The organism is Nocardia sp. CA-136227 (genome assembly GCF_050955695.1).
Lineage (GTDB): Bacteria > Actinomycetota > Actinomycetes > Mycobacteriales > Mycobacteriaceae > Nocardia.
Window position 1 is genome coordinate 1779953 of record NZ_CP192081.1, and the last position, 113583, is coordinate 1893535.

The following is a 113583-nucleotide window of genomic DNA, read 5'->3' on the forward strand; positions in this document are numbered from 1 at the left end:
TGACATTGAAGGCTATTGCCGTGCTGGCCACCGCGAGGGCAACCAGGCCGAGCGCCCCCACAGCCCAAAGTCCAGGTCGGGTCAGCCGATGCGGAACCTTGTGTGGGGATGAGGGTTTCGGATCGGGGGTCGTCCCCGTCTCCATTGCTGGGACAGGGGTGTCGGTGTGGCTGGGACTCGGTTGTGGGAGTTTTTCCGCACCGGAGGGTTGAGTGCGCCGGTGGGCGTCATGCCACGCGGCCAGGTTCGGGCCGCTGATTCCGCATGTGGCCAGGAGGCGTTGCAGGGATGCCCAGCGGGGGAAGGATTTGCCGTTGGCCATGTCATAAACGGTCGCGACGCCCAGTTGTGCGTCGGCGGCGACGGCCTGGTAGCTGCGGGAGTCGCGGTCGAGTACCTCGGCGATCGCGGCGGCCAGTTCATGGCGCGTGGTGATGGTGTTCGGATCGACCATGCGTATGGCCCCGTCTGCTGGTTCTGGTCGAAGAGTAGCCCTGAGTGCGTCGGTTGTTCTGTGGATTCACCGCGATCGCTGCCTCCGGCTGCCGCGTCGGCGTGGCGCGGCCGTGTCGTGGATGCACTCGTCACGGCGTGCGGGGTTTCGCTGTTGTGCGGTGCCTTTCAGTTCGCGCGCGGCGATGATCACCTGCTGGCACGCACGGAACAGTTCGGCGAGCGCGGCGGGGATACGCGCGGAGGACTGAATGATGAGGATCGCGCTCGCGATGACGGTGAGGATCGTGGTGGTAGTCATGCCGATACCCTCGGTGTAACTCCTGTTCGGAGGCATTCGGTATGGGCAAGCCGAAACGATCCGAAACCGAAGGCAGGGCAGAGCAGTTCGGTTCTGTGACTGCGAAGCCTGGCGTTCCGAATGAGCCCGAACGGTTCGCGTCAGGCCGCCGACGAAGCGATCGACGGCCCTCAGCCGAGTCCCGTCGCGAAGGCCCGCGCCGCAGCCAGATCCGCGGCGTCGGGCCGCCCCTTGTGGATTCCCCCGACCAGCTTCAACGGCGCGAAGGTGTCGAACGCCCGCACCGAGAAGGTATCCACCACCTCGAACCCTTTCCGTCCGAGCAGGCGCGTCATCGGAGCCATCACGGCGGGAAATCCACTGGTGGCGAACACGAATGCGCGTCCCCGACTCCCGTCGGGCAGTGACCGCGCGAATTCCCGCAGCCGGGGATGGAAGGCCATGGAGAAGATTCCTGATCCGAACCCCACCAGGTCGTACTCCGCGAGGTCGGCGGGCGAAACCTCTTCGGGCTCAACGACGCGGGCTCCGAGGACTTCACCCATGGCCTCCGCCACTCGCCGCGTATTGCCGTGCGACACCGAAACGCACACGATCAGAGTCTTCATCACATCGCTCCCTGCTTCCCCGATGATTCCGGACATCCTTGCGGACACCGCCCGCGTGCCCGATCGTGACATCGAGTCGATGTGGTGGCCGTCACAGGGATGTGGTCGGCGGCGGTAGCATCAGCGGCTATGTCGGACGATCCGAGGCCGGGCCGGTGACCACGGCCGGGCGCGGGGATACGGGTTTCACCGGGTCGATTCCCGAGGTGTACGACTCGCTGCTGGTTCCGATGATCTTCGCGGAACCGGCTCGGCTGCTCGCGCGGACGGTGGCCGCCTCCGACGGGGTCGACGTGCTCGAAACCGCTGCCGGGACCGGCGTGCTGACCAGGGCGCTGGCACAGCTGGGGAGTCACCGCATCGTGGCGACCGATCTGAACGAACCCATGCTGGCGGCCGCCGCGGCGCGGCTGCCGTCCGAGCGGGTCCGATGGCAGGTGGCGGATGCCGCGGATCTGCCGTTCCCCGATTGCTCGTTCGATGTCGTGGTCTGCCAGTTCGGTGTGATGTTCCTACCCGACAAGGTGCGCGGTTACGCCGAGGCCCTGCGAGTGCTCCGCCCGGGCGGCATGTTCGCGTTCACCGTCTGGGATCGGATCGAGACGAGCGCGGTCACCCAGACCGTCACCGACGCCCTGTGCGCCGCAACACCGGACGAGCCGCTCGAGTTCCTCCGCCGAACCCCGCACGGCTACTTCGACTTCGACCGCATCCGAAGCGAACTCGAGGCGGCCGGGTTCGACCACATCAGCGGCGAGTACATCGACGGTTCGAGCCGTCAGACCGCGGAGACGGGTGCGGTGGCGTTCTGCCAGGGCACCCCGTTGCGCGGCGAGATCGACCGTCACCCGACCCTGAATGTCGAGTCCGCGACCGCGATCGCCGCCGCGGCATTGCGAGACAGGTTCGGATCCGGCCAGTTCGACGCCCCGACCCGCTGGTTGCAATGGACGGTCACTCGCCCCCGATGGTCCAGCGCCGCGAGGACGATCACCCCGAGCGCCGCGACCACGTAGGCGATAGCCGACCACCCGGAGATCGATTCGAAAATGGTTGCGGCACTGCCGGACACGTTCCCATCCCCGGTGACCAAGGCCGCCAGCGGAACCAGGTGATCATCGGCCTGATCGGTGAAGTCCGGCAGGGTCAGCGCGAAGGCCAGCACCGCGAGATCAGCTACGCCGAGCGCGATGAGCGTGCGCGGCCGCAGTGAGGGTGCGAGCACCACACCCATCAGTCCCGCGAGCAGCAGAGGCGCGAGCACGACAGCCGCCGCCATACCGAAGGTCATGATGACGATGGCCGCCCACCAGCCGGGCGCGACCAGTCGCACCGCCAGCGCGCCGAGGACGACCGCGCATTGGCTGGTGGCGAGCAGCACTCGTTTCATGACCAGGACCTCCGGATAGACGAATCAACCGACACCTCGATCCTGCTGATCGCGGGCGTAGCCGGGATGAGCCCGGCTACGCCCCCTCCTGAGTAGATCTGCCTAGTCGTGCGGGGCCGGGCCCTCACCGGGCCGCACGGATGGCGAGTGCGGCGGCGAGGGCGAGGGTGGCTCCTTCCGCGATGGCGGTGGCGCCTACGGCGTGGGCGGCGGCGGTGGGGTTGGTGGCGAGGGTGAGGAAGAGGGTGCCGAAGGTGGCGACGCCGATGACTACGCCGAGTTGGACGCAGGTGACGAGGATGCCGCTGGCGTCGGCGGCGAGGGTGACGGGGATCTTGCTGGTGGCGCGGGCCATGAGGGGGCTGAAGGCGAGGCCGTAGCCGATGCCCATGACGGCCAGGATCGTCAGGTCGAGGGGGTTGACGGAGTGGCCGTCGCGGAGGGACAGGGCCATGGCGATGGTTGTGGCGGCGGCGAGGAGCAGGCCGCCGGGGATCATCGCGCGGTGGAAGCGGGCGGGGATGCGGGTCCAGTTCAGGCTGACCAGGCCGAAGGTGATGCCGTTGGGGACGAACAGGAGTCCGGCGTGGACGGGGGAGTAGCCGAGGGTGGATTGCAGGTGGATGGTGAGGATGAAGACCCAGCCGCCGAAGGTGCACATGATCAGGAAGAGGGTGGCCGCGGCGGCGAGCAGGCCGGGAGCGCGGACCACGCGATCGGCGAAGAGCGGTTCCCCGCCGCGGCGGTGCACCCAGCGCTCCACCAGGGCGAAGGCGGCGAAGCCGAAGGCGGACGCGCCCAGCGCGATCCGGGTCCAGGCGGGCCACTGCTGTTCGTGGCCGAGCACAAGCGGCACCGACAGCGCGAGGACCGAGGCGGTGAGGACCGCCAGCCCGGGCAGATCGAGCCGGCGTTCGCCGCGCGGGGTGGCGGCGGGCAGCACGCGCGGCGCGACCGCGAGCAGGGCGACCCCGATCGGGACGTTCACGAGAAACACTCCGCGCCAGCCGGTTCCGGCGATATCGCTGCTCACGATGACCCCGCCGAGGATCTGGCCCACGACCATGCCCCCGGAGATGACGGCCGCGTACACCGACAGCGCCCGAGCCCGCGTGTTCCCGGTGGCGGTGATCTGGATCAGGCTCATGACCTGCGGCACCATGGCCGCCGCCCCGACGCCTTGGAGGAAGCGGAACGCGATGAGCGAGGCCGGATTCCACGCCAGCCCGCAGATGAGGGAGGCGAGGGTGAACAGCGCGAGCCCCGCGACGAACATCCGGCGCTGCCCGAATCGATCACCGAGCCGTGCGCCGGTGACCAGCAGGACCGCGTAGGCGATGACGTATCCGGAGACGATGAGTTGCAGCCCGGAACCCGTGGCGTGCAAGGAGGTTCGGATCGACGGGATGGCGACGTTCACGATGGACGCGTCCAGGACCGCCATGAACTGGCCGAGCAGGATGACGGTGAGCACCGCGATCGGACGTCGAACGCCGCCGAGAGAAGGCGCAGTCGGCGGCGCGGCAGCCGCGGGTGGGGTGTGGGTGAGGCTCTGAGACATGAGATTCAGCCTGCGCCGCGACCGACCCCGCTGACAGGAGTCCGCTTATACGGGTACTGGCACCACCTGGATACCCCTAGCGAAACCCGCCACCATGGAGGAATGGTGTCAGCAGCGGGATACAACGTCCTCGTCGAGCGGACTGCCGGAGCGGCTGCGCGTGCCGGTGATCCGCGGTCGGTGCGCAAGGTCCGGCGGGGGGAGTTGTCGACGTTCCTGAAGTCGCGGCGGGCTCGGATTCGGCCGGAGGATGTGGGGTTGCCGGTGGGGGTGCGGCGGCGCACGCCCGGTTTGCGGCGTGAGGAGGTGGCGCAGCTGGCCGGGGTGGGGATCACCTGGTACACCTGGCTCGAACAGGGCCGGGACATCAATTGCAGTGTGCAGGTGCTGGATGCGATCGCCCGGGCGTTGTGCCTGGACGGGGCGGAGCACGCGCACCTGTACCGGTTGGCGAATGTGCCGACGGCGCCGGCCATGGTGGTCGAGGAGCCGGTGCCCGAGGAGGTGCAGACGATTCTCGATCACCTGTATCCGCTGCCCGCCACCCTGTTCAGCTCCAAATACGATGTGCTGGCCCACAATGCGGCATACGCGGCGATGTTTCCACTGTTCGTGATCGGCAACCGCAATGCGCTGCGCAAGGTCTTCCTGGCCGACGAGTGCTGCACCCCGTACCCGGCGGACTCGGAGCCGGATCACCTGGCCCGCATGGTCGGCTACCTGCGGGCCGCGTACGCCCGCAATCTGGGTGACCCGGAATGGACGGAGTTCATCGACGGCATGGTGGCCGACAGCCCGCAATTCGCGGAACTGTGGGCCCGCAACGATGTCGCGCTCCCGATCGGCCGCACCCGGGTCGTCCGCAATCTGGCGGTCGGCATGCTGGATATGTACATGACCAGCATGTCCCTGCCGTCGATCGCGGGCGCCTGGATGCAGGTCTGGACTCCGTCCACGCCGGAGGCCTGGGACCAGCTGCACGCCCTGCTCGCCATGACCGCCGAGGAATACCGCCGCCCGTGGACCGAGCACGTCGAGCAGGTGCACGGCCGCGCTCTGGCCTGACCCGCCACCCGGCGTGGATGTCGCACGCGAGTCGCGTTCGGTCGCTTAGTCTGCGCTGATGACCGAGGCGTCGGGTGAAGTCACCGTCGGGCAGGCGACCGGGCGGGGAACCGTACTGGCGTGGGGATTCTGGGACTGGGCGGGCGCGTCGTTCAACGCGGTCATCCTGACCTTCGTGTTCTCGGTGTACCTGACCGACAAGGTGGGTGCGGATCTGCCGGGCGGGATCTCGGCTAGCGCCTGGCTGGGGTGGGCGCTGGGCGCGGCGGGCCTGGTGGTCGCGCTCACCGCGCCGGTGGCGGGCCAGTGGTTCGACGCCACCGCGAGACGCAAACTGGCCCTGGGCATTCTGACCTCGGTGACGGTGCTGCTGATGGCGGCCATGTTCTTCGTGAAGGACGACTACCACTACCTGTGGGTCGGTCTGGTGCTGCTGGCTGTGGGCTCGGCGTCGTTCGAGCTGTCGCACGTCCCGTATTTCGCCATGCTGCGGCAGGTGTCCACGCCCGCGAACGTCGGCCGGGTGTCCGGATTCGGCTGGTCCATGGGCTATTTCGGCGGCATCATCCTGCTGCTGATCAGCTATGTCGGGTTCATCGCCGGCAAGGGCGACAATCGCGGCCTGCTCGGCGTCCCGATCGAGGACGGTCTGAACATCCGCTTGGTCGCGGTGCTGGCGGCGGTGTGGTTCGCCGGTTTCGCGGTGCCGCTGTTCCTGTTCGTCCCGGAGGTGCCGCGCACCGACGCGGATCCCGGTGCGGCGGTACGCGGCCGGGCGTTCCTGTCGTCGTACCGGGTGCTGTTCCGGGATGTGCGGGAGCTCTGGCGCACCGATCGCCGCACGGTGGGTTTCCTGTTGGCGAGCGCCATCTTCCGGGATGGCCTGGCGGGCGTGTTCACCTTCGGCGCGATCCTGGCGGTGAAGGTGTACGGCATCGCCGATGCCGACGTGCTGCTGTTCGGCATCGCCGCGAATGTGGTTGCGGCGCTGGGCGCGCTGGTCGGCGGCCGGTTCGACGACCGCACCGGCCCGAAGGCGGTGATCGTCGCCTCGCTGCTGGGCATGATCGTGTGCGGCGCGTTCCTGCTGGTGTTGTCGGGTCCGCTGATGTTCTGGATCTTCGGCCTGCTGCTGACCGTATTCGTCGGTCCCGCACAGGCTTCGGCCCGTTCGTTCCTGGCCCGGGTGTCCCCGCCGGGGCGCGAGGGGCAGATGTTCGGTCTCTACGCGACCACGGGTCGCGCCGTATCCTTCCTCGCCCCAACCCTTTTCGGATTCTTCGTGTGGGCGTTCGACGCCGAGCGGGCGGGCATCGTCGGCCTGCTACTGGTGTTGATCGTCGGCCTCATGCTGTTGCTGCCGGTACGCGGGGATGACCTGCACGACAAGTGAATTCGCCGTAACGGTCCGGTCTCAGGGGCGCCAGGCGCCCATGCCGAGCGCGATGAGGCGCACCTGGAGCACGGCGCGGTCGACGGTGCGCGCGCTCTCGCGGGGTTCGGCCATCAGGTAGTCGGCGATCCGGTCGGCGACGGTGGACACGATGAGGTCGGCCGCCAGTTCGAGATCGTCGGGCGACCAGTCGTCGAGGGCCCGCACCCGGGACAGGTCGACCACCAGTTCCCGTTCGATGAGTTGCATCTCGACCGAGATGGCCCCGCGCAGGGGCGCCGAGCCGCCGTGCCGTTCGCGAATCAGGAAGCCCCACAGATCGCGCTTGCCGTCGACCTGTTCGAAAACGAATCGTACGGTGTGGGCGAGCGTCGGATTGGGGGTGCGCCGCATTTCGCGCAGCGCCAGCCGCAATTGCCGCACGCCTTCCTCGACCAGTGTGGTGCCGAGTTCGTCGAGCGAGGCGAAATGCCGGTAGAAGGCGGTGGGCACGATGCCGGCCGAGCGGGCGATCTCACGCAGGGAGAGCGCGGCGAAACCGCGGTCGGCGGCCAGGGCGAGGGTGCCGTCGAGCAGGGCCGTGCGGGTGCGTTCCTTGCGCTCGACTCGGGTAGCTGCCTGCTCGCTCATCTCGATGAGCATACATGCGTTCACATTCGTTCCATTCGAGAGATGTCGTGTGGGTCACACGAACTGCCGGTTGAACTGGAGTGGCTTCACCGGGCACACTATCTCAGTGTACAGATGTGCACCGAAATGGCGTCGAAGTCAGCGTGGACGGCGACGCCGGCTCGGACAGCGCGTCGAACGTGGAGAGGCGTCGCTGAGCCCGGCGACGCGACAGGAGGCTCACATGGTCGGACTACTCGACCTGGTGCAGAAGACAATGACCACCCCGCACCCGCTGGATCGTTACCTCGAGCTGGTGCGCCCGACCCTGACCCGGCGCTCGATGCGCGCGGAGATCACCCATGTGCGGCGCAGCGCGGTCGGCTCGGTCACTCTCACCCTCAAGCCCGCCCGGCAGTGGACCGGGCACGTGGCGGGGCAATACGTGCAGATCGGCGTCGTGATCGACGGCGTGCGCCACACCCGCTGCTATTCCCCGGTCAATGCCGACGGACGTCGGGACCGGCACATCGAACTCACCGTCAAAGCCCACCCTCAGGGGCTGGTCTCGAACTACCTGCACGACAACGCGATCCCGGGCATGGTGGTGGATCTGGAACCCGCCGCGGGCGTGTTCCATCTGCCCGCCACCCGCCCGGAGGCGGTCGTGCTGATCAGCGGCGGCAGCGGCATCACCCCGGTGCTGTCCATGCTGCGCACCCTCGCCAACGAGGGCTACCGCGGCCGGATCCTGTTCCTGCATTACAACCGTTCTCCGGAATTCGTCCCGCACCGCGAGGAGCTGGAGGCGATCGCCATGCAGCACGGCAATGTGCGGGTCGAGTTCCGCTACCCGGAGACCCAGCGTCACGCCAATTTCGGCTACGACGAGCTGGAGGCGCTGGCGCCCTGGTTCCCGACCGCGCAGACCTACCTGTGCGGCCCGCCCGGCCTGATGAACGCCGTGCGCACCGTCTACGAGGCCGAACAGCTCGGCCCGCGCCTGCACAGTGAGGAGTTCACCCTCACCACGGCGGTCGTCGACCCGTCCGACGCCGAGGGCAAGGTGACCTTCTCCGGCAGCGGCGTGGTCGCCGAGAACACCGGTGAAACCCTGCTCGAACAGGCCGAAGCCGCGGGCCTGAACCCGGAGTACGGGTGCCGCATGGGCATCTGCTTCTCCTGCACCGCCGTCAAGCGCAGCGGCTGCACCCGCAATCTGCGCACCGGGGAGCTCGACAGCGACCCGGATCAGCCCATCCAGATCTGCATCAACGCCCCCGTCGGGGACGTCGACCTCGCTCTGTGAACGGAGAGATCATGGCGATTCTTACCGAAACCCCCGAGGGCCCGCTGGTCCTCAGCGTCGAACAGGTCGAGGAGATCGGCCGCGAACTCGACGCGCTGCGCGCCCGCGTCACCGCCGACCTGGGCGAGCGCGACCGCGACTACATCTACAAGGTGATCAAGGCCCAGCGCGGCTTCGAGATCGCCGGCCGCGGCCTGCTCTACCTGGGCTTCCTGCCCCCGTTCTGGCTGGCGGGCGTGGCCGCGCTGAGCGTGTCGAAGATCCTCGACAATATGGAGATCGGCCACAACGTCATGCACGGCCAGTGGGACTGGATGCGTGAGCCGACCCTGAATTCCCGTGTCTTCGAATGGGATACGGTGTGCCCCGCCGACCAATGGCGGCACTCGCACAACTACATGCACCACACCTACACCAACATCCACGACATGGACCGCGACATCGGTTACGGCATCCTGCGGATCGACGAGGGCCAGAAGTGGAACCCCTACTACCTGGGGAATCCGGCCTACGCGTTCGCGCTCATGGTGCTGTTCGAGTGGGGCGTGATGCTGCACGACCTTGAGGTCGAGAACATCCTGACCGGCAAGCGCAAGTGGTCGGATGTGAAGGCCCTGCTCCAGGGGCAGGGGCGTAAGGCCGGTCGGCAGGTCCTCAAGGACTACGTGGTGTTCCCGGCGCTGACCGGTCCGCTGTTCCTGTCCACGCTGGCGGCCAACTTCACCGCCAATATCGTGCGCAACCTGTGGACGTTCTCCATCATCTTCTGCGGGCACTTCCCCTCCGGCGTACAGACGTTCACCAAGGATGAGACCGCCGAGGAGACCCAGGGCGAGTGGTACGTGCGCCAGATGCTGGGTTCGGCGAACATCAAGGGCTCCAAGCTGTTCCATGTGATGTCGGGCAACCTGTCGCATCAGATCGAGCACCATCTGTTCCCGGACATTCCGGCCAACCGCTACCCGGAAATGGCGCCCGAGGTGCGGGCGCTGTGCGAAAAGCACGGTCTGCCGTACAACACCGGCCGCTTCTCGAAGCAGATCGGTTCGGTGTGGGCGAAACTCTTCAAGCTGGCGCTGCCGCCGTTCCTGGTCAAGAATTCAGGGCAGGCCGGTGTTATCGTGATGCGCCGGGGGCAGGCGAGTGAGGTGGGCGTATAGATGATTTCCAAATTCGAGAGCAACAAGGATCTGATCCAGGAATTGACGTCGTCGGGAGCACGGCACGTCGGCAATATCGCATCGATCATCACCGGCACGGTCGCCGAGGTGACCCGGGAGATCGGTGACTGGATCACCGACGCCATCGAGATGCGCGAAGCCGCGGCCGCCGCGGAGAAGGACGCCGCCGCCCAGCGCGCCGCGGACCTGTCCGACGACCTCGACGACGATCTCGACGAGACCCCGGAACCGCCACGCGTACAGGAGGATTCGGCGACCAAGCCGGTTCCGAGCGAGCGTGTGACGCAGTCGGACGTCATCGACGCCGAGGTCGTCGACCCCCGCTAGCCGGGGTTTCTACCAGGTGGGGAGTCGCCGCCGGTGCTGGGCGACTTCCGTGATCAGATCCCGATAGCCGTCGGCGAGCTCGGCCAGCCGGTACCACTGCAGGTGGGCCTCGGTGTCCACCCCGCGGTGGGGCCGGTCCTCGCTCACCCGGTGCGCCTTGGTGCGGCGCCGGGCTCGTCCGTCGGTGGCTTTCGGAACGCCGTTGGCCGGGGCCGGAGGCCCACCGTTGCCCAGGGCCTGTTGTGCGGCAACCCATTTCGCGGCCATGCGGTCGATGACGGCGCCGAGGGTCTCGGTGTGCAGGGAGGCCCCGGCACGGTGCGGGATATTGATCGCGACCCAGTCGTCGATGCGGGAGACCAACTCGGCGCGGCGAGTGTCGATCCGGTCGATGTGGTGGGCGCTGGCGGCGACATCGTCGGGGGTGGCGTCGGCGGCGTGGGCGGAGTCCAGGGCGCGTTGCCGGCGTTCGTGGCATCGCACCAGCTCATGGGCCGATTCCAGGACGTCGCGGTCGCGGCGGGCGGTGTCTATCGGTTCTCGGAAGGCACGCAGGAGCGTGTCCGGCGAGGGAAGTTCGGCGCCGAAACCCGCTCCCGTGTAGTCGATTGACATGTTTCCCACCCTCGGCCGCGCATGCGTGTGGATACGCCAGGGCCGAGGGGGATTCGGGGAGGGGCTCCCCTCGGCTCCGGCGCAGCCCCGCACCCGGAACGCAACAGCCCACCACCAGCGACACGGTGAAGTAACCGGGAAATCCGCGACGATGCGATGAGAAGACTGTCCGATAATGCGGGACATATTCAGGAAAGCGCGATAGTCGGAGGGGCGCAACCATCCGGCGCGTGATCGGCGAAGCTGCCTGAAAATCGTTATACAGCATTACAAGACGGTCACATGGGCGCTGCGGTTGAAGGCTGATCGACACCTGCGCGGGCGGTGTGTGGGACGGCTCCAGGGGTGCTTCGCCGCCGGGTCGAGGTTGTCCGGGGCCGGTTCGGTTACCGAAGCTTATGAATAGCTATCTTTGCGGCGCGCCGAGGGTGCGACGCGCCGAAGTCGGTTAGCCTCGATATTCATGCCCGCCTATGCCTCTTCGCCGGAGCTGCGGTTCGGTTTCATGTTCGCGCTGGAAGACCCGGAGCGAATTGCCGAAGTCGTCCGGAACCTGATCGTTCGCCGAACGGTGTCGGTGTTCCGGCTCGCGCATCTGTCCGACGACAACGGACCGCCCGATCGGTTTGTCGTGAACTGGTCCGCCCTGCCGCAGATCGCCATCACGACCGCCGCGCCGGAGCCGGACGAATTGCATTCCAGCGGAACGATGCTGGTCAACGCGTTTCTCGGCGAGGATGGTGAGATCAGCCTCTACTCGGCGGGTGTCGCACCGCCGCAGTAGGAACTGGACGGTCCTCTCTCTGTGATGGGTGACACAGGCCGTCTCAGCTACCTCTCAGCGATAGGCAAGGTTCGCCTAAGTCTCCCTCGGCAGTGTGGGTCCCGTCGCCGGCCGGAAATCCCGGACGGCGGCGACAACAGTAGAGAGGCTGAAAAATGATCCCGGTTATCATCAACACTGGTTCCGCTGCTCTGAACGGCGTTCTGGACACCGGCAGCGCCGCCCTGGGTGGTCTGCTGAACACGCTGTGGACGGGTTCGTTCGGCCGTTAATTCGCATTTCCGCGAAGGGTTTTCGGGCAATCGCCCCGGGTGCGTTCGCACCCGGGGCGATTTTTGTTCCGGTCCCGCGGCCGGTTCAGCCGGCCAGCGCCGGGGCGCGGCGCGTTTGCAGGATCTGCTCCAGCAGCGCCACCAGCACCAGCTTCACCGACTCCCGATCGCGGGCGTCGCAGTCCATGAGGTGGATGGCGGGGGACAGGTCCAGCGCCTCGCGGACCTCGCTCAGCTCGAAGCGTGATCCGGACTCGAATCGGTTGACCGCCACCACGAACGGCGTCCCACGCTGTTCGAAGAAGTCCAGCACCGGGTAGCAGTCCTCGACTCGGCCGGTGTCGACCAGCACGATGCCGCCCAGCGCACCGTCGAGCAGATCGTCCCAGAGGAATTCGAAGCGCTCCTGGCCGGGCGTGCCGAACAGGTAGAGCACCAGGCCGGCGTCGAGGGTGATGCGCCCGAAGTCCAGCGCGACCGTGGTGGTGGTCTTGCCGGTGGCCAGGCCCGGATCGTCCAGTCCCACAGACACTTCGGTCATGGCGGCCTCGGTGGACAGCGGTTCGATCTCGGAGATCGCCCCGATGAAGGTGGTCTTCCCGACCCCGAATCCGCCGCTGGTCACCACCTTCACCGAGGAGGCCAGCGGCAGCGGATCGCCGGATATATCAGAGGTTCCGAACAAGGTCCCGGATCCTTTCCAGAGCAGCGGTGGAGAGTTCGTCGGTGCGTCCCACCGACACGTGCCCGGCCGACACCAGATCACTGACCAGCACGCGCGCCACCCCGATCGGTACCCGTAGGGCCGCACCGATTTCGGCGATGGAATGCGGGCGCTGGCACAGTCGGGCCACCCGTTCGAGTTCGAAGCGTAGCGGTGCGGACAATGCCGCCGGGGTGGCGCGTACCAAGGCCTCGATGCGCAGCCCGTCGACCACGGGGGTGGTGCGTCCGGAGGTGATCATGAAGGGCCGTACCACCGGTTCGTCGGAGTCGTGAAGTCCTGTCGGCCGGGCGCCGGGCGCGGGCGCGCCGGACCAGCCGCTGGGGCGGGTCGGTGCGATCATGCGCGCGTCCGGCAGCCTATGCGAATCATTCATCGGCTCAACGATTCTCGCAGTTCACTGATCAGCGCCGGGGTGAGCAGCGCGCCGGCCCGGTCGGCCAGCACCGCCATCTGGTAGCCGACCAGCCCGACATCGGCGTTGTGGTCGGCGATGACGCCGATGCAGCTGCCGTTGGCCATGGCCGACACCAGCAGGAACCCGCGTCCCATCTCGATCATGACCAGCCGCAGGCCGTCGAAATCGTAACTGCGGGAAGCGCTTCGGCCCAGGCTGGTGAGACCGGAGACGATGGCGGCCAGCCGGTCGGCGCCATTGCGGTCCAAGCCCTGGGACATGGCCATGAGTAGCCCGTCGGAGGACACCGCCACGGCGTCACGGACGCCGTCGGTGGTGCGCACGAAATCCGCCAGCAGCCAGTTGAAGGTGTGCGGATCGGTATCGGTGTAATGGGTGGTCACCCGGTGTCCTCCTATGCTCGCGTTCCGGGTCGGGGCGGTTCGCCGCCCTGCCCGCGCTGATGCCCGGATCGGAATCCGGCCAATATGCTGCGTATCTCGTCGGGTGAACGGTCCGCGACCGGCGTCGGGGTTGGCCGCCCGGCTGCCGGTTGAGCACCACCCGGAGTGGCGCCCGTGTGCCCGCGAGTCTTCCGGTTGCGCTTGACGAGACCGTTTCGCGTACGTTGCACCTCCGGGACGGCTCCCGAAACGTCCGGCCCCGCCGCCGGTGAGCCCGGCGAAACCGGCTCCACGGCAGCGGTCTTCGGCGCGGCGGCCGCGGTGCCGCCGCCCGTCGTCCCGGCGGGCTTGACGGCGGTTGCCGAAGCCGTGCCGGGGTTCTCGGTCGCAGCCGTCGTGCCCGCGGGGGCGGTTGCCTGCGGAACGCCGGGTGCGACAGCCGATCCGGATGTCGTGATCGGCGGTGCCGGAACAGGCGGCAGCGCGGCGGAATCGGTGGCCGGTCCGGTCGGCGCGGGCCGTGAGACCGTGGGCGTCGGCGCCTGCTGATCCTTGTCCGGCAGCGGAACGAGCTTGATCGTGGTGGGGCGCACCGGCGAACCATTGCCGCCGGTGGGTTCGCTCGGGGCCGCGGAGCCCATGTCGCCGATGATCTCGGTGAGGGCCGCGAACGCGGCGGCCGTGTCGTAGACGGGGTCGGTGGCGGCGGGGGCCGGGGGCTCCGACTCGTCCACCGGTGTCTCGGCGGGGGCAGCCGGTGTCACCGCGGGCGTGGAGCTGTGACGACCGGGTTTGGACTCCGGCATGGTGTCCACCACGGTCGGAAGCTGCGCTCCCGCCGCGTGTTTCGAGTCCTGCGGCGCGGCGGGCCGGTCGGTGGTGGGGTCGCCGAGCAGCTCGGTCGGCAGCAGCATGCGGGCCACCACACCGCTGGTCGGCGACACCGTGAGCTCGACCTCGACGCCGAGCCGCCGAGCCAGCCGGCCCACCACGTAGTGCCCGAGGAACCGGGTGGGCGCGACCAGGAAGTCGGCCTCGCCGCGCAGCCGGGCATTGGCGGTGGCGAGCTGGTCGGGCGGCATGCCGACGCCGTGGTCGACGACCGCGATCATGTACCGCGAGCCCAGGCGGCGGCCGTAGATCTCCACCTCGAGGTCGGGCGGGGAGAACGACAGCCCGTTCTCGATGAGTTCGGCGAGCATGTGCGCGACCTCGCTGACGTGCGCGCCCGCGATGGCGGTGTCGTCCACCCGGCGCAGCACCACCCGCCGGTAGTCGTCGACCTCGGACAGTCCGGCCCGGATGACGTCGGTCAGCGGGATGGGCTTGGACCAGCGGCGCGGGCTGGATTCGCCGACCAGCACCAGCAGGCTCTCGGCATTGCGGCGCATGCGGGTGGCCAGGTGGTCGAGTTCGAAGAGGTTGGACAGCGCGTTGGGGTCGAGTTCCTCGCGCTCGAACTCGCTGATCAGGCCGAGCTGGCGGCGCACCAGGTTCTGATTGCGCCGGGCCAGGTTGGCCATGGATTCGGTGGAGTTGCGGCGCAGCCGGGCCTGGGCGGAGGCGAGTTCGTAGGCGGTGGTCTGCACCCGGTCCAGGGCGGTGGCCACGGACGCGATCTCGGCGCCGGCGCTCTCGTCGGCGCGGACCGGTTCGGGCGGTTCCGGGTCGGCGTCGTCGGAGTTCTGCCAGGCCTCGATGAGCTGCGGCAGTCGCCGCCCGGCCACCACGTCGGCTTCCTCGGCGAGGTCGGCGAGCGGACGCACGATGGCGCGCACGGTGGCCACCACCAGCCACACCTGGGCGGCGATGGCGAGCGCGGCGGCCAGCAGGTACAGCGCGAGCACCACGGTGGCGTCGCGGCGCAGGTCGCTCGCCCGGCCGGTGATCTCGCCGCCGATGCTGCGCTGCACCGTGCGTTCGCCGTCGATGACCGAGCTCATCTCACGCCACCAGTCGGCCGGGTTCACCGGTTCGGTGAGGGGGCCGCGGGTGGAGGCGATGGCGACGGCCTCGGCGGTGTTCACCCGGATGGACTCGTCGGTCTGCATGGCGGCGTACAGCTTCGACCGCTGCGCGGGGGTGGCGTCGCGTTCGAATCCGGTGATGGCGGCCTGCTTGGCGGCGCGGATGTCGAGGAACTTCACGTACTCGCCGGGGCCGAACTCGCCCGCGGCGAAGACGCCCGCGAGGAACCCGCGCTCCTGGGCGGTGAACTCCTTGACGTCGCCGAGGTCGTGCAGCGATTGCAGGCCCCGCCACAGCTGCGGGTCGGGCGCGTGGTCGAGGCCCGGCCGCGCCTGGTTCAGCGCGGCGATGGCATTGGTGTAGAAGGTGAACGACGCGGCGCGGTCGATGCGCCCGGCGTCGACGTCGGACCGGTTGACGGTGACGCCGGAGAACTGGGACAGCCCCGACCGGACCTGATCGGCGCCCGGCGGCTGATCGCTCAGGGTCTGATTCAGTTGCTGCAGTGCGGTATCGGTGGCCAGGCGCTGGTTTCCGATGGCGGGCCGGGCCGCGGCGTCGCCGCCGAGCATGCCGTTGGTGAGGCCGCGTTCGCGCTGGATCTCGTGCACCAGGTCCTGGACGTCCAGGGCGAGGCGCACCGCCCGCGCGGTCTCGCCGGTGTCGCGGAAACTGTTGACCTGGTGGGTGATGATGACGGCCAGCAGGGCCAGCACCAGCGCGACGGAGAAGATCAGGATGCGGCGCAGGCGCGCCGCGATGGTGCGCGGCCGGATCAATTCCCGTGGCGGCGTGAGCTTCGCGTTACCCGGCGGCAACATTTTTGCCGAACCCACCTTCACTCCGTCTCCCGATTATCAGCTGGCGTGCCGACCCGGGCCGAGCACATGGAGAATAGTCAGCAACGTCGCACACCCGACCCTGGTCCGCAATTCGAACGACGCCGATGTGGTGTGCGGAACTCGCCGTCGCGCGCGCTATTACGAATCTGGTCACAATGTGTGAGAAGCAGATGTGATCTTCGCGTCGCAGGGGAAACAATGGGATGAACAACGGCTCACCGCTGTTCGCGCGGTGGTCGCCAGGTGTGCGCCGCCGCTCGAGAGGAGTGACGGCCATGCAGCCAAGTCCTGTTTATCCGGTTCGTGTACGGGGGGATCTCGATCCCGTGGTCTCCCGCTGGCTGTGGATAGTCAAGTGGATACTTGCTATTCCACACCTGATCGTCCTGCTCTTTCTGAGCATCGCCTATCTCGCGGTCAGTATCGTCGCCTTCTTCGCCATCCTCATTACCGAGCAGTATCCGAGAGCGCTGTTCGATTTCAATGTCGGCGTGCTGCGCTGGAGTTGGCGGGTGCGTTTCTATGCCCTCTCGCAGCTGGGCACCGATAAATACCCACCGTTCAGTTTGGAACCCGATCCGGCATATCCGGCGGACCTGGAGGTCGACTATCCCGAGCGGTTCAGCCGCGGCTTGGTCCTGATCAAATGGTGGCTGCTCGCAATTCCGCAGTATCTGATCGTGGCGGCGCTGGTGTACGGCGGCCGGAACTCGTTCGCGCCCATGGCGATTCTCGTGTTGGTCGCCGTGATCGCGCTGCTGTTCACCGGCGTCTACCCGCAGGGCCTGTACGACTTCCTGATGGGCATCAACCGCTGGTCGTTGCGGGTGCGCGCCTACGCCTCGCTCATGACCGACGTCTACCCGCCGTTCCGGCTCGATCAGGGTGCGAGGGAGCCCGACGCCGCGGCCTCGTAGAGCCGCCGCACCACGTCCTCGATATCGGGTTCCTCGATGGACAGGTCGCGGACCTCGGCGCGCGCCGACACGGCCGCGAGCAACTGCGCGGCGGTGGTGGTCTCGGTATCGAAGGCCAGCCGCTGCCGCATGCCCGCGCCCGCGCTGTCGAGCAGTTTCGCCCCGGGCAGGTCGTCGAGGTCCGCGGTCGGCTCGGCGAGGTCGACGGTGAGCACGCGTTGCGCGCCGACGGTCGCGCCGAGCCCGGTCAGGGTGCCGTCGTAGATCAGCCGCCCGTGATCGACGACCAGCACCCGCTCGCACAGCCGCTCGATATCGCCCATGTCGTGGGTGGTGAGCAGCAGGGTGGTGCCGCGCTGGGTGCGCTCGTGCCGCAGGAATTCGCGTAATCGCTGCTTGGACAACACGTCCAGGCCGATGGTCGGCTCGTCGAGGATGACCAGTTCCGGCGAATGCAGCAGCGCCGCCGCGACTTCCGCGCGCATGCGCTGCCCCAGCGACAGCTGTCGCACCGGGGTGTCGAGGGTGCCGCCCATCTCCAGCTGCGTGATGAGCTCGGCGGTGCGGGCCCGCGCGGCGGCCGGTTCGAGCCGGTGGATGGCCGCCAGGATCGAGAACGATTCGCGCAGCGGCAGATCCCACCACAGCTGTGAGCGCTGTCCGAACACCACCCCGATCCGTGAGGCCAGTTCGCGGCGCTGCCGCACCGGGTCCAGGCCACAGGTCCGCAACCGTCCGGCCGAGGGCACCAGGATGCCGGTGATCATCTTGATGGTGGTGGACTTGCCCGCGCCGTTCGCGCCGATATATCCGACCGCCGCGCCGGGCTCCACCCGGAAGCTCATGTCGTCCACGGCGGTCAGCACCTCGCGCCGCCGTCGCCAGCGGCCCTCCTTCTTGCTGACCGTGAAAGTCCGTGTCAGGCCCTCGATCTCGATGATGGCCCGCTCGCCGGTCCGGGTCCCGGTCATCCGCCGCCTCCTTGATAGTGCCTGGTCCCGAGCCGCCACAGGAACAGCGCCACCGCCCACACCCAGGCCGCCGCCACCGGGGCCGCCCACGCCAGCCAGCCCGGCAGCGGCGCGGGCCCGGGCAATCCGAGCAACGCGATGGCGGGCAGATAGGAGGTGAAGGCGACCGGAATCAGAAATCCGAATACGAGTTTCATCGGGGTGGGGAACACCGAGGTCGGTTGCATCGAGGCGTAGGAGCCGCCGTAGGTGAAGGAATTCGTCAGCTCCGCACCGTCGATCAGAAAGAACTGCACCCCGGCCGCGCACACGAAAAGCCCTGCGAAGATGGCGATTCCGGAGGCCACGGTGACCACGAACAGCACCAGATGCGCCGCGGACCAGTCGATGTCGTTGCGCACCAAGCCGAACGCGAGCACGGTGGCGGCCACCGCGATGCGCGCCAGCCGCCGCAATTGCACATCACTGGTCATGAGCTGGAGCAGCAGCGGTTGCGGCCGCAGGTAGTACGCGTCGAGGGTGCCCATCCGGATATAGGTGGGCAGCGTGTCGGCGTGCCCGACCACCATGTCGGCGATGGCGAAACAGGTATTGCTCATGCCGAACAGCAGCAGCATGCCGTTCAGATCGAGCCCGCCCAGTTGCCGCACATTGTGGAAGACCACCCACATTTCGGCGAATTCCATCAGCCCGATCAGGAAGGCGCTCAGCACATCCGTGGCGAAGGACAGCGGGTACGCGCGTTGCGCGCGCAGCCGGGATCCGAGGACCGCGCGGTAGGGCGCCAGACGTGAGGGGATCGCCTCACCCACCCTGCACCTCCAGCTTGCGGCGTCCGGCCCGCAGCAGCAGTTGCCCGAGCCCGACCAGAACCACCAACCAGAAGCATTGCACGGCAAGGATTTCCACCGCAGCCCACCCGGTGGTGCGACCGGACAGCAGATCGACCGGCCATTGCAGCATGGACGGGAACGGGGTGGAGTAGGCGACGGCGCGCAGCCAGCCCGGGAACAGGTGGACCGGCGCGAACAGTCCGGCCAGGAAGGTCCCGCAGATCATGTGCAGGGACCGCAGTCCGCGCGTCTCGATGAGCCAGAACCCGGCCAGGCTGACCGCGAACATGGACAGGAACGACAGGACCATGGCCAGCAGCAGGCTGATCGCGCCCAGCGCGTACGGGCCGGGCGTGGCCGGGAAGGCGAGTCCGAAGGTGAGCGCCCCGGCCAGGATGCTGGGCAGCCCGCGCGGCAGCAGTGAGAACCCCGCGCGGCCCAGGTATTCCGCGAGGTGCGCGAACTGGATGTCGACGGGTCGCAGGAAGTCGACGGCGACGTCGCCGGTGCGGATGCGTTCCACGATGTCGGGCAGCATCCAGAAGGCGATGGCCCCCAGCAGTCCCTGGGAGAGCCAGATGTAGGCACCGATGGTGCCGCGGTCGTAGCCGCCGAAGCCGTTGTTCTCGCGGACGGCCGTCATCAGTACGGCCGCGCGGACGAAGCCGAACACGAGATTGGTGAGCAGGCCCGCCGCCATCGCCAGCCGATAGTGCGATTGTCTGCGAAACCCTGCTTTGACCAGCTGCCAGTAGACCCCCACGTCGCTGCGCACAAGGGTGTGACCCTACGGATGCGGCCGGTGTCCCGCAACGAGTTATGCTGTGTGCCGGTCTGTTGCGGTGTGCGTCACGTGGTCATAGGCAGCGGGTATGGCCGCCCGATTCGAAAGAAAATGATTTCGCTTCGGCGCCCATGTGATAGAAACAACAGCGTTTCACTTAGTTGCGACGCTAGGAACCACACGATGACCATTGCAGAGACGACCGTTTTCGAGGCGCTCGAATCCAATGTGCGTGGCTACTGCCGTTCCTGGCCGACCGTTTTCGACACCGCCCGCGGCGCGTGGCTGACCGACGAGAACGGCAAGGAGTTCCTGGACTTCTTCGCCGGCGCCGGCACCCTCAACTACGGTCACAACAATCCGGTCTTCAAGAAGGCCCTGGTCGACTACATCATGGCCGACGGCATCACCCATGCCCTGGACATGTCCACCGTCGCCAAGCGCCGCCTGCTCGAGACCATGCGCGATCTGGTGTTCACCCCGCGCGGCCTCGACTACAAGGTCCAGTTCCCCGGCCCGACCGGCGCCAATGCCGTGGAGGCCGCGCTCAAGCTGGCCCGCAAGGTCACCGGTCGCACCACCGTCCTGAACTTCACCAACGCCTTCCATGGCATGACGCTGGGCGCGCTGTCGGTCACCGGCAACGCCGCCAAACGCGCCGCCGCGGGCGTCCCCCTGGTGCACACCACGCCGATGCCCTTCGACGGCTATCTGGATGAGCCCGAGGACTTCTCGTGGATGCGCCGCGCGCTCGACGACACCTCGTCGGGACTCGACAAGCCCGCCGCCGTCATCGTCGAGACCGTGCAGGGCGAGGGCGGGGTCAATGTGGCCCGCTCCGAATGGCTGCGCACCCTGTCCGAATTGTGCTCGGCCCGCGGCATTCTGCTCATCGTCGACGACGTGCAGATGGGCTGTGGCCGCACCGGCCCGTTCTTCTCCTTCGAGATCGCCGGCATCACCCCCGACATCGTCGCGGTGTCCAAGTCCATCAGCGGCTACGGCCTGCCCATGGCGCTGGTGCTCATGCGCCGGGAACTGGACCAGTGGGCGCCCGGTGAACACAACGGCACCTTCCGTGGCCACAACACCGCCTTCGTGACCGCCGAGGTCGCGCTGCGCGAGTACTGGTCCGACGACGCCCTCGAGCGGTCCACCCTGGCCAAGGGCGCCCGCATCCACGACCAGCTGGTCACCCTCACCGAATCCTTCGGCGGCATCACCACCCGCGGCCGCGGTCTGGTCCACGGCCTGGTCTTCGAGGACGCCTCGCAGGCCGAGAAGGTCTGCCAGGTCGCCTTCGAACTCGGCCTGCTGGTCGAGACCTCCGGAGCCACCGAGCAGGTCGTGAAGCTGCTCCCGCCCTTGACCGTCAGCGATGACGAGATCACCCACGGCCTGGGCATTCTCGCCCGCGCCGTGGAGATCGTCCGCGACGGCCACTAGACGTCGGCCACCGCCCACACCGGTGCCGACCCGGTGCCGGGTTCCCAGCTGCGGAGGGAACCCGGCACCACCCCCTTTTTTCCTTGACCCGCAGCATCTGACGCACAGCTCTCCCAGGCCCTCGGGATCCCAGAATCACGGGGATTCCAACCGGTGACCGGCCGGGCCGGGAACGGCACAGTCGGACAGGTGGCGCTCGAAAGGCCCTCGGCCGCCACGGTCCCCGTCCCGTTCGCCCGAGGGGTGCTTCGTGTCCTCCATTGCCGTGCAGGTCCAGCCCGTCGTGGGCCGGCCACGCCTGCCGAACGTTTCCGTCCTGGCTCGCTTCGTCGCGCCGCTGCTGGTGGTCATGGCCTGGCAGCTGACCAGTGCGACCGGGGTGCTGCCCGAGCGACTGCTCGCCTCCCCGGTGACGGTCGTCGAGACGGCGGTGGACTTGATCAAGGACGGCACGCTGACAAAGGCCGTGTCGGTGTCCTCGAGTCGTGCGGCGCTCGGCTTCGCCATCGGCGCGGCCGCCGGTATCGCGCTGGCGCTGGTGGCCGGACTGAGCCGAGCGGGGGAGTACCTCGTCGACCCGCTCATGCAGATGCTGCGGACGCTGCCGTTCTACGGCCTGATCCCGCTGTTCATCCTGTGGTTCGGCATCGGTGAGCTGCCCAAGATCGTGCTGGTCGCCTTCGGCGTCGCGATTCCCCTGTACCTCAACACCTTCGCGGGCATCCGCAGTGTGGACGGCAAACTGGCCGAGCTCGCGCAGGTGCAGCGGCTCAGCCGCGCGGGACTGATCCGGCACATCGTGCTGCCGGGCGCGCTGCCCCAGACCCTGGTCGGGTTGCGGCAGTCGCTGGGCGTGGCCTGGCTGGCGCTGATCGTGGCCGAACAGGTGAATGCCGATGCGGGCCTGGGCTTCATGATCAACGACGCCCGCGAATTCCTGCGCACCGACGTGATCGTGGTCGGGCTGCTCGTCTACAGCGTGCTCGGGCTGCTCACCGACGCACTCGTCCGTTCGATCGAGAGGAGAGCGCTGTCATGGCGACGCGGCTTCCTGGCACCCTGACCGATTCGGTCATCGCGGAGACCCTGGCCGGACTGGAGGAGACCGTCCGCGCGGAGGCTCCCGCGGTCGCCCGGACCCCGGCGACCACCACCCCGGTCGTGCGAATTCGCGGTCTGGTCAAGGACTTCGGCGCACGCCGAGTCCTGCACGGCCTGGATCTCGACATCCGCCCCGGCGAGTTCGTGGCCCTGCTGGGCCGCAGCGGCTCCGGAAAATCCACCCTGCTGCGCGCGCTGGCCGGCCTCGATCGGGAGACCGAGGGCGAGCTCTCCGTCACCGGCGAGGTCGCGGTCGCCTTCCAGGAACCGCGGCTGGTCCCGTGGAAACGGGTGCGCGACAACGTGATCCTCGGCCTGCGCCGCACCGACTCCAAGGCGGCGGCCGCGGCCGCGCTGACCGAGGTCGGACTCGCCGAGCGGGGCGAGGCCTGGCCGCTGACCCTCTCCGGCGGCGAGGCCCAGCGCGCCTCGCTGGCCCGAGCCCTGGTCCGCGAACCGGACCTGCTGCTGCTCGACGAGCCCTTCAGCGCTCTGGACGCCTTGACCCGCATCACGATTCACGGCCTGGTGCTGGACCTGTGGGCCCGGCACCGGCCCGGCGTCCTGCTGGTCACCCACGACGTGGACGAGGCGCTGCTGCTGGCCGACCGCGCCCTGGTGCTCGACGGCGGGCGCATCGGCCGCGAGCTGCCCATCGACCTGCCGCGCCCCCGGCGGCGCGACCACCCCGAATTCCAGGCGCTGCGAGCGGAACTGCTCGCCGAGCTGGGCGTCACCCCGGAAGGAACCACCGAATGAAGACCAAGCGCCTGTTCGCCGCCCTGGCGGTCGCCGCGACCCTCGCGGGCGCGGCGTGCTCCTCGGGCAATGACGACACCAAGGGCGTGAACGCGGACGGTTCGGTGGATCTGTCCCAGGTGACCCTGCACGTCGGCGACCAGAAGGGCCTGGCGCTGCAAGCCCAGCTGGAGGTGTCGGGGGAGAGCAAGAACCTGCCGTACAAGATCGAATGGTCCACCTTCACCGCCGGTCCGCCGCTGCTCGAGGGCATCAACTCCGGATCGGTCGACTTCGGTGGCGTCGGTGACGCGCCGCCGGTGTTCGCGGCGGCCGCCAAATCGCAGATCAAGATCGTGGGCTCCTACGATTCCGGCGTCGCCGCGAACGCCGTGATCGTGCCCAAGGATTCGGCGATCAAGGACCCGAAGGACCTGCGCGGCAAGAAGATCGCGGTCACCAAGGGCAGCTCCGCGCACTACCACCTGCTGTCGGTGCTGACCAAGAACGGGCTCGGCTTCAGCGATATCGAGCCGCAGTACCTGCAGCCCGCCGACGCGCTCGCGGCCCTGTCCACCGGCCGCGTCGACGCCTGGACGGTGTGGGACCCGTATGCCGCGCAAGCCGAGATCGGCGGGGCCCGCGTGCTGGTCGACGGCACCGGCTACGTGAAGCCGGACAGCTCCTACGTCGCCGGCTCGAAGACGTTGCAGAACAAGGCGAATGCCGCCGCCGTACGGGATCTGCTGGAACGGCTGCGGCGGGCGCACGTGTGGATCACCGGGCACCGCGAGGAGTGGGCCAAGCAATCCTCCGGCATCACCGGCGTGCCCTACGACGTCACCCTGCTGGCCGTGAATCGCGCCAACTACCAGGACCATCCGCTCGATGAGGCGACGATCGCCGCGGAACAGCAAGTGGCCGACGGCTTCGCCGACGCCAAGCTGATCCCCGGCAAGGTCCGGATCGCCGACTTCATCGACACCCGTTTCAACGACCGATTCACCTCCTAGGAGTCCCCGCATGAGCTTGTCGTTCCATTGGTTCCTGCCCACCTCCGGCGACTCCCGCGGCCTGGTGGTCGGCGGGCACGGCACCCCCATGTCCGGGGACCGGCCCGCCTCGCTGCACTACCTCAACCAGATCGCCGCGGCCGCCGAGAGCAATGGCTTCGAGGCCGTGCTCACCCCCACCGGCTCCTGGTGCGAGGACGCCTGGCTGACCACCGCCATGCTGGTCGAGACCACCGAGACGCTGAAGTTCCTGGTCGCGCTGCGGCCCGGCCTGATGAGCCCGACCCTGGCCGCGCAGATGGCGGGCACCTTCCAACGGCATTCGGCCGGACGACTGTTCCTCAATGTGGTGACCGGCGGCGAACCGCGTGAGCAGGCCGCCTACGGCGACTTCGCCGACAAGGAGTCCCGCTACGCGCGGACCGGCGAATTCCTGGATGTGGTGCGGGCGCTGTGGAATTCGCACGAGCCCGTCACCTTCCACGGCGAGCACATTCGCGTCGAGAACGCGCTGCTGAGCAACCGGCCCGACCCGGTGCCGCCGATCTTCTTCGGCGGGTCCTCGGGCCCGGCCGGACCGGTCGCGGCCCGCTACGCCGACACCTACCTGACCTGGGGTGAACCGGTCCTCGCGGTGAGCCGCAAACTGGACTGGATCCGCGGGCTGGCCGTCGACGCGGGCCGCAAGCTCGACTACGGGCTGCGCATCCACGTCATCACCCGTGACACCTCCGAGGAGGCGTGGGCGGTCGCCGACAAGCTGCTCGCCGGCATCGACCCCGCCGATATCGAACGCGTCCAGGCCGCCCTGGCGCAGAGCGAATCCGAGGGGCAGCGCCGCATGTCGGAACTGCACAACGGCAGCACCGACCGGCTCGAGATCGCCCCCAACCTGTGGGCGGGCGTCGGCCTGGTCCGCGGCGGCGCGGGCACCGCCCTGGTCGGCTCGCACGAAGAGGTGGCCGAGCGGCTCGTCGAGTACTCGAAGGCGGGCATCTCCCATTTCGTGCTCTCGGGCTATCCGCACCTGGAGGAGGCGTACTGGTTCGGTGAGGGCGTGCTGCCGATCCTGGAGCGAAAGGGCCTGTGGCAGCACCCGATCCGGCGTCCGTCCGTCCCCGCCGTGACCCCGTTCGCGAGCGCGTCGAGCAGCTAGACCATTCGTCTCGACGGCCGCCCGCCCGAGCAGTCGGCGGCCGTCGGCGTGTGCGCGCTGGGCGGTGACGGCGGAATTCACCCCGCCGTCGTGCGTGCGTCGACGGCGTCTGACACAGTCGACAACCATGAGCGGTCGGCGTGTTCTCGGTGTGTGCGCGACGGTGCTGAGCCTGGCCCTGGTGGCGGGGTGCGGGGGAGCGGAGGACACCGCGCCCGCGACTCCGAGCGCCGTGCCCCTGGTCTCGACCTCGGACCTGCCGCAGGCGAAACCCGGTGAGGTGCACCTGTTCGGCCTCAACGACCTGCACGGCAACCTCCAGCCGCCCGACGGTTCCAATGGCAAGGTGGGCGCGTATCAGGCCGGGGGAGCGGTGTATCTGGCCGCGCACCTGGCCCGGTTGAAGGCGGCCTATCCGGACAGCGCGGTCCTCGCGTCCGGGGACGACGTGGGTGCGAGCCCGCTCATCTCGGCGCTGTTCCACGACGAGCCGACCATCGAGTTCCTCAATTCGGTCGGCGTCGCGGCCTCCTCGGTCGGGAATCACGAATTCGACCACGGCGTCGTCGAATTGCGCCGACTACAGCAGGGCGGCTGCGCGCCGGACGGGTGCGGCCCGGGCGAGCTGTTCCCCGGAGCGAAGTTCGCGTACCTGGCCGCCAATGTCACCGACGCCGACGGACAACAGCCGCAGGGCTTGAAGCCGTGGACCATGCTGGAACTGGGCGGGCACAAGATCGGTGTGGTCGGCGTCGTCACCCCCGACACCGCGAACATCGTCATGCCGGAAGGCATTCGCGGCTACCGCTTCGGCGACGAGGCCGACGCCATCAACAAATACGTGCCCGCCATGAAGGCCGCGGGCGCGGAAACCGTGGTGGCGCTGCTGCACGATGGCGGGACCCAGCAGACCCAGGGCCGACCGCTGGACTACAACGGCTGCGACGGCATCTCGGCGGGCGTGAAAGCCCTGGCGCACAAGGCCGATGCCGCTGTCTCGGTGATGCTCACCGCGCACAGTCACCAGGCCTACAACTGCACCCTCGACGGCAAAGTGGTCACCCAGGCCGCCTCCTTCGGCCGCCTCGTCACCGATGTGACGCTGCGTTTCCACGACGGCAAAGTGGAGGCCTCGGCGGTCAACCGGGTCGTCACCCGCGACATCACCCCCGACCCGGCCACCGCGAAACTGGTGGACTTCTTCGCCGCGCAATCGAAACCGCGCGCCGAACGCGTCATCGGCTCGGCGGCCGCGCCCCTGCCCGCCGAACCCGCGCCCGCCGGGGACTCCCCGCTCGGCGACGTCATCGCCGACTCCATGCTCGACGCCATGGCCTCGGTGCGGGCGGTGGCCGCGTTCATGAACCCCGGCGGCGTCCGCGCGGGCCTGTCCGGCGGGAACATCACCTACGCGCAGGCATATACGGTGCAGCCGTTCGGCAATCAGGTGGTGGCCGTGACGCTGACCGGACAGCAGATCCTGAATCTGCTGGAACAGCAATGGGACAATGTGAGCAAGCCCGGCGTGCTGTCGGTCGCGGGCATCACCTATTCGTATTCCGACGCCGCGCCCAAGGGGCACAAGGTGATCGACGGCAGCGTCCGGGTGGCGGGGGAGCCGTTGAATCCGGTGGCGGTCTACCGGGTGTCGACCAACAGCTTCCTCGCCGCCGGCGGCGACGGCTTCTCGGTGTTCACGCAGAACACCGAAACCCTGGTCGGGCCCATCGATCTCGACGCCCTGGAGGCATACCTGCGGACCCGCGGCGCCGTCGCCCCGCCGGGCGGCCGGATCGAGAAGCGCTGACGCCCGGACTTATTGGCCTATCACGTATTTCACGGTCGGTCCGGCCGTCCAGCCGCCGTCCACGGCCAGTTCCGCGCCGGTGACGTAGGAGGCCGCGTCCGAGAGCAGGAAGACGATGGCCGCCGCGATCTCGTCGGCCTCGCCGACCCGGCCCATCGGAGTGTTCGGGTAGCCGCCCTCACCCTGCTGGATGCCGACCTGGGCGGTCATCGGCGTGTAGGTCATGCCCGGGTGCACCGAGTTCACCCGAATGCGATCGACGCCGTTCTCGATGGCGGCCACCTTGGACATGCCGCGTACCGCCCACTTGGACGCGCCGTAGCTGCCGGTGAGCGCGAGACCCATGAGCCCGGCCGCGGAGGAGATATTGACGATCGACCCGCCGCCCGCCTCCTTCAGCGCCGGAATGAAGGTCCGCATGCCGAGGAAGACGCCGACCAGGTTGATGTCGATGACCTTGCGGAAATGCTCGACCGACTCGTTCGTCAGCAGGTCGCCGGTGGAGATCCCGGCATTGTTGACCAGGCCGTTCACGGTCCCGCCGAAGGCGTCGCGGGCGGCGGCCAGCGCGGCCAGCCAATCGGGCTCCGAGGTGACGTCGAGGTGCTGGTAGACGGCCTGCGCGCCGAGCTCGGCCGCCAAGGCCTTGCCGTCGTCGTCGAGGACGTCCGCGATCACGACGTTGGCCCCGGCCCCGACCGCCTGCCGCGCGGTCTCGGCGCCGATGCCGCGGGCCGCGCCGGTGATCAGGATCGTCTTGCCGGACAGGTCGTGCATGGGAGGCTCCTTCCGAAGGATCCGGCGCGCAGGCACGGTGACCCGCTCACCGGTCACACACAGTTGGTTTGCGGAATATTGTCCAATGCGTTCCGGATTCGTCCGGAGTCGCACCCGAATCCAATTTGTGGATATGTCAACCAATTCAACCGGGGGTCTGGTTCGGGTATTCCCCGACGGAGGTGGACCGGACCTCGGCACCATCGCGGTGGCCGACAACATGCGCAGGTGAAGAACGCCGCACAGCTCGTGGCGGCGGTGCGGTGGCGAGCCCCAGCACCCCGCCGTAGGGTGCGGGCGTGAACCGCGCGCCCGCCGCCCCGCTCGACACCGTCGCCGACCTCATGGCACTGCTCGCCGACTGCCACGACGCCTGGGACATGCCCGACCGCAGCGGGGATCCGGTCGACATCCTCGACCACGACCGGCAGTGCGCCGAACTGCTGCGCCGCGACCATCCCGCCGATGCGGAACTTCAGGTCGCCGGGCTGGTGCACGACATCGGGCACAAGCTGGTGCCCGGCGACGACGCGGGCCACGGGGAGCATGGCGCCGCTGCCGTCCGCGGCCTGCTGGGTGAACGCGTCGCACGGTTGGTCGAGCTGCACGTGGTCGCGAAACGGTATCTGGCAGCTGTGGATTCGGCGCACGCCGCGGCCTTGTCGGAGTCCAGTCGGCGCACGTTGGTCGCGCAGGGTGGCCCGATGACCGCCGCCGAGATAGCCGCCTTCGAGCACGACCCCGATTTCGCGGCGGCCATCGCATTGCGCCGCGCGGACGACGCGGGCAAGGTCGTCGGGCTGACCGTGCGGCCGCTCGACTCCTGGCTGCCGGTCATCGAGCGCGTCGCCGCCGCTCGCTGACCCGTTCGTCCAACCTCTCCCCGCTCGTCGGGCCCCTGTGAGGTCTGTGCATAGACTCGATCTATGCCGTTGTCCCCCCGCGTCCCGGATCTGTCCGCGCTCGACCTGCTGCTCTCGGTGATCGAGCTGGGCAGTCTCGGGCGGGCGGCCAAAGCGCACGGGATCAGTCAGCCGTCGGCCAGCTCGCGCATCCGCTACCTCGAGCAGCTGGTCGGCGTTCCGGTGCTGGAACGGACCACGCTCGGATCGCGGCCCACCGCGGCGGGGGCGCTGATCGCGGAATGGGCGCGGGACGTGGTGGACGCGGCCGCGCGCCTGGACGCCGGAATCGACAGCCTGCGCGCGCAGCGGGATTCGCGGTTGCGGGTCGCGGCCAGTCAGACCGTGGCGGAGTACCTGTTCCCCAAATGGCTGATGGCCCTGCGCACGCGGATGCCGGACACTTCCATCGCCCTGGAATCGGGCAATTCGACCGAGGTGGCCAAGGCGGTGCTCGACGGCCGGGCCGGGATCGGATTCGTCGAGAGCCCGCACCTGCCCCGCGAGCTGGAAAGCCATGTGGTAGCGCGGGATCGGCTGGTCGTAGTGGTCGCGCCCGGCCACCCGTGGGCGCGGCGGCCGGAGATCGACGCCACCGAACTGGCCCGCACCCCGCTCATCTACCGCGAGCCCGGCTCGGGCACCCGCACGTCGTTCGAGCGCGCCATGACCGCGGGTGTTCCGGGGTGGCGGCCGGAGATCGCGCTGGAGTTGTCCTCCACCACCGCCATCAAGACCGCGGTCGCCGACGGCCTCGCGCCCGCGGTGCTCAGTTCACTCGCGGTGGCGACCGAATTGGCCGACGGCATTCTGGTTTCGCCCGGGGTCGCCGGTCTGGATTTGGAACGCCAGTTGCGAGCGGTATGGCCGATCGGCCAGAAGCCGACGGGCCCGGCGCGTGACTTGTATGTCATTGCGAGCCGACCGATCTGAGGCATTCAGGGGAGTTTCCCTGTCACTTCGGGGAGATTTGTCCGAAGTGTTGACAGAGTGACGCCGATCACCTTAATGTTCCGGCGCAGGCGAACCTGATTTCCGGATGGCCATGTCTGCCTGCACATTCAAACTCTCTTTACAATGGCTTCGCTGAATTCGCAGCGCGAAGACACAAGTGCGCCAACGGCTCCCGCGCGTGTTACCAAAGGGTTATGGTCACGGAATGGTGCGAACCACCGCCGCTGCCGCAGACCCGGATGAGCCTGTCATCCCGGCTACTGCTGCGCGGCCAAAGCTAGAGGTTGTTCCCGAAACGCCCGACTCCGAAGCGTCACAGACCCACTCCTTCGGCGCACACGTCCTCAGCGCGGCCGATATCGAGCGACTCCCGTCCTCGGCCCGCCACCGCATCGCGGCCTTCATCCACCTGCAGGTGGCGACCCTCGAGGAGTGGCCCGAGCCGGTCCTGCCCCCGATCCCGGAGCTCGACGAGCTCTGACGGAAACCGGCCGGTCGCGGAGGTCTCGCGTCGGCCGCTGTACGGGCCGTTCGGCGGCCTGTCCGGTCCGGCTGCCGATAGCCCGACCGCACCGTGTTCACCTTCTGGACACTTTCAATCCATTCAGGTGAACAACGGAATACCTTGGCGCACAACGAGACTTCCAGAAGAGATCTCGATTGTGTTACGAGTCACTTATGGCAAATATGCATTGCCGATGTGCTGAGAACCGACTTAGAGTCTGCTTGTCAGTAACTGATCCTGCGATGAGTTCTTTTTCCGCGGGCATACTCAATCGAGGTAAATCACATGCGCAAGAGCGGAATCGCGGCGGTCACCGCATTGGTGGCCACCGTCACGGCAATCACCGCAGGTACGGCAAATGCCCAGCCCGAAACGGGTGACGTGGGCGCCATTCACTACTCGGCGTCCGCCACCGACCGATCGGCCATCATTTCCACCGATATCGGCACGATGGATGTCGAGAACGGTGTCTTCAAGATCAAAGCCGCCGATGGCACGGTGGTAGCCGGAACCGAACTGACTTTCCGGGTGGACGATTTCGTGTTCCCGATCGCGACCGAAATCCGGAACCGCACGGTCACGCTGACGCCGCAATTCGATCTGGGCCACGCGGCCTATCACCCGGTCGCGCTGCCGTTCGAGGACACCGCGCCCTGGAAGACCCCCTACGACCGCGAGCAGGCGGCGTGGAACCGCATGAAGGACACCATCTCCGTCGGCGCCACCATCGGCACCCTGGTCGGCGGCATCGGCGGCGCGGCCGTGGGCTGCGCCCTGGGCGGCATCGCGGTCGGCGGCGGCGCCACGCTGGCCACCGGCATCATCGGCGGCCTGTTCTCGTTCCTGCCGGGTGCGGTCGTGGGCTGCCTCGCGGGCGCCGCGGCGATGGGCGCGCTCGGCGCTGTCGGCGGTTTGATCCTGGTGACCGCCCCGGTGGCCATCGCCGCCGCGATCCAGTACTTCACCACCATCAACCAGCCGTTCACCCCGGCTCCGGCCCCGGCGAAGTAGCCCGGGACCCGAGGACCGTGGGGTCGTGGCCGGTCAGCCGGTCACGACTCCAGGCTCTCGAGGCCCTCGCCCTTGCGGACCTGCCACGAGCTGAGCTGGCGCCCCCGCCACTCACCGTGGACCAGGGGATTGTGCCCGTGCCGTCCGCTCTTCTGTTCCCGCCGGAATTCGCGGAAGTACTCGAACCGAATCCACAGCAGACCCGAAACGATAAGCACCGCAGCGACAATCGCCCCGATTATGGTCCAGCCGTAGAACTTGGACGCGGCCGCCACGATCGTCATCCCGAGCGCCGCGATTCCGAGCAGGCACATAATCAGCGCCGGCCCTTCCCGCGGATCCTCGATAGCGTCGCCGGGATGCGGATGCCAGTGTTCGCCGTTGGCTTCGACCGCCGTCACCCTGACCATGTCCCTACCTCCCTCGAGCAGCGGAAATTCCTGTCTTCTCTCCAGAATGCACCTGCCGACGGGGCTACGCGAGAGCAATTGCCGGAAAACTCGAACTCCGCGCGGGAGACAATTGTCAGCCCCCTTTTCGGGAAAATGAAAGCGCCCGCCGCGCAGGGCATCTGGCGTGCGCCTCGCACCATTCGCTCGGGAATCCGGCGCTGTTGGTTCCTCACCTCCTGGCCGGAGCTGGCGCGATGAGAACCCCCGCGTGGCTGCTCGAGGTGGGGCGGCTCGTCCGCATCCCGCTGATCCCTACGTTATGTACCTCGTGTTGTGCCCGGTCATGGCGCTGATGTCGGCGCGGCACGGATTCGGTTCGCTCGACGGCATGGGTCTCGGCTACCTCGCCGTGGCCGCGATCCTGATGGCGTTGCGCGTGATCGTGCTGGTCATCGTCCCGGCCTGTCTCGTCTACCGCCTCGTGGTCGCCGCGGTCGCCCGGCTGCCGGGCGGTGGTCGGTAGGGGTCCGTGGGTGTTCTCCGTGTCGGTTCCGTGGTCACCACGGATGTCGCCGGCCGGTCCGAAATTTAGCGTTATAGCCATGACGAACACCGCTTCCGCCGCCGCTTCCACCGCCCTCGACGTGACCCTCGAGGCCACCGACCCCACCGCTGTCGCCGCCGCCTACGAGGCCGCTTTCGGTCTCGGCGACCAGCTCTCCTTCGCTCCCGTGTCGGCCCCGTCGGAGGGCTTCCGCGGCTTCATCATGTCGCTGGTCGTGGCCCAGCCCGGCAATGCCGACAGCCTCATCGCCAGCGCCCTCCAGCACGGCTTCACCGTGATCAAGCCCGCCAAGAAGAGCTTCTGGGGCTACGGCGGCGTGATCCAGGGCCCCGACGGCACCATCTGGAAGGTCACCACCTCCGAGAAGAAGGACACCGCCCCCGTCACCCGCGACGTCGACAGCGTCGTCCTGCTCCTCGGCGTCGACGACGTGAAGGCCAGCAAGCAGTTCTACGTCGACCGCGGCCTGACCGTCTCCAAGAGCTTCGGTGGCAAGTACGCCGAATTCGACCTCCCCGAGTCCCCGATCAAGCTCGCCCTCTACCCCCGCAAGGCCGCCGCCAAGGAGGCAGGCGTCCCCGTCGCCGGCTCCGGCTCGCACGGCCTCGTCGTCACCGGCCCCCTCGGCGCCTTCGCCGACCCCGACGGCTTCGCCTGGGCCGCCGCCTGACGCCCCGCGAATCGCTGTGCGGTGCTGGGTTTTCGCGGGTGTTGATTGAACTCGGGGGCGGCGGCGTCGAAACTTGACTCTCGACTGTCGCTGGAGGTGAGGCTGGTGGGTTGGCGGAGAGCGCTCGGGCTGGTGAGCATCCTGACCGTGGGACTCGGAACCGCGGTCGCGGGGGTGGGAACGGCCGAGCGGCGCGGGTCCGGACCGCATAGCGAGGAATTCGCCAACCCAGTGGTCGCCGCGGGAGCCGACCCGAGCATGGCCTACTACCAAGGCCGGTTCTCTCTGGTGCAGGGGGACTTCTACAACGGCGACAATGTCGTCATCCGGACTTCGGACACGCTCGGCGGGCTCGGGAAGAGCGAGCCGAAGGTGGTGTGGGAGCACGGGGAATGCCCGGGGGAGGCGTGCACGAAGATCTGGGCGCCGGAGTTGCAGCACATCGGGGATCGATGGTGGATCTATTTCGCGGGGCAGGAGGACGACCGCAACGAGACGCATCGGATGTATGCGTTGCGGTCGGTCGGGGATGATCCGGCCGGGCCCTACGAGTACCTCGGGAAGATGAATCTGCCTGGGGGATGGGCGATCGACGGCACCTACATGCAGTATCAGAACGCCGGGTACTACCTGTGGTCGTGTCTGCGCGACCCGGAAGACACACGGGTGCAAGATATTTGCGCGGTGCGGATGTCGGATCCGATGACGCCGGTCGGTGAGCGGGTCAGTATCGCGACGCCGACCGCGGAGTGGGAGACCGTGCCGAACGACGCCGATCTGAAGATCAACGAGGCGCCCGAGGCGCTCATCGGCCCCGACGGCCGACTGTTCGTAACCTTCTCCGCCAACGCCAGTTTCGACGACACCTACCGGATCGGCCTGCTCGAACTGGCGAAGGGCGGCGATCCCATGAACCCGGCGGCCTGGACCAAATCCGGTGGCCCCCTCCTGCCGGGCGGCCCGGGAGCTATCGCGCCGGGCCACAATGGATTCCTCACCATCGACGGCCACCCGTGGATCACCTACCACGCCCGCCTGGAACCCGGCACCGGCTGGGAGGGCCGCAGCGTCCGCGTCCAGCCCATGAACTTCGGCCCCGACGGCCGCCCCCGCTTCGGCATGGCCTTCGGTCCCGACGCCCCGATCGTGATCGAGGGCCGGGACCCGGCCCAGCGTTAGCTACCCGGCATGATGGCCGTGATCGGCCGGTAAGCCCAGTTCAGCATGCGTGAGGCGTCATCCTTGGCGACCGCCCCGCTCCACGCCGAGCTGTGCAGCACCACACCGATCATCGGAATCCCCGCCCGCACCGTCTCGAACAGCAGGCACGCCCCCGCGGCATCGGTCGACCCGGTCTTGATCCCGATCGCGCCCGGGTACTCCTTGAGCAGCTGATTCGTGGTCTCCCACACGTGATCCCGATTCCCCGCCGCCGCGGGCACGTGATAACTCCGTGTCCCCGCGACCTCCCGGAACACCGGGTGTCCCATGGCCCGCAGCCCCAGCGCGATCAGATCGGCCGGCGTCGAGAACGTCGAACCGTCCTCCGGCACCGGCAACCCGCTCGGATCGGCGAAATACGTTGCCCCCAACCCCATCTGCCGAGCCGTATCGTTCATCCTCCCCAGAAACACATCCTGACCCGGCCCATAAGCCTCGGCGAGCGTGTACGCCGCATCGCACCCCGACGGCAGCATCAGCGCATACAACAACTGCCGAGTACTGAGCACCTCTCCCGCCCCCAGCCCCGCCGTACTCCCGTCATTCCGCGAGCAATACGAAATCGCCTCGGCGGGAACGGTGACGGCCCGATCCAAACTGTTCGCATTGATCACCACCATCGCCGTCATCACCTTCGCGATACTGGCGATCGGCACCGGCGTATTGGCCTCCCGAGACCACAACAACGTCCCGGTGAACCCATCCGCCACCGCCGCCCCCTGAGCCTGCACCCCCTCCGGCTCCCCATTCAGAAACGGCAACTGAATCTGCGGCGCGGCCCGCACCGGCGCAGCCCCCACCCCCTGACTCCCCGCCACCACCACAGCACCGACAACCACAGCTTGCAACACTCGGGCAAATGTCTGCATGGCGCCACATTCTGCCCCGCCACCCCCTCTACCAGCGGTATTTGGCCACCCGACGCGCATGCCTCCGTGTGCCTCCTACGGATAGTGGTTCGTCTTGCTCAGAACAGCAGTGATTCCAGCTGCGCGGCACATGTCCGTGCAGCCTCGTCGAAGGTGGTCATGGCGTCCAAGCGGGTGGTCGATCCCGCCATGCAGAGGGCGGCCTCGGGAGTGCCGGATTCGTTGTGGATGGGATAGGCGAAGCAGGTCAGGCCCGGGAGCAGTTCGTCGACGGCGCGGGCGTGGCCGGTGGATCGGATGGCGGCGATGTCGGCAGCGAGGGCTGCGGGGGTGACCCGGGTGCCGGCGGTCAAGCGGGTGGGGGCCGGAACCAGGGTCGGCCAGTCGTTTCGGGTCGACAGCAGCAGTTTCCCCGCGGCGGAGGCATGCAGGTTCCGGGTCAGTTCTCGTTCGGCCGGCACCGGATGGTCCGGGTCCTGATTGATCACCTGAACTGTGCTGGCGCCGAAGCCGATCAAGTTCACCGCGAACCGGGTGGATGCGCGGAATTCGGCGAGGCATTGTCGTGCCGCCCGGGATACGGTCGGTGTGTTCAAAGCGGTCGCCAGCCCGCGCAGCCGCGCACCGAGACCGAAGCCGCGCAGATCGGCCGTCCGTATCAGGTATTCGTCGGCGACCAGAGAATTGAGCAGCCGATACGCTGTCGCGGGCGGGAGGCCGAGGCGTTGCGCGATTTCCTTGGCGGTGATTCCCACACCGCATTCCGCCACGATCTCGATAATCGCGAGCGTATTGGTGACCGAAGTGCCGCGTGTGCTCATGGGCTACCGGAACAATGAGGTCAGCAACAGGTCGTCGCGCTGTGGTTCATCGAATATCCCGACACCGCGCAGCCGGTCCGGCGCGAATCGGCGCAGCGCGACAGCGAACGCGATGCCCGCCACCATGACCGCGACGTACATCGCCACCACCGCGACATTGCCCGGTTGCCCCGAGAACGCGGCCGTGACCATCAACAGCCCGATCATCGTCGCGGCGGTGCCACCGAGAATCGTCAGCGCCCGGCTCGATTCCCCGATGCGCCGCAGCAGTATCGGACCGGCCAGGCAGGCCAGGAGATACGAGCCCAGGTAACCGAAGGCGCTGAGGGTGAGGAACGAACGGATGGCGTCCTGCGGCGCCACGCCCGCCCACAGCACCGCGATCGCGCACCCGGTCACCACCGTCATGGACGCGGCGATGGCGGCGGCCGGGGTGTGGAAACGCGGATGCGCGCGCCCGGCCACCCGCGGCGCGATGCCCTCCCGGCCCATCGTGAACAGCACCCGCACCAGGGCATTGATCGAGGCCACGGTGCAGGCGAAGAACGAGGCGGCGACGCCGAGATCCAGGGCGACCGCGAGCAGCCGCGAATCATGGTGCAGGAGTAGATCGGACAAGGGGGTGCCGCTGCTCGCCGTGGGATCCGCCGCCAGCGCCACCGCCTCGGCGCCCACGGCGAGCAAGTAGATGACGCCCGCCGCCAGCGGGGTCCACAGCACGGTTCTCGGCACCGAGCGGAACGGGCGGAAGGACTCGGCGGACAGTGTGGTCGCGCTCTCGAAGCCGACGAACGCGCTGATCGCGACCACCGCGCTCATGGCGAGGTCACCGGTGTCGCCGTGCCAGGACATGGCTTGGACCGGATCGACGTTGTGCCGCTCGGCGACGAGCAGGTAGCCCAGGGCCGTCAGAATCGCCACCACCGACACGCATTCGATGAGCAGGGTGGCGACCGCCGACGGCCGGATGCCGCGGGTCATCAGCACCATCGCGGCTCCCGCCGCGGCGACCGACAGCAGCATCGTCACCGTGACCGGGACATCGATCCCGGCGAGCATCGCGACGCGACCGAGATAGGTCCCGACCGCGACCAACCCCGCCACACTCACCGCGGCGTAGCCGACGATCGCGGACCAGCCGACCGGGATCGCACAGGTCGGACCCACACTCTTGGCCGCGTAGGTGTACAGCCCGCCGGTGACTGCGATCCGCTGCGCCATCGGCCGCACCACGAGAGCCACACACCAGGTCAGCAGTGCCGCGCCGACGAAGGCCAGCACGCTCGGCCCGCCGCCGACCGCGGCGATCACGAACGGCGGCGTGACCGCGGCCGTCCCGGCGGGCGCGATGGCCGCCACCGACTGCGCGAACACCGGCGCGAAGGCGAGTCGCCGCCGCCGCAGCCCGCTGATCGACGACCGCTCGACCACCAGCGGTGGGGTCGGGGTGGGCACTGTCACACGGGCACGGCCTTTCTCCTGGCGTCGCGGACCGGGCGTCGGCCCGCGAAAGAGCCTCAGAGTAGCCAGGCGCTTGTGGCAAGGCTGTTACGTGCAGTAACGACCGTATTTCCACGGGTGAGAAATTTCTCCGCCGAAATTCTCGAAGCTGGTGATCGGGGGACGGCCCTGCCGTAACAGAACCCCATTAGCGTCTGCCGCCATTGGAATTCAACGGCTTTCGAGCCCGGTGGGAGAGGGCGTTTCCGCGATGACTTACCGTCAGCAGATCGGCGGGCGGACATATGTGTTCGGGAGCCTGATCGAGGTTCTGGCGAAAGCCGGTCCAGCACGGTCCGGGGACGAATTGGCCGGGTGCGCAGCGGAATCCGATGCCGAGCGCGCCGCCGCCAAATGGGTACTCGCCGATATTCCACTGGCGGTGTTCCTGAACGAACCCGTGGTGCCCTATGAGACCGACGAGGTCACCCGGCTCATCATCGACACCCACGATCGAGCCGCGTTCGGTCCCATCGCGAGGATGACAGTCGGTGAGTTCCGGGACTGGCTGCTCACCGAAGTGGCCTCGGGGACAGCCGAGTTCACGATCCCGGCCCTCGCGCGCGGCCTCACTCCGGAGATGGCGGCCGCGGTGTCGAAACTCATGCGCAACCAGGACCTGATCACCGTCTCGCGGGTGCTGTCGCCGCAGGCGGCGTTCCGCACCACCATCGGCGCGCCCGGCCGGTTGGCGACCCGGTTGCAGCCGAACCATCCCACCGACAATCCGCGCGGCATCGCGGCGGGCATCCTCGACGGATTGCTGCTCGGCTGCGGTGACGCGGTGGTCGGCATCAATCCCGCCTCCGACGACCCGGTCGCCATCGCCCGGCTGCTGCATCTGCTCGACGACATCCGGTCGGGGTTCGACATCCCGATGCAGTCCTGCGTACTCACCCACGCGACGACCACGCTGGAACTGATCGAACAGGGGGTGCCGGTCGACCTGGTCTTCCAGTCCATCGCCGGTACCCAAGCCGCCAACACCGGTTTCGGGATCACGCTCGATCTGCTCGCGCAGACCGCCGCGGCGGCAAGCGAATTGGACCGCGGCACCGTCGGCCGCAGCGTCATGTATTTCGAGACCGGTCAGGGCGCCGCATTGTCGGCGGACGCGCACCGGGGCGTCGGCGGACAGCCGGTGGATCAGCAGACCCTGGAGGCCAGGGCCTACGGAGTGGCGCGGGCCTTCGATCCGCTGCTGGTCAACACCGTCGTCGGATTCATCGGCCCGGAATACCTCTACAACGGCAAGCAGATCACCCGCGCCGGGCTGGAGGACAACTTCTGCGGCAAGCTGCTCGGCCTGCCGATGGGCGTCGACGTCTGCTACACCAACCACGCCGAGGCCGACGCCGACGACATGGATCTGCTCGCGACCGCGCTGGCAGTGGCCGGGACCGCGTTCATGATCACCGTCCCGGGCTCCGACGACACCATGCTCGGCTACCAGAGCCTGTCCTTCCATGACGCGTTGTATCTGCGCCGCGTCTGCGGGCTGCGGCCCGCACCCGAATTCGAGGCGTGGCTGCAACGGATGGACATGGCCGATGACCACGGCCGGGTGCTGCCCGCCGGACCGGCCGCATCCCCCCTGCGCGCGCTGGTGGCGAACCGATGACACACCGGCCCATCGACGCACCGCGATCCGTGCCGCCCGTTACTCAGGGCGATGAGACCGTCGACAGTCTCGATCCCTGGGGTCGGATGCGCACCCATACCCTGGCCCGGATCGGGCTGCGCCGGGCCGGTGACGCGCTCGCTACCCCGGAAGTGCTGGCGCTCAACGCATCCCACGCGCTCGCCCGGGACGCGGTGCGGACACCGCTGGAGGTGGCTGCCGTGCACGCCGCCCTGAGCGAGCTGGAACTGGGTGCCCCCGTCCACGTGACCAGCGCCGCGGGCGATCGCGACCAGTATCTGCGCCGCCCAGATCTGGGGCGGATACCGTCCGGGCCGCTCGAATTCGGTTCCTTCGGAGCGGATCTGGCGCTGGTGGTGTGTGACGGGCTGTCGGCCACCGCGGTCGCCGAACATGCCGCGGGGCTGTGTGCCGCGCTGGCCGAGGCGTTCGCACCGGACTATTCCCTGGCGCCGCCGGTGATCGCCACTCAGGCCCGGGTGGCGCTGGGCGACCACATCGGCCGAAGCCTCGGTGCGCGAGCGGTATTGGTGGTGATCGGCGAGCGGCCCGGCCTGTCGGTCACCGACAGCCTGGGCATCTATCTGACCTTCGCGCCGCAGCCCGGCCGCGCCGACTCCGAGCGCAACTGCATCTCCAATATCCGCCCACCACACGGCCTGAGCTACGCCGACGCCGCCGCCGTGGCCCACGACCTCATCGATCAGATGTTCCGCGCCGGTCGCTCCGGCGTCTCGATCAAACCCCGAGCCTCCGCCACGCCGCTGCCGAGTCGGCCACTCGGCATCACTTCCGATAGCGAAATTGTTTAACAGAGAGAGTATTTCGATGACGCAGCAGATAGATCGCGCCGCCGCCGCGCCACCTGAGTCGGACTCCACCGTCCACCGGCTCAAGCCCAACGCCATCGGACTGCTCGGCGTGGTCTTCATGGCCATCGCCACCGCCGCACCGATCACCGCCATGACCGGCAACGTTCCGTTCATGATCTCCGCCGGCACCGGCAAGGGCACGCCCGCGGCCTTCCTGATCGCCATGGTCGTGCTGGCCGTGTTCTCGGTCGGCTTCACCACCATGAGCAAGCACATCACCGCCACCGGCGCGTTCTACGGCTTCATCTCCTACGGCCTCGGCCGCACGATCGGCTTGGCCTCGGGCTTGCTGGCGGCCTTCGCCTACATGGTGTTCGAGCCGTCGCTGATCGGCATCTTCGCCAGCTTCGGCACCAATACCGTGCTGGCACAGTTCGATACGCACATTCCGTGGTGGGTGTTCGCGATCGCCATGCTGGCCCTCAACGCGGTCGGGACCTGGTTCGGCGTCGCCGTGGCCGAAAAGCTACTGGTGGTCCTGCTTTTCACCGAGATCACGGTGCTTGCCGTGATGGCGGTATCGGTCGCCGTCCACGGTGGCGGGCCGCACGGATTCTCGCTGTCGCCGCTGAACCCGGTCGCCGCGTTCACCGGGCCGTCGGCCGGGCTGGGACTGTTCTTCGCGTTCTGGTCCTGGGTCGGGTTCGAGTCGACCGCCATGTACGGCGAGGAGTCCAAGAATCCCAAGAAGATCATCCCCAAGGCCACCATGATCGCCGTCCTCGGCGTCGGCGTGTTCTACGTGCTGGTGTCGTGGATGGCCATGTCCGGCAACGGCATCGACGAATCGATGGAGCTGGCCGGCTCGGCTAACCCGATGGACGTGTTCTTCAATCCGACCAACACCTATGTCGGCCACTGGGCGGTCACCGCGATGCAATGGCTGATGATGACCGGTTCCCTGGCCTGCGGGATGGCCTTCCACAACTGTGCCGCCCGCTACCTCTACGCACTGGGCCGCGAGGGCGTCCTGCCCGTGCTGCAGCGCACCCTCGGCCGCACCCACCCCAAGCACGGTTCGCCGCACATCGCCGGTCTGGTCCAGACGATCATCGCCGGACTGCTGGTCGCGGGCTTCGGCATCGCCGGCAAGGACCCCTACACCGGCACCTACACCCTGCTCGCGATCCTGGGCACCATGGCGATCCTGGTCGTGCAGTCGCTGTGCTCGTTCGCGGTGCTGGTCTACTTCCGCAACCATCACCCCGAGACCAGGCACTGGTTCAAGACCCTGGTCGCGCCGCTGACCGGTGGTCTGGCGATGCTGGGCGTGGTGGTGCTGCTGGTGGTCAATATGGGCACCGCGGCCGGCGCGGAATCCGGATCGCTGGTGTTGAAGGCGACGCCGTGGCTGGTCGGGCTGGTCGGTGCGGCCGGCATCGGCTACGCCCTCTACCTGAAGCTGCGTGATCCCGCCCGCTACGCCCTGCTCGGCAGGACCGTGCTGGAAGAAGCCCACGAACGCTGAAGACGCACGGCCCCAGCCGATTACGGAGAGCACACCTATGAAGACACGATCCCTCGTGGGATTGATCGCGGCCGCCGGCGCCCTGCTGTCACTGACCGCCTGCGGCTCCGGCTCCGATGGCGCCGCCGCGACCACGTGCAAGCAGTTGGATGCCGGACAGGCGTGGTACGGCACCAACAAGGACACCCTGTCGACCTTCATCGCCACTACCGGAACCTGCGGCAAGAAGGTCGACGCGAAGCCGCTCGCGTTGTTCGACTGGGACAACACGCTGGTCAAGAACGATGCCGGTGAGGCCACGTTCTATTGGCTGCTGTCCCACGACAAGGTGCTACAGCCGACCGACTGGTCGGCCACCAGCCCGTACCTGACTCCGGCGGCGAGTGCCGCACTCCGTGCCGCCTGCGGCACCGCGGCGTCGGGAACCCCGCTACCCACCTCCACCAACGCCCCGTGTGCCGACGAGATCCTCGCCATCGGAGACAACGCCAAGACCAAATCCGGCGCATCCGCATTCGACGGCTACGACCACCGGCGACTGGAACCGGCCTACGCCTGGCAGGTCCAGTTGCTCGCCGGGCACACTCCCGCCGAACTGACCGACTACGCCACCCAGGCTCGAGCCCAGAACCTCGCCGCCCCGGAAGGCACCGAGCAAACCATCGGCACCACCAAGGTCGACGGCTGGGTCCGCTACTACAGCCAGCAGCGGGATCTGGTCACCACGTTGCAGGCCAATGGATTCGACGTCCGCATCATCACGGCCTCGCCCGAGCCGGTGATCAAGGTCTGGTCACCTGAACTGGGTGTACCCGCCGACAAGGTGATCGGGATCGTCCCCCTCACCGGCAACGGCACCTACACCGGCCACATCGCGGGCTGCGGCGGCCTCGGTCCGGACCAGGTCATCACCTATATGGAAGGCAAACGCTGCGCAATCAACGAACGCATCTTCGGCATCACCGGCCCGACCGCCTTCGACCGACAACCACCCGATAAACGCCCGGCTCTGGCCGCCGGCGACTCCGACACCGACGTGGTCTTCGTCGGCGATGCCACGGCCCTCCACCTGGTCATCAACCGCAACAAGACCGAACTCATGTGCCAGGCGTACGCCAACCCCGACGGCAAATGGCTGATCAACCCGATGTTCATCAACCCCAAGAAGCACAAGGTCCAGCCCTACCCCTGTGCCACAACGGGTTTCACCACCGCCACCGGCGACCACAAACCGCTCACCCAACCGAACGGAACCCTCATCGCCGACCAGCAGGACACCGTCTACTGACCCCGGGACAGGTGCCCGCCCGAACGCGACGCGACGAACGACGGCCGGTGCCCACGCGGGCACCGGCCGTAGTCCCGGAGGTCTCGACGCCATCCGACAGACCCGCTACCGTTGAGCTACATCTGAATGGAAGTCAAGTAGTTCCGTACTCGCGCGGCTCGGCCGCGCTGTGAAAGGGGCAACGATGACGACCTATTCCCACACTGTTGCGTTGACCGCGGACTTCGGGTTCAACGAGCGGATCCCGGAGGGCCGCCGACAGGAGATCCGGAACTCGATCAGTGGTCTGATCACCCAGCAGATCGATGCGAACACCCGTCGTCGCGAGGCTGCCGCCGAGGAACGCGCCCTGGCCGACGCCCTACAGGAGCCCTACCTCGACCAGCTGCGGAACAGCACGCGAGGCGCTGATGCGCTGCGGCTCGCTGCCGAACGCGGTCGGACCAGGACTCTCGATGTCAGGGAATTGACGCCGGCGGCCGCGGAGAATCCGTCGCGGAATGTGCCGGCGGGAGCGTTCGACTACCAGTTCGCCCCGACCCGTGACTTCGAAGGACCGCCGACGCGCGTCTTCGCGATCCCCTACGACTTCCATTGGTTCTGGCACGACCTGAACGGGAGCCCGCCGTTCAATCAGATCATCACCGATGACAGCGGCCGCGTCGCGCTCGACGCCCGTGTCGGCAACGCCTCGGGCGCGACCGGCACGCTTGTCAACGCCCACGCCGGCTACGGCGTGAGCCTGCGTTCGGACCGCCGCGTCAACTGCATGGCGCGCTCGTTCCGATCCACGCAGGACTTCGGCATAGCCTCCGCCGGGCTCTCCGCCGACGCCACCGTCGAGGCCGGATGTGAAATGACGGTCATGCAGGCCGGTCACCTGGTCACCATGGCCACCGACAAACGCTTCCGCGGCCGGGTCAGCGGAACCCTCAATACTCCCACCCAGAATTACGAATACGACACCGGCGGTTTCGGACCAGGCGCGGTCATCGAGGTCCTCTGGACCATGGAAGCCAACACCGACTACGAACTCAACGTCGGCGCATGGGTTTACGCCGAATCCCACCACGGCATCGGGGGAGCCTCGGCACAATCCCAGATCGACGCGAAGGTCATCTTCATGAGCCTGTGGCAGCAATAGCGCCAATTACTCACTCAGACATGGCATCTCAGGTTGACCAGCAGAGTGTCGGCCGGTAGCGCGGCCAAATAGTCAGCGATGTGGTCGTAGCCCGCCGCGATGTCCGGCTCATGTGGGCAACGGTCGGGGTCGTCGCAGGCGCCATGTATTCCCGACCAGCCGTCCTCGTACCACCAGCCTTCCAACGACAAGATATTCCTATGCGGAACAGCGCGTTCCGCGGCTCGTGCGACGAACTCGCTTCGGGTGACCTTCCCGATGCCGTTGACCGGGTCGTACAGACCCGAGGGCAAACCCACAGCCCGTGTGGTGGGCACAGTGCCCAGATAGTCGCGGAACGCGCGAACCAGTGGCTGGTCGGAATAGTCCGCCGACTGCTGATCGCATCTGTCGCAGCCCGTCGAGTCCGGATCCTCGAAGGGACTCTCGTAGAACGCGTCTCGGGGCCTGGCGGCGGGCAGCCCCGACGCCAGTTCGTGCCACCGCACCCAGACCGCATCCGCCATCATCTCCATCGGCTCCCGATACTGCCGCGCCGTCGGCAGATCGAGCAGTACACGAGGACCGCCCGCACACCAGCCGAATTCGTTGGGAACCGCCACATGCGTGGTCCTAGCCCCCTCGCGCTGATGGGCCGTAGGGGACTGATGAAGGAGTCGGCTGTCCAGTTCGACCCCAGCCAGAACAGGCAGCCCGCTGCCCGCGGTCCCGTCGACGATCCGCCAGGTATCCCAGATATCCAGATCCTCACCCCGGGTGTAATCGAGCTCGAACGGCGCCATCGCCACCCCGACCGCACCTTCCACCCGCCCACCCGCCTCGGCGGGGAGGCATACGGTGATCCTCATGTGTGCCATGCCGAAATCAGACCACCGCCACGGCATTGCGGCATAACGAGTTTCGCCGTCGGAATGCTGAAGCCCGACAGCATCCCGATCGGTCCGCGGCTACTGGCGACGAGGTGTCGAACCTCACTACCCACCGCCACCCCCTGGGGGTCTCACCCCGCCGATAGGGGAATGCGCCGGTCAACCCGGCGCGATGACGCACCCACCTGGGGTTTCTCGAATACGGTGGGTGGGTATTAGGAGTGGGTACACCGCCTGACCTGGGAAAATGGTCAGGGTCGGTGTGATGCGCCCCCGGCAGGAATCGAACCTGCGACCTAGGGATTAGAAGGCCCTTGCTCTATCCAACTGAGCTACGGAGGCAGTGCGGGCATCGGCGGTGATGCGGGCTCCAAACACCTTGACCCAAATCGATCTCGGTGTCCAGCGGGTTGAGTATAGCGAGCGTCCAGGTTAGTAATGCTTCCTCGCTTAGCAACTGTTCGGCGCGTCGGGGCGGTTGTGCAGACCGGAGGACCGGAAACCCCAGGGGAGTCTGGATGGGCGCTCCGAACTACGCTGGGCGTATGTCGTCAGTGCAGGACCCGCCCGCAGGATCGGATGTTTCGGCGAATCGGTCGGGTTCGGGGGTGACGTTCGCTGCGGTCACGGCACTGGGTGGGGCGGCGGCCGCGTTGGTGGCGGCGCTGGTCGTGGCGTTGTCGGCGGCGCAGGCCCTGACCTTGCTGGGGATTCCCGATCCTGGTCCGCTGACCACGTACGGGCTGCCCGCGGTGCGCGCGGTGGCGGACTTCTCGGCGGCGCTGACCATCGGATCGCTGCTGTTCGCGGCGTTCTTCGTGCCGCCGCAGGAGAACGGGGTGCTGGACGTCGGGGGGTATCGGGCGCTGCGGCGGGCCGGGAACGCGGCGGTGGTGTGGGCCGGATCGGCGGCGCTGCTGGTGCCGTTGACGCTGTCGGACACCACCGGGCAACCGCTGCTGAACTCGCTGCGGCCCGAGCAGGTGTGGCGCGCCGCCGATCAGGTCGAGGTCGCGGGGTCCTGGCGGTTCACCGTGTTCATGGTGCTGGCGCTGGCCGTCGCGTGCCGGGTGGCGCTGCGCTGGGGCTGGACGCCCGTGCTGCTCCTGCTGTCGGTGCTCTCACTGCTGCCGGTGGCGCTGACCGGGCATTCGTCCTCGGGCGGCGCCCACGACCTGGCCACCAACAGCCTGATCCTGCACCTGCTGTCGGCCTGCTTCTGGGTCGGCGGACTGTTCGCGGTGCTGGCCTACGCGCTGCGTGACGGCAAATACACGGCACTGGCCGTGCGCCGGTTCTCGATCGTGGCGACCGTCTCGTTCGTGGTGATCGCGATCAGCGGTGTGATCAACGCCCTGGTCCGGCTGCCCGTGTCGGAACTGCTCGGAACCACCTACGGCAAGCTCGTGCTCGCCAAGACCGCGGCGCTGATCCTGCTCGGCGTCATGGGCTACCTGCAGCGCCGCAACGCCATCCCGGACCTGGAGAAGGACCCGCAGGATCGCGGCGCGCTCATCCGCCTCGCCGGTGTCGAGGCGCTCATCTTCGCGGCCACCGTCGGCCTCGCCGTCGGCCTGGGCCGCACCCCGCCGCCGGACCAGCGGACCGTGCCGACGCCGACCGAGGTCGAGATCGGCTACAACCTGGCCGGCCCGCCGACCGTGGCGCGGCTGCTGTTCGACTGGCGGTTCGACCTGATCTTCGGCACCCTCGCCCTGGTCATGGCCGGGCTGTACCTGCGCGGCGTGCTGCGGCTGCGCAAGCGCGGCGACGACTGGCCGATCGGCCGGACCATCGCCTGGCTCGCGGGCTGCCTGACGCTGCTGCTCGCGACCAGTTCGGGCGTGGGCCGGTACGCGCCGGCCATGTTCAGCGTGCACATGGCCCAGCACATGATGCTGTCGATGCTGGCCCCGATCCTGTTCGCGCTGGGCGGTCCGGTGCTGCTGGCGCTACGCGCGATCCAACCGGCCGGTCGGAATCAGCCGCCCGGCGCGCGCGAATGGATCCTGGCGGCCGTGCACAACCCGGTGTCGCGTTTCCTGACCCAGCCGGTCGTCGCCTCGGTGCTGTTCGTCGGCGGCTTCTACGCCCTCTACCTGGGCGGCATCTTCGACAAGTACGTCGGCACGCACGGCGCCCACATTCTGATGAATGTGCACTTCCTGCTCAGCGGATACCTCTTCTACTGGGTGGTCATCGGCATCGATCCCAAGCCGCGCCCGGTGGAGCCGCTCACCAAGCTGGGCATGGTCTTCGGCTCGCTGCCGTTCCACGCCTTCTTCGGCATCGCGCTGATGAGCATGAACACCGTGATGGGCGGCTGGTTCTACCGCGGCCTGGGCCTGTCCTGGAACAAGGACCTGCTCGGCGATCAGCACACCGGCGGTAGCCTCGCCTGGGCCAGCGGTGAGGTGCCGCTGGTCGTGGTGATGCTGGCGCTGCTCATCCAGTGGTCGCGCAGCGACCAACGGCTGGCGAACCGCCTCGACCGCAAGGCCGAGCGTGACGACAACGCGGACCTGACCGCGCACAACGCCATGTTCGCCGAGCTCGCTCGGCGCGACGGAGAGGTGCGCAAGTGAAGGATGTCGCCATGGCGACCCGGAAAGTGAAGCGGCTGTACAGATCCGACGTGCGCCAGGCCCGCCGGTTGCTGCGCGGGCACACCCGCAAGACGCCGGTCTTCCACACCGAGATCCTGGGCCCGCACGGCCCGGTCCCGGTGACGCTGAAACTCGAGCATCTCCAGCACGGCGGCACCTTCAAGGTGCGCGGCTGCCTCAACGCGCTCTTGCAGGCGCGCGGCGATCAGACCCAGGTGGTGCTGGCCTCGGCCGGCAATGCCGGGATCGCGGCGGCGCTGGCCAGCGCGGTGCGCGGAATGTCGTGCACGGTGGTGGTTCCGGAGTCGGCCTCGCACACCAAGGTGGCGGCCATGTGGTCGCACGGGGCCGAAGTGCTGTGGCACGGAACCACTTACGCCGAAGCGCACAAGTACGCCCGTCAGCTCGCCGCCGAGCGCGGCGCCATGCCGCTGCACGCCTACGACCTGCCCGAGATCGTGGCCGGTGCGGGTGTGGTCGGGCTCGAGATCGAGGAGCAGGTGCGCGGCAGACCGACGGTGCTGGCCGCGGTCGGCGGCGGTGGCCTGGTGGCCGGGGTCGCGGTGTCGCTGGGGCTGCGCGGCCGGGTGGTCGGGGTCGAGCCGGTGGGCGCGCCGACCCTACACGCGGCGCTGGCGGCCGGGCACCCGGTGGACGTCGACGTGTCCAGCGTGACCTCGGATTCCTTGGGCGCGAACCGGATCGGCGAGATCGCCATGGAGGTGGCGCAGCGCTACGCGGTGCGATCGGCGCTGGTCACCGACGACGCGATCGTGATGGCCCGGGAGTACCTGTGGCGCGAGTTCCGGATCGTGGTGGAGCCCGCGGGCGCGACCGCGGTGGCCGCGGTCCAGTGCGGGGCGTATGTGCCGGGCCCGGGGGAACGGCCGGTAATCGTCTTGTGCGGGGCCAACACCGATCTGGCGACCCTGTAGTCCATCGCGAAATTCATCCCCACCCCGCGAGTTGTCCACACTCGCCGAGGTGGGGTCTGCCCTCGTGCGCGCTCCCCGGCGAAGCTGGAACCCGGACCGAACGCAGGGCTCGCGGCGACGGGCTCGAATCGACAAGGGGGAGCGCGATGTACGAGGCGAATACCGCGGTGATCGGCCGGGTCGTCACCCAACCGGTGCTGCGTGCGCTGCAGAACGGCGATCAGCTGCTGAGCTTCCGGATGGCCAGCACCGCCCGTCGCTACGATCAGGCCGCCGGGGACTGGGTGGACGGTGGCACGTTGTACCTCACCGTAAGCTGTTGGCGACGGGGGATCATCGAGGGAGTCGAAGCGTCGCTGCAGCGAGGTGACCCGGTCATCGCGTACGGGCAGCTGCGCTCGAACGAGTACACCACCCGAGACGGCGCGGAGCGCACCGACCTCGAGATGCGGGCCCTGGCAGTGGGTCCCGACCTGGGTCGTTGCACCGCCCCGGTGGTGCGCAAAACCTTCGGTCGACCCGACCGGACCGACCCCGTGGAACGGCCGTCCGCCGATGCGGACACTGCCGGAGAACCCGCTACTACACACAGTTAGGCTTGCCGATATGGCTGAGTTCATTTACCAGATGGTGAAGGTGCGAAAGGCGCATGGCGACAAGGTCGTGCTCGACAATGTGACCTTGAACTTCCTTCCCGGCGCGAAGATCGGTGTCGTCGGCCCGAACGGCGCGGGTAAGTCCAGTGTGCTGAAGATCATGGCGGGACTGGACCAGCCGAACAACGGTGATGCCTGGCTCGCGCCGGGCGCGACGGTCGGCATCCTCATGCAGGAGCCGCCGCTCAACGAAGAGAAGACCGTGCGTGGGAACGTCGAGGAGGGCCTCGGCGAGATCAAGGTGAAGCTGGACCGCTTCAACGAGATCGCCGAGCTCATGGCGACCGACTACTCCGATGAGCTGATGGAGGAGATGGGCAAGCTCCAGGAGGAGCTGGACCACGCCGACGCGTGGGATGTCGACTCCCAGCTCGAGCAGGCCATGGACGCGCTGCGCTGCCCGCCGCCGGACGAGCCGGTCACCAACCTCTCCGGTGGTGAGCGCCGTCGTGTCGCGCTGTGCAAGCTGCTGCTGAGCAAGCCCGACCTGCTGCTGCTCGACGAGCCCACCAACCACCTCGACGCCGAGTCGGTGCTGTGGCTCGAGCAGTTCCTGGCCAACTACCCGGGCGCCGTGCTGGCCGTCACCCACGACCGGTACTTCCTCGACAATGTCGCGGAGTGGATCCTCGAGCTGGACCGCGGCCGGACCTTCCCCTACGAGGGCAACTACTCCACCTACCTGGAGAAGAAGGCCGAGCGCCTCGAGGTGCAGGGCAAGAAGGACCAGAAGCTGCAGAAGCGCCTCAAGGAGGAGCTGGCGTGGGTCCGCTCCGGCGCCAAGGCGCGTCAGGCCAAGAACAAGGCGCGTCTGGGCCGCTACGAGGAAATGGCCGCCGAGGCCGAGAAGATGCGCAAGTTGGACTTCGAGGAGATCCAGATCCCCGCGGGTCCGCGCCTGGGCAGCGTGGTCGTGGAGGTCGACAACCTGGACAAGGGCTTCGGCGACCGCCAGCTCATCAAGGATCTGTCCTTCACCCTGCCGCGCAACGGCATCGTCGGCGTCATCGGCCCGAACGGTGTCGGTAAGTCGACGCTGTTCAAGACCATCGTCGGCCTGGAGAACGCGGACAGTGGCAATGTGCGCGTCGGCGACACGGTCAAGCTGAGCTACGTCGACCAGAACCGCGGCGGCATCGACCCGAAGAAGACGGTCTGGCAGGTCGTTTCCGACGGTCTGGACCACATCCAGGTCGGTCAGGTGGAAATGCCTTCCCGCGCTTATGTTTCGGCTTTCGGGTTCAAGGGCCCGGACCAGCAGAAGCCAGCCGGCGTGCTCTCCGGTGGTGAGCGCAACCGCCTGAACCTCGCGCTGACCCTCAAGCAGGGTGGCAACCTGATCCTGCTCGACGAGCCCACCAACGACCTCGACGTCGAGACCCTGAGCTCGCTCGAGAACGCGCTGGAGAACTTCGCGGGCTGCTCGGTGGTCATCTCCCACGACCGCTGGTTCCTGGACCGCACCTGCACGCACATCCTGGCGTGGGAGGGCACCGAGGACAACCCGGCCGCGTGGTTCTGGTTCGAGGGCAACTTCGAGGCCTACGAGGCCAACAAGATCGAGCGCCTCGGCCCGGAAGCGGCCCGTCCGCACCGGGTGACCCACCGCAAGCTCACCCGCGGATAGCGCACCACCCCAACCGAATTCGCCGCTCGCCCCCACCCGGAGATCCGGCGCTCGCCCCCACCCGGAGATCCGGGTGGGGTAGCCGGACCGTGCCGTCATCGGCCGGCTACCGCGGGCTCGGGTCCCGATCCGGCCCGTGGGCGAGCGGTCGGTTGACCACTTTTGCCTGGCTCGACGATGTTTGCTGGACGGTTTACGGTTCGCTGGATGGCGGGCGGTGGCCGCGGAAGTGAACGGTTATCGAACAGCGAACTCAGCGGTTTCGCATTCGCACTAGTGCGTGAAAACTGTTTTGGTGCAAGGTTTGTCGGAGACGACCTGGCGATATCGGGCGAACATCTCACTCATCGAACCGTCCGGTTTGTCGGTATTATGAGACGCGGCGTGGCATTGACAGGAATTCGACCCGGTACCTGTTGTGTCCAGCTACTCTCGCATCGGCGTCACTTTGTTACGGAACCGAATCCGAGGAGTTGGCGAAATGACGGTCTCGTCCGAATTGTCCAGCAAGGCCTGGGCTGCGAGTTTGCCCAAGTCGCTGGGCGGCAACCTCGTGTCCCTCGAGGAGGCATATTTCCGTCACGTCGACGCCGGCGACGCGGACTGCGCCATTCCCGCGACCTCCACCCACATCTTCCGCTGCCACGTCGATCTGGCCGTGCAGCGCACCCCCGGCACCGCGAATGTCCATGTGTACCAGGCGGATGACGAGGCCGGGCTCGGCGTCGCCATCCAGTTGGTCACCGACGACATGCCACTGCTCGTCGAGTCCGTCACCGCTTTCCTGAGTCGCATCGGCGTCAGTGTCAGCGAGGTCGTGCACCCCATCTTCGAGGTCACCCGAGACGCCACGGGTAGCCTGGAGACGGCGTTGCCGCACGAGGTCGACGGCAATGGCGCGACCGGTCTGCGCGAATCCTGGATGCACGTGCAGCTGCATCCGGCGACCAGCCGCGCGCAGCTCGAGCGCATCGAGTCCGCGCTGCCCGACGTGCTCACCGACGTGCGCCGCGTCATCGAGGACACCGAGGCCATGCGCCAGGCCCACGAGCGGGTCGCCGGTGAACTCGACAGCGCCGCGGCCGCCGGTAGATCGGGCTTCCCGGCAACCGATCTCACCGAGTGCGCCGACCTGCTGCGTTGGCTGGCCGACGGTCATTTCACCGTGCTCGGCTACGCCCGGTACGAACGCAGCACCGTGGACGGCCAGGCCAAGTCGATCATCGTCCCGGAGACCAGTCTGGGCGTGCTGCGCCCCAATGTCGGCACCGACTTCCGCGTCCCGGACAACAGCGGTGACCAATCGCTGCTCATGCTGACCCAGGGCCTGGTCCCGGCCACCGTGCACCGCGCGGTCTACCCGTACTTCGTCGGCGTCGCCGAGATGGACGAATCGGGTGCGGTCATCGGTGAACACCTGTTCATCGGTGTCTTCACCGTCACCGCCCTGCACGAGAACGTGCTCGACATCCCGATCATCCGCCGCCGGGTGAAATCCATCATCGAGTCCAGCGGCTTCGACCTGGACTCGTTCTCGGGCCAGGAGATGCTCGAGGTCATCCAGTCCTTCCCGCGCACCGAGCTGTTCTCCTCGCACGGCGACGCGCTGCGCCGCACCGCCAGCGCGGTGCTGAATGTCGGCATGCGCCGCCAGGTCCGCTTGTTCATGCGCCTGGACGGCTACGGCCGCTTCGTGGCCTGCATGGTGTATCTGCCCCGTGACCGCTACACCACCCGCGTGCGCCTCGAGATGCAGGACATCCTGGTGCGCGAACTGGGCGGCGTCTCCATCGACTACTCGGCGCGGGTCTCCGAAAGCGACCTCGCCAGTGTGTATTTCACCGTCCGGCTGCCCGATGAGGGCACCGCGGTCGACACCACCGAGACCAATCGGCTGCGCATCCAGCACCTGCTGTCCGAGGCCAGCCGCACCTGGGACGACCACCTGCGCGACGAGGTGGCCACCTCGTCGGTGCTGGATCCGGCCGTGGCGCAGCGCTACGCGGAGTCCCTGCCGGAGAGCTACAAGGAGGACTTCGATCCCACCCGCGCCATGGCCGACATCCTGCGCCTGCAGGGTCTGGCCGAGGGCGGCATCGATCAGCACCTGTACCGCTGGCCCGATTCCGCCCCGGGCTCTTGGCGTTTCACGCTCTATGTCGGCGGCGGCGGCATCTCGCTGAGCCAGGTATTGCCGCTGCTGCAGAGCCTCGGCGTCGAGGTGATCGACGAGCGCCCGCACCAGGTCGACGGTGACCACGGCCCGGAACAGTGGATCTACGACTTCGGCCTGCTGGCTCGCCCGGAACTGCTGCGCAGCGCCCTGGACCGGAACATGGACGCCGAACTGGTGGAGTCCGTGGGCCGCCTCGATGTGCTCGACGCCCAGGTGCGCGGGATGCGCCAACGCTTCACCGAGGCGTTCGAGGCGCTCTGGTACGGCCGCGCCGAGGCCGACGGCCTCAATGAGCTGGTGCTGCGCGGCGGCCTGAACTGGCGCGCCGTCTCCATCCTGCGCGCCTACTCGAAGTACTTGCAGCAGGCCGGATTCCCGTACAGCCAGGCCGCCATCACCCGCGTGCTGCTGGCGTACCCGGAGGCGGCGAGCATGTTCGCCGACCTGTTCTCCGCGCTCTTCGATCCCGATTCGGCCAATGCCGAGCATGCCGCGGAGCTGGAGGCCGCGGTCCGCCGCCGGATCGACGACGTGGTGAGTCTGGACGCCGACCGCATCCTGCGCGCCATCCTCGGCCTGATCAGGGCCACCCTGCGCACCAACTACTACGTCCTCGACGCCGAGGGCCGGTCGCGGGACTACCTGTCGTTCAAGGTGGAACCGCGCGAGATCACCGAATTGCCCAAGCCCCGTCCGCAATTCGAGATCTTCGTCTACTCGCCGCGGGTCGAGGGCGTGCATCTGCGCTTCGGCCCGGTGGCGCGCGGCGGTCTGCGCTGGTCGGACCGCCTGGAGGACTTCCGCACCGAGATCCTGGGCCTGGTCAAGGCGCAGGCGGTGAAGAACGCCGTGATCGTGCCGGTCGGCGCGAAGGGCGGATTCGTGGTGAAGCAGCCCCCCGCCGCCACCGCCGACCCGGTCGCCGACCGCCAGGCGCTGCAGGCCGAGGGCATCGCCTGCTACCGCACCTTCATCTCCGGCTTGCTCGACGTCACCGACAATGTCGATCGCGCCACCGGCGCGGTGCTGCCCCCGGCCCGGGTGCTGCGCCGCGACGCCGACGACACCTACCTGGTGGTCGCCGCCGACAAGGGCACCGCCACCTTCTCCGATATCGCCAATGACGTTGCCCAGCAGTACGGTTTCTGGCTCGGCGACGCCTTCGCCTCGGGCGGTTCGGTGGGCTACGACCACAAGGCCATGGGCATCACCGCCAAGGGCGCGTGGGAGAGCGTGAAACGGCATTTCGCCGAGATGGACATCGACACCCAGTCCGAGGACTTCACGGTGGTCGGCGTCGGCGACATGTCCGGGGACGTGTTCGGCAACGGCATGCTGCTCTCGCGGCGCATCCGCCTGCTCGCGGCCTTCGACCACCGGCACATCTTCCTGGACCCGAATCCCGACGCCGCCACCTCGTTCGCCGAGCGCGAGCGCATGTTCGCCCTGCCGCGCTCGTCGTGGGCCGACTACGACAGGTTGCTGATCAGCACCGGCGGCGGCGTCTACGACCGCACGGTCAAGTCGATTCCGGTCAGCGAGCAGGTGCGTGAGGCTCTGGGCCTGGCCGCCGACGTCACCTCGCTGTCCCCGCCGGAGATGATCCGCGCCATCCTGATGTCCCCGGCCCAGCTGCTGTGGAATGGCGGCATCGGCACCTACATCAAGGCCTCCACGGAGACCAATGCCGAGGTGGGCGACAAGTCCAATGACACGGTCCGGGTGAACGCGAACGCCCTGCGCGTCAATGTGATCGGCGAGGGCGGCAACCTGGGCGTCACCGCGCACGGTCGCATCGAGTTCTGCAAGCACGGCGGCAAGATGAACACCGACGCGCTCGACAACTCCGCCGGTGTGGACTGCTCCGACCACGAGGTCAATATCAAGGTCCTGCTCGACGGCGTGGTCTCGGCGGGCGAACTGTCCCAGGCCGAGCGCAATCCGCTGCTGGCGTCGATGACCGACGAGGTGTCGGCGCTCGTATTGCAGGACAACGTGTCCCAGAACTATCTGATGGGCATGTCCCGCGCCGAGGCCCCGCGCATGCTGAATGTGCATCAGCGGCTCATCGAGGATCTCGAGGACCGCCGCGGCCTGGACCGCGAGCTCGAGGCGCTGCCCGCGGACACGGAGCTGAAGCAGCGCATCGAGGAGGGTGCGGGCCTGACCTCGCCGGAGCTGTCGAATCTGATGGCGCACGTGAAGCTTTCGCTCAAGGCCGACCTGCTCGCCAGCGACCTGCCCGATACCGCGTACTTCGCGGCGCGGGTGTCGCAGTACTTCCCGACCCCGCTGCGCACCCGGTTCGGCACGGCCATCAAGCGGCACCGCCTGCGCCGCGAGATCACCAGCACCATGCTGGTGAACGAGGTGGTCGATCTGGGCGGCATCACCTACGCCTTCCGGCTGGGTGAGGAGATCGGAGCGTCGGCCTCGGACGCGGTGCGCGCCTTCACCGCCGCCACCCAGATCTTCGATCTGCACACGGTGTGGAAGACCATCCGCGACGCGGACGTCTCCACGGGCATGAAGGACGCGCTGGAGCTGGAGACCAAGCGCACGCTGGACCGGGCCTCGCGCTGGCTGCTCAACAACCGTCCGCAGCCGGTCGCGGTGGGCGCGGAGATCCACCGCTACTCGCAGGGCGTGCGCACGCTCGCGCCGAAGGTGCCGAGCTGGCTGCGCGGGCACCACATCGACACGCTCAACGAGCAGTCGCAGGCCATCGCCGAGCAGGGCGTGCCCGCCGAGCTGGCCATCACGGTGTTCGGGCTGCTGAACCAGTTCCCACTGCTGGACGTGCTCGACATCGCCGACATCACCGATCGCAGTGGTGAGGAGGTGGGCGCGCTGTACTACGCGCTCAACGACCACCTGAAGATCGATTGGCTGTTGCAGGCGGTCAGTCACCTGGAACGCGGCGACCGCTGGCACGCGCTGGCCCGGCTCGCGCTGCGCGACGACATGTACGGGTCGCTGCGCTCGCTCACCCTCGACGTGCTCTCCGCCGGCGACCCGGAGGAGACCGCCGAGGAGAAGATTGCATACTGGGAGTCGAAGAATCAGTCCCGATTGGGCCGCGCACGCTCGGCCCTGTCGGAACTTTTCGAGTCCGGAACCCACGACCTGGCCACGCTGTCGGTTGCGGCGCGGCAGGTGCGCAGCATGGTGAGCGGGGTGGGTGCGCAATCGGAGGTACCGCGTTGACGATCGGTTCGCTGAACGACCTGGCAGCAGGCCCGGGTGTGACGGACACGGCCACACCCGGCCGCTTCCACACCCCGGTGGAGGTGCGCTGGTCGGATATGGACGCCTTCCAGCACATCAACCATGCCCGCATGGTGACCCTGCTGGAGGAAGCCCGGATCCCGTGGCTGTTCCTGGACGAGCGACCGACCGTCAAGCTGCGGGCCGGCTGTGTGCTGGCCGACCTGCGGGTGCAGTACAAGGGCCAGCTGCGCCACGAGGATTCGCCGCTGGACGTCTCCATGTGGGTCGAGCGGCTGCGCGCGGTGGACTTCACCGTCGGCTACGAGGTGCGCGCCGCGGGCGCGTCCCCGGACTCCCCGCCGGCGGTGGTCGCCTCCACCCAGCTGGCCGCCTTCGACATCGACACCCAGCGCCTACGCCGCCTCACCACCGAGGAACGCGACTACCTGTCGCTGTGGCTGGCCGACTGACCCGAGAACTGTCTTGTCGGGACAACTGACCCTGTACGTTCCGGATCCCGCGGAGCGCGAGAACCTGGCCACCTTCCTCACCCACGCCGTCCGGCTCGACCCGGCCGCGGTCATCCGCCTGCGCCGGCGCGGTGACCGCTTCGTCTCCGCCTGGGCCGCCACCGGATTCGAGGCGCTGGCCGTCCGCACCGTGGTCGCCGAACTCGGGATGGACGACGTGACCGTCAGCGCGGACACCGTCCTCGCCGGTCTGCACGGGCCCGATGCGAGCGCCGCGTTCGGACTGGGCTTCGCCATGGATTCCGCCTGGCACGGGGCCCTGCCGCCGGAGAACGGGTTCGTCCACGTGGAGGATGTGCCCGCACGCATGCTCGTGGAATTGGCCGAGCGCGGCGCGGAGGTCGCCCAGGAGCACGGCGGGAAACACGGCCCGCCCGCCGCACTGCTGGATCAGACCGTGCTCACCGTCTCCAATGCCGGTGAGTGGGTCGAGGTGCCGATGCGGGTGGTGTTCGCGCTGGCCGCCATGGATTTCATTCCGCACGGCGGCGAGAAGACCGACTCCCGGCGCATCTCCGTCGACGAGATCGTGCGGGTCCGCGCGGCCCGCACCTGGCTGCGCTTGGACGCCCGCTACGGGTCGGTGGCCCGCCGCCGCGGACCCGCCCTGCCGCTGCTGACGCACTGAGCTCCACGGCAAGTTTCGAAAGATGATGTGTCCCATCGGCTGTTCGATGGGACACATCGCCGATTCGACGGCCCGTGACCCCGCCAACCGCACTACGTTTGGCATATGACAGCTGTCGCGATCGAGACCGGGTGGGTCGACCTGAAGGTCGGAGACACCGTGATGAGCGCCTACGTGGCTCACCCCGCCGAGCCCGGCGCTTACCCGGGAGTCGTTGTCGGACACGAGATCTACGGCCTGCACGCCACCGCGAAGCAGGCCACCGAGCGCATCGCGGCCCTCGGCGCGATCGCCATCCTGCCGGACCTGTTCCATCGCGAGGCGCCGCGCGCCGACCTGGAGTTCGGGGGAGAGGGTCGCGAGCGCGGCCTGGCACTGCTGCGCACGCTGAGCCGCCCCGACGTGCTCTCGGACATCTCCGCGTGCCTCGACGAACTACGCGGCCGGGAGGCCACCTCCCTGAACATGGTCGGCTTCAGCGCGGGCGGCCACGTCGCCTATTACGCCGCGACGCAACTCCCGCTGGCCGCTACCGCCGCCTTCTATCCCGGCTGGCTCACCAATACCGATATCCCGCTGTCCACCCCCGAGCCGACCATCGAGGCCACCCCCGGCATCACCGGCCGCATCCTGCTGTTCTTCGGCGGCCTGGACCCGCTGATCGACGACGAGGCGCGTGACGAGCTCGAAGAAGCCTTGACGGCCAATGACATTCCGCACGAGATCGTGGTCTACGAGGACGCCCCGCACGGCTACGTCTACCCGGGCCGCGACTGGTACCGCGCCGAACTCGCCGAGGATTCCTGGACCCGCATCGCGGACCTGCTCGGCCGCTGAGGTTCCCGAGCGGAGCGCTGAATTCCCGAGTGGAGATCAGTGCACGCCGAGCATCCGTAGCCCGGCGGTGACGACCGCGGCCGACAGGATCACCACGATCAGCGGCGCTCGCCGCCAGGCCAGCACGGCCGCGACAAGGACACCGGCGGGCATCGCCCACCCGAATTGACTTCCGCCCGAAGGCATCAGCGTGGTCACGGCCAGCGCCGTGAGCAGCACGACCGAGGCGATCTCGAGCAGCCGGACGGTGCGCGGCGAGATCCGGATGCGGCTCCGCAGGAGCGGCCCGGCGAACCGGAACGCGAAGGTGCCCAGGGCCAGTGCCATGGTGGCCATCAACAGGGTCTTGGTCATCCGGCTGCGCTCACGGTCGAATCCGCGGTGGCGTCGTCGGTCCCCGCACGGCGGGCGACCAGCAGCACCGCGCCCAGCGCCAGCAGCACGGGCAGGCCCGCGCCGAGGAACGGCGTGGTCGCGGCCGCCACCGCCGCACCGGCCAATGCGGCGGTGCGCGTGAGGGAGTCGCGCAGGGCCGGAAGGACGAGGGAGAACAGCACCGCCGGGAAGACGGCGTCCAGTCCGAAGATGTTCGGGTCGGGCACGACCGAGCCGAGGATCGAGCCGACGGCCGCGCCGAGCGGCCAAGCGGCCAGAACGGCCAGCCCGCACAGCCAGTAGGCGGCGCGACGGCGGTCGCGGTCGGGCTGGGCCAAGGCCATGGCGACCGATTCGTCGTTCATGACGTGGGTCCCGAGCAGTCGCCGCCAGCCGGTGCCGACCACATCGGGCAGGGACAGCCCGTAGGGCACATGCCGCGCATTGACCAGCAGTCCGGCCAGCACGGCCGCGACCAGCCCGCCGCCGGCGGTGAGGATGCCGATGAAGACGAATTCCGAGCCCCCGGCCACCACGGCCACGCTCAGGAGAACCGGCAGCCAGCCGGGCAGTCCAGAGGTCACTGCGGTAGCGCCGTAGGATACGCCGATCATGGCGACTGCCAGGCAGATCGCCGCGATTCCTGTGAGCACACCCCGATCGAGTGTTCGCCATGCCGAACGCATGTTTTCTATAATGAACACACCCGGCCGGGTTCGTCAAAGGGGCGTGCCGGAGGAAAGGGTGCGGCCGCCCGGGCCGGTACTGTGAACGCCACCATGACCCAGCAGCCCGACCGCTCCGCACCGGCGTCTCCCGCGGGGGCCGCGGCGTCCCCGCCGGACGCGATCCCGCCGTCTCCGCAGGAGGCGATCGCCGCCGCGCTGCGCCGGGAGCGCGCCCGTTCCGGGCTCTCGCTGACCGAGGTCGCCAAGCGGGCCGGGATCGCGAAATCCACGCTGTCCCAGCTGGAATCGGGTGCGGGCAATCCCAGCATCGAAACCCTGTGGGCGCTGTGCATCGCGCTCGACATCCAGTTCTCGCGGCTACTGGATCCGCCGACGCCGCAGGTGCAGGTGATTCGCGCGGGCGAGGGCCCGGTGCTCGCCTCGGCCGAATCGGAGTATCGGACCACGCTGCTCGCGGCCTCCCCGCCCGCCGCGCGCCGTGACGTGTATCGCGTCACCGCCGAGCCCGGCCATCCCCGTGACTCGGTCCCGCACTCGCGCGGCGTCGTCGAACACATCGTGCTGTGTGCCGGTCGCGCCAAGGTCGGTCTCGCCGAGGATCCGGTCGAGCTCGAACCCGGCGACTACATCTGCTACCCCGGCGATATGCCGCACGTCTTCGAAGCCCTCGAACCGGGCACCTGGGCGCTGCTCGTCAGCGAATACAGCTGATCCTCGAACAACCTTGTCGCCGAGGGGTTTTCACTGCATCGCGAGCCACCAGGCGGACAGCAGATGCACCGCCGCCAGTCCGACGCAGGTGGCGGCCATCGGCCAATTGCGCCGCCCGGCACCGATGATCGCGTCCCCGATCTGAGCCAGCCCGGCCACGATGAGGACCGGCGCGAGCCCTGAGCGCGCACCGACCGCGAGCAGGATCAGCACCACGATGCTCAGCGGCACCGCCCGCGCCCCGTATCCGTAGGCGAAAAACCTTGTCCCCGCGTTGATCTGGCCGCCGTCCGGCACCGCGAGGGCGGGCCGCGCCATGCCCACCACGCTGGAGATTCCGGAGATCAAGGCGACCGCTCCATTGGCGATGGCGATTCCCGTGTACGCGTCCATGTCGTTCACTCCAATAATCATTCACACTCTGAATGGTTCGAGCAGAAGTATCATCGGACCCGTGAACGATGTCAAGAAGTCGACCGGGCTCCCGAAGACCGTCGCGTTCCGCCTGGGCACCGTCGGCGCGGTGGTCGCCGACCGCTTCGCCGCGCGCATCGAACCGCTCGACCTCAAGCCCAAGCACGCGGGTCTGATGACCGCGCTGAGCCACGGCGAAGCCGCCTCACAGCAGGAGTTGGCGGGCCGGCTCGGCGTCGCGCCGAGTCTGGTGGTGGCGCTGGCCGATCACCTGGAACGGCTGGGCGCGATCGAACGCGTGCGGGACCCCGCGGATCGCCGACGGCAGGTGCTCACGCTCACCGAACAGGGACATGCTCTGCTCGCGGCGTGTGAGAAGGCCGCGCGGGAACTCGACACGGAACTCACCGCCGGATTGCGGCCGGACGAGCGCACGGCCTTACAGCGTGCGCTCGGCGTACTGGCCGCCGACGCCGGGCTGCCGACGGGCGAGTGACGGCTAGGCCGCGCCCTCGCCCAGATACTGCAACCACGTCGGGTCCAGCTCGGAACTGGCCGACAGCAACCGCCAGTGCGGGCCCTTGGGCGCGACCATCGGATGGTGCAGGGCCCAGCCCAGTTCACTCAGCAGCTTGTCCGCTTTGCGGTGATTGCAGGGCGCGCAGGACGCCACACAGTTCTCCCACGAATGGGCTCCGCCGCGGCTGCGCGGAATGACGTGATCGATGGTCTCGGCCTTGCCGCCGCAATAGGCGCAGCGGTAGCGGTCGCGATGCATGAGCGCGGCTCGGGTCATGGGTACCCGTGCCCGGTACGGAACGCGCACGTAGTTGCGTAGTCGGATGACCGAGGGGAGCGACACCGAGGTCCCGGCGGAATGCACGACCGGACCTTCCGGATTGTCGTGCACCGTATCGGCCTTGTCGCAGATCAGCAGCACGATGGCGCGGCGCGCGGACAGGGCGGTGAGTGGCTCGTACGTGGCGTTGAGCAGCAGCACGCGGCGTTTGGCCCAGGCGGGGACGGGTGCTGCGGTGGGTGGGTGATGCGAGTGTTCGCGGTGGTCGCCCGGATGGGCGGGCTCGGGATGAGCGCCCGGATGATGCTCGGCATGAGAATGTTCGGACAGTAAGTGCAGCGGAGTAGCCCCCGACCCACGATTGTGGACATCGGCGGGCTGGAGTTGTCGATGCGTCCGCGCCTCACGGGCGCCGTGCCGCTGCTTCATGGGCCATACCCCGGTTTCGTATTCGTCCGATTGTGTGGTATCTCGGCAGACTGCCACCCAGTTGACCATGGAACGGCGCACAATGCCATCTCTTTCGACACATTGTCAGACACATTCGGATGAACACCGCGTGACAATCGCTGGGACCGGGGTTTCCGGGCGTTGACAGGGCATTTTTCGGTAGCTCACCGGTGTCCTGGGCGGCGCTGAATCCGACCCGGACGGGGTGCGGGCCGGACCGGACACGGCAGAATGGGGGCGTGACTTCTGGCGAGCAGACTCAAATCTCCTTCTTCGAGGCCGTGGGCGGCCAGGCGACGTTCCATCGGATCGTGGCCGCCTTCTACCGCGAGGTGGCGGAGGACGAGGTGCTGCGGCCGTTGTACCCGGAGGAGGACCTCGGCCCTGCCGAGCGTCGGTTGCGGATGTTCCTGGAGCAGTACTGGGGTGGCCCGCGCACCTACTCCGACGAGCGTGGCCACCCGCGGCTGCGGATGCGGCACCACCCGTTCAAGGTCGGTCCGATCGAGCGGGATGCCTGGCTGCGGGCCATGCGCATCGCGGTGGCGGAGATCGAGCCGGAGGTGCTCGACGACGCGCATCGCAAGCAGTTGCTCGACTACTTCGAGATGGCCGCCAATTCGCTCATGAACTCGCCCTTCTGATTTCGCACCGCAGAAGTCGCAGCTTCCCACGGGGATTCCGGTCGGTCGTGGCTGTCCGCTGATCATTTGCTGAAACTGGACAAGTCCTTCCGACGGACCCGCGAAAGCCGCTGTGCTTTGGCACCATTACCGCTGTGACGGACAATCTCGCCGAAAACCCCTGGTGGCGGTCGGCCGTGTTCTACCAGGTGTATCCCCGTTCCTTCGCGGACTCCGACGGCGACGGTGTGGGCGATCTAGGCGGATTGCGGGACAAGCTGGGCTATTTGGAGCTGCTCGGCGTGGACGCCCTGTGGATCTGCCCGGTGATGCGCTCGCCCATGGCCGACGGCGGCTACGACGTGTCCGACCCGCGCGACATCGACCCGCTGTTCGGCGGTCGGGCCGCCCTGGACGAGGTCATCGCCGAGGCGCACGATCGGGGCATCCGGGTGACCATGGACCTGGTCCCGAATCACACCAGCGATCAGCACCGGTGGTTCCAGGAGGCGCTGGCGGCCGGGCGGGGCAGTCCGGAGCGGGCGCGCTACTGGTTCCGGGACGGCCGCGGCCCGGATGGCGCACTGCCGCCGAACAATTGGCCGAGCATCTTCGGCGGCCCGGCCTGGACCCGGGTGCGTGAACCCGACGGCAGGCCCGGACAGTGGTACCTGCACATCTTCGCGCCCGAGCAGCCGGACCTGAACTGGGAGAACCAGGAGGTCGCAATCGATTTCGAACAGACCTTGCGGTTCTGGCTGGATCGCGGCGTGGACGGTTTCCGCCTCGATGTCGCGCACGGCATGGCCAAACCCCCGGGCCTGCCGGACATGGCGCGCATCGACACCCGCATGCTGCACCTCGAGGACGACGATCCGCGCTTCAACAACGCCGGGGTGCACGAGATCCACCGGCGTGTGCGCAAGGTGATGGACGAGTATCCGCACGCGGTCGCCATCGGCGAGGTGTGGGTCAACGACAACACCCGCTTCGGTGAGTACGTGCGCGCCGACGAACTGCACCTGGCCTTCAACTTCCGCCTCGCCCAGACGCCGTTCGACCCGGACCGCATCCGCACGGCCGTGGACAATTCGCTGCACGCGGTGGCGGGCGTCGGCGCGACGCCGACCTGGACGCTGTCCAATCACGACATCGAACGCGAGGTCACCCGCTACGGTGACGGCCCGGTCGGGCAGGCCCGGGCGCGGGCCATGATCATGCTGGAGCTGGCGCTGCCGGGTGCGGTATTCGTCTACAACGGAGCCGAATTGGGCCTGGCCAATGTGGACGATCTGCCGGAGTCGGCGCTGCGCGACCCTACCTGGGAGCGGTCCGGTCACACCGTGCGCGGCCGCGACGGCTGCCGGGTGCCGCTGCCGTGGGAGGGCCCGTGGCCCCCGTTCGGGTTCACGACGGGTGAGCCGTGGTTGCCGATGCCGCGGGAGTGGGCGGGGATGAGCGTGGAGCGGCAGCTGGAACGGCTGGATTCCATGCTGTCGCTGTACCGAATGGCGATCGAATTGCGGGCTGTCTGTCCGGAATTCGCCGGGTCGGGCGTCGAGTGGTACGGGAGCCCGCCGGGTTGTCTGGCGTTCCGGCGCGAGGGTGGACTGTTGTGCGTGCTCAATGCCACCGACTCGCCGATTCTGTTGCCGGCGGGGGAGGTGTTGCTGACCAGCGCGCCGCTGGCCGATCGCAAACTTCCGGCGAACTCGACGGCCTGGTTGGTCTGATCGGTGAGGTTCCGGCCGGTCCGAAAGGTGAATGTCACGACACGGCCGCACTAACCCTTACCGGTCGTAGTAGTCATGGCGCGATCGACTACCGTTGGCCCGTGAGCATTCTCCAGACAGTGCTGATCTACGTCGGCATCCCGGTCGCGATCTATCTGGCGATCGCCGGATTGTCGTTCCTCGGCAAGCCGCTGCCCGGCGAGAAGCCGGAACACTACGAACTCGGTGCGAAGTGGACCCAGCCGCCGGTGCTGTGGAGCGCGACCGACGAGGTGACCGGATCCGGCCACCACGACACTGCTGATTCGCATGGACACCATGCGGCTATCGAGACCGCGAACGCGGAGCTGATCGGAGGCCGGGCAAGTGGCAAGTTCTAATTGGCCCGCGGTGAACGAGGCCGACCTTCCGCACGGTTACGCCCTCACCTCCAGCGGACGCGTCTCCGGCGTGCACGAGGCCGGCGACGTCTTCAAGGAAGCGCCGTTCAACGACCGTGAGCGGCTGCTCATGGACAATGCCCTCACCGACGCCACCCGCGCCACCAAGGTGCGCTTCAACGTCTACATCGGCGACCTGGGCGCCGACTCCGCCGCCGGCGTGGACGCGCTGTTCCCGGCCACCCCGGAGGCCGCCCGTTCGGTCCTGATCGCGGTGGACCCGAACACCAGCTCCGTCGAGGTCCGCTCCGGCCACGAGATCGCCGAGCGCGCCAACGACCGCGTCTGCCAGCTCGGCGCGACCGCCGCCACCAGCTCCTTCCGTCAGGGTGAGCTGATCGACGGCCTGGTCTCCGCGGTGCGCGTGATGGCCGCCGCCATCGGCCGCGTCTAGCCGGTTCCGATCTGACGAGGGACGCCCGGGGCTCGAGCCCCGGGCGTCCTTTCGTGTGTATGGCGCTTCGAAAGTTCGCCGAGGAGTTCGCTCTCAGCAGATCGAGGCGCGACGGCCGGGCCAGGCACTTTACGCTCGGTGTATGTCCGAGCATCCGCGCCTGAAGGCGCTTCCCGGTGGTCTGGATCGAGCGGGCCGGTCGGTACGCCCCACGGCATCGCCCGCGCCTGCCCGCGAGCGCGCGGACCGGGAACCCCTGTGGCGCGAGGCGCTCGGCGACCGATTGCGCTCGATGCGGCTGGATCTCGGCGAGAAGCTCACCGAAACCGCTGGGCGAGCCGGTATCTCGCCGCAGTACCTCTCCGAGATCGAACGTGGCCGCAAGGAACCCTCCAGCGAGATGATCGCCGCCCTGGCCGGAGCCCTCGGCATCAGTGTTGGCGGACTCACCCGCCAGGTCGCCGAAGAGCTCCTGCGCACCGGCCTGACCCCCACCGCGCCGCCCGCCGTGCCGCACCGCTACGCCGGCCAGGTCATGCTGTCGCTGGCCGCCTGACCCGCACTGCGACACACTGATTCGCGCTACGCCCGCGCCGACACTGCCGGCGCGGGCGTTCCGGAATTCAGCGCGGGCCGAGGAGTTGGTCGGCGAGGCCGTAGTCGATGGCGGTTTCGGCGGTGAAGACGCGGTCGCGGTCGGTGTCGCGGCGGAGCGTTTCCGGGGTTTGGCCGGTGTGGGTGGTGAGGATGGCTTCGATCTGGGCGCGCATGCGGACGATTTCGTCGGCTTGGAGGATGAGGTCGGGGATGGTGCCCTGGCCTCGGATCGCGGGCTGGTGCAGGACGATTCGGGAATGGGGGAGCACGTTGCGGCGGCCTTTCGCGCCACCGGCGAGCAGGACCGCGCCGACGGCGATGGCCTGGCCGACGCAGGTGGTGACGACGGGCGACGAGATGTGCTGCATGGTGTCGTAGATGGCGAGCATGGCGGGCAGTTCGCCGCCCTCGCAATTGATGTAGAGGTTGATGTCCTGCCCGGGGCTTTCCGCGTCCAGGTGCAGGAGTTGGGCGATGAGGGCGTTGGCGACGCCGGAGTCGATGGGGGTGCCGAGGTAGACGATGCGCTCGCTGAGCAGGTGCGAGTAGACGTCCATGATCCGTTCGCCGCGCGGGTCGCGAGTGATGACGTTCGGAATCGTGTAGGTGCTCATGCCGAGATCCCCAGTTTCTGCCGCGCGGGGACCACCTGGTGGAAGGAGTCCACGATGTGGTCGATGAAGCCGTAGTCGCGGGCCTGTTCCGCGGTGAACCAGCGGTCGTGGAGCGAGTCCTCGAAGATCTGGTCGTAGGGCTGGCCGGTGTCCTGGGCGATCAGGCCGAGCACGGTCTGCACCGTGTAGCGCAGGTCGTCGGCCTGGACTTCCACCTCGACGGCGCTGCCGCCGATGCCCGCCGAGCCCTGGTGCATGAGGATGCGGGCGTGCGGCAGGGCGTAGCGGTGGCCGGGGGTGCCGGCGGAGAGCAGGAATTGCCCGGCGCTGCAGGACAATCCGAGCGCGAGGGTGGAGACCGGGCACGGCACCAGCCGCATCACGTCGCGGATGGCGAGCATGGCGGGCACCGAACCGCCGGGCGAGTGGATCCACAGCGAGATCGGCGCCTCCGGGTCCTCCGCGGCCAGCGTCAGCAGCTGGGTCATGAGCAGCGTGCCGTTGTCGTCGTCGAGCCCGCCGTCCAGCACCAGGACCCGCCGGGCGAAGAGCTGTTCCCTGGTGCTCCAGTTGAACATCGGAGTCTTGTTGTCTGCCATGCCTTCACGGTGCCGCAGCCCGGCCCGGGAAGTCCCGCCACGCTGCCGTGAGCAGATCTGCTCACAGCAGCGTTCGCCGAGCGACGACAACGGGAAGCGGCCCCCTTCCGGAATTTCCGGAAGGGGGCCGCTCGCGAAATGTATTGCCGGGCAGTGCTTTCTAGCCGCGATCGAAGGCTCGGGCACGCAGCGAGCGTTCGATGCCCGCCTTGCCCTCGACCACCAGGCGGCGCAGCGCCGGCGGGTGGTCGCCGCCGAGGAACTTGTCGGCCACGGCGACGGCTTCCTCGCTGACGGCCCAGTGCGGGTAGAGGCCGACCACGACGGTCTGGGCGACCTCGCTGGACCGGCGGTCCCACACCCCGGCGATATCGGCGAAGTACCGCTCCACATACGGGTGCAGCAGCTCGGACTGGCCCGCGGGCGCGAAGCCCGCGACGATGGCGCGCGCGGTGATATTGGCCACCGTGTCGTCACCCATGACGGTGTCCCACGCCGATTCCTTGACCGCCGCCTGCGGGCGGGCGGTGGAGGCGGCGGCGGCCTGCCGGCGGCCCGCGGCGGTGTCGTCGCGGGCGAGTTCGGAGTCGATGACCGGGGTTTCGATGCCGTCGGAGTCGATGGCTCCGGCGGCGGCCAGCGCCTGGGTGATCCGCCAGCGCAGGTCGGTGTCGACGGTCAGACCGGGCAGGTCCACGCCTTCCGGGTCACCCGCGCGCAGCTGGCGCAGCACCTGGATGTGCTGTTCGGACAGCAGCGCGCCGGTGAGCGCGTTGACGAACGCCAGCTGGTGGTCCGAGCCCGCACCGGCGGCGCGGGCCAGTTCCAGCAGCCGGTCGGCGTAGGCGGGCCAGCCCTCGGTGCGCGCCCACTCCGGGTCGGCGTAGGCGCTGAGCGCGGTGCTCGCCTGCATGAGAAGCCGCTGCACGACGCCGATCTCGGTCTCCGCGCCGACGCCGCGCTGCACCAGCGCCACGAAGTCGCGGGCCTTCATCTCGGCCTGGCGGGTCATCTCCCAGGCCGCGGACCAGGCCAGGGTGCGGGGCAGCGGTTCGGCGATGTCGGCGATGCGCGCCACCACGGTGTCGAGCGAGTCGGCGTCGAGGCGGACCGAGCAGTAGGTGAGGTCGTCGTCGTTGACCAGCACCAGCTTGCCGCGGCCGACACCGATCAGCTCGGGCACGTCGGTGCGCGCGGCGGCGTCCACGTCGAGCTCGACGCGCTTGGTGCGCACCAGCTTTCCGTCCTGGTCGTCGTAGATGCCGATGGCGAGCCGGTGCACACGCCGTTCACCCACGCCGGGCTCCGCGCCGTCCTGCACGACCGCGAAGGAGGTGAAGTTGCCGGACGCGTCCACGGTGAAGTCGGGGCGCAGGATATTGAGGCCGGTGGTCTTGAGCCACTGCGCGCCCCAGTCGGACAGGTCGCGGCCCGACGCCTTCTCCAGCGCGCCCACCAGATCGTCGAAAGTGGCGTTGCCGTAGGCGTGTTCGGTGAAGTAGTCGCGCAGACCGGCCAGGAACGGCTCCTCGCCGACGTAGGCCACCAGCTGCTTGAGCACGGAAGCGCCCTTGGCGTAGGTGATTCCGTCGAAGTTGACCTCGACGGCGGCCAGGTCCGGGATGTCCGCGGCGATCGGGTGGGTCGACGGGAGCTGGTCCTGCCGGTACGCCCACGACTTCTCGACATTGGCGAAAGTGGTCCAGGCGTTGGTGTATTCGGTCGCGCCGACCTGGCACAGCACCGACGCGAAGGTGGCGAAGGACTCGTTCAGCCACAGGTCGTCCCACCACTTCATGGTGACCAGGTCGCCGAACCACATGTGCGCCATCTCGTGCAGCACGGTCTCGCAGCGGCGCTCGTAGGACGCGCGGGTCACCTTGGACCGGAAGACGTAGTCCTCGAGGAAGGTGACGGCACCGGCGTTCTCCATGGCGCCCGCGTTGAATTCGGGCACGAACAGCTGGTCGTACTTGCCGAAGGCGTAGGGCACACCGAAATTGGCGTGGTAGAAGCCGAAGCCCTGCTTGGTCTCGGTGAAGAGCCGCTCGTGGTCCATGAACGCGGCCAGCGAGGCGCGGCAGTAGATGCCGAGCGGGATCTCGCCGTGCGAATCCTGGTAGGAGTCGGTCCATTTCGCGTACGGTCCGGCGATGAGGGCGACCAGGTAGGTGCTCATGCGCGGGGTGGTGGCGAAGGTGTGGCGGACGACGGCGCCGAGCCGGTGGGTGTCGGTGACGGCCCCGTTGGAGATGACCTCCCAGTCCTCGGGCGCGGTCACGACCATGTCGTAGGTGGCCTTGAGGTCGGGCTGGTCGAAGCAGGCGAACATGCGCTTGCAGTCGGCGGTCTCGAACTGCGAGTACAGGTAGATCTTGTCGTCGGTGGGGTCGACGAAACGGTGCAGGCCCTCACCGGTGTTGGAGTACTCGCCGTCGGCCTCGATCACCAGTTCATTGTTCGCGGCCAGGTCGGGCAGGGTGAGGCCCTGCTCCTCGTCGTAGCCGCTCACGTCCAGGTCGACGCCGTTGAGCACGGCCGAGCGCAGGCCCGCGCCCACGAAGTCGATGAAGGTCTGCCCACCCGGCGTCGCGGTGAAGGTCACCGTCGCCTTCGAGTGGAACGTCTCACTGCGAGGCGCGTCGGCGCTGGTGGGCTGGCCGGTGAGGTCCAGCTCGACCTTGTAGTTCTCCACCTGGACCGTGGCGGCGCGTTCGATGGCCTGCTCGCGGGTGAGATTCGGTGCGGACAAGGAGGCTCCTTAGCTCTCGGAGAACTGTGCGGCAGTAGCCAGCTTGCCATGCCCGGGGTCGGGCGGTTGGGCGTGTCCGATGCGAGGACGGCCACCCACTAGGCTGGGCGACGGCAGCTATCGCCCAGCACGAGGAGGACCGTTGAAGCACATCCACGCCGGTAAGGTGCGCGACCTGTACGAGGACGGCGATTCGCTGATCCTGGTCGCATCCGACCGGGTGTCGGTGTACGACGTGGTGCTGCCGACCCCGATCCCGGACAAGGGCGCGCTGCTCACCCAGCTGTCGAACTGGTGGTTCGGCTTCTTCTCCGATGTGCCCAACCACATTCTGTCCACCACCGACGTGCCCGCCGAGTTCGCCGGCCGCGGCGTGCGGGTCAAGCCGCTGAAGATGGTGAAGGTGGAGTGCATCGCGCGCGGCTACCTGACCGGCGGCGGCCTGGCCGAGTACAACCGCACCGGCACCGTGTCCGGCATCGCGCTGCCGCCGGGCCTGCGCGACGGCGACAAGCTGCCCGAACCCATCTTCACCCCCACCACCAAGGCCGACGAGGGCCACGACGAGCCGATCAGCTTCGCCGACGTGGTGAACCAGGAGGGCAAGGAGGTCGCCGAGAAGCTGCGCGACCTGACCCTCGAGATGTACTCGCGCGGCGCGGACCACGCCGCCGCCAACGGTGTCATCATCGCCGACACGAAGATCGAACTCGGCTGGGACGGTGACGTTCTCACCGTCGGCGACGAGGTGCTGACCTCGGACTCCTCCCGCTTCTGGCCCGCCGACGACTACGAGCCGGGCCGCCCGCAGAAGTCGTTCGACAAGCAGTTCGTGCGCGACTGGTCCACCTCCACCGGGTGGAACAAGGAGTACCCGGGCCCCGAGATCCCGGCCGACATCATCGACGTGACCCGCCAGAAGTACAAGCAGGCCTACGAACTCATCACCGGCAACGCCTGGACCGGCGTCTAGACCGGAACCGCCTCGGCGGCAAGGAAGTTCGTGACGAACTCGTCGGCCCGGTGCTCCAGTTCGGCGTACTGGGCCACGCGTTCGGCGCCGACGGTGGCCGGGTCGAAGAGCAGTCGCCCGTCGGCGTCGAGCCGCTGACGGCGTTCCTCGGCGTCGGGCAGCAGGCCGACGGTGGAGTGGGAGAAGCCGCAGTAGTAGGCGATTCCCATATTGAGCTGGCCCTCGAGCGACTGCTGGAGGAAGTCCACCAGCGGATCGCCCCCGGCCATCCCGGCCAGGCCGAGCCACAGGATGCGCTTGCCCGCCAGGCGAGGTTTGCTGCGGCCGTAGGCGAATCCGTAGTTCCACACGCGGTCGATCCAGCCCTTGAGCAGCGCGGGCACGCTCGCCCAGTAGACGGGGAAGACCGCGATCACCACGTCGGCGGCGAGGATGCGGTCCATGTGCTCGTGGACCTCGGGGGAGTAGAGCTTCTCGCGATTGCCCCAATCCGGTTGGTCGGCCTCGATCATGCGGGGATCGAAGCCCTCGGCCCGCAGGTCCAGCAGGTCGACGCGATAGCCGTCGGTCTCCAGCCGGGCGACCGCGCGGGCGGCCAGATGGGCGGTGAGGGAATCGGATCGGTGGTGGGCGACCACGACCAGGGCGGTGCGGGTGTGCCGGTCGAGCGTGTCGTGCGACAAGGATTCCTCCTGGATCGGGGCGGTTGTTCATGCTGTGAACCCAGTACACCCGCCCCGGCGTAGACGATCCATGGGTGGAACGCTCCCTTCGATAGGAATTCGTCTACCCTCGGTGGAGTGGATCCTCTGAGCAAACTGCTGAGCGGCATTCGAGCCGAAGGCTCCGTGGTCACGCACGCGGTCATGCCCGCGCCGTGGACGATTCGATTCGCCGACCGCGCGCCGTTGACCATGGTCACCGTGATGCGGGGCGGCGGCACGCTCCTGCTGCCCGGCGGCAGCACCTGGCAGCTCGACGCCGGGGACACGGCGCTGGTGCGCGGTCCGGGCGAATTCCGGCTCGTATCAGGTGATCTCGATGCCGAAGCGGCCCGGGGATCGAATCGTGCCCTCGCGCCGACCGAATACGAGATCTCCTGCTTCACCAGCGATTCCGAATGCTCGGTCGAGGAACTCGGCGGAATCCACTGGGGCAGTGACGCCGACGCCACCGCGCTGATGGTCGGGGCCTACCGCACCTCCTTCCGTCGCCACGAGCGCCTGTTGCGCACGCTCCCACCGGTATTGGTGGTCCGCGAGGACGCCGACTCCTGCGACTGGCTCGAATCGGCCGCCGTGTCCGCCGTCGCGCAGAGCGCGGGCTCGCAGGCCATGATGGACCGCCTGCTCGATTGGAGCCTGGTCTGCACCCTGCGCACCTGGTTCGATCAGGCCGGGTCCGAGGCCCCCACCTGGTTCCGCGGCCTGGCCGATCCGGTCATCGCGCCCGCGCTGCAAGCCATCCACACCGTGCCCGGCACGTCGTGGACCGTGGCCTCGCTGGCCGCCGAAGCCGGTGTCTCCCGGGCGCTCTTCGCCAAACGGTTCACCGCTGTCATGGGGCAACCGCCGCTGGCCTACCTCACCGAGTCACGGATGGACGAGGCCGAGGAACTACTCACCGACACCGACCTGACCATCGCCACCATCGCCCGATCCGTCGGCTACGCCGATCCGTTCGGGTTCTCGGCCGCCTTCAAACGCCACCGCGGCGTCAGCCCGACCGCCTTCCGGACCGCCGCCGCCTGAGGTGGCGCGTCAGCCGCGGCGCAGGCCGGCGGCCCGAATCGTGAGGTAGTCGCGCTCGGGCAGGCTGGTGGTCCGGCGCGCGGCGGCGGTGTAGGCCGCGATGGCTTCCTCGGGTTCCCCGGCCATTTCGTACAGATGGCCGCGTACAGCGTCGAGACGATGATTGCCCGCCAGCGACTCCGTGAGGGTGTCGGTCAGGTCCAGCCCGGCCTGCGGACCGTGCACCATGGCGGTGGCGACGGCCCGGTTGAGCGTGACCATGGGGTTGGGGGACTGGCGTTCGAGGGCGTTGTACAGCAGGAGGATTCGCGGCCAGTCGGTGTCCTCGGGCCGCAGCGCCTGGGCGTGCAGGGCGGCGATGGCGGCCTGGATCTGATACGGGCCGATCAGCCCGCTCCGCACCGCGGCAGTCGCCAATCGCACGCCCTCGATGAGCATTTCGCGGTCCCACAGCCCGCGATCCTGGTCGGCGAGCGGGACCAGTTCACCGTGCTCCCCGGTCCGGGCGGCGCGCCGGGCATCGGTGAGCAGCATGAGCGCCAGCAGGCCGGTGACCTCGGGATTGTCCGGCAGCACGCGGTTCAGCGCCCGTGCCAGGCGAATGGCCTCGCTCGACAGGTCGCCGCGGCGCAGTCGCTCACCGCCGCTGGTGTGGCCCTCGGTGAAGATCAGGTACAGCACCCGCAGCACGCTGTCGAGGCGCGTATTCCATTCCCCGCGTTGACCGTTCGACTCCGCGGGCATGGCGAAGGGGCGGTCCTCCTCCGCGACGCGCTTCTTGGCGCGGGTGATCCGTTGCGCCATGGTGCGTTCCGGCAGCAGGAAGGCCCGGGCGATCTCCTCGGTGGTGAGCCCGCCGACCGCACGCAGGGTCAGCGCGATCGCGCTCGCGGGCGACAGGGCGGGGTGACAGCACAGGAAGAACAAGGTGAGCGTGTCGTCCCGGTCCTCGGTCCCGGTATCGCGGGCGGTGCGGCCGGTGACCGCGCCGCCCGGATCGGCCGTGCCGCGAATGCCGGACACCCCGTATGTCGCGGGCGCGCCGTGCGCACCGGGTGCGGCGGCCAGCTGGTCGAGTCCCGTCTCCGACAATGCCGTGATCACCGCGTCGGCCGGGTCGGGCGTCGTCGTGCCCAGGCGTTCCGGGTCGCGGATCGCGTCGGCGGTCTCGCGGTTGCGGCGGGCGGAATCGGCGCGGATGGCGTCGACCATGCGCCGCGCGCCGACCTGGATGAGCCAGCCGCGCGGATTGTCGGGCAGGCCCTCGGCGGGCCACTGGGTGGCGGCGGCGAGCAGGGCTTCCTGGAGGGCGTCCTCGGCGGCGTCGAAATCGCCGTAGCGGCGGACGAGCGCGCCGAGGACCTGCGGGGCGAGTTCGCGCAGCAGGTCCTCGATCGCGGTGTGCGGCATCAGAGTTCGGGGGCGGGGGCGCACATGATCTGGCGGACCTCGATGTACTCGCCGATCGGCTTGCCGCCCGGGCCGGGCGCGGCCGAGGCCTGCGCGGCGATCTCGACGGCCCGGTCGGGGGTGTCGACATCGATGATCCAGTAGCCGGCCAGGAGCTCCTTGGTCTCGGGGAACGGGCCGTCGGTGACCACCGGCGCGGACCGGCCGTCGGAACTGACGGTGATCGCCTGACCCGGGTCGGCGAGGCCCTGGGCTTCGACCAGTTCGCCGGACTTGGCCAGCTGCTCGCCCAGGGTGCGCTGGAAGTCGATGTGCGCCCGGATCTCCTCGGGCGCCCACTGGTGGATCGGGGTGTCGCAGAAAGCGGCCGGGGTGTAGGACTTGATCAGCATGTACTTCATGGTCGGCTCCTTCGTCGGCGCGCCGCGGTGGCGCTCTCGCATACAGGTCGGAGCCCCGCACGCCGGATCGACGTATCGCGCAGCCCATCAGGTGTGATGGTGGTCACAGGGTGTCCGGGTCCACGGCCCGGCCGCTCAGGATCAGTTCCTTGATCTTGTCAGTGACATCCCATACGTTCACGTTCATCCCGGCCAGCACCCGATTGTTCGGATCGAGCCAGTACGCCACGAACTCGCGTCCGGCCAGATCACCGCGCACCACCACGCGCGCCCGCTGCTCGGGGGAGACGTAGCCGGTGTACTCCATCCCCAGGTCGTACTGATCGGTGAAGAAGTAGGGCAGCCGGTCGTACACGGCGGGCCTGCCGAGCATGGTCAGGGCCGCCACGGCGGGCTGATTGAGCGCGTTCGCCCAGTGCTCCACCCGGATTCGCCGACCCAGCACCGGATGCTGCTGATCGGCGATATCGCCGACCGCGACGATATCGGGGTCCGAGGTGGCCAGACTCTCGTCGACGAGGACACCGCCGTCGACGGCCAGCCCGGCATCGGCGGCCAGCTCGATATTGGGGCGCGCACCCACCGCGACCAGCACCGCGTCCGCCTCGATGCGGGTGCCGTCGTCCAGGAGCACACCGGTCGCGCGGCCGTCGGCGGTGGTGGTGATCTCGCTGACCTTCACGTCCGTGCGCAGGTCCACGCCGTGCGCGCGGTGCAGGCTCGCGAATACCTCGCCCATCTCGGTGCCGAGCGCGGCCCGCAACGGGACCGAGTCCGCTTCCAGCACGGTCACTTCCACGCCTGCCGCCCGCGCTGCCGCCGTCACCTCGAGTCCGATCCAGCCCGCGCCGATCACCGCCAGTCGCCGGACCTCGCCGAACATGGCCAGCAGGGCGTCGGAGTCCTCGATGGTGCGCAGCACGTGCACGCCCCGCGCGTCCACCCCGGGCATGCGCAGCATGCGCGGGCGCGAGCCGGTGGCCAGCGCCAGTTTGTCGTAGGGCAGCGTCGTACCATCCGGCAGCGCAACGGTTTTGGCGCCGCGGTCCAGTCCGGTCACGGTGGTGCCGGGCATCAATTCGATGTGATGGTCGCGGTACCACTGCGACGGGTCCACGGTGAAGTCGGACAGCGACTTCTTGCCCAGTAGATGCTCCTTGGACAGCGGCGGACGCTCGTACGGCAGATGCTCCTCGGCGCTGACCAGGGTCACCGCGCCGCCGAAGTCATTGGCCCGCAAGGCTTCCGCGAGCTTCGCCGCGGCGAGCCCACCTCCCGCGATGACGAACCTGGAACTGGTCATACGAAACCTCCCTGCTCACGCGGCCGGGATCGCTGCACCGGATGTGGCCGTCCTCCCGGCGAGGCCGATCTTTCGACCCTAGACCCGGGCGAGTCGGGCGGAGCGGAAATATCGGCAACGATCCCGGGCGTTGCGTTAGGAGAACGGCCGTGTGTCGGCCGTCGACTGTGAAAGGACTTCCTTGTGAGCGACACCAAAAAGGACCGGGTCGACTTCTGGTTCGATCCGATGTGCCCCTGGTGCTGGATCACCTCCCGCTGGATCCTCGAGGTCGAGCAGGTCCGCGATATCGACGTCAACTTCCATGTCATGAGCCTGGGCGTGCTCAACGACGGCCGCGAGGGCCTGCCGCCCGAGTACGTGGAGCTGCTGCGCACCGCCTGGGGCCCGGTCCGGGTCGCCATCGCCGCCGCCCGCGACCACGGCGACAAGGTGCTGGCGCCGCTGTACACCGCCATGGGCACGCGCTTCCACAACCGTCGCGCCGAATACGAGCAGGACGGGCCGCGCGCCGACCTGATCGAGGTCATCATCGCCGAGTCGCTGGCCGAGGTCGGGCTGCCGGCCGAGCTGGCCGCCGCGGCCACCTCCGTCGAATACGACGAAGAGCTGAAGGCCTCGCATCACGCCGGCATGGACAAGGTCGGCCAGGATGTCGGCACGCCGACCATCCACATCAACGGCGTGGCCTTCTTCGGTCCGGTGCTCTCGCGGATTCCGCGCGGTGAGGTGGCGGGCAAGGTGTGGGACGGCGCCGTCGCGCTCGCTTCCTACCCGCACTTCTTCGAGCTGAAGCGGACCCGCACCGAGGACCCCGCCTTCGACTGAGGCACAGGGTTTTCGGCGCTGTAGACGCAGATCGGGCGGGGTCCGTGGGAACAGACCCCACCCGATCGGGTGATCACTGCGGCCGGTACTCGTGATACGTGGTGGTCTGGCCGTACTGGGGTGGCGGGCCGCCGTACGGCTGCGGAGCGCCGTAGGGTCCGGCCACCGGCGGACGCGGCGGGGCGTCGGGACGCCAGAACAGCTTGCCGTGGCGGCTGCGGTCGCGCAGTGCCCACATGCGCCAGGTCAGCACCGGGTGGCTGGCCGTGGCATTCGCCATCCAGACGAAGAAGCCCTTCTCCTGCGGCGCGCGGTCCGCCATCTCGTCGAAACTGACCAGATTGTTCAGGTACTTGCCCGCCGCCAGCGTCTGCATGGCCGTCGGCGCGCCCTGCGGGCGGTTGCAGAAGCCGTGATTGTCGGCCGTGTACTCCTGCGAGCGGATCAGCGAACTGCCCAGGATCGGCAGGAACGGGGCGAGGAACATGCCCAGCTGTCGCCAGTACGAGACGTGGCCCGCCGCGATGTGCCCGACCTCGTGGCCGATGATGAAGGCCAGCGCCTCGGGATTGCGTGCCGCGCCGCTGACTTCGAACAGGTCGCTGTAGACGACCACGTAGCGGCGGAAGCCGTGCCCGGAGGCGAAGGCGTTGATCTGGCCGTTGCCGGTGACCACGTAGGCGTCCGGCACCTTGGTCATGCCGAAGCGAGCCGCCGCCTCCTGCACCATGCGGAAGCCGTCGGGGAACTGGGTCGGCGACATCCTCACGCCGTTCACCCGCTGCGCGGCGTAGTTCATACCGCGGCCGAGGTAGACCAGCAGCGGCGCGAACGCCAGGACCAGCACGATCTGGTTGGAGCTACCCGACACCAGTGCGAGCAGCGCCAGCAGGTACGCCAGCACGGTGGCGATGATCACGATCACCAGCAGCGGGATCTCCCAGCTGTGCCGCGCGGGCATCCCGAACGGGGACAGGCCGCGGATGCCGGTCTGCACCACAGGCGGGGGCGGCGGCGAATACGGTTGCTGCGGAGCCCATCCCGGCGGGCCCACCCGCGGATCCCAGCCGGACATGCCGGTGACGGGATTCCACGCGGGCTGGGCGCCGGTGGGCTGCGCGGCGGGGTAGGAAGTCGTCGGCTGGGCGTACCCGCCGGTCGGCTGGCTGGGATGGACGGCGGTGGGCTGTTCGCCGCTCGGCGGCTGCCCTTGATCTCCGCCAGCGGATTGCCCCCCGTAGGCGTTCGGCGTGGATGAACTGTCGTCGGACGTCATGCCTGGATAGTACGTTCGCGCGCGTCGGCGGGTCGGCCTCGCCGCGAGTGGCTCACACCTCGTATTCCGGTGGTGACAGCCCCCTGCGCGGGCGGTCGCGCGCGGGCTGACAGAATCGCAGCCATGCGCGTATACCTGGGTGCCGACCATGCCGGCTTCGAACTGAAGAACCACGTCAAGGCTCACCTGGAGGGCCAGGGTCACGACGTCGTCGACTGCGGCGCGCTGGAATACGATGCCCTCGACGACTATCCGGCCTTCTGCATCGAGGCGGCCCGCCGCGTCGTCGCCGAGCCCGGCTCGCTGGGCTTCGTCTTCGGTGGCTCCGGCAACGGCGAGCAGATCGCCGCCAACAAGGTGCCCGGCGCGCGTTGCGCCCTCGGCTGGAGCGTGGAGACCGCGCAGCTCGCCCGCCAGCACAACAACGCCCAGCTGCTCGGCATCGGCGGCCGCATGCACTCCACCGAGGAAGCCCTCGCCATCGTCGACGCCTTCATGACCACCCAGTGGTCGGACGAGCCGCGCCACCAGCGCCGCATCGACATCCTCGCCGAGTACGAGAAGACCGGCGTCGCTCCCGCGCTGCCGAACTGACCTGTGCCGGAAGGCCATACGCTGCACCGCCTGGCGAAGCTGCACGACAAGCGCTTCGCCGGCGGTCGGGTCCGAGTCTCGAGCCCCCAGGGCCGCTTCGCCGCCGGCGCGGCCCTCATCGACGGCCGCGTCCTGACCCGCGCCGAAGCGTGGGGCAAACACCTGCTCCACCACTACGATTCGGGCGTCACGCTGCATATCCACCTGGGTCTGTACGGCAAGTTCACCGAATCCGCAGTCCCCATCGACGCCCCCGTCGGCGAGGTCCGCATGCGCCTGATCGGCGCGGGTCGTACCGGTGAAGCACACGGCACCGACCTGCGCGGACCGGCAGCCTGCGAAATCCTCCACGACCCGGAGGTGGCCGCCCTCACCGCCCGCCTCGGCCCCGACCCGCTGCGTCGCGATGCCGACCCCGACCGGGCCTTCGCGCGAATCCAGCGCTCCCAGCGCCCCATCGGCGCACTCCTCATGGACCAGAAGGTCCTGGCCGGAGTGGGCAACGTATATCGTGCCGAAGTCCTCTTCCGCCAGGGCATTTCACCGCATCTCGCCGGAAAGTCGTTGTCCCGCACCGAATGGGATGCCATGTGGACCGACCTGACCGAGTTGATGCCCATCGGCGTCCGCCGCGGAAAGATGCATGTGGTCCGGCCCGAACACGATCACGGCGCCCCTTCTTACGCGGCCGACCGCCCTCGAACCTATGTCTACCGTCGTGTGGGCGAGCCCTGCCGTGTGTGCGGAACTCCCGTTCTGCACGCGGTGATGGAAGCCCGAAACCTCTTCTGGTGCCCGACCTGTCAGCCTGCCTGAGCCGTCATTCAGACGTCGGCCAGACTTGCCTCGAGTACTCGAACAGCGATGGCAACACGCTGGCTACTAATTTCCCGGCCCGCTGAACAGGCGTGTTACCTTCGCTGGGCTTTGGAGCCTTCTGTTCGTTCTGCCCGGTTGTGATCGCTGCCCTCGACGGGCGAGCGGCAGCGGCTTCTGGCTTTCCAGCTGTGAGTTCGCGTTCTTTCGGCCGCGAGGGACAGGAGTGATGCACGGGTGAGTACGCCTCGATATCTGCGCACGGGAACCGCTGCCGCCGCATTGGCTTTGGCCATGGTACTGGTGGGCTCGGCCTGCAGTAGCAACTCTTCGGACAGCGGCTCGTCGGGTACCTCGTCGCCGACGGCCGCCGCCGGGAAGGGCCCGGCGCGCAATCCCTATCTGGCCGCGGACAAGTACGCGGTCACCCATCTGGACTCGGGCCAGTCCGACAGCTTCGGTGATCCGGTGCCGCGCGGCACCTTCCACATCGATCCGGCGCAGATGCCGCGCGTCGCGGTGGGTCCGGTCAGCATCATCACCCTGGCCGGCACCGACCCGAAGTATCGGTGGATCTCCTCGTCCGCGGGCGTGCGTTATGTGGATGTCTCCGGCGGCGGTTTCAAGGAAGTCGCGGGAATGGACGCCCCCGGCATCGCGTCGATCCCCGCACCGGCGCTGGACGCGGTGCTGAATCAGAACTTCACCGACGTCGCCCAGATCCAGAACGCGGTGGATCAGGACTGGGGCGGGATCAACTGGACGCGTATCGCCAACGGCGTCTACAGCCTGGTGGACAAGGACAATCGCGTCTACTACACCACAAACGACTCCCAGCTGTACGTCTTCGGGCTCGAGAACAACGACAAGCCCGAAGACGGCGTCAAGGTCATCAAACACCTCGACCTGAAGCCGTTCCTGGGTGCCGGCACGACCGCCACGGGCCTGCCGGAGAACGTGGTCGGGGTGAACCTGACCTACGACGGGCATCTGCTCGTGGGCTCCACGCGTGAGTTGCTGGCCTTCGACCGCACCAACCTCGACGCCGCCCCGCAGCGGGTGCGTTTCGGTGACGACGAGACCGTGTCGAACTCGATGTCGGTCGACGAGCACAACGGTATCTATATCGCCTCGAACAAGGTCATGCGCAAGATCGTGTGGACCGGCTCGAACCTCTCGACCGACGAAGCCGACGGCGCTTGGTCCTCACCCTATGACACCGGTCGTCGCCCCCCGGCGGTGAAGTTCGGCACCGGCACCGGGTCCACCCCCACCCTGATGGGATTCGACGGCGAGTCCGACGAGCTGGTCGTGATCACCGACGGCGCGGACCAGATGCATCTGGTCGCGTTCTGGCGCAACAAGATTCCCGAAGGTTTTCAGCAGAAGCCCGGCACCAAGTCCAATCGCATCGCCGATCAGGTCCAGGTGACCGCGGGGCTGCCCGACCCGCTCCCGGAATTCGTGCAATCCGAACAGTCGGTCGTGGTCAGCGGGAACGGTGCGTTCGTGGTCCAGAATATCGGTAGTGGCGGCCAACCCGACCGGCTCATCGACGTACTCGCCAACGGCCCGGTCGATACCCCGCCCCACGGCATGCAACGCTTCGAATGGGACCCCGCCGGACACCGCTGGAACTCGGTGTGGGCACGCGGCGATGTCGCCTCGACCTCCATGGTCCCGGCCGTCTCCACCGCCACCGGGATCGTGTTCGTCAACGGCTACAGCAAAGCCGACGGCTGGGAGGTCACCGGCCTGGACTGGAAGACAGGAGAGACCGTGCACCGCACCATCTTCGGCCAAGCCAACCTCGGCAACGGCGCTTACGCCGTCATCGAAGCACTCCGCAACGGCGACCTGCTGTTCAACAGCATCGGCGGACCCTTCCGCGCCAAGATCGTCAAGTAGCCCCACGCAACGACCCCGACGGCCTGCCCCGATCCCACCGGGGCAGGCCGCGACGCATCCGGTCCCGCTGCCGTTATGGTTGCTGATGATGAACTGGGCTGCTGCCACCGCTTGAACTCAGCCCACCGCCGGGCTGAAGGAGGCCGTGCTGTGCTGCATCTACGCGTCGTTTCTCCGAGTGAGCGGAGCGGCGAAGTAGTACAAATCCTGGTCGCGGAACCCGGTGCCACCAATGTGACCCTTGCATGCGGTGGGTCCGTGGATCCGCCCGGCGATGTGATCGAAGCCGATCTGGCGCGGGCCTCCGTCAATGCCGCGATCTCCGCGCTGAGTGCTCTGGATCTTGTTCGGACGGGCAGTATTTCGTTCGCGTCGTCGGGAACCATGCTCTCCAGTGCGGGGGAACGCGCCGACGCCGCGGCGCCGACACCTGCCGATAGAGTGGTGGTATGGGCGCAGTTGCTCGGGCAGGCGCGCGAAGGGGCCCGCTTCACGCCCACCTTTCTCGCGTTTCTGACGATCGCGATTCTGCTGTCGGCGGTAGGGGTGACGACGGCATCGCCACTGACCTTGGTCGGCGCGATGGTGGTCGGGCCCGAATTCCGGCCGCTGGCAGCGCTTTCGGTGGGGTTGGTGCGCCGCGATCCGCGGCTGGTGCGGGCTTCGGTGCGCACCCTGGCCATTTCGTTTACGGCCGCGATGGCGATCACCGTGCTGGCCACGCTGGTGTGGGTCCGCCTCGGCTGGATCGGGGTCGGCAATGTCGAGAGCGCCCATGCCTTCGACTTCATCTACCAAGTTGGGCCGTTCTCACTGGTGGTCGCCCTGCTGGCAGGGGTAGCGGGGATGCTGGCCGTGGTCACCTCCAGCTCCGCCGTGCTGGTGGGTGTGTTCATTTCGGTGACGACGGTGCCGGCCGCCGGATTGGCGGCTGTCGCGGCTTTCGCGGGCAAATGGCATGCGGCACTGAGCTCGCTCGTTCAGCTCGGCGTCAACCTGATCGGGATCGTGGTGGCCGGTGTGGCTGTGTTGTTGTTACTACAGCTCGCCGACCGCCACGACGAGGAGTCGGCGGCCAACACCCCCCACTGATAGTTGCCATAAGTTAGCTCTTGGGTGTCACCATTGCCTCATGAGCCGCCATGTCAATCTTCCCCGCTCGCTACGACGGCTACCGGGTTATGTTCGGGTACCCGTGCTGTTCTTGGGGGTCTCTGCCCTATTGCTCGGATGTGCGACCGGTACGAAGGAGAATGCCTCGCCGCAAGGTTCCGACACTCGTGCCGCGGATGCACAGTCCGAGGAACAGTGGGCCTATTCGGTCGGCATTCAGAACTACGTGTTCGGACTCCCGCTGACGATCACCGAGCGGGAGCGCAAGCTGCGGCTGGATCCGGTCGCGTTGGAGAAGGCCAAGGCGTACGCGCCGGCCGCTCCGCTCAACCAGATCGGCCACATGAAGACCCTGGCCACGGCAGACGATGTCATGCCGTACACGCCGAACAATGACACCGTGTACAGCGGCGTGGGGATGGAGCTTCGCGATGAGCCGATGATCCTGACCGCCCCTGACATCACGGACCGATACTGGTCGGTCGAGGTCGCCGACGCCTACACCAACAATGTGTTCTACCTCGGCACCCGGGCGACCGGCGGCAAGGGCGGTGACCACGCATTCGTGGGACCGAACTGGCACGGCGAACTGCCGCCCGGAGTGATCGAGCATCGGCTACCGAACAACAGCGCGATGGTGGCGATCCGCATCGGCGTGCTGCCCGACAACGCCGCCGATCTCGCCGAAGTCAATGCGCTGCAAGAGAAGTTCACCACCACCGCGTTGTCCAACTGGAACGACCCGGCCAAGCACGGCCAGGTCACCGTGCCGGATCTGAGCCCGCGCCCGAACTACCAAGGCGATCTGGCGTTCTTCCAGACGGTCGCTGATCTGGCGGCCGAGAACCCACCGGCACCGGGGAACGACGCGGCCATCGAACTACTACGCCGGGGTGGGGTCACCCTCGGCAAGCCCATGGACATCAATACACTCAGCGAACCGATGCGAAAAGGCTTGGCGCGCGCGGCAGTCGACGGTCCGAATGTCATGTCGTGGAAGGTGAAGTACCGCGGCACCCCGTACCCCACGCGCTGGAACAACCTCGAGCCGGGAACCTACGGGGTCAACTATTTCGACCGTGCCGCCGGGGCACTGGAGGGATTGTTCGTTCACGACCGTGACGAGGCCGAGTACTTCAGTACCTACGAGGACGGAGACGCGACTCTACTCGACGGATCACAGCAGTATGTGCTGCACTTCAACGCCGACCAGCTCCCACCCACACTGCCCAACGGATTCTGGTCGATCACCATGTACGGCTCCGACTTTCAGCTGGTGAAGAATCCGATCAACCGGTTCTCCATCGGTGACCGAACCCCGGGCCTGACCAAGAACCCCGACGGCTCACTGGATATCCACATCCAGAACCAGCAACCGGCGGACCACGCGAGCAACTGGTTGCCCTCGCCGCCCAGCGGACTGTTCCGACTGAACTACCGCATCTACCTACCCGCCGGCGACGCCAAGGATCCCGCAACCCTCGGCAAGTACCTTCCTCCCGTCAAGAAGACCAGCTGAGAGCGCCGCTGCGAACCCTGCCGTCTCTGCGGCGCCACCGTCGTCCGCACGGTGATGGACGGCCGAAACCTCTTCTGGTGCCCCGCCTGCCAGGCCGACTGAGCGTTGCGTCTCGACTCTCGTCGCGCGAAACGCCACGTACCGAGTGCCTTTCGGCTCCGGCCAGTGAATTAGGTTGGGCGGCATGCTCAGAACGAGACGGCAGCTGCTGGGGCTGGTGGTCGGCGCGACCTTGGTGGCCGCGGTGTCGGCATGCGCGAACCCGCCGGAGGCACCCGCGCCCGCCGAAGCGCTCCGGCACGATCTCGAGCCGCTGACATCTCGGTGGCCCGCCATCGCGCAACCCGTGTCCGCGACCTGGGCGGCGGGCGTTCAGGGTATGGAGATCACGCCCTCCCGCATCGATGTCCCCGGTCCGTCGGACTACTGGCTCCAGGCCATCATTACGCTCGACCCCGCGGTGGCCGAAGCGCTGCGCACGCGGACCGTCGGCAATGAACCCGCTCCCGTGGCCTCGGATTCGGGTCCCAGGCTCCGCGCGGAGCTGGTGCCGTCGCTGCCCGGCGGCGAATTCCGGACGAGTCGTGAGCTTGATGCGGAGTTTGCCACTCCCGAGTTCAAACCCCGTGCTTACCTGCAAGTTTCGGGCAATGTGCTGGTGCTTGTCGCCTACACGTCGTGATCGGCGACGGTGCTCATGCGCCGGGGAGGGATTGCGGTAGGCCGAATGTGGGGAGGACGGTGTTCTCGAATCGGGTCATGGCGCTGATGCGGTCGCCGGTGAGGGTGAGGACGAAGAGGCCGGATCCGTGGGTGCCGAGGGAGGGGTGTCGGTAGACGGCGAAGGCGGGTTGACCGTTGGCTCGTGTCGGGAGCAGTTCGAATCGGTGTGCCGAGTCGAAGACGAGGGTGAGGAAGCGAGCCACCAGGTCTCGGCCTCGGTATTCCAGCGGGATCGGTGGCATCGACATGAAGACGTCGTCGGTCAGGAGTGCGACCAAGGCTTCGATGTCGGCGGATTCGTAGGCGGTGACGAACTTCGCCACGATCGCGTCCTCGGCGGGTGAGTCGGCGGGCGGCCGCGGGGCGGTGGTCACCGGCAGCCGGTCCTGCATTCCGGCGCGTGCGCGTTTGAGGGCGCTCTTGACCGATTCGACGGTGGTGTCGAGCATGTCGGCTACCTCGGTGGCGTGGAAGCCGAGGACGTCGCGCAGGATGAGGGCGGCGAGCTGGCGGGGCGGCAGGATCTGCAGGGCGGTCACGAAGGCCAGGGAGATGGATTCGGTTTGCTCGTAGCGGGCTTCCGGGCCGAGCGGGACACTGATCGCACCGTCCAGCAGAGCGTCGGGATAGGGCTCGAGCCAGTGGATTTCGCCGAGTCCGGTGGGTTCCGGCAGGTCGATTCCGGGGACATCCCACTGCCGCGCGGGGCGTCGGCGAGCGGAGCGCAGCGCGTCGAGGCACCGGTTGGTGGCGATGCGGTACAGCCAGGTGCGCAGCGAGGCGCGGCCGTCGAACCGTTCGAGACCTCGCCACGCGGCGAGCATCGTGTCCTGCAGCGCGTCCTCGGCGTCCTGGAACGATCCGAGCATCCGGTAGCAGTGCACCTGTAGCTCGCGACGATGCGGCTCGGTCAGCGCCCGGAACGCCTCGCCGTCCCCGCCCCGCGCCCTCGACAGCAGGTCCGTTCGCACCGACTCCACTCCCGCCACCTCATTCCCTGTGTGCAGTCCCATCCCGTATGGACGTCGGCGGCGGCGCGAAAGGGTCGGTCGCGGAGCGCCCCCTTCGACAATGCCGCACCGTCCACACCTGTGACAGCCGACAACAACGTCCAAGGAGCAGGAAATGGGAAAGATCGTCATCAGCTCGAACATCACCCTCGATGGAGTGGTCCAGGACCCGGACGGCGCGGAGGGCTTCGAACTCGGCGGCTGGTTCCACCGGTTCGTCGAAACCGAGGACCTCCGAGACTGGGCCGCCCGCGAGACGGAGGAGCTGCGGAGCGTCGATGCGCTCCTGCTGGGCAGGCGGACCAGCGAGTGGTTCGAGTCCCGGATACAACCGGGCGGCGGGGCGGCCGACCGCGTGAGCCCCGAGTGGGCGGACAGAATGCACAGCATCCCCAAGTACGTGGTGTCGTCGACCCTCGAACCGCCCCGATGGACCAACACCACGATCCTCAACGGCGACGCGGCAAAGGAGATTTCGGAGCTCGAGCGCACCGTCGCCGGTGACATCCTGGTCTACGGCAGCTACCAGCTCGTCCGCACCCTGATGGAACAGAACCTGGCCGATGAACTGCGCCTGGTAGTTTTCCCGGTCGTCCTGGGCAGCGGCCTGCGGCTCTTCGACGAGATCAGCGACAAGAAGCCGCTACACCTGACCAACACTCGAAAGATGGGTGCCGGCCTGGTGTTCCACACCTACGAATTCGTTCGCGACTGACGCCCGAGCCGGATCGCCTCGGCCTGCGCCGCGTCCAGGCCCGATCCTAGGAAACGGCCGGGGTGCGGCGCTTGAGGAGCCGGGCCAGGGCCAGGGTGAGGAGGGCAGCGGTGGCGAGGATGTAGATGTCGCCGGGGAGGTGTTGCCACCAGTGCCAGTGGAGCTCTTGGTGTCTGCCGTTGGGGACGATGCCGGGGCCGATCAGGAAGAAGAGGGCGACCGTCGCTATGAGGGCGTAGGTGGCGGGGGCCGGGCGGGTGGTGGCCCAGGCGATGGCGGCTACCAGGGCCGGGGCTGCCCAGACCCAGTGGTGGGTCCAGGACACCGGGGAGACGAGGAGGAGGACGGCCGCGTTCACCAGGAGGGTGGCGACGGTGAGGACCGTCATGGGGGCGGGGGCGGGGACGCCTGCTTCGGCGGCGTCCTTGCGCTCGAGGCGGGTCAGGTGGTGCATCAGGTACGCGCCCGCTGCCGCTACCACGAGGGCGAGGCCCAGCCAGACGACAGTGGCGGTGGAGGAGGAGAAGCCGAAGAGGCGGAAGGACATGCCTTTGATGGACTGGTTGCCCACGTAGTCGGGGGAGCCGATGCGGTTGGTGTCGATGACGGCGTGGAACCAGTAGTCGCGGGATTCGTCGGGGAGGAGGACGAACCCGGCGGCGACGACGCCGAGGGCGGTGGCCGCCGCGGTGGCGGCGGCCTTCCAGTCGCGGCGGATGAGGAAGTAGAGGATGAAGGCGGCGGGGGTGAGTTTGGTGACGGCGGCGATGCCGACCAGGACGCCTCGGGGCCAGCGGGGCTTCTCGGTGAGACAGTCGAGGGCTACCGCGGCCATCAGGACCAGATTGATCTGGCCGAACCACAGGGTGGTTCGGACCGGTTCGACGGCCAGCATGAGAACCACGGCGGACACCGTGAGGGTCAGTTTGAGGCGGGATTCCAGGTCGGGGCGGACACGGGACACGACCAGCCACAGGGTGACGCCGAGGCAGGCCAGGGAGCTGGCGGTCACCAGGAGTTCGGCCAGCCAGAGCGGGACGATCGCCAGCGGGATCATCAGGACCGCGGCCGACGGCGGGTAGGTGAACGGCAGGTCGGTGTGGCCGGCGACAGGAAGGGTCGGGCCGTAGAGGGTGCCGTGCTCGAGCCAGCCGCGGGTGTCGATGCGATACACCTGCAGGTCGAGGAAGCCGTGCATGGCGGAGAAGATCGCCGTGATCGCCAGCGTCAGCAGAATCCCGATCACGATCGGAATGCGAGGCAGGCCCGCGCGGCCGTCAGACTTGAGAGTGCGCAGCAAGCTCTGTTGCCCCGCCCGCGTTGTGATCATCAGGGAGAGGGTAACCCTTTCAAGGTTCGGGCAAAGATGTCCGGATTGCGTTGGGGGAGTGGTTAATCGACGGCAAATCCGTCGAGGGGTGTTCGGCCTCCCCAGTGCGCCAACCGGCTGCCCGGACGCGCGAACCAGGTCGCGTAGAAGAGGAACGATACGGCCGCCAGCGAGCCCAGCACCATCGCCGCCGCGACGACCGGGTACGCGGCCATGGTGTTGGCCAGGAACCGATAGGCCAGCAACAATCCGGTGAGTACCGCCGCGCCGAGCGACACCATGCGGACACGCGGATGCTCCCACCCGCGTTGGGGATCGCGCAGCGCCGACTCCACGGTCATGCACAGCACCGCGCCCGCGACCAGATCGCTGCCGTAGTGGTATCCGAATCCGAGCGTCGCCAGCAGCGTGCACACCAGCCAGAACGTGCCCGCCCAGCGCAGCCATCGCGGCCCGCGGCGGGAGTGGATGAACAGCGCGGTCGCCCACGCGGTGTGCATGGACGGCATGCAGTTGCGGGCCGTCTCGGAGTCGAACAGCATCGGCTGCGGATCGGTGGTGAACGCCGGCCACACCTGCGGCCAGTCCCCGATCTCCAGCCCGTGCCCGAGTGGCCCGTACGCGAACACCGGGCCGACCACCGGGAACAGCACGTACCCGAGCGGCCCGATCACGCCCAGCAGCAAGAACGTTCGCACCAGGTGGTGCCGCGGCCACGAACTCGTCGACACGTGACGCAACTGCCACACGGCCACGACCACCGCCGCCACCGGCAATTGGATATAGACGACATGCAGTACATGCGAGGGGATCGGACCGAGCGTGTCCAGCAGCCGCCCGACCACCCACGCCGGTTCCCCCAGCGCCCGATCCGCGAGCTGCACATACTGATCGAGCACCCGCGGCCCGGCGACGATGCTCACCATCAGCCAGGTGTCGGCGAGTTTGGACGCCATGACGAGCAACACGCCGAACGCGATGGCCTGCAAGGCGGTCCGGCGACGCTCACCCTCCCATCGGAGCACAACCATCGTCAGCGCGGTGAGCGCGACAGTCGGCCCGGTCCCGATCGACACATGCCAGCCGCAGGCCATCTGCAGCCCCAAAGTCAGCAGGTCCAGCACTCCCGCGGCAACCAGCGCGATCATGCGCGTGCGCGCGGGCACCCCGATGCAGGCGAGCCCGAGTCCGGCCCACGACACCGCCGCCGACTGCGGATTGGCGAAGTAGTCGTCGATCAGGCTGCGCAGCGGTCCCATCACGCCGTGGGCGGAGGCCCACGCCTGCGCGATGGCCAGCAAAAGCACCGCGACACCCAGCCCGGCGGCCGGGACGAGTCGAGAACGGGTCTCGCGGCCGGACAGCACCGAGCCGGAAACGTTCATCTTGTCGTCGACCAGCACCGTAAATCGATAACACAGTGCAAACGGAGGCACAACATCCGGTTACCGGAATCCGGCTTCCGGGTGACTCGACACACCCGGGCGATGAGAGACATAGGACACAGCCGCGACGGCGGACGGCGCGACGCGCCACGATCGCCGTGCGAGTGGAGTGAATTGTCCGCTTCTACCAGTGAAATCGGGGTGGAGCGGCTCGAAAAATGGTCGGGGTGACAGGATTTGAACCTGCGACCCTCCGCTCCCAAAGCGGATGCGCTACCAAGCTGCGCTACACCCCGTTGCGCGTCGGACCGACGCTCCCGCAGAACGGGAAAGAGCGGGTGACGGGAATCGAACCCGCACCATCAGCTTGGAAGGCTGAGGTTCTACCATTGAACTACACCCGCAGTCACCGCATCCGTGGATGCCGTGTGCGTCAGCACTGTACCGAACCTCACTCCCGGAATGCCAATCAGGTCGCGTCTCCGCACGTCGCGGCCGGTCGGGACCGGCCTCCGGCGCGTCGCGGAAAACATGCCGAAATCGGGTGTAACACCGGAGCTCGGCCAGCGATGAGACATCCGATCGCCATTCGCGAGACAGTGGGAACCTGTTCTGAATCAGGGGTTTTCGATGTCGGGTGGCTTGCTAGGATCCTTTTTGTCCGGACGGGGGTATCTGGAAAGGGGGCGGTGAGCATGCACCACTGGTGTGGCCGACCGCGTAGTAGTGAGTTCGATCCGAAGGGCGTGACCGGCGCGCACGCCGGTCCTGGCATCACGTACGCAGGGTGAGCGCGCATGCCCATCCGTCTCGATACCCGAACCTCCGCCATCGTGGCGGCGACCATCCGGGAATGGGTGCGGTCGGTGCACCCCGGCGCGAGCAGCGCCGCGCTGGGCCAGGCGCCCAGCGTTCCCTCCGCTGACCTCGAGCGCATCTTCGGCGGCGTCATCGGCGAACTGCTGGAATTGGCGGGCTCCGAACCGTTTCCGGTGCGCTCGGCCCGCCGGATCGGCCGCAGCCTGGCCGACGCTCCGTTCGAGCGCACCCGCATGCTCGCCCCCGCCAGCCGAGCGCTGCTCGGACTCGCACCGGGCGTGCGCGGATCGCTGATCGCCACCCGCTGGTCGTTCATCGCCAGCCAGGCCATCGACGCCTACGCCGAGGCGCTGCAGCAGCGCGCCCTGGTCCAGCAGGAGCGCAGCCTGTCCGAGGCGGTGTCGGTGCGGGTGCAGGAGATCGCGGCCCTGCAGACCCGGCTGCGGCACGAGGCCACCCACGACGCGCTCACCGATCTGGCCAACCGCTCGCTGCTGCAGGAGCGGGTGCGGGTGATGGCCGCCGATCCGGCGCGCGGCGTCGGGCTGCTGCTCATCGACCTGGACGATTTCAAGGCGATCAACGACAACTACGGCCACACCGTCGGTGACGAGGTGCTGGTCAGCATCGCGCAGCGGCTGCGGGCGGCCTGTCCGCCGGAGACCGTGATCTCCCGCTACGGCGGCGACGAGTTCGTGGTGGCGCTGCCCGCGCGCCGCAATTCGCTCAGTGAGCTGGCCATGCGGGTGCTGGCGGCGCTGTGTGAGCCGGTGCCCACGGCCGCCGGATTCGTGCCCGCGTCGGCGAGTGTCGGGACCGCTTTCTGCCCGCCCGGTCGCGAGTGCGATTTCTCGGACCTGCTGCGTAGTGCGGATCGGGCCATGTACTCGGCGAAAACCGCTGGCAAACGACAGTTCGCGGTGTCGGAGCCGGACGAAGAGGAGGTTGATCCAGCCGGTCATACGACCCGTTTCGCGGCGGTAGCCGGATAGGCCGAGGATTCAGCGAGCCCGGAGCGAGTAGCAACTGGCTGGCGAATTTCGCCGCGTAGGCTGGTCGCGTGTCTACCGTCGCCGTTCTCCTGCTGATCATCGTCGTCGTGCTGCTGGCCGTGGTCGCGGTCAATCGCGGGCAACGCTCGCGGGCCGGGACCGAACTGGCCGACGCCAAGGCGGACGCGCGCCGGGTGATCGAGCGTCTCGGCGGCCAAGTCTACAACCTCACCGGCGGTGACGACGCCTCCAAGCAGGCGCTCGCCGACGCGGGGGAGCGGTTCAACGCCGCGGGCGCGCAGATCGAGCAGGCCGGGACCGCCGCACAGGCGCGGCTCGCGAAAGAGACGGCGCTCGAAGGGCTTTACTACGTGCGCGCGGCCCGCACCGCCATGGGAATGGATCCGGGCCCGGCCGTGCCCGAACTGGACGGGCAGCGCACCGCGGGTCGGGTGACCGAGGATCGGGCCATCGAATTCGAGGGGCGCCGGGTCGAGGCCTCGCCCACGCCGTCGCCGGCCACGCCGAACTACTACCCGGGTGGCCGGGTCGCGGGCCGGCCGGTACCTGCCGGTTGGTACTCCGAACCGTGGTGGAAGACCGCCCTGGTCGCCGGGGCCTGGGGCGTCGGGTCCGCACTGCTGTTCAATTCCCTGTTCAGCGGCATGTCCGGCGTCGGTTATGACGCGTCCGCCTTCGAAAGCGGTTACGGCGACGGCTATCAGGACGGCCTCGACGCCGCCGACGGCGGATATGCCGACGGCGGCTCGGACCAGGGCTCCTACGACCAGGGTGGCTACGACCAGGGCGGCTACGACCCCGGCACCCAGGACTTCGGTGGTCAGGACTTCGGCGGCGGCACCGATTTCGGCGATTTCGGCGGATTCGACGGCGGCGACTTCTGATCGTTCAGGAAGACCCGGATCGCCCGGATCAGCTGTTCGGGCTGATCCTCGGGTGAGAAGGTGCCCGAATCGTGGATCCACTCGATGCGCGCGTCCGGGAAGTCGACGGCCAATCGCTCGGCGTACCGCTCCGGGAAGAAGCGGTCACCCGCCGACCAGGCCAGCAGCACCGGGTTCTTGAAGTCCGCGAAAGTCCGTGCGGCGGACAGGGTGTACTGGCGATCGAGACCGGTGATCGCGCGCCGGACGTCCGCGCGGATGCCCTTCGCGCCGACCGGTAGCGCGTAGGAGTCGCTGGCCGCGCGGTCGATGGGGCGGCGGGCCAGCCAGCCGTAGGCGATGGGCAGGCGGCGGACGGGGCGCAGCCGCATGGTCGCGGCCAGCGAGGTGAGCGCGCCCGGGGTGCGGGCCGCCAGGCCCAGGTAGTCGAAGAACGACGGCGGGAAGTTCTCGTACGCGTCGCAGGAGGTCAGTACCAGCCGGGCGACGAGATCGGGGCGGGCGGCGAGCACCAGCTGGCTGACCGCGCCGCCGGAGTCGTTGCCCACCAGGGTGACCGGGCCCAGATCGAGCTCCTCGATGGCCGCGATGACCAGTTCGGCCAGGCCGGGTGGGGTCAGGTCCGCGTCGGGCATGGCCGTGGTGTGCGATCCGAACGGGAGGTCGATTGCCACGCAGCGGTATTCGCCGGAGAAGGCGGGGACGATCTTGCGCCACAGGTTGGCGTTGACCAGCAGTCCGTGCACGAAAACGATGGGATCGCCACTGCCGCTGTCGAAGACGGGCAGCGTGCCCTGCGGGAGCGCGAGTTCGCGGCGGGCGCCCAGTGCCGGATCGCGCCAGGCCGCGGGGGATTGGGGGGAGATGGTGTTCGTCATCTGTAGAACTCCCTCTGGAGTGGAGATGGTGAAGACCTTCTCAAACTAACAAACAGGCTGCCTGTTTTCAATGGTTCGGCGTTACGATCCACCTACCCGCTCAGAAAGGCGTCGATGATCAGGCAAGCCGAACGATCCGAGTCGACCCGCGCGAATCTGATGGCCGCAGCGCGCGAACTGTTCGCCGAACGCGGGTACGCCGCGGTCAGCACGCCCGAGATCGTGGAGCGGGCGGGCAGCTCCCGCGGCGCGCTGTACCACCAGTTCAAGGACAAGAAGGACCTGTTCCGCGCGGTCTACGAGCAGGAACAGCAGGCGATCCTGCAGCAGGTCGCCGAGACCATGGCCGAGGCCCCGCCCACCGACGCCATGGCCGTGCTGGAGGCGGGCCTGCACAACTTCCTGCTCTCCTGCGTCGACCCCGAACGCGTCCGCATCACCCTCATCGACGCCCCCGCGGTGCTCGGCTGGCAGGAGTGGCGTGAGGTCGACGAGAAGTACGGCCTCGGCCTGATCGTCGCGGGCCTGCAATCCGGAATCCAGACCGGGCAGCTGCGCGCCGATCTCGACATCCGGCCGCTGTCGCTGATGATCCTGTCCGCCCTCGGCGAGGCCGCCATGTTCATCGCCAACTCCGACGACCCCGAATCCGCCCGCGCCCGAACCGAACCCGCGGTGCTGGCACTGGTCGACGGCCTGCGGGTCTAGTCGGCGCACCCGTCGGCCCGGTTGCCGCCGTGGTCGCGGCGGAGGTTCTCCGCCGCGACACCCGGTCCGAGAGATACATATCCCGCCATTGCTCGTAGGTAGCCTTTGCGCATGTCCGAAGAGCGGTGGGGTGTCGTCCCGGATGAGGTGCGTGAGCTGAACGCCTCCCGGGAACGGCTACACGCGCTCGTCGAGGCCGTGTATACCGTGGTCTCCGCCGTCGACGTGGAACTCGTGCTGCACCAGCTGGTTACGGCGGCGGCCCGGCTGGTCGACGCCGAATACGGTGCGCTGGGTTTGCTGGAAGCCGATGACGGGAGCGGTGAGCAGCGGCCGGCGCGCTTCATCGCGGTCGGCATGGACGAGGAGACGATTCGCCGCATCGGGCACTGGCCGCGGGGGCGGGGGCTGCTCGGCCTCGTGCTGTCCGGGGACCACCCCGTGCGGCTGGCCAATCTCACCAAGCACCCGGCCTTCGAGGGCTGGCCCGCCGGGCATCCGGGCATGCGCAGCTTCCTCGGGGTGCCGGTGCGTTATCGCGATACCGTCCTCGGGAACCTGTATTTCACCAATAAGCGCGGCGGGCCGTTCAGCGACGAGGACGAGCGGATCATCGAGGCGCTCGCCGTGACCGCCGCCGTGAAGATCACCAATGTCCGGATGCACGACCAGGTGCGGCGCGATGCCGTACAGCGGCAGCGGGATTCGGCCACCATCTTCTCGCTCCGGTCCGCCGCCGGAGCGCCGCCGAACTCGGCGGCACCCTCGAACTCGGGCCGGGATTCGACGGGCGCGGAACCGCGCTGATGTGGCGGGGTCCGATTCCGCGGGCCTGAGGATCAGTTGGCGGGCTGCGCCGGGGCGGCCGGAATCGGCGTGGTCGTGGTCTTGTCGGCCCACTTGGTGGTGCCGTCGGCCGCCTGCATGGTGGTGAGCAGGTCGATGCCATTCGCGATGAGGGTGGGTCCGCCCACGGCGATCGAGCCGATGATGCCGCCGACGGTCGCGCCGGTCATGAAGCCCGGCAGGCAGCCCAGCGCCAGCGTGGCCACACAGCCGATGGTCGCGCCGATGGCGGTGCCGACGAAGGTGCCGATGGTGGTGGCCAGGCCGAACTGGCTGCTGAAGTTGTTCATGGCCCGGTCGTTCTCCAGTTGCGAGGCAACGGGTTTCACGGCCAGCGGCTGCGACAGCGACACTCCGTCGGGCTTCGCGGGGGTGAGGGACAGGACGGTGCCGTCCTTCTGCACCTCCGGCTGGACGGGGATGTCGGTCTGCCCCAGATGGAATGCCAGCGGCAGCGACAGCAGCACCTTGCCGTCGCCGTCCTTCACGTTCACGACGTCCGGGCCCTGGGTCAGCTCGAAGGTGCCGCCCTTGAGGGTGGTGACCACCGCGCCGTTCACCAGCTTGGTCGAATAGGCGAGGCCGGGGGCGTCGGCGGGCTGGGCGTTCGCCGGGACGGTTGCCGGCGGTAGGACTGCCGGGGTGACAAAAGCTCCGATCACCAGGGTGGTAGCCGCGGCGGCGCTGCGGAACTGCATGCGGTATCCAATCCGTCAACAGGTGTGGGGCGATACGAACCCAGGAGCTTAATGGAATTCGATGGTGCCGAACAGGTTTCGGGCGCAAGAGGCCACGCTGGGAATTATTCGTCCGTTATCGGGAAATGATCCCTAACGTCCGGGTTGCCGCAGTGTGGCTCACCATAGTGCCCGAAGTGTGCCCCGCGCCGCCGATTCGGCAAACTCCTCTCCATGAGCCTCAGATACAGCGCCGGCGTCCTGCTCTTCCGCCGCACCACCGGCCTCGAAGTGCTGCTCGGGCACATGGGCGGCCCGCTGTGGGCGAAGAAGGACGCCTCCGCCTGGTCCATCCCCAAGGGCGAATACGAGCCCGACGAGGAATCCGCGCGCGCGGCCGCCGGGCGCGAATTCGACGAAGAACTCGGATTACCGGTGCCCGACGGCGAGTGGATCGGCCTCGGCGACGTCGAATACGGGAGTGGCCGGGGCAGGAAACAACTCACGGTCTGGGCCGTGGAAGCCGATCTCGACCCGGCGCGAGTCGTGCCCGGGACCTTCGAAATGGAATGGCCCCCGCGCTCCGGGCGCATGGCGGAATTCCCGGAGATCGACCGCGTCGACTGGTTCGACCTCGACACCGCGCACGAGAAGCTCGGCAAGGGGCAGCGGCCCTACCTGGACCTTCTCCGCGACCAGCTGGGCTGAGCACGTCGCGTGGCACGCGGATGCGTGCCACGCGACGCCACTCACAGTCGCGGGTCCACCGGTTCGGTCTCGAGCGCGAGGATCGCGAACACCGCCTCGTGGACCCGCCACAGCGGCTCCCGGGCGACGAAGCGGTCCAGGGCCTCCAGCCCCAGCGCGTACTCGCGCAGGGCCATGGACCGTTTGCCGCCGAGCCCGCGCTGCCGCAGCCGGTCCAGCTGATCCGGGCGCAGGTACTCCGGGCCGTAGATGATCCGGAGGTATTCCGGCCCACGGCATTTCACGCCCGGCTGCACCGGCCTGCCACTGCGGGTGCCGGCGCCGGACACCAGCGAGCCCAGCGGCTTGACCACCATGCCCTCGCCGCCGGCCGCGGTCATCTCGGTCCACCAGGCGGTGGCGGCGGCCTCGGCCTCCGGGGCGGACAGGTCCACCACGCGGCGGGCCGTCGCGGTGAAGAGCTCCGGGTCGGCCGTGATCAGGCGGTCGATGCGCTCCAGGTGCCAGGTGTGGTCGCGCCCGGCGTAATTCGCGCCCGAGGCGGCCAGCAGCTGGAACGGGGCCAGGCGCACGCCCTCCAGGCCGTCGGTGGGCCAGCAGTAGCGGCCGTAGGCGGCGGTGAAGGCGTCGGCGTCCTCGAGGCGCGCGGTGGTGCGCGCGGCGAGATCGCCTACCTCCACTCCTCTTTCGGCCGCGGCCGCCAGGACGGCCGAGGCGTCGGCGAGCGAGGCGCGAGCCGCCGCGCCGACCGCCGCGTACTGGGAGCGCAACAGCCCCAGCGCCTTCGCCGACCACGGCAGCAGCTCGGTGTCCAGCAGCAGCCAGTCGGTGCCCAATTCCTCGAACAGCCCGGCGGTTTCGGCCGCCGCGCGCACCCGGGCGAGCAGGGTCTCCGTCCGCTCCGGATCGTCGAAGAAGGGACGACCGGTGCGGGTGTACACCGCGCCCGTGCTGCCGTCCTCCACGCCGAACCGGTCGCGGGCCGCCTCGGCCGACCGCGAAACCGCCACCACCGCACGCGAACCCATGTGCTTCTCCTCGCACACCACGGTGTCCACGCCCTCGGAGCGGTAGTACTCGAAGGCCTGGGCCGGGTGCTCGAGATAGCCGTCCAGGGTGGAGGTGGCGCACGGGGACATGGTCGGCGGCAGGTACACCAGCCAGCGCGGATCCACGGCGAAGCGGCTCATCACCTCGAGCGCGGCGCTCGCGGCGTCCTCCCGCACGGTGACCCGGCCCAGGTGGCGGGTCTCCACCACCCGGCGGCCCAGCACGTCGTCGAGGTCCAGGACGCCCGGATCCCGCCGCACCACGGCCTCACCCGTGGCGAAGGTGGCGGCCTGCAGCGGGCGCACCGGTTCGAACCAGACCTGTTCGGCGGCAACCGATACCGGCTCCCGCTCCGGGTAGCGCAGGGCGGTCAGGCGGCCGCCGAACACCGCGCCGGTGTCCAGGCACAGGGTGTTGTTCACCCACACCAGTTCGGTCATCGGCGTGTGGCCGTAGAGCACCAGCGCCTTGCCGCGGTAGTCGTTGGCCCACGGGTAGCGCACCGGCAGCCCGTATTCGTCGGTCTCGCCGGTGGATTCGCCGTACATGGCGAACTCGCGCACCCGGCCCGAGGTGCGGCCCTGGTACTCCTCCTTCAGGCCGGCGTGCGCGACCACCAGGTCGCCGCCGTCGAGCACATAGTGGCTGACCAGACCGCGCATGAACTCCTGCGCGGCCTTGCGGAATTCGGCGTCCTCGGCCTCCAGCTGCGCCAGCGACTCGGCCAGGCCGTGCTTCACCGTGACGCGGCGGCCGTCGAGGGCGCGCACCAGTTTGAACTCGTGGTTGCCGGTGACGCACAGCGCGTTCCCGGACGCCACCATGCCCATCACCAGGCGCAGCACGCCCGGGGTGTCGGGCCCGCGGTCGACCAGGTCGCCGACGAACACCGCGGTGCGGCCGTCGGGGTGGCGGGCGTCCACCGGGCGATCCGCGTCGTCGCGGATCAGGACGTAGCCGAGCTCGCCCAGCAGCGTCTCCAGTTCGCTCCGGCAGCCGTGCACGTCACCGATCACGTCGAACGGGCCGGTGAGATCGGTCCTGTCGTTCCACAGCCGTTCGTCGCGGATGGTCGCCGCCTCGACCTCGTCCACGCCGCGCAGCACGTGCACGGTGCGGAAACCCTCGCGCTCCAGGAACTTCAGCGAGCGCTTCAGGTCGCGCTGATGGCGGCCGACCACGTGCGGGCCCAGATCCGCGCGGTCCACCCGCTGGGCATTGCGCTGCACGCAGACGTTCTCGGGGACGTCCAGCACGATCGCCACCGGCAGCACGTCGTGGGCGCGCGCCAGCTCCACCAGCGACTGCCGCGGCTTGGGCTGCACATTGGTGGCGTCGATGACCGTGCGCAGGCCGCGCCGCAGCCGTACGCCCGCCACGTGGTGCAGCAACTCGAACGCGGCCGCGGTGGCCGACTGATCGGCCTCGTCATCGCTGACCAGGCCGCGATAGGCGTCCGAGGACAGCACCGCCGTCGACCGGAAATGCTTGTGCGCGAACGTGGACTTGCCCGAACCGCTGCTGCCGATCAAGACGACCAGCGACAGCGCCGGGACGGACAGTTCTGCCATTACGCGGCTCCCTTCTCGTCGCCGTCGTGGTTCTCGGTGAACCCGTTGTTCCTGGTGAACACAGCCATCTGTGTCGAGGCCCCCACTTCCACATCCACGGGCCCCACCGGCTCGAAGCGCACGGCATACCCGTACGCCGCACCGACCCGGAGTGCCCAGTCCGCGAATTCTGCCCTGGTCCACTCGAATCGGTGATCCGAATGCCGGAACGCACCCGCGGCCAGACCGTCGTAGCGGACGTTGAACTCGCTGTTCGGCGTGGTCACGACCACCGCGCCCGGGGCCGCCGCCCCGAACACGGCCTGCTCCAGCGCTTTCAACCGGGTGGCGTCGACGTGCTCGATCACCTCCATGAGCACCGCCGCGTCGTACCCCTTCAGCGAGGCGTCGGTGTAGGTCAGCGCGCCCTGCCGGACCGTGACCCGCCGCGCCTGCCACTCCGGCAGTCGGCGGACCCGTCGCGCGGCGATCTTCAACTCGCGCATCGAGACATCGATGCCGACGATCTCGCCGAACGCCCGGTCCGTCGCCAGCTCCAGCAGCAGCGCGCCCTGACCGCATCCGAGATCGAGCACCCGGCTCGCCCCGGTCGCCAGCACGGCCCGATGCACGGCGGCGCGTCGCAGCACCGCCAGTGACGGGGCGTGCTCCTCGGTTTCGGCCGACTCGGCCGCATCGCCGTCGCTTCCGGCAGCGGCATCGCCCGTCGCTTCGGCAGCGGTATCCGCCGCGTCGTCGGCATCCACCTCGATCGCGTCGAGCTCTTCCGGGGCCGCGTCGTCCAGCTCGGCCAAGCGGGCCAGCGCCGTACGGACCAGGGTGTGGCGGCGCGTCAGATACCGGCGGGTGATCCACTCGCGTTCCGGGTGACCGGTGAGCCAGCCCTCGCCGAAGCGCAGGAGCTTGTCGATCTCGGCGGCGTCCAGCCAGTAGTGCTTGCTGCCGTCGAGGACGGGGAGCAGGACGTACAGATGGGCCAGCGCGTCGGCCAGGCGCAGCGTGCCGGTGAGTTCGATACGGACGTAGTGGGAGTCGCCCCACTCGGGAAAAGCGGGATCCAACGGCAGGGGGGTGGCCACGACCGTCCAGCCGAGCGGTGCGAAGACACGCTCGGCGTACTCGGGCCCGCCCTTGCACGGGACCGCCGGCAGTTCGATGCGCAGGTCCAGGGGCGTCTCGGCCAGCTCCGGACGCTGGGCGCAGCGGCCGTGCAGCGCGGAGCCGAACACGGTCGAGATCGCCACGGACAGCAGTGACGACGCCGCGTACGGCCGGTCGTTCACGTACTGGCCGAGGCTGAAGTCCGGTGTGCCCTTGGACTTTCCACGCACCAGCCGCACCGGGTCGATCTCCAGCAGCAGCGCCACGGTGCAACGGTCGTCGCGCGCCTCCGGGTAGAGGACGTGCGCGACACCGTAGGACTGCTCGAAAGTCTGTCTGCGCGAAGGATTCTTGTGCAGCAGATACCCCAGATCGGTGGCGGGCCATTCGGCTCCCACGGGGCGCGTACAAGAGATCGTCACCAGCATCCTGAGATGCTCCCGTAGGCCACGGGCGGTCGCAAACAATTTTCCGTCTACGGAAGCCGTTGCGGCGGGCGCGAATTGTCACGGACCGGTCGCGATGTCCCGATAACCGGTTGCCGCGGGTAATCGGTGCGCCCACACTCGGAAATCAAGCGGCTACGGGGGTGGCGGTATGCGCCGAAGTGATCCGATGAACCGGCGGGGGAATGCCGGACGACTTCCACTGGTGTCCGTCGCGGTGCTGGTCAGCGCCTGCGCCATCGCGGGCGCACCGCGCGCGGCCACACCGGAACTGCGCTCCCTGGATCTGGGCGGCTACAGTGGCCGGCCACTCGCGGCCCCCGGGGACACCGGCGAAACCTATACGCGGCTGCTGGAATCGGTCCGCATGGCCGACGCCGTCGTCTCGCCGCGCGACGTCGACCCCGCCCTGTCCCGGCTCTCGGCCATCCCGGTGCCGACGCCGACGGACGCGGTCGGCATCCTCGCCGAGGCGACCCGGCCGACCCTCACCGCGCACGGCATGCTGGCCGGATTCAGCATCGGCGGCACCGACGACCCGAGTGGCACCCCGACGGAGGGCGCGGCCACCGGACTGCGGATCACGGTGCTGCGCATGCGTGACCCCATGGCGGCCATCGACACCGCCCGCGAGATCGACGCCGCCGACGCCGCGGTCAATCGCGACAATGTCAGGGTCCCGTTCGCCGAATACTTTGCGACACAAGGGCATTGGCGTCCACAGGTCCCTACCATGGCCGTCACGCTCGCCCACGGCCCCTACGTCGTGAGCCTCTTCATCGTCGATCGGACCACCGACCGCGCCGCCATGAAGACCCTCGCCGCTCGCGCTTTCGACGCGGAACTCCCACGGCTGGAGGCTTTCACGGCCACCGCGCCCGAGGCGCTCCCGGCACTGACCCTCGACCCGGACGGCATGCTGTCGCGCCTGCTGCCCGCCCAGCCCGGACACTGGCCGTATCCCACGCTGTTCCAGGACGAATACGGCCTCATCGCGGGCTGGGGCGGGCCGCGGCGCGCCACCGGAGTCGTCTACGGTCCGGTCGTCGCCGGGCTGCTGATCGACCGTCCTGGTGAGGACAGCCTCGCGGTTCAGGCCGCGGCCGTCACGGATTCCACACGGCTGCTGCGTTTTTCCGACGCCGTCAGCGCACGGCACGCGCTGCGGCGGCTCTCGGAGCCGACCGCCACCCGAACCGTCGTACCCGCGCCCGACGGCGTCCCGGAAGCCGTCTGCCTGCGCGATGCCGATGCCGCGGCGCACAACGAATACACCTGCCTTGTACTGGACGGTCGCTATCTGGCCTCGGTATCCGGCCCCACCGAATCGGCCGTCCACCAGATGGCCGCCGCCCAGTACGCCATCCTCGTCAGCGCCCGCTGACCACACCCGGCGCGCCGCCGAAACCCTTGCGGGCGCGCCCCGACCGGCTCGACCGCCCGAAGCCGTGTAGGTTCGGCGCGGCGTCGCAATCTGTGCGGCAACCGGACTCGACGGACAGGAGCGGGAATGCGCTTGGTGGGCAAGGTCGGTGTGATCGGTGCGGTCGCGGCCGCCACGATGCTGGCGGCCGGTTGCGGTGGCAGCAGCGACAACAAGGCGTCGTCGACCACGACGACGACCGCCGCCGCTTCGACCAGCGCGGCCGCCACCACGGCCGCGAGCAAGGGCCGCGAGTGCACCGCCGAGGACATCAAGGTGGACGGCGGCTTCGGCACCGCGCCGACCATCACGCTGCCCGCCGACTGCGATCCGCCCAAGGAGCTCATCACCAAGGACCTGGTCGTGGGCAGTGGCCCCGAGGCCAAGGCCGGGGACAAGCTGAGCACCAACTACACGCTGATCACCTGGTCCAACCAGAAGAAGCTGGACAGCTCCTTCGACCGCGGCAAGCCGCTGCCCCTCACGCTGGGCGCGGGCCAGGTCATCAAGGGCTGGGACCAGGGCCTGGTCGGCATCCAGGAGGGCAGCCGCCGGCTGCTCATCATCCCGCCCGCCCTCGGCTACGGCGACCGCCCGCCGAGCGGCATGAAGCCGGGCGAGACGCTGGTCTTCGTGACCGACGCCGTCAAGGTCGGTAGCTGAGATAAACCGCCAGTACCAGGGCGACCGGTCCACCGACCGGCCGCCCCGGTGCCTTGTGCGGCATTCGGGCGCCCCCTGCGCGACGACCGGTTACACGGCCCCCCGGGCCGTCAACTAACCTGGTCGGGATGCGTTCGGGGGGAACCTAGACGTCAACCATGAACAACGAACAAGGAGCATGTCCGTGAAGAGCACCGTCGAGCAGCTGAGCCCGACTCGGGTCCGCATCAATGTCGAGGTGCCCTTCGAGGAGCTCAAGCCGGACTTCGACCGCGCCTACAAGGCTCTCGCGCAGCAGATCCGTATCCCCGGCTTCCGTCCGGGCAAGGCGCCGGCCAAGCTTCTCGAGGCCCGTGTCGGCCGTGGCGCCGTGCTGGAGCAGGTCGTCAACGACGTGCTGCCCAAGCGCTACAGCGAAGCCGTGATCGAGACCGAGGTGAAGGTCATCGGTCAGCCGGAGATCGAGATCACCAAGATCGAGGACGGCCAGGAGCTGGCCTTCACCGCCGAGGTCGACATCCGCCCGGAGATCACCCTGCCGGACTTCTCGGCCGTCGCCGTCACCGTCGACCCGATCGAGATCACCGACGCCGACATCGACGAGCAGCTGCAGTCGCTGCGTCAGCGCTTCGGCACCCTGACCGCGGTCGAGCGGGCCATCGAGAACGGTGACTTCGTCTCCATCGACCTGTCCGCCACCGTCGACGGCGAGGCCGTCGAGGAGGCCTCCACCACCGGCCTGTCCCACGAGGTCGGCTCCGGCCAGCTCATCGAGGGCCTGGACGAGACCCTGATCGGCCTCAAGGAGAGCGAGTCCAAGGACTTCACCTCCAAGCTGGTCGCCGGTGAGCACGCGGGCAAGGAAGCCGTCATCACCGTGACCGTGCAGTCGGTCAAGGAGCGCGAGCTGCCCGAGGCCGACGACGAGTTCGCCCAGCTGGCCAGCGAGTTCGACACCATCGACGAGCTGAAGGAAGACCTCAAGACCCGCGTCGAGCGCGTCAAGAAGGTCACCCAGGCCGGCGAGATCCGCGACAAGGTGCTCGAGCAGCTGCTCGAGACCGTCGAGATCCCGCTGCCCGAGGGCGTCGTCAAGGCCGAGATCGACGCCGTCGAGCACGACGCCGTCCACGGCTTCGACCACGACGAGGCCAAGCTGGCCGAGGCGCTCGAGGCGCAGGGCTCCTCGCTCGAGGAGTTCAAGGCCGACACCAAGCAGGCCGCCGAGAAGTCGGTCAAGACCCAGCTGCTGCTGGACGCCGTCGCCGAGGCCGAGAACACCCAGGTCGGCCAGGACGAGCTGTACGAGCGGATCATCTTCCAGGCGCAGCGCTACGGCATGAGCCCGGACCAGTTCATCCAGCAGATCCAGCAGGCCGGCCAGCTCGGCGCCGTCTTCGCCGACGTGCGTCGCGGCAAGGCCCTCGCCGGTGTCGTGGTCCAGGCCGCCGTCACCGACACCGCCGGCAACACCGTGGACACCGCCGAGATGTTCGGCAACCCGGCCGACGAGGCCGAGGAGGTCTCCGCCGAGGAGCTGGCGACCGTCGCCGACGCCACCGAGGCCGCCGAGGCCGAGGCCGAGGCCAAGTAAGAATTTCATCGCACCCCTGTGTACGGGGGTTCTCGGGGTGACACCCCCGAGAACCCCCGTACACCGGAACGCGAAGCGTTGACGTAAGTTTGCGCTGTGAGCGAAGCAGGGCGGTACCGGGAGTTCGGTGCCGCCCTGCTTCGTTAGGGTTTGTGTCAGCGAATCAGTAGGGGCTTGTTAACCGAGCCGTTGAGAGAGGGCAGGTATCCGTGACAATTCATCAGGCAGGGGTGCGCATGACATCCGCGACTGCTGGTCTGAACCTCAGTGATTCGGTGTACGAGCGCCTGCTGCGCGAGCGCATCATCTTCCTGGGCACTCAGGTCGACGACGACATCGCCAACAAGCTGTGCGCGCAGATCCTGCTGCTGACGGCCGAGGACCCGACCAAGGACATCTCGCTCTACATCAACTCCCCGGGTGGTTCGGTGACCGCCGGCATGGCCATCTACGACACCATGCAGTTCGCCGAATGCGACATCCGGACCGTCGGCATGGGTCTGGCCGCCTCCATGGGCCAGTTCCTGCTCGCCGCGGGCACCAAGGGCAAGCGCTACGCGCTGCCGCACGCGCGGATCATGATGCACCAGCCGTCGGCCGGTCTCGGTGGTTCGGCCGCCGACATCGCCATCCAGGCCGAGCAGTTCGCCTACACCAAGCGTGAGCTGAACGAGCTGCAGTCCCAGCACACCGGCAAGTCCATCGAGCAGGTCACCGCCGATGCCGACCGCGACCGCTGGTTCACCGCCGCAGAGGCGCTCGACTACGGCTTCATCGACCATGTGGTCACCCACGCCAGCCAGGCGAACGGCAGCAGCAGCAAGTAGTTCCGCAGCCCACCACACAGACTTTGGAGAGACGTTTATGTCCAACATGATCGATCCGCGGGCCGCGGGCATCACTTTCGCCGCCGCCGGTAACCTGCCGCAGTCGCGCTACATCCTGCCGCAGTTCACCGAGCAGACCAGCTTCGGCGTCAAGACCTCGGACCCGTACAACAAGCTGTTCGAGGAGCGAATCATCTTCCTGGGCAACCAGGTCGACGATGTCTCCGCCAACGACATCATGGCGCAGCTGCTGGTGCTCGAGTCCCAGGACCCGGACCGCGACATCACCATGTACATCAACTCGCCCGGCGGCTCGTTCACCGCGCTGATGGCCATCTACGACACCATGCAGTACGTGCGCGCCGACGTCGCCACCGTCTGCCTGGGCCAGGCCGCCTCGGCCGCCGCGGTCATCCTCGCGGCCGGCGCCCCCGGCAAGCGCGCCGCGCTGCCCAACGCCCGCATCCTGATCCACCAGCCGTCCACCTCGGGCGGCATCCAGGGCCAGGTCTCCGACCTCGAGATCCAGGCCGCCGAGATCGAGCGCATGCGTCGCCTCATGGAGACCACGCTGGCTCGCCACACCGGCAAGGACTCGGACGTCATCCGCAAGGACACCGACCGCGACAAGATCCTCACCGCCGAAGAGGCGAAGGGCTACGGGATCGTGGACACGGTGTTCGAGTACCGCAAGCTCAGCGCCCAGAAGTGAGCTGGGCGGGTGGCGGGGTCGCGGCGTGCCGCGAACGTCCCCGCCACCCGGGCAGAGGTGAGTCCACGCACATGTCCGGCGAGAAACGTGCCCAAGTTGTCGACCTCGGTCACGCGAAACGGGTACGGTCACTCTAGGGACCTTTGCTCGTGGTTGTCGGCTCTGCTCTTCGTTCGAAATCAGGTTTGGATAGACAGCCGAATCGCCGGATCCGCAAAATCAGGGGTCGCGGCATACGCTCGAAGAAGGCAGCTCGCCGACAACCGGGGACAGACGGTTGCACGCGGACAAGGAAGTAGGGACCCAGGAGATGGCGCGCATCGGTGATGGCGGCGATCTGTTGAAGTGCTCGTTCTGCGGAAAGAGCCAGAAGCAGGTCAAGAAGCTCATTGCGGGACCGGGGGTGTACATCTGCGACGAGTGCATCGACCTGTGCAACGAGATCATCGAGGAAGAGCTCGCCGAATCCAGCGAGGTCAAGCTCGACGAACTCCCCAAGCCCGCGGAAATCCGGGACTTCCTGGAGCAGTACGTGATCGGGCAGGATTCCGCGAAGCGGACGCTCGCGGTGGCGGTCTACAACCACTACAAGCGCATTCAGGCGGGCGACAAGGGCCGCGACTCCCGGGGTGAACCGGTCGAGTTGGCCAAGTCCAACATCCTGATGCTCGGCCCCACCGGCTGTGGCAAGACCTACCTGGCACAGACGCTGGCGAAGATGCTGAACGTGCCGTTCGCCATCGCCGACGCCACCGCGCTGACCGAGGCCGGCTACGTCGGTGAGGATGTCGAGAACATCCTGCTCAAGCTGATCCAGGCCGCCGACTACGACGTCAAGCGCGCCGAGACGGGCATCATCTACATCGACGAGGTCGACAAGATCGCCCGCAAGTCGGAGAACCCGTCCATCACCCGCGACGTCTCCGGTGAGGGCGTGCAGCAGGCGCTGCTGAAGATCCTGGAAGGCACCCAGGCCTCGGTGCCGCCGCAGGGCGGCCGCAAGCACCCGCATCAGGAATTCATCCAGATCGACACCACGAATGTGCTGTTCATCGTGGCGGGCGCGTTCGCCGGCCTGGAGCGCATCGTGCAGGACCGGGTCGGCAAGCGCGGCATCGGTTTCGGCGCGGAGGTCCGGTCCAAGGCCGAGATCGACACCGCCGACCACTTCGCCGAGGTCATGCCCGAGGATCTGATCAAGTTCGGTCTGATCCCCGAGTTCATCGGCCGTCTGCCCGTCGTCGCCTCGGTCACCAACCTGGACAAGGAATCCCTGGTCCGGATTCTGGCCGAGCCGAAGAACGCCCTGGTGAAGCAGTACGTGCGCCTGTTCGAGATGGACGGCGTGGATCTGGAGTTCACCCAGGACGCCCTGGAAGCCGTTGCGGATCAGGCGATCCTGCGTGGCACCGGCGCCCGCGGTCTGCGCGCCATCATGGAGGAAGTCCTCCTCCCGGTCATGTACGACATCCCCAGCCGGGATGACGTGGCCAAGGTGGTCGTCAACGCCGACACGGTGAACGACAATGTGCTGCCGACCATCGTGCCGCGCAAGCGCTCGGCCCCCGAGCGCCGCGAGAAGTCGGCGTAGCCCGACCCGAACGACACCGGCTCCGCGAGATTCCTCTCGCGGAGCCGGCTCTTTTGTGCCGTTGTGGTTCGGTCGGCGGAGAAGTCGTCGTAGGTCGCTGCGCCGGGCGCTGACCAGCCGCCGTGCGCGAACCCGACCGACAGTTCGTTGGTGTTCTGCTGTGGGCTCCGTCCGTTTCCGGATAGCCGTGGAGTCGGTGACGGTCGGGGTGAGCCGACTGTGCCCGTGTCGAGAATCGCCGTTGATCCTCCGTGGTTCGCCGTTGAACCTTTACTCCGCTACTCCGAAAATCGGTGCGTTCGGGTCACCTGTTACGACGACGCGACCACGGAGAATTCATCGCTGGGCGGTATTGCCGCGGCGGGGGAATTTGAACGTGAAGGGGGCCGGTTCCGGGACCGGGAACCGCTCACGCGGGGCTACCAGCAGGACGGCCAGGGCGAGCGCCGGGAGCAGCAGGGCCGCGAAGAGCGACAGGCCGTAGCTGAGGCCGCTGAGCGCGTCCGGCCGGTGGAAGGCGTGGTACAGGAAATGCGGGAGGCCGAAGACCAGCCAGCCCAGTCCGGAGACCCGGGCGATGACGCTGTCGCGGTAGTAGAGCGCGGCGGCGGAGACGGCGCCCAGCGCGAGGAAGAAGGCCCCCACGTCGGCGGCCAGGTGATGGTTGTAGGGCCCGTCGGCGCGCACCCAGCGCAGCCCGAATCCCGGATAGCTGTCGTAGAACGATTCCGGGGCGATCACCGCCCACAGTCCGGTGACCAGGCCGGTCGCGGTGAGCACCCCCAGCATGATGAGCAGGGCGATCCAGCGCCGCCGGTTGATCTCCAGCCGCATACTGATCCGCACCCCGTCACCGGTGCCGCGCAACGAGATCCGCACAGGCCCTCCCACCCTCGCCGAATCACTGTGCTGTCACCGTAATTCGGGCGGGGGTGAGGGGCAAGCCTGTGGCTAGATCTGCTCCATCTTCAGGTCGTCCTGACCCCAGTAGGCGCGCATCTTGATGATCTTGCCTTCGTCGTTCAGCTCCATCACGTCGATGGGCGCCAGGGTCATGCGGTGCCCGTTGGACACGGTGACCAGGGTGAAGTGGGCCGCGACGTGGTTGCCGGCCACCTTGACGGTGTGCAGCTCGGTCTCGCGCTCGAGGTTCTCCAGCGCCTTGTACAGCTCGCCGATGGCCTCGTGGCCACGACGTTCGGGGCTGCCGATCGGGTCCTCGATCACGGCGTCCTCGGCGTACAGGTCGAGGATCGCCGAGGTCGGGCCGGTCGCGACCAGCTTCACGTACTGCTCCACGACATCCCGGGGCTGCGCTGCCATAGGGGTTCTCCCATCAGAATTGAAACGTGTTCTATTGCGGAGACTAGCAGCCGGAGCGGCGGAAAGGACCCCGCTGCCTCACCCTGTGGAACACCGCGGGCATCACAGTGCGATGCGGTCCTCGCCGGTGTAGACGTTCATGGTTTCACCGCGCAGGAAACCGACCAGGGTCAGGCCGGAATCGGCGGCCAGATCCACCGCCAGCGAGCTGGGGGCCGACACCGCGCCCAGTACCGGAATGCCCGCCATGACGGCCTTCTGGACCAGCTCGAAGGAGGCGCGGCCACTCACCATGAGGATGAGATCGCTTGCGGGGAGCCGATTCTCGCGCAAGGCCCAGCCGACCAGCTTGTCCACGGCATTGTGCCGGCCGATGTCCTCGCGCACCGCCACGGCCTCGCCGTCGGCGGTGAACAGGCCCGCGCCGTGCAGGCCGCCGGTGGCATCGAAAACCTGCTGGCGGGAACGGAGTTCGGCCGGGAGCTTGGCGAGGGTGTGCACATCGATGCGGGGCGCGCCCGCCGGGATCTCGTGGCGGATACGGGTCCGGACCTCGTCCAGGGCCGTCTTCCCGCACAGGCCGCACGAGCTGTTGGTCAGGAACGGCCTGGGCTGGATCGGCACCGGATTCCGCAGCTGGACGTCGAGGACGTTGTAGGTGTTCTGCCCGTTCTCGTCGGTGCCCGCGCAGTAGCGGGCGCTGACGATGTCCTCAGCGGTGTCGATGACACCCTCGGCGTAGAGGAAGCCGTGCACCAGATCGATGTCCGCGCCCGGCGTCCGCATGGTGACCGTCAGTGACTGCCCGCCGGTGCGGATCTCCAGGGGCTCCTCGACGGCCAGGGTGTCCGGCCGGGTGATGGTGCCGTGCGGGGAGATGCGTAGCGTGCGGCGGCGTGCGGTGACTCGGCTCATGCGGGGCCCCGGTTCATGCGGTGACGTGGGTGTGCGGTTCGAAACGGATGGTGACGGCCTTGGAGACGGGCGTGTTCGAGCGTTTCGCCACGTGGTCCAGGGGGATCAGGGGGTTGGTCTCCGGATAGTAGGCGGCGGCATTGCCGCGCGGGGTCGGGTAGCCGACCAGCCGGAACCCGGCGACGCTGCGCTCGCTGCCGTCCTCGAACTCGGAGACGACGTCCACCAGGTCGCCCTCGGCGAATCCGAGCGCGGTGATGTCGGCGGGGTTGACCAGCACCACCCGGCGGCCGTTGTGGATGCCGCGGTAGCGGTCGTCGAGGCCGTAAATGGTGGTGTTGTACTGGTCGTGGCTGCGCAGGGTCTGCAGGATGAGGCGGCCCGCGGGGACGGGCAGCCAGTGCAGGTCGTTGACCGCGAAATTGGCCTTGCCGGTGGCGGTGCGGAACTCGCGGGCGTCGCGCGGCGGGTGCGGCAGCTGGAATCCATTGCGGCCGCGCACCTTCGCGTTGTAGTCGGCGCAGCCGGGCACGACCTGCGCGATGGCGTCGCGGATCCGGTCGTAGTCGCGGCGGAACGCGCCCCACGGGACCTCGTGCTCGGGTCCGAACAGCTCCTGGGCGAGCTCGCACACGATGGCGACCTCGCTGCGCAGCTGATCGCTGACCGGGGTCAGGCGGCCGGTCGACAGGTGCACCATGGACATGGAGTCCTCGACCGAAACCTGTTGGCGCACACCGTCCTGGACGTCCTCGTCGGTGCGGCCCAGCGTCGGCAGGATCAGCGCGGTGTGTCCGTGCACCACGTGGCTGCGGTTGAGTTTCGTCGAAACCTGCACGGTGAGAGCGCACGTGCGCAGCGCGGCCTCGGTGACCTCGGTGTCGGGGGTGGCGGAGACGAAATTGCCGCCCATGCCGAAGAACACCTTGCCGCGGCCGTCGCGCATGGCGCGGATGGCGTTCACGGTGTCGAAGCCGTGGGCGCGGGGGCTGGTGATGCCGAATTCGCGGTCCAGGGCGGCCAGGAAGGGTTCGGGCATCTTCTCCCAGATGCCCATGGTGCGGTCGCCCTGCACATTCGAGTGGCCGCGCACCGGGCACACGCCCGCGCCGGGCTTGCCGATCATGCCGCGCAGCAGCAGGAGATTGGTGGCCTCCTCGATGGTGGCGACGCCGTGCACCTGCTGGGTCAGGCCCATGGCCCAGCAGATGATGGTCGACTTCGACTCGGCCAGCAGCGCCGCGGTGCGGTCGAGGTCTTCGCGCGTCAGCCCGGTGGCTTCGACGACCGTGTCGAGATCGACGGCGCGCATGTGCTTCTCGTAGTCGGCGAAGCCCGCGGTGTGCGCGTCCACGAAGGCGCGGTCCACCACGGTGCCGGGCGCGCGGTCCTCGGCGTCGAACAGCAGCTTGGCCAGGCCCTGGAACAGGGCCATATCGCCGCCCAGGCGGATCTGCAGGAAGTCGTCGGCGATGCTGATGCCGCCGGTGAAGCCCTTGACGGTCTGCGGATCCTTGAAACCGATGAGGCCTGTCTCGGGCAGCGGGTTGACCGCGATCACGGTCGCGCCGTGCGCTTTCGCCTCACCCAGCGCCGACAGCATGCGCGGGTGATTGGTGCCCGGGTTCTGGCCGGCCACGATGATCAGGTCGGCCTTGGTGAAGTCGTCGATGGTGACCGAGCCCTTGCCGATGCCGATCGAGCTGACCAGGGCGGTGCCCGAGGACTCATGGCACATGTTCGAGCAGTCGGGCAGATTGTTGGTGCCGTAGGCGCGGACCAGCAGCTGGTAGAGGAACGCGGTCTCGTTGGCGGTGCGGCCGGAGGTGTAGAAGACGGCCTCGTCGGGGGAGTCCAGGCCGCGCAGGGCGTCGGCGATCAGGCGGTAGGCGTCGTCCCAGGCGATGGGGGAGTAGTGGGTGTCGCCCTCGCGCAGCACCATCGGATGGGTGAGGCGGCCCTGCTGGCCGAGCCAGTAGCCGGACTTGGCGGCCAGGTCGTCGACGGAGTGGGCGGCGAAGAACTCGGGGGTGACCGTGCGCAGGGTCGCCTCCTCGGCGACGGCCTTCGCGCCGTTCTCGCAGAACTCGGCGGGGCGACGCCGACCGGTCGGTTCCGGCCAGGCGCATCCCGGACAGTCGAAGCCGTGGCGCTGATTCACCCGGGCCAGCGTGCGCGCCGTGCGCACCACGCCCATCTCCTCGACCGCGCGCTCCAGTGCGACGGTGACCGCCTTGACTCCCGCGGCCTCGGTCTTCGGAGCGGTGACCTGGAGCGCGGACTCGTCGATATCGCTCACAGGCGCGGCTCGATGCATGGTGACGATTGTCCTCTCGGCGCGATGGAGCGTCCCAGTCGGTCATCGCCATCGTAGGGCGCGGTACCCGAGACCCAGCGGACCGGTCGGTCCCGAGTGTGAACGGGCGTGATCGCCACAGCGATAGACAGGGCGGCGGGGGCGCGGTTGGCCTTACCATCGAACAAGCGAGGTCACGCCGAATGAGTACTTCACTGAATTCCACTCGGCGTGCTGGTGGGGACCGGCACGCGAAACTGGCCCGCGCGGTGAGATTTTCACCCCGGACCTTACACCTTGTCCTCCTGCTCGCAGCGCTCCTGGCGCTCGGGCTCCCGGCCGGAATCGGTTGGGCCAACCCGGGAATCAGCGCCCCGGCGCCGATCACCACCACCGTCCCGCAGCCCGCACCCCAGGGCGGCCCGCCGGTGAAAGTCGCACCTACCACGACGAATCCACCGAGATGCGCCGTCGCCGAGAACTGCGGCGGTGACACCAAGAAGCAGCAGTGCGGCCACAGCTGTGACGACACGGGCACCCGCGACGGCTGCGGCACCGACTGCAACAAGCCCGTGTTATGCGATGACGGCACTCCGAAACCCCCGTCGGGCGTGTGCCCGTCGAAGAGAATCACGTACTGCTGGGACGGTTCGGTCCAGCCGCCGAGTGGCCAGTGCCCTGCACACCCGACCTGCCCGGATGGTACCCAGAAGCCCTCGACCGGGGACTGCCCGACGAAGTGTCCCGACGGTTCGACGAAGCCCGCGGGCGGGGAGTGTCCGACCAGGTGCCCGGACGGTTCCTGGAAGCCCGCGGGTGGGTCGTGTCCGACAACCGAGAGATGTTCGGACGGGACGACGAAGCCCGCCGGGAGCACCTGTCCGCCACCGGTGACATGCAAGGACGGTTCGACCAAACCCCCGAATCGTGACTGTCCCACCACGAATCCTCCGATCACGTGCTCGGACGGATCGGTCAAACCGGCGAACGGCGACTGCCCGACCACCCAGCCACCCAGATGTCCCGACGGTTCGGTCAAGCCCCCGAACGGTCAATGCGCCACCGGTGGCGGCAATCCGCCGCCCATCACCTCGGTGACGACCGCCGTACCGCCACCGCCGCCCACGACCACCACCACACCGCCGACTACCGAGACCAAGCCGCCTGTGGCTCCGCAGGTTTCCGGACTGCAGCTCAATCCGCCCGCGGTCCCGCCCGGCGCGCCCGTGGTGGCCAGTGGCAGCGGATGTGATCCCGGTGCGGCGGTGCGGCTTTCGATCGGCGGAGCAGCCGCGGCCGACACCACCGCCGGCGCGGACGGCGGGTTCCAGGCCACGCTCACCACCGGCGGGACCGAGATCGGTCAGCACCAAGTGACCGCTGAGTGCGGCAAGAAGCTGGCCGCGCCCCTGGACATCGTGCTGGTCAGTCAGGTCGGCGGCGGCGCGGCGACCATGACGGTGCTGGTGTTCTTCCTGCTCATCGGCGGCTGGTTCTACGGCCACCGGATGATCTCCCATCTCCCCGCACGGAGGCCCCGATGAACGAACGCACCGCACCGCCGCTCACCGCGCGCGGTGCCCGAAGCATGCGGGGACCGGGCCGGGCGGTGTACGCCGGGCTGGCCGCGGTCGTATTCGCCGTCGCCGTACTACTGTTCGTGGCCCCGCCCGCGAGCGCGGCGGGCGGGGTCAGCGCGACGGCCACGCTGGACGGGCGGGCCATCGGAGGCGCGGACGCCGGGAATCCGGTGCGCCTCGATCCCAAGAAGGTGTCCCTGGTCGTCGTCGAGGTGACCAACAAGTCGTCCGGTTCGGTGTCGATCCGGCGGGTCGACCTCGCCGGGCACGTGCTGGGACTGAACTTCTACTCCTATTCCACGACAGTCGAATTGACGGTGGGCGCGGGCAAGACCGAGAAACTCACCTACCGGCTGGATCCGGCCGGACTGGACGGGCAGGCGACCGGCTTGATCGGCTCCGACCTGACCCTCATCGGCCAGGACGGCAAGCCGTTGGCCGCCGTGCACACCGTCGTCGACGTGCGCGGGTCCCTGGCCTCGGTGTACGGACTGTTCGGGATCATCATCGCCGTCCTGACCGGTCTCGCCATCGCCGACGCGGCCTTGACGGTTGCGCGCCAACGGCTCTCGGCCAACCGCTGGCAGCGCGGGCTGCGGCTGCTCGCGCCCGGCATCGGCATCGGGCTGATGATCGGGTTCACCGGGTCGGTGGCCCGGTGGTGGGTGCCGGGGACCGTGCTGTGGTTGTCGCTGGCCGGGGTGCTCGCGGCCGTGTTCTTCCTGGCCGGATACCTCTCGCCCACGCCACGGCAATCCGATGACCTCGGGCTGGATCCCGAAGATCTCGCCGCCGCACAGGAACTCGATGCCCGCGGCTTCCCCGCCGGGTCCGGCTCGCCCCTCGGTATCGGAGCGCCTGTCGGGATCGGTGCGCCGCCGCGTGGAATGGGGGTGCCGTTCGGCGGCGGGCAGCCCGGGATGGGCGCGCCGCAGGCGAGTGGCGCGCCGATGCCGTTCCCCGGCCCGCCCGAGCCGGAGCACCAGGCCGCGCCGGCGGGCCCGAATCCGCCCTACGGCGGCACGTTCCGCGACCTGCGGCCGGTCGGGCCGGGCGGCACCTATCCCGACCTCGATATCCGGAACCAGACGTCCAGTGCGGCAACGGAATTCGTGCCCTATGGGCCCGCAGGGTCAGGCACGGCGGCGCAGCCCGGACCGGGTGCCTCGCAGGGGCCGATGCGTGTCTTCCCGGGCGGCCCCGCCCCGGCGCCCACGCCCGATCCCGCCGCGTTCCAGAGCGGTGAGACGACCCGCATCTCGAAGTCAGGATTCGGCGGCGCGTATCCGGGCGGCGGGCCACTGGCCTCCGCCATGCTGCCCGACACCGGCGAAAACGCCACCACCACGGTGCATTCCCCGCAGTCGGGTGGGCGACCGGAGGTCGGAGCCGAGACGCTGCTGCCGTCGGGCTGGGCGCCCGCTGTCGGCGAGCCCGGTGGCGGGGCGAGTCCGGCCGGAACCGGTGAGCAGACCGCCGGGTATCCGGCGGGTGTGCAACGACCGGGCACGTCCGATCCCGACGACGAGCCGACGCTACGCAGTGATCCCGGTGGGACCGGATTCCGGTCGGAGGGCGCGGGGAGATGAGCGCGGGGAATCTCAGCGACGCCGATGTGGCGCGTGTGCGGGCCGCGCTGCCCGGGTACGAGATCGGCGGGCAGATCGGGCGCGGCGGATGCGGGGTGGTGCTGGCGGGGGTGCATCGCGGACTGCACCGGCGGGTCGCCATCAAACAGATCCCGCCGCACTTCGCCGACGATATGCAGGTGCGGCGGCGCTTCGTCGACGAGGCGCGGGTGATGGCGGCGCTCGACCACCCGCACGTGGTGCCGGTCTACGACTACATCGAACACGACGACCTGTGCCTGCTGGTCCTCGAATACCTGCCCGGCGGGACCGTCGAGAACCGGTTCATCACCGCGGGATTCGAGGCCACCGCCGCGGTCGCGGTCGCGCTGTCCTGCGCGGCCGGGTTGGACGCCGCGCACCGCAGCGGCATCCTGCACCGCGACGTCAAACCCTCCAACCTGATGTTCGCCGCCAACGGGGCGCTCAAACTCACCGACT

At 68.4% G+C, this 113583-nt stretch carries 106 protein-coding genes, 3 tRNA genes and 2 pseudogenes (2 of these 111 only partly in view); 66 read left to right on the forward strand and 45 right to left on the reverse strand.

The annotated features are described in order from the left end of the window. The 3 genes from ACQP06_RS07850 to ACQP06_RS07860 form a co-directional block, all read right to left on the reverse strand. Positions 1-454, reverse strand: partial view of a hypothetical protein gene (locus ACQP06_RS07850; RefSeq protein WP_433671573.1) — the 5' end (the start) only. 650 nt of this gene lie to the left of the window's left edge; 454 of the gene's 1104 nt are visible here — the first part of the coding sequence; the start codon lies at positions 452-454; its stop codon lies beyond the left edge, outside the window. A 66-nt stretch (positions 455-520) separates the two neighbouring features. Then, positions 521-754, reverse strand: coding sequence for a hypothetical protein (locus ACQP06_RS07855; protein WP_433671574.1), 234 nt, complete (start codon positions 752-754; stop codon positions 521-523). Between the two features lie 170 nt (positions 755-924). Beyond that, positions 925-1362, reverse strand: a complete 438-nt coding sequence (locus ACQP06_RS07860; protein WP_433671575.1) for a flavodoxin family protein — start codon at positions 1360-1362, stop codon at positions 925-927. Positions 1363-1517: 155 nt separating this feature from the next. Between ACQP06_RS07860 and ACQP06_RS07865 the strand changes: the two genes are divergently transcribed. Next, positions 1518-2378: a class I SAM-dependent methyltransferase gene (locus ACQP06_RS07865; protein ID WP_433671576.1), complete on the forward strand. Its 861-nt coding sequence runs from the start codon at positions 1518-1520 to the stop codon at positions 2376-2378. A gap of 498 nt (positions 2379-2876) precedes the next feature. Here ACQP06_RS07865 and ACQP06_RS07870 read toward each other — a convergent pair whose 3' ends face one another. Beyond that, positions 2877-4313, reverse strand: coding sequence for an MFS transporter (locus ACQP06_RS07870; protein WP_433671577.1), 1437 nt, complete (start codon positions 4311-4313; stop codon positions 2877-2879). Positions 4314-4415: 102 nt separating this feature from the next. On the opposite strand from ACQP06_RS07870, the gene ACQP06_RS07875 reads away from it, so the two are divergent. Together ACQP06_RS07875 and ACQP06_RS07880 are read left to right on the forward strand one after the other, a co-directional pair. Then, a complete protein-coding gene (locus ACQP06_RS07875; RefSeq protein ID WP_433671578.1) occupies positions 4416-5378 on the forward strand; it encodes a helix-turn-helix transcriptional regulator in 963 nt (320 codons plus the stop codon). Between the two features lie 58 nt (positions 5379-5436). Next, positions 5437-6771 (forward strand): MFS transporter, encoded by a 1335-nt coding sequence (locus ACQP06_RS07880; protein WP_357090405.1) that lies wholly within the window; start codon positions 5437-5439, stop codon positions 6769-6771. A 21-nt stretch (positions 6772-6792) separates the two neighbouring features. On the opposite strand, the gene ACQP06_RS07885 is transcribed toward ACQP06_RS07880, so the two are convergent. Then, positions 6793-7401: a TetR family transcriptional regulator gene (locus ACQP06_RS07885; RefSeq protein WP_433671579.1), complete on the reverse strand. Its 609-nt coding sequence runs from the start codon at positions 7399-7401 to the stop codon at positions 6793-6795. A gap of 223 nt (positions 7402-7624) precedes the next feature. Here ACQP06_RS07885 and ACQP06_RS07890 point away from each other — a divergent pair, with 223 nt between their 5' ends. From ACQP06_RS07890 to ACQP06_RS07900, 3 genes and pseudogenes are all read left to right on the forward strand, one after another. Then, on the forward strand, positions 7625-8689 hold the full coding sequence (locus tag ACQP06_RS07890) for a ferredoxin reductase (RefSeq protein WP_433671580.1): 1065 nt from the start codon (positions 7625-7627) through the stop codon (positions 8687-8689). Positions 8690-8700: 11 nt separating this feature from the next. Next, on the forward strand, positions 8701-9849 hold the full coding sequence (locus ACQP06_RS07895; RefSeq protein ID WP_433671581.1) for a fatty acid desaturase family protein: 1149 nt from the start codon (positions 8701-8703) through the stop codon (positions 9847-9849). Further along, positions 9850-10101 (forward strand): annotated as a pseudogene (locus tag ACQP06_RS07900) (hypothetical protein); the annotation flags it as partial. A 105-nt stretch (positions 10102-10206) separates the two neighbouring features. On the opposite strand, the gene ACQP06_RS07905 reads toward ACQP06_RS07900, so the two are convergent. Then, positions 10207-10812: a DUF4254 domain-containing protein gene (locus ACQP06_RS07905; protein ID WP_433671582.1), complete on the reverse strand. Its 606-nt coding sequence runs from the start codon at positions 10810-10812 to the stop codon at positions 10207-10209. Positions 10813-11275: 463 nt separating this feature from the next. Between ACQP06_RS07905 and ACQP06_RS07910 the strand changes: the two genes are divergently transcribed. After that, the gene (locus ACQP06_RS07910) at positions 11276-11596 is read left to right on the forward strand and encodes a hypothetical protein (RefSeq protein ID WP_433671583.1); all 321 of its coding nucleotides are present in this window, start codon (positions 11276-11278) and stop codon (positions 11594-11596) included. Between the two features lie 357 nt (positions 11597-11953). On the opposite strand, the gene ACQP06_RS07915 is transcribed toward ACQP06_RS07910, so the two are convergent. The 4 genes from ACQP06_RS07915 to ACQP06_RS07930 are packed head-to-tail and all read right to left on the reverse strand — an operon-like array spanning position 11954 to position 16197. After that, complete coding sequence (locus tag ACQP06_RS07915) at positions 11954-12514, reverse strand: GTP-binding protein (protein ID WP_379270903.1); 561 nt, start codon at positions 12512-12514, stop codon at positions 11954-11956. A 22-nt stretch (positions 12515-12536) separates the two neighbouring features. Then, a complete protein-coding gene (locus ACQP06_RS07920; RefSeq protein ID WP_433671584.1) occupies positions 12537-12968 on the reverse strand; it encodes a DUF742 domain-containing protein in 432 nt (143 codons plus the stop codon). Then, complete coding sequence (locus ACQP06_RS07925) at positions 12965-13393, reverse strand: roadblock/LC7 domain-containing protein (protein WP_357090392.1); 429 nt, start codon at positions 13391-13393, stop codon at positions 12965-12967. Before ACQP06_RS07925 ends, ACQP06_RS07920 begins: the two co-directional genes overlap by 4 nt. 11 nt (positions 13394-13404) lie before the next feature. Further along, entirely contained in the window at positions 13405-16197 is a 2793-nt protein-coding gene (locus ACQP06_RS07930; RefSeq protein WP_433671585.1) for a nitrate- and nitrite sensing domain-containing protein, read from the reverse strand. 281 nt (positions 16198-16478) lie between these two features. Here ACQP06_RS07930 and ACQP06_RS07935 point away from each other — a divergent pair, with 281 nt between their 5' ends. Further along, on the forward strand, positions 16479-17120 hold the full coding sequence (locus ACQP06_RS07935) for a DUF4389 domain-containing protein (RefSeq protein WP_433673266.1): 642 nt from the start codon (positions 16479-16481) through the stop codon (positions 17118-17120). Here ACQP06_RS07935 and ACQP06_RS07940 read toward each other — a convergent pair. Genes ACQP06_RS07940 through ACQP06_RS07950 form a run of 3 tightly spaced genes read right to left on the reverse strand, consistent with a single transcriptional unit; the run spans position 17084 to position 19699 of the window. After that, the gene (locus ACQP06_RS07940) at positions 17084-18091 is read right to left on the reverse strand and encodes an ABC transporter ATP-binding protein (RefSeq protein ID WP_433671586.1); all 1008 of its coding nucleotides are present in this window, start codon (positions 18089-18091) and stop codon (positions 17084-17086) included. The genes ACQP06_RS07935 and ACQP06_RS07940 overlap by 37 nt on opposite strands. Then, complete coding sequence (locus ACQP06_RS07945; RefSeq protein ID WP_433671587.1) at positions 18088-18903, reverse strand: ABC transporter permease; 816 nt, start codon at positions 18901-18903, stop codon at positions 18088-18090. Before ACQP06_RS07945 ends, ACQP06_RS07940 begins: the two co-directional genes overlap by 4 nt. Then, entirely contained in the window at positions 18896-19699 is an 804-nt protein-coding gene (locus ACQP06_RS07950) for an ABC transporter permease (protein ID WP_433671588.1), read from the reverse strand. Before ACQP06_RS07950 ends, ACQP06_RS07945 begins: the two co-directional genes overlap by 8 nt. A 192-nt stretch (positions 19700-19891) precedes the next feature. On the opposite strand from ACQP06_RS07950, the gene ectB reads away from it, so the two are divergent. The 6 genes from ectB to ACQP06_RS07980 all read left to right on the forward strand — a co-directional run bounded on the left by ectB (position 19892) and on the right by ACQP06_RS07980 (position 26969). Further along, positions 19892-21154 (forward strand): diaminobutyrate--2-oxoglutarate transaminase, encoded by a 1263-nt coding sequence (ectB, locus tag ACQP06_RS07955; protein ID WP_433671589.1) that lies wholly within the window; start codon positions 19892-19894, stop codon positions 21152-21154. A 250-nt stretch (positions 21155-21404) separates the two neighbouring features. Then, positions 21405-22217 (forward strand): ABC transporter permease, encoded by an 813-nt coding sequence (locus ACQP06_RS07960; protein ID WP_433671590.1) that lies wholly within the window; start codon positions 21405-21407, stop codon positions 22215-22217. Next, positions 22190-23014: an ABC transporter ATP-binding protein gene (locus ACQP06_RS07965; RefSeq protein WP_433671591.1), complete on the forward strand. Its 825-nt coding sequence runs from the start codon at positions 22190-22192 to the stop codon at positions 23012-23014. Before ACQP06_RS07960 ends, ACQP06_RS07965 begins: the two co-directional genes overlap by 28 nt. Further along, positions 23011-24006 carry an ABC transporter substrate-binding protein gene (locus tag ACQP06_RS07970; RefSeq protein WP_433671592.1) on the forward strand — a complete coding sequence of 332 codons (996 nt, stop codon included), beginning with the start codon at positions 23011-23013 and terminating at the stop codon, positions 24004-24006. The genes ACQP06_RS07965 and ACQP06_RS07970 overlap by 4 nt, the downstream gene beginning before the upstream one ends. Before the next feature lie 10 nt (positions 24007-24016). Next, positions 24017-25162: an LLM class flavin-dependent oxidoreductase gene (locus ACQP06_RS07975; protein WP_433671593.1), complete on the forward strand. Its 1146-nt coding sequence runs from the start codon at positions 24017-24019 to the stop codon at positions 25160-25162. Positions 25163-25289: 127 nt separating this feature from the next. Next, positions 25290-26969, forward strand: a complete 1680-nt coding sequence (locus ACQP06_RS07980) for a bifunctional metallophosphatase/5'-nucleotidase (protein WP_433671594.1) — start codon at positions 25290-25292, stop codon at positions 26967-26969. Between the two features lie 9 nt (positions 26970-26978). On the opposite strand, the gene ACQP06_RS07985 is transcribed toward ACQP06_RS07980, so the two are convergent. Next, the gene (locus tag ACQP06_RS07985; RefSeq protein WP_433671595.1) at positions 26979-27746 is read right to left on the reverse strand and encodes a glucose 1-dehydrogenase; all 768 of its coding nucleotides are present in this window, start codon (positions 27744-27746) and stop codon (positions 26979-26981) included. A 299-nt stretch (positions 27747-28045) separates the two neighbouring features. Between ACQP06_RS07985 and ACQP06_RS07990 the strand changes: the two genes are divergently transcribed. The 4 genes from ACQP06_RS07990 to ACQP06_RS08005 all read left to right on the forward strand — a co-directional run bounded on the left by ACQP06_RS07990 (position 28046) and on the right by ACQP06_RS08005 (position 31118). Further along, positions 28046-28609 (forward strand): HD domain-containing protein, encoded by a 564-nt coding sequence (locus ACQP06_RS07990; protein ID WP_433671596.1) that lies wholly within the window; start codon positions 28046-28048, stop codon positions 28607-28609. A gap of 63 nt (positions 28610-28672) precedes the next feature. Then, on the forward strand, positions 28673-29581 hold the full coding sequence (locus ACQP06_RS07995) for a LysR family transcriptional regulator (RefSeq protein ID WP_433671597.1): 909 nt from the start codon (positions 28673-28675) through the stop codon (positions 29579-29581). 226 nt (positions 29582-29807) lie between these two features. After that, positions 29808-30083 (forward strand): hypothetical protein, encoded by a 276-nt coding sequence (locus ACQP06_RS08000; protein ID WP_433671598.1) that lies wholly within the window; start codon positions 29808-29810, stop codon positions 30081-30083. Positions 30084-30392: 309 nt separating this feature from the next. Then, a complete protein-coding gene (locus ACQP06_RS08005) occupies positions 30393-31118 on the forward strand; it encodes a hypothetical protein (protein ID WP_433671599.1) in 726 nt (241 codons plus the stop codon). A 41-nt stretch (positions 31119-31159) separates the two neighbouring features. Here ACQP06_RS08005 and ACQP06_RS08010 read toward each other — a convergent pair whose 3' ends face one another. Next, positions 31160-31519, reverse strand: coding sequence for a hypothetical protein (locus ACQP06_RS08010; RefSeq protein ID WP_433671600.1), 360 nt, complete (start codon positions 31517-31519; stop codon positions 31160-31162). A 310-nt stretch (positions 31520-31829) separates the two neighbouring features. Between ACQP06_RS08010 and ACQP06_RS08015 the strand changes: the two genes are divergently transcribed. The 3 genes from ACQP06_RS08015 to ACQP06_RS08025 all read left to right on the forward strand — a co-directional run bounded on the left by ACQP06_RS08015 (position 31830) and on the right by ACQP06_RS08025 (position 33924). Continuing rightward, the gene (locus ACQP06_RS08015; protein WP_433671601.1) at positions 31830-32033 is read left to right on the forward strand and encodes a hypothetical protein; all 204 of its coding nucleotides are present in this window, start codon (positions 31830-31832) and stop codon (positions 32031-32033) included. A 79-nt stretch (positions 32034-32112) separates the two neighbouring features. Continuing rightward, positions 32113-32745, forward strand: a complete 633-nt coding sequence (locus ACQP06_RS08020; protein WP_433671602.1) for a glyoxalase — start codon at positions 32113-32115, stop codon at positions 32743-32745. Positions 32746-32850: 105 nt separating this feature from the next. Further along, complete coding sequence (locus ACQP06_RS08025; RefSeq protein WP_433671604.1) at positions 32851-33924, forward strand: glycoside hydrolase family 43 protein; 1074 nt, start codon at positions 32851-32853, stop codon at positions 33922-33924. On the opposite strand, the gene ACQP06_RS08030 is transcribed toward ACQP06_RS08025, so the two are convergent. The 3 genes from ACQP06_RS08030 to ACQP06_RS08040 form a co-directional block, all read right to left on the reverse strand. Further along, complete coding sequence (locus tag ACQP06_RS08030) at positions 33921-34835, reverse strand: D-alanyl-D-alanine carboxypeptidase family protein (RefSeq protein ID WP_433671606.1); 915 nt, start codon at positions 34833-34835, stop codon at positions 33921-33923. The two genes, ACQP06_RS08025 and ACQP06_RS08030, sit on opposite strands and share 4 nt — an antisense overlap. Positions 34836-34933: 98 nt before the next feature. After that, complete coding sequence (locus tag ACQP06_RS08035) at positions 34934-35656, reverse strand: IclR family transcriptional regulator (RefSeq protein WP_433671608.1); 723 nt, start codon at positions 35654-35656, stop codon at positions 34934-34936. A 3-nt stretch (positions 35657-35659) separates the two neighbouring features. Further along, positions 35660-37117 carry an APC family permease gene (locus ACQP06_RS08040; RefSeq protein ID WP_433671610.1) on the reverse strand — a complete coding sequence of 486 codons (1458 nt, stop codon included), beginning with the start codon at positions 37115-37117 and terminating at the stop codon, positions 35660-35662. A gap of 250 nt (positions 37118-37367) precedes the next feature. On the opposite strand from ACQP06_RS08040, the gene ACQP06_RS08045 reads away from it, so the two are divergent. The 5 genes from ACQP06_RS08045 to ACQP06_RS08065 all read left to right on the forward strand — a co-directional run bounded on the left by ACQP06_RS08045 (position 37368) and on the right by ACQP06_RS08065 (position 43570). Further along, entirely contained in the window at positions 37368-38777 is a 1410-nt protein-coding gene (locus tag ACQP06_RS08045) for an ethanolamine ammonia-lyase subunit EutB (RefSeq protein WP_433671612.1), read from the forward strand. Continuing rightward, positions 38774-39610, forward strand: coding sequence for an ethanolamine ammonia-lyase subunit EutC (eutC, locus tag ACQP06_RS08050; protein WP_433671614.1), 837 nt, complete (start codon positions 38774-38776; stop codon positions 39608-39610). The genes ACQP06_RS08045 and eutC overlap by 4 nt, the downstream gene beginning before the upstream one ends. Before the next feature lie 16 nt (positions 39611-39626). Then, positions 39627-41138, forward strand: a complete 1512-nt coding sequence (locus ACQP06_RS08055) for an APC family permease (protein WP_433671616.1) — start codon at positions 39627-39629, stop codon at positions 41136-41138. 37 nt (positions 41139-41175) lie between these two features. Next, positions 41176-42426, forward strand: coding sequence for an HAD family hydrolase (locus ACQP06_RS08060; protein WP_433671618.1), 1251 nt, complete (start codon positions 41176-41178; stop codon positions 42424-42426). A gap of 184 nt (positions 42427-42610) precedes the next feature. Then, on the forward strand, positions 42611-43570 hold the full coding sequence (locus ACQP06_RS08065) for a hypothetical protein (protein WP_433671619.1): 960 nt from the start codon (positions 42611-42613) through the stop codon (positions 43568-43570). Between the two features lie 14 nt (positions 43571-43584). Here the strand turns inward: ACQP06_RS08065 and ACQP06_RS08070 are convergent, their stop codons facing one another. Both ACQP06_RS08070 and ACQP06_RS08075 read right to left on the reverse strand, forming a co-directional pair. Then, positions 43585-44418 (reverse strand): hypothetical protein, encoded by an 834-nt coding sequence (locus ACQP06_RS08070; protein ID WP_433671621.1) that lies wholly within the window; start codon positions 44416-44418, stop codon positions 43585-43587. A gap of 289 nt (positions 44419-44707) precedes the next feature. Then, a tRNA-Arg gene (locus ACQP06_RS08075) sits at positions 44708-44781 on the reverse strand. Positions 44782-44957: 176 nt separating this feature from the next. On the opposite strand from ACQP06_RS08075, the gene ACQP06_RS08080 reads away from it, so the two are divergent. The 8 genes from ACQP06_RS08080 (at position 44958) to ACQP06_RS08115 (ending at position 57644) form a co-directional block, all read left to right on the forward strand. Continuing rightward, on the forward strand, positions 44958-47024 hold the full coding sequence (locus ACQP06_RS08080) for a cytochrome c oxidase assembly protein (RefSeq protein WP_433671623.1): 2067 nt from the start codon (positions 44958-44960) through the stop codon (positions 47022-47024). 11 nt (positions 47025-47035) lie between these two features. Then, positions 47036-47980: a threonine/serine dehydratase gene (locus ACQP06_RS08085; protein ID WP_433671624.1), complete on the forward strand. Its 945-nt coding sequence runs from the start codon at positions 47036-47038 to the stop codon at positions 47978-47980. A gap of 146 nt (positions 47981-48126) precedes the next feature. Further along, positions 48127-48576: a single-stranded DNA-binding protein gene (locus ACQP06_RS08090; protein WP_433671626.1), complete on the forward strand. Its 450-nt coding sequence runs from the start codon at positions 48127-48129 to the stop codon at positions 48574-48576. Positions 48577-48586: 10 nt separating this feature from the next. Beyond that, positions 48587-50263, forward strand: a complete 1677-nt coding sequence (ettA, locus tag ACQP06_RS08095; protein WP_433671628.1) for an energy-dependent translational throttle protein EttA — start codon at positions 48587-48589, stop codon at positions 50261-50263. Positions 50264-50744: 481 nt separating this feature from the next. Beyond that, the gene (locus ACQP06_RS08100) at positions 50745-55646 is read left to right on the forward strand and encodes an NAD-glutamate dehydrogenase (protein WP_433671630.1); all 4902 of its coding nucleotides are present in this window, start codon (positions 50745-50747) and stop codon (positions 55644-55646) included. A gap of 38 nt (positions 55647-55684) precedes the next feature. After that, positions 55685-56119: an acyl-CoA thioesterase gene (locus ACQP06_RS08105; protein ID WP_433673267.1), complete on the forward strand. Its 435-nt coding sequence runs from the start codon at positions 55685-55687 to the stop codon at positions 56117-56119. A gap of 13 nt (positions 56120-56132) precedes the next feature. Further along, the gene (locus tag ACQP06_RS08110) at positions 56133-56807 is read left to right on the forward strand and encodes a hypothetical protein (protein ID WP_433671632.1); all 675 of its coding nucleotides are present in this window, start codon (positions 56133-56135) and stop codon (positions 56805-56807) included. Positions 56808-56912: 105 nt separating this feature from the next. Beyond that, positions 56913-57644 carry a dienelactone hydrolase family protein gene (locus ACQP06_RS08115; protein WP_433671634.1) on the forward strand — a complete coding sequence of 244 codons (732 nt, stop codon included), beginning with the start codon at positions 56913-56915 and terminating at the stop codon, positions 57642-57644. 36 nt (positions 57645-57680) lie between these two features. Here the strand turns inward: ACQP06_RS08115 and ACQP06_RS08120 are convergent, their stop codons facing one another. Both ACQP06_RS08120 and ACQP06_RS08125 read right to left on the reverse strand, forming a co-directional pair. Next, positions 57681-57998 carry an AzlD domain-containing protein gene (locus ACQP06_RS08120; protein WP_433671636.1) on the reverse strand — a complete coding sequence of 106 codons (318 nt, stop codon included), beginning with the start codon at positions 57996-57998 and terminating at the stop codon, positions 57681-57683. After that, entirely contained in the window at positions 57995-58705 is a 711-nt protein-coding gene (locus ACQP06_RS08125) for an AzlC family ABC transporter permease (protein WP_433671638.1), read from the reverse strand. Before ACQP06_RS08125 ends, ACQP06_RS08120 begins: the two co-directional genes overlap by 4 nt. Positions 58706-58798: 93 nt before the next feature. Here ACQP06_RS08125 and ACQP06_RS08130 point away from each other — a divergent pair, with 93 nt between their 5' ends. Beyond that, entirely contained in the window at positions 58799-59419 is a 621-nt protein-coding gene (locus ACQP06_RS08130) for a helix-turn-helix domain-containing protein (RefSeq protein ID WP_433671640.1), read from the forward strand. 30 nt (positions 59420-59449) lie between these two features. Here the strand turns inward: ACQP06_RS08130 and ACQP06_RS08135 are convergent, their stop codons facing one another. Then, positions 59450-59812, reverse strand: a complete 363-nt coding sequence (locus ACQP06_RS08135) for a hypothetical protein (RefSeq protein WP_433671642.1) — start codon at positions 59810-59812, stop codon at positions 59450-59452. Between the two features lie 61 nt (positions 59813-59873). Between ACQP06_RS08135 and ACQP06_RS08140 the strand changes: the two genes are divergently transcribed. Further along, a complete protein-coding gene (locus tag ACQP06_RS08140) occupies positions 59874-60329 on the forward strand; it encodes a MarR family winged helix-turn-helix transcriptional regulator (RefSeq protein WP_433671644.1) in 456 nt (151 codons plus the stop codon). A 3-nt stretch (positions 60330-60332) separates the two neighbouring features. Here ACQP06_RS08140 and ACQP06_RS08145 read toward each other — a convergent pair whose 3' ends face one another. After that, entirely contained in the window at positions 60333-61061 is a 729-nt protein-coding gene (locus ACQP06_RS08145; protein WP_357279914.1) for an HNH endonuclease, read from the reverse strand. A gap of 260 nt (positions 61062-61321) precedes the next feature. On the opposite strand from ACQP06_RS08145, the gene ACQP06_RS08150 reads away from it, so the two are divergent. The 5 genes from ACQP06_RS08150 to ACQP06_RS08170 all read left to right on the forward strand — a co-directional run bounded on the left by ACQP06_RS08150 (position 61322) and on the right by ACQP06_RS08170 (position 64828). Then, positions 61322-61726 (forward strand): globin, encoded by a 405-nt coding sequence (locus ACQP06_RS08150; RefSeq protein ID WP_213557400.1) that lies wholly within the window; start codon positions 61322-61324, stop codon positions 61724-61726. Between the two features lie 134 nt (positions 61727-61860). Then, positions 61861-63438, forward strand: a complete 1578-nt coding sequence (locus ACQP06_RS08155; RefSeq protein WP_433671647.1) for a glycoside hydrolase family 13 protein — start codon at positions 61861-61863, stop codon at positions 63436-63438. A 101-nt stretch (positions 63439-63539) separates the two neighbouring features. Beyond that, positions 63540-63818, forward strand: a complete 279-nt coding sequence (gene ctaJ, locus ACQP06_RS08160) for an aa3-type cytochrome oxidase subunit CtaJ (RefSeq protein ID WP_357090307.1) — start codon at positions 63540-63542, stop codon at positions 63816-63818. Next, complete coding sequence (locus ACQP06_RS08165; protein WP_433671648.1) at positions 63805-64272, forward strand: DUF5130 domain-containing protein; 468 nt, start codon at positions 63805-63807, stop codon at positions 64270-64272. Before ctaJ ends, ACQP06_RS08165 begins: the two co-directional genes overlap by 14 nt. A 142-nt stretch (positions 64273-64414) precedes the next feature. Beyond that, on the forward strand, positions 64415-64828 hold the full coding sequence (locus ACQP06_RS08170; RefSeq protein ID WP_433671649.1) for a helix-turn-helix domain-containing protein: 414 nt from the start codon (positions 64415-64417) through the stop codon (positions 64826-64828). A gap of 67 nt (positions 64829-64895) precedes the next feature. On the opposite strand, the gene ACQP06_RS08175 is transcribed toward ACQP06_RS08170, so the two are convergent. The 3 genes from ACQP06_RS08175 to pepN form a co-directional block, all read right to left on the reverse strand. Further along, the gene (locus tag ACQP06_RS08175) at positions 64896-65483 is read right to left on the reverse strand and encodes a ClpP family protease (protein ID WP_379270767.1); all 588 of its coding nucleotides are present in this window, start codon (positions 65481-65483) and stop codon (positions 64896-64898) included. Then, on the reverse strand, positions 65480-66082 hold the full coding sequence (locus tag ACQP06_RS08180) for a ClpP family protease (RefSeq protein WP_433671652.1): 603 nt from the start codon (positions 66080-66082) through the stop codon (positions 65480-65482). The genes ACQP06_RS08175 and ACQP06_RS08180 overlap by 4 nt, the downstream gene beginning before the upstream one ends. Before the next feature lie 160 nt (positions 66083-66242). Next, positions 66243-68834, reverse strand: a complete 2592-nt coding sequence (pepN, locus tag ACQP06_RS08185; RefSeq protein WP_433671653.1) for an aminopeptidase N — start codon at positions 68832-68834, stop codon at positions 66243-66245. 142 nt (positions 68835-68976) lie between these two features. Between pepN and ACQP06_RS08190 the strand changes: the two genes are divergently transcribed. Then, positions 68977-69807, forward strand: a complete 831-nt coding sequence (locus ACQP06_RS08190) for a phosphoribosylaminoimidazolesuccinocarboxamide synthase (protein ID WP_433593268.1) — start codon at positions 68977-68979, stop codon at positions 69805-69807. Here ACQP06_RS08190 and ACQP06_RS08195 read toward each other — a convergent pair. Then, a complete protein-coding gene (locus ACQP06_RS08195) occupies positions 69804-70490 on the reverse strand; it encodes an NAD(P)H oxidoreductase (protein WP_433671654.1) in 687 nt (228 codons plus the stop codon). The genes ACQP06_RS08190 and ACQP06_RS08195 overlap by 4 nt on opposite strands. A gap of 117 nt (positions 70491-70607) precedes the next feature. On the opposite strand from ACQP06_RS08195, the gene ACQP06_RS08200 reads away from it, so the two are divergent. After that, the gene (locus tag ACQP06_RS08200) at positions 70608-71558 is read left to right on the forward strand and encodes an AraC family transcriptional regulator (RefSeq protein ID WP_433671656.1); all 951 of its coding nucleotides are present in this window, start codon (positions 70608-70610) and stop codon (positions 71556-71558) included. Between the two features lie 9 nt (positions 71559-71567). Here ACQP06_RS08200 and ACQP06_RS08205 read toward each other — a convergent pair whose 3' ends face one another. The 3 genes from ACQP06_RS08205 to ACQP06_RS08215 all read right to left on the reverse strand — a co-directional run bounded on the left by ACQP06_RS08205 (position 71568) and on the right by ACQP06_RS08215 (position 74672). Beyond that, complete coding sequence (locus ACQP06_RS08205; RefSeq protein ID WP_433671658.1) at positions 71568-72968, reverse strand: RNA polymerase sigma factor; 1401 nt, start codon at positions 72966-72968, stop codon at positions 71568-71570. Then, positions 72968-73369 (reverse strand): YciI family protein, encoded by a 402-nt coding sequence (locus tag ACQP06_RS08210; RefSeq protein ID WP_433671660.1) that lies wholly within the window; start codon positions 73367-73369, stop codon positions 72968-72970. Before ACQP06_RS08210 ends, ACQP06_RS08205 begins: the two co-directional genes overlap by 1 nt. A 103-nt stretch (positions 73370-73472) precedes the next feature. Beyond that, positions 73473-74672 carry an NAD(P)/FAD-dependent oxidoreductase gene (locus ACQP06_RS08215; RefSeq protein ID WP_433671661.1) on the reverse strand — a complete coding sequence of 400 codons (1200 nt, stop codon included), beginning with the start codon at positions 74670-74672 and terminating at the stop codon, positions 73473-73475. Between the two features lie 183 nt (positions 74673-74855). On the opposite strand from ACQP06_RS08215, the gene ACQP06_RS08220 reads away from it, so the two are divergent. After that, positions 74856-75500, forward strand: coding sequence for a mycothiol-dependent nitroreductase Rv2466c family protein (locus tag ACQP06_RS08220; protein ID WP_357090284.1), 645 nt, complete (start codon positions 74856-74858; stop codon positions 75498-75500). A 73-nt stretch (positions 75501-75573) separates the two neighbouring features. On the opposite strand, the gene ACQP06_RS08225 is transcribed toward ACQP06_RS08220, so the two are convergent. Next, the gene (locus ACQP06_RS08225; protein WP_433673268.1) at positions 75574-76575 is read right to left on the reverse strand and encodes a M48 family metallopeptidase; all 1002 of its coding nucleotides are present in this window, start codon (positions 76573-76575) and stop codon (positions 75574-75576) included. Positions 76576-76899: 324 nt separating this feature from the next. On the opposite strand from ACQP06_RS08225, the gene ACQP06_RS08230 reads away from it, so the two are divergent. The 7 genes and pseudogenes from ACQP06_RS08230 (at position 76900) to ACQP06_RS08260 (ending at position 83408) form a co-directional block, all read left to right on the forward strand. Then, the gene (locus ACQP06_RS08230) at positions 76900-77370 is read left to right on the forward strand and encodes a ribose-5-phosphate isomerase (RefSeq protein WP_379167202.1); all 471 of its coding nucleotides are present in this window, start codon (positions 76900-76902) and stop codon (positions 77368-77370) included. 3 nt (positions 77371-77373) lie between these two features. Further along, positions 77374-78186 (forward strand): Fpg/Nei family DNA glycosylase, encoded by an 813-nt coding sequence (locus tag ACQP06_RS08235; RefSeq protein ID WP_433671663.1) that lies wholly within the window; start codon positions 77374-77376, stop codon positions 78184-78186. A gap of 237 nt (positions 78187-78423) precedes the next feature. Next, a complete protein-coding gene (locus ACQP06_RS08240; RefSeq protein ID WP_433671665.1) occupies positions 78424-80094 on the forward strand; it encodes a hypothetical protein in 1671 nt (556 codons plus the stop codon). Between the two features lie 258 nt (positions 80095-80352). Beyond that, positions 80353-81186 carry a DUF389 domain-containing protein gene (locus ACQP06_RS08245; RefSeq protein ID WP_433671667.1) on the forward strand — a complete coding sequence of 278 codons (834 nt, stop codon included), beginning with the start codon at positions 80353-80355 and terminating at the stop codon, positions 81184-81186. Between the two features lie 247 nt (positions 81187-81433). Continuing rightward, positions 81434-82726 (forward strand): DUF1254 domain-containing protein, encoded by a 1293-nt coding sequence (locus tag ACQP06_RS08250; RefSeq protein WP_433671669.1) that lies wholly within the window; start codon positions 81434-81436, stop codon positions 82724-82726. Positions 82727-82750: 24 nt separating this feature from the next. After that, positions 82751-82828 (forward strand): annotated as a pseudogene (locus ACQP06_RS08255) (zinc finger domain-containing protein); the annotation flags it as partial. 82 nt (positions 82829-82910) lie between these two features. After that, entirely contained in the window at positions 82911-83408 is a 498-nt protein-coding gene (locus ACQP06_RS08260) for a hypothetical protein (RefSeq protein WP_433671671.1), read from the forward strand. A gap of 13 nt (positions 83409-83421) precedes the next feature. Here the strand turns inward: ACQP06_RS08260 and ACQP06_RS08265 are convergent, their stop codons facing one another. Then, positions 83422-84429 carry a sigma-70 family RNA polymerase sigma factor gene (locus ACQP06_RS08265; RefSeq protein WP_433671672.1) on the reverse strand — a complete coding sequence of 336 codons (1008 nt, stop codon included), beginning with the start codon at positions 84427-84429 and terminating at the stop codon, positions 83422-83424. 145 nt (positions 84430-84574) lie between these two features. Between ACQP06_RS08265 and ACQP06_RS08270 the strand changes: the two genes are divergently transcribed. Then, positions 84575-85174: a dihydrofolate reductase family protein gene (locus ACQP06_RS08270; protein WP_433671674.1), complete on the forward strand. Its 600-nt coding sequence runs from the start codon at positions 84575-84577 to the stop codon at positions 85172-85174. Between the two features lie 46 nt (positions 85175-85220). Here ACQP06_RS08270 and ACQP06_RS08275 read toward each other — a convergent pair whose 3' ends face one another. From ACQP06_RS08275 to ACQP06_RS08290, 4 genes are all read right to left on the reverse strand, one after another. After that, entirely contained in the window at positions 85221-86504 is a 1284-nt protein-coding gene (locus tag ACQP06_RS08275; RefSeq protein ID WP_433671676.1) for a glycosyltransferase family 87 protein, read from the reverse strand. Between the two features lie 62 nt (positions 86505-86566). Continuing rightward, positions 86567-87889 (reverse strand): phosphatase PAP2 family protein, encoded by a 1323-nt coding sequence (locus ACQP06_RS08280; RefSeq protein WP_433673269.1) that lies wholly within the window; start codon positions 87887-87889, stop codon positions 86567-86569. 219 nt (positions 87890-88108) lie between these two features. Further along, positions 88109-88185, reverse strand: a tRNA-Pro gene (locus ACQP06_RS08285). Positions 88186-88222: 37 nt separating this feature from the next. Next, a tRNA-Gly gene (locus tag ACQP06_RS08290) sits at positions 88223-88293 on the reverse strand. 393 nt (positions 88294-88686) lie between these two features. Here ACQP06_RS08290 and ACQP06_RS08295 point away from each other — a divergent pair. Together ACQP06_RS08295 and ACQP06_RS08300 are read left to right on the forward strand one after the other, a co-directional pair. After that, entirely contained in the window at positions 88687-89700 is a 1014-nt protein-coding gene (locus ACQP06_RS08295; protein ID WP_433671678.1) for a diguanylate cyclase domain-containing protein, read from the forward strand. Positions 89701-89768: 68 nt separating this feature from the next. Further along, positions 89769-90605, forward strand: a complete 837-nt coding sequence (locus tag ACQP06_RS08300; RefSeq protein ID WP_433671679.1) for a DUF1542 domain-containing protein — start codon at positions 89769-89771, stop codon at positions 90603-90605. Here ACQP06_RS08300 and ACQP06_RS08305 read toward each other — a convergent pair. Further along, positions 90542-91483, reverse strand: coding sequence for an alpha/beta fold hydrolase (locus tag ACQP06_RS08305; protein WP_433671680.1), 942 nt, complete (start codon positions 91481-91483; stop codon positions 90542-90544). The genes ACQP06_RS08300 and ACQP06_RS08305 overlap by 64 nt on opposite strands. A gap of 114 nt (positions 91484-91597) precedes the next feature. Here ACQP06_RS08305 and ACQP06_RS08310 point away from each other — a divergent pair, with 114 nt between their 5' ends. After that, positions 91598-92191 carry a TetR/AcrR family transcriptional regulator gene (locus tag ACQP06_RS08310; RefSeq protein WP_433671682.1) on the forward strand — a complete coding sequence of 198 codons (594 nt, stop codon included), beginning with the start codon at positions 91598-91600 and terminating at the stop codon, positions 92189-92191. 111 nt (positions 92192-92302) lie between these two features. Next, the gene (locus ACQP06_RS08315) at positions 92303-92998 is read left to right on the forward strand and encodes a GAF domain-containing protein (RefSeq protein WP_433671684.1); all 696 of its coding nucleotides are present in this window, start codon (positions 92303-92305) and stop codon (positions 92996-92998) included. A 32-nt stretch (positions 92999-93030) separates the two neighbouring features. Here the strand turns inward: ACQP06_RS08315 and ACQP06_RS08320 are convergent, their stop codons facing one another. Further along, positions 93031-93735 (reverse strand): hypothetical protein, encoded by a 705-nt coding sequence (locus tag ACQP06_RS08320; RefSeq protein WP_433671686.1) that lies wholly within the window; start codon positions 93733-93735, stop codon positions 93031-93033. Positions 93736-93948: 213 nt separating this feature from the next. On the opposite strand from ACQP06_RS08320, the gene ACQP06_RS08325 reads away from it, so the two are divergent. Then, the gene (locus ACQP06_RS08325) at positions 93949-94422 is read left to right on the forward strand and encodes an NUDIX domain-containing protein (protein ID WP_433671688.1); all 474 of its coding nucleotides are present in this window, start codon (positions 93949-93951) and stop codon (positions 94420-94422) included. Positions 94423-94463: 41 nt separating this feature from the next. On the opposite strand, the gene ACQP06_RS08330 is transcribed toward ACQP06_RS08325, so the two are convergent. Beyond that, positions 94464-97043, reverse strand: coding sequence for a polynucleotide kinase-phosphatase (locus ACQP06_RS08330; RefSeq protein ID WP_433671690.1), 2580 nt, complete (start codon positions 97041-97043; stop codon positions 94464-94466). Continuing rightward, a complete protein-coding gene (locus ACQP06_RS08335) occupies positions 97043-98572 on the reverse strand; it encodes a 3' terminal RNA ribose 2'-O-methyltransferase Hen1 (protein WP_433671692.1) in 1530 nt (509 codons plus the stop codon). The genes ACQP06_RS08330 and ACQP06_RS08335 overlap by 1 nt, the downstream gene beginning before the upstream one ends. Positions 98573-98759: 187 nt before the next feature. On the opposite strand from ACQP06_RS08335, the gene ACQP06_RS08340 reads away from it, so the two are divergent. From ACQP06_RS08340 to clpX, 6 genes are all read left to right on the forward strand, one after another. After that, complete coding sequence (locus ACQP06_RS08340) at positions 98760-99974, forward strand: DUF7373 family lipoprotein (protein WP_433671693.1); 1215 nt, start codon at positions 98760-98762, stop codon at positions 99972-99974. Positions 99975-100100: 126 nt separating this feature from the next. Continuing rightward, the gene (locus ACQP06_RS08345; RefSeq protein WP_379270731.1) at positions 100101-100676 is read left to right on the forward strand and encodes an FKBP-type peptidyl-prolyl cis-trans isomerase; all 576 of its coding nucleotides are present in this window, start codon (positions 100101-100103) and stop codon (positions 100674-100676) included. A gap of 184 nt (positions 100677-100860) precedes the next feature. Beyond that, positions 100861-102270, forward strand: a complete 1410-nt coding sequence (gene tig, locus ACQP06_RS08350; protein WP_433671696.1) for a trigger factor — start codon at positions 100861-100863, stop codon at positions 102268-102270. Between the two features lie 236 nt (positions 102271-102506). Next, positions 102507-103097 carry an ATP-dependent Clp protease proteolytic subunit gene (locus tag ACQP06_RS08355; protein WP_357090243.1) on the forward strand — a complete coding sequence of 197 codons (591 nt, stop codon included), beginning with the start codon at positions 102507-102509 and terminating at the stop codon, positions 103095-103097. 37 nt (positions 103098-103134) lie between these two features. Next, positions 103135-103809, forward strand: coding sequence for an ATP-dependent Clp protease proteolytic subunit (locus ACQP06_RS08360; RefSeq protein ID WP_357090241.1), 675 nt, complete (start codon positions 103135-103137; stop codon positions 103807-103809). Between the two features lie 310 nt (positions 103810-104119). After that, positions 104120-105400: an ATP-dependent Clp protease ATP-binding subunit ClpX gene (clpX, locus tag ACQP06_RS08365; RefSeq protein ID WP_357090239.1), complete on the forward strand. Its 1281-nt coding sequence runs from the start codon at positions 104120-104122 to the stop codon at positions 105398-105400. A 336-nt stretch (positions 105401-105736) separates the two neighbouring features. Here the strand turns inward: clpX and ACQP06_RS08370 are convergent, their stop codons facing one another. The 4 genes from ACQP06_RS08370 to ACQP06_RS08385 all read right to left on the reverse strand — a co-directional run bounded on the left by ACQP06_RS08370 (position 105737) and on the right by ACQP06_RS08385 (position 109955). Next, positions 105737-106279: a hypothetical protein gene (locus tag ACQP06_RS08370; protein ID WP_433671698.1), complete on the reverse strand. Its 543-nt coding sequence runs from the start codon at positions 106277-106279 to the stop codon at positions 105737-105739. A gap of 72 nt (positions 106280-106351) precedes the next feature. Continuing rightward, positions 106352-106723: a nuclear transport factor 2 family protein gene (locus ACQP06_RS08375; protein WP_357090235.1), complete on the reverse strand. Its 372-nt coding sequence runs from the start codon at positions 106721-106723 to the stop codon at positions 106352-106354. 102 nt (positions 106724-106825) lie between these two features. Beyond that, positions 106826-107638 carry a formate dehydrogenase accessory sulfurtransferase FdhD gene (gene fdhD, locus ACQP06_RS08380; RefSeq protein WP_433671700.1) on the reverse strand — a complete coding sequence of 271 codons (813 nt, stop codon included), beginning with the start codon at positions 107636-107638 and terminating at the stop codon, positions 106826-106828. Positions 107639-107651: 13 nt separating this feature from the next. After that, entirely contained in the window at positions 107652-109955 is a 2304-nt protein-coding gene (locus ACQP06_RS08385) for an FdhF/YdeP family oxidoreductase (RefSeq protein ID WP_433671702.1), read from the reverse strand. 1145 nt (positions 109956-111100) lie between these two features. Here ACQP06_RS08385 and ACQP06_RS08390 point away from each other — a divergent pair. The 3 genes in view from ACQP06_RS08390 to ACQP06_RS08400 are tightly spaced (each overlapping or abutting the next) and all read left to right on the forward strand, a layout consistent with a single transcriptional unit that may run on beyond the window. Next, the gene (locus ACQP06_RS08390) at positions 111101-111478 is read left to right on the forward strand and encodes a hypothetical protein (RefSeq protein ID WP_433671704.1); all 378 of its coding nucleotides are present in this window, start codon (positions 111101-111103) and stop codon (positions 111476-111478) included. Beyond that, on the forward strand, positions 111475-113103 hold the full coding sequence (locus tag ACQP06_RS08395; RefSeq protein ID WP_433671706.1) for a hypothetical protein: 1629 nt from the start codon (positions 111475-111477) through the stop codon (positions 113101-113103). The genes ACQP06_RS08390 and ACQP06_RS08395 overlap by 4 nt, the downstream gene beginning before the upstream one ends. After that, positions 113100-113583, forward strand: the start of a protein-coding gene (locus ACQP06_RS08400; RefSeq protein ID WP_433671708.1) for a protein kinase domain-containing protein. It continues 1682 nt past the right edge of the window; only the first 484 of its 2166 coding nucleotides appear in the window; the start codon lies at positions 113100-113102; its stop codon lies beyond the right edge, outside the window. Before ACQP06_RS08395 ends, ACQP06_RS08400 begins: the two co-directional genes overlap by 4 nt.

Excerpts from the sequence above, each read along its gene's own strand:
- ACQP06_RS07855 (WP_433671574.1), bottom strand. The coding sequence starts at position 754 with ATGACTACCACCACGATCCTCACCGTCATCGCGAGCGCGATCCTCATC.
- ACQP06_RS07860 (WP_433671575.1), bottom strand. The coding sequence starts at position 1,362 with ATGAAGACTCTGATCGTGTGCGTTTCGGTGTCGCACGGCAATACGCGG.
- ACQP06_RS07870 (WP_433671577.1), bottom strand. The coding sequence starts at position 4,313 with ATGTCTCAGAGCCTCACCCACACCCCACCCGCGGCTGCCGCGCCGCCG.
- ACQP06_RS07875 (WP_433671578.1), top strand. The coding sequence starts at position 4,416 with ATGGTGTCAGCAGCGGGATACAACGTCCTCGTCGAGCGGACTGCCGGA.
- ACQP06_RS07880 (WP_357090405.1), top strand. The coding sequence starts at position 5,437 with ATGACCGAGGCGTCGGGTGAAGTCACCGTCGGGCAGGCGACCGGGCGG.
- ACQP06_RS07885 (WP_433671579.1), bottom strand. The coding sequence starts at position 7,401 with ATGAGCGAGCAGGCAGCTACCCGAGTCGAGCGCAAGGAACGCACCCGC.
- ACQP06_RS07890 (WP_433671580.1), top strand. The coding sequence starts at position 7,625 with ATGGTCGGACTACTCGACCTGGTGCAGAAGACAATGACCACCCCGCAC.
- ACQP06_RS07895 (WP_433671581.1), top strand. The coding sequence starts at position 8,701 with ATGGCGATTCTTACCGAAACCCCCGAGGGCCCGCTGGTCCTCAGCGTC.
- ACQP06_RS07905 (WP_433671582.1), bottom strand. The coding sequence starts at position 10,812 with ATGTCAATCGACTACACGGGAGCGGGTTTCGGCGCCGAACTTCCCTCG.
- ACQP06_RS07910 (WP_433671583.1), top strand. The coding sequence starts at position 11,276 with ATGCCCGCCTATGCCTCTTCGCCGGAGCTGCGGTTCGGTTTCATGTTC.
- ACQP06_RS07920 (WP_433671584.1), bottom strand. The coding sequence starts at position 12,968 with ATGAATGATTCGCATAGGCTGCCGGACGCGCGCATGATCGCACCGACC.
- ACQP06_RS07935 (WP_433673266.1), top strand. The coding sequence starts at position 16,479 with ATGCAGCCAAGTCCTGTTTATCCGGTTCGTGTACGGGGGGATCTCGAT.
- ACQP06_RS07940 (WP_433671586.1), bottom strand. The coding sequence starts at position 18,091 with ATGACCGGGACCCGGACCGGCGAGCGGGCCATCATCGAGATCGAGGGC.
- ectB (WP_433671589.1), top strand. The coding sequence starts at position 19,892 with ATGACCATTGCAGAGACGACCGTTTTCGAGGCGCTCGAATCCAATGTG.
- ACQP06_RS07965 (WP_433671591.1), top strand. The coding sequence starts at position 22,190 with ATGGCGACGCGGCTTCCTGGCACCCTGACCGATTCGGTCATCGCGGAG.
- ACQP06_RS07970 (WP_433671592.1), top strand. The coding sequence starts at position 23,011 with ATGAAGACCAAGCGCCTGTTCGCCGCCCTGGCGGTCGCCGCGACCCTC.
- ACQP06_RS07975 (WP_433671593.1), top strand. The coding sequence starts at position 24,017 with ATGAGCTTGTCGTTCCATTGGTTCCTGCCCACCTCCGGCGACTCCCGC.
- ACQP06_RS07980 (WP_433671594.1), top strand. The coding sequence starts at position 25,290 with ATGAGCGGTCGGCGTGTTCTCGGTGTGTGCGCGACGGTGCTGAGCCTG.
- ACQP06_RS07985 (WP_433671595.1), bottom strand. The coding sequence starts at position 27,746 with ATGCACGACCTGTCCGGCAAGACGATCCTGATCACCGGCGCGGCCCGC.
- ACQP06_RS07995 (WP_433671597.1), top strand. The coding sequence starts at position 28,673 with ATGCCGTTGTCCCCCCGCGTCCCGGATCTGTCCGCGCTCGACCTGCTG.
- ACQP06_RS08000 (WP_433671598.1), top strand. The coding sequence starts at position 29,808 with ATGGTGCGAACCACCGCCGCTGCCGCAGACCCGGATGAGCCTGTCATC.
- ACQP06_RS08005 (WP_433671599.1), top strand. The coding sequence starts at position 30,393 with ATGCGCAAGAGCGGAATCGCGGCGGTCACCGCATTGGTGGCCACCGTC.
- ACQP06_RS08015 (WP_433671601.1), top strand. The coding sequence starts at position 31,830 with ATGTACCTCGTGTTGTGCCCGGTCATGGCGCTGATGTCGGCGCGGCAC.
- ACQP06_RS08020 (WP_433671602.1), top strand. The coding sequence starts at position 32,113 with ATGACGAACACCGCTTCCGCCGCCGCTTCCACCGCCCTCGACGTGACC.
- ACQP06_RS08030 (WP_433671606.1), bottom strand. The coding sequence starts at position 34,835 with ATGCAGACATTTGCCCGAGTGTTGCAAGCTGTGGTTGTCGGTGCTGTG.
- ACQP06_RS08035 (WP_433671608.1), bottom strand. The coding sequence starts at position 35,656 with ATGAGCACACGCGGCACTTCGGTCACCAATACGCTCGCGATTATCGAG.
- ACQP06_RS08045 (WP_433671612.1), top strand. The coding sequence starts at position 37,368 with ATGACTTACCGTCAGCAGATCGGCGGGCGGACATATGTGTTCGGGAGC.
- eutC (WP_433671614.1), top strand. The coding sequence starts at position 38,774 with ATGACACACCGGCCCATCGACGCACCGCGATCCGTGCCGCCCGTTACT.
- ACQP06_RS08055 (WP_433671616.1), top strand. The coding sequence starts at position 39,627 with ATGACGCAGCAGATAGATCGCGCCGCCGCCGCGCCACCTGAGTCGGAC.
- ACQP06_RS08060 (WP_433671618.1), top strand. The coding sequence starts at position 41,176 with ATGAAGACACGATCCCTCGTGGGATTGATCGCGGCCGCCGGCGCCCTG.
- ACQP06_RS08065 (WP_433671619.1), top strand. The coding sequence starts at position 42,611 with ATGACGACCTATTCCCACACTGTTGCGTTGACCGCGGACTTCGGGTTC.
- ACQP06_RS08070 (WP_433671621.1), bottom strand. The coding sequence starts at position 44,418 with ATGAGGATCACCGTATGCCTCCCCGCCGAGGCGGGTGGGCGGGTGGAA.
- ACQP06_RS08080 (WP_433671623.1), top strand. The coding sequence starts at position 44,958 with ATGGGCGCTCCGAACTACGCTGGGCGTATGTCGTCAGTGCAGGACCCG.
- ACQP06_RS08085 (WP_433671624.1), top strand. The coding sequence starts at position 47,036 with ATGGCGACCCGGAAAGTGAAGCGGCTGTACAGATCCGACGTGCGCCAG.
- ACQP06_RS08090 (WP_433671626.1), top strand. The coding sequence starts at position 48,127 with ATGTACGAGGCGAATACCGCGGTGATCGGCCGGGTCGTCACCCAACCG.
- ettA (WP_433671628.1), top strand. The coding sequence starts at position 48,587 with ATGGCTGAGTTCATTTACCAGATGGTGAAGGTGCGAAAGGCGCATGGC.
- ACQP06_RS08100 (WP_433671630.1), top strand. The coding sequence starts at position 50,745 with ATGACGGTCTCGTCCGAATTGTCCAGCAAGGCCTGGGCTGCGAGTTTG.
- ACQP06_RS08115 (WP_433671634.1), top strand. The coding sequence starts at position 56,913 with ATGACAGCTGTCGCGATCGAGACCGGGTGGGTCGACCTGAAGGTCGGA.
- ACQP06_RS08120 (WP_433671636.1), bottom strand. The coding sequence starts at position 57,998 with ATGACCAAGACCCTGTTGATGGCCACCATGGCACTGGCCCTGGGCACC.
- ACQP06_RS08125 (WP_433671638.1), bottom strand. The coding sequence starts at position 58,705 with ATGCGTTCGGCATGGCGAACACTCGATCGGGGTGTGCTCACAGGAATC.
- ACQP06_RS08130 (WP_433671640.1), top strand. The coding sequence starts at position 58,799 with ATGACCCAGCAGCCCGACCGCTCCGCACCGGCGTCTCCCGCGGGGGCC.
- ACQP06_RS08135 (WP_433671642.1), bottom strand. The coding sequence starts at position 59,812 with ATGGACGCGTACACGGGAATCGCCATCGCCAATGGAGCGGTCGCCTTG.
- ACQP06_RS08145 (WP_357279914.1), bottom strand. The coding sequence starts at position 61,061 with ATGAAGCAGCGGCACGGCGCCCGTGAGGCGCGGACGCATCGACAACTC.
- ACQP06_RS08170 (WP_433671649.1), top strand. The coding sequence starts at position 64,415 with ATGTCCGAGCATCCGCGCCTGAAGGCGCTTCCCGGTGGTCTGGATCGA.
- ACQP06_RS08175 (WP_379270767.1), bottom strand. The coding sequence starts at position 65,483 with ATGAGCACCTACACGATTCCGAACGTCATCACTCGCGACCCGCGCGGC.
- ACQP06_RS08180 (WP_433671652.1), bottom strand. The coding sequence starts at position 66,082 with ATGGCAGACAACAAGACTCCGATGTTCAACTGGAGCACCAGGGAACAG.
- ACQP06_RS08205 (WP_433671658.1), bottom strand. The coding sequence starts at position 72,968 with ATGCCGCACACCGCGATCGAGGACCTGCTGCGCGAACTCGCCCCGCAG.
- ACQP06_RS08210 (WP_433671660.1), bottom strand. The coding sequence starts at position 73,369 with ATGAAGTACATGCTGATCAAGTCCTACACCCCGGCCGCTTTCTGCGAC.
- ACQP06_RS08215 (WP_433671661.1), bottom strand. The coding sequence starts at position 74,672 with ATGACCAGTTCCAGGTTCGTCATCGCGGGAGGTGGGCTCGCCGCGGCG.
- ACQP06_RS08225 (WP_433673268.1), bottom strand. The coding sequence starts at position 76,575 with ATGTCCGGCTGGGATCCGCGGGTGGGCCCGCCGGGATGGGCTCCGCAG.
- ACQP06_RS08230 (WP_379167202.1), top strand. The coding sequence starts at position 76,900 with ATGCGCGTATACCTGGGTGCCGACCATGCCGGCTTCGAACTGAAGAAC.
- ACQP06_RS08260 (WP_433671671.1), top strand. The coding sequence starts at position 82,911 with ATGCTCAGAACGAGACGGCAGCTGCTGGGGCTGGTGGTCGGCGCGACC.
- ACQP06_RS08270 (WP_433671674.1), top strand. The coding sequence starts at position 84,575 with ATGGGAAAGATCGTCATCAGCTCGAACATCACCCTCGATGGAGTGGTC.
- ACQP06_RS08275 (WP_433671676.1), bottom strand. The coding sequence starts at position 86,504 with ATGATCACAACGCGGGCGGGGCAACAGAGCTTGCTGCGCACTCTCAAG.
- ACQP06_RS08280 (WP_433673269.1), bottom strand. The coding sequence starts at position 87,889 with ATGAACGTTTCCGGCTCGGTGCTGTCCGGCCGCGAGACCCGTTCTCGA.
- ACQP06_RS08295 (WP_433671678.1), top strand. The coding sequence starts at position 88,687 with ATGCCCATCCGTCTCGATACCCGAACCTCCGCCATCGTGGCGGCGACC.
- ACQP06_RS08305 (WP_433671680.1), bottom strand. The coding sequence starts at position 91,483 with ATGACGAACACCATCTCCCCCCAATCCCCCGCGGCCTGGCGCGATCCG.
- ACQP06_RS08310 (WP_433671682.1), top strand. The coding sequence starts at position 91,598 with ATGATCAGGCAAGCCGAACGATCCGAGTCGACCCGCGCGAATCTGATG.
- ACQP06_RS08315 (WP_433671684.1), top strand. The coding sequence starts at position 92,303 with ATGTCCGAAGAGCGGTGGGGTGTCGTCCCGGATGAGGTGCGTGAGCTG.
- ACQP06_RS08320 (WP_433671686.1), bottom strand. The coding sequence starts at position 93,735 with ATGCAGTTCCGCAGCGCCGCCGCGGCTACCACCCTGGTGATCGGAGCT.
- ACQP06_RS08325 (WP_433671688.1), top strand. The coding sequence starts at position 93,949 with ATGAGCCTCAGATACAGCGCCGGCGTCCTGCTCTTCCGCCGCACCACC.
- ACQP06_RS08330 (WP_433671690.1), bottom strand. The coding sequence starts at position 97,043 with ATGGCAGAACTGTCCGTCCCGGCGCTGTCGCTGGTCGTCTTGATCGGC.
- ACQP06_RS08335 (WP_433671692.1), bottom strand. The coding sequence starts at position 98,572 with ATGCTGGTGACGATCTCTTGTACGCGCCCCGTGGGAGCCGAATGGCCC.
- ACQP06_RS08340 (WP_433671693.1), top strand. The coding sequence starts at position 98,760 with ATGAACCGGCGGGGGAATGCCGGACGACTTCCACTGGTGTCCGTCGCG.
- ACQP06_RS08345 (WP_379270731.1), top strand. The coding sequence starts at position 100,101 with ATGCGCTTGGTGGGCAAGGTCGGTGTGATCGGTGCGGTCGCGGCCGCC.
- ACQP06_RS08355 (WP_357090243.1), top strand. The coding sequence starts at position 102,507 with ATGACATCCGCGACTGCTGGTCTGAACCTCAGTGATTCGGTGTACGAG.
- ACQP06_RS08360 (WP_357090241.1), top strand. The coding sequence starts at position 103,135 with ATGTCCAACATGATCGATCCGCGGGCCGCGGGCATCACTTTCGCCGCC.
- clpX (WP_357090239.1), top strand. The coding sequence starts at position 104,120 with ATGGCGCGCATCGGTGATGGCGGCGATCTGTTGAAGTGCTCGTTCTGC.
- ACQP06_RS08375 (WP_357090235.1), bottom strand. The coding sequence starts at position 106,723 with ATGGCAGCGCAGCCCCGGGATGTCGTGGAGCAGTACGTGAAGCTGGTC.
- fdhD (WP_433671700.1), bottom strand. The coding sequence starts at position 107,638 with ATGAGCCGAGTCACCGCACGCCGCCGCACGCTACGCATCTCCCCGCAC.
- ACQP06_RS08385 (WP_433671702.1), bottom strand. The coding sequence starts at position 109,955 with ATGCATCGAGCCGCGCCTGTGAGCGATATCGACGAGTCCGCGCTCCAG.
- ACQP06_RS08395 (WP_433671706.1), top strand. The coding sequence starts at position 111,475 with ATGAACGAACGCACCGCACCGCCGCTCACCGCGCGCGGTGCCCGAAGC.